Source organism: Elioraea sp., assembly GCF_022842375.1.
In the GTDB taxonomy this organism is placed as follows: domain Bacteria; phylum Pseudomonadota; class Alphaproteobacteria; order Acetobacterales; family Acetobacteraceae; genus Elioraea_A.
This window is the reverse complement of record NZ_JALHPR010000018.1, coordinates 1-90,138: the sequence shown is the minus strand read 5'-3', so window position 1 is coordinate 90,138 and position 90,138 is coordinate 1. Positions and strand designations below refer to the sequence as shown.

The 90,138-nt window shown below is 69.5% G+C and carries 83 protein-coding genes; 48 read left to right on the top strand and 35 right to left on the bottom strand.

Going from position 1 to position 90,138, the window contains the following annotated elements; genetic code table 11:
• The 5 genes from Q0C38_RS15465 to Q0C38_RS15445 form a co-directional block, all read right to left on the bottom strand.
• A partial coding sequence (locus Q0C38_RS15465) for a hypothetical protein (protein ID WP_291298007.1) occupies positions 1-566 on the bottom strand: 566 nt, incomplete at its 3' end.
• Between the two features lie 113 nt (positions 567-679).
• Positions 680-1,999, bottom strand: a complete 1,320-nt coding sequence (locus tag Q0C38_RS15460; RefSeq protein WP_291298006.1) for a TRAP transporter large permease — start codon at positions 1,997-1,999, stop codon at positions 680-682.
• Positions 1,999-2,577, bottom strand: coding sequence for a TRAP transporter small permease (locus tag Q0C38_RS15455; protein WP_291298005.1), 579 nt, complete (start codon positions 2,575-2,577; stop codon positions 1,999-2,001). Before Q0C38_RS15455 ends, Q0C38_RS15460 begins: the two co-directional genes overlap by 1 nt.
• A gap of 73 nt (positions 2,578-2,650) precedes the next feature.
• Complete coding sequence (locus Q0C38_RS15450) at positions 2,651-3,646, bottom strand: TRAP transporter substrate-binding protein (RefSeq protein ID WP_291298004.1); 996 nt, start codon at positions 3,644-3,646, stop codon at positions 2,651-2,653.
• Between the two features lie 118 nt (positions 3,647-3,764).
• Entirely contained in the window at positions 3,765-5,555 is a 1,791-nt protein-coding gene (locus tag Q0C38_RS15445; protein ID WP_291298003.1) for a helicase-related protein, read from the bottom strand.
• 145 nt (positions 5,556-5,700) lie between these two features.
• Between Q0C38_RS15445 and Q0C38_RS15440 the strand changes: the two genes are divergently transcribed.
• The 9 genes from Q0C38_RS15440 (at position 5,701) to Q0C38_RS15400 (ending at position 15,026) form a co-directional block, all read left to right on the top strand.
• Entirely contained in the window at positions 5,701-6,711 is a 1,011-nt protein-coding gene (locus Q0C38_RS15440; RefSeq protein WP_291298002.1) for an efflux RND transporter periplasmic adaptor subunit, read from the top strand.
• Positions 6,712-6,723: 12 nt separating this feature from the next.
• A complete protein-coding gene (locus Q0C38_RS15435; protein WP_291298001.1) occupies positions 6,724-7,977 on the top strand; it encodes an ABC transporter permease in 1,254 nt (417 codons plus the stop codon).
• A complete protein-coding gene (locus Q0C38_RS15430) occupies positions 7,974-8,666 on the top strand; it encodes an ABC transporter ATP-binding protein (RefSeq protein WP_291298000.1) in 693 nt (230 codons plus the stop codon). The genes Q0C38_RS15435 and Q0C38_RS15430 overlap by 4 nt, the downstream gene beginning before the upstream one ends.
• A gap of 166 nt (positions 8,667-8,832) precedes the next feature.
• Positions 8,833-9,849 (top strand): ABC transporter substrate-binding protein, encoded by a 1,017-nt coding sequence (locus tag Q0C38_RS15425; protein ID WP_291297999.1) that lies wholly within the window; start codon positions 8,833-8,835, stop codon positions 9,847-9,849.
• A gap of 22 nt (positions 9,850-9,871) precedes the next feature.
• Positions 9,872-10,690 (top strand): ABC transporter ATP-binding protein, encoded by an 819-nt coding sequence (locus tag Q0C38_RS15420; RefSeq protein ID WP_291297998.1) that lies wholly within the window; start codon positions 9,872-9,874, stop codon positions 10,688-10,690.
• 8 nt (positions 10,691-10,698) lie between these two features.
• Complete coding sequence (locus Q0C38_RS15415) at positions 10,699-11,469, top strand: ABC transporter permease (protein ID WP_366937274.1); 771 nt, start codon at positions 10,699-10,701, stop codon at positions 11,467-11,469.
• 2 nt (positions 11,470-11,471) lie between these two features.
• Positions 11,472-12,278: a creatininase family protein gene (locus tag Q0C38_RS15410; RefSeq protein ID WP_291297997.1), complete on the top strand. Its 807-nt coding sequence runs from the start codon at positions 11,472-11,474 to the stop codon at positions 12,276-12,278.
• Complete coding sequence (locus Q0C38_RS15405; protein WP_291297996.1) at positions 12,271-13,650, top strand: FAD-binding oxidoreductase; 1,380 nt, start codon at positions 12,271-12,273, stop codon at positions 13,648-13,650. The genes Q0C38_RS15410 and Q0C38_RS15405 overlap by 8 nt, the downstream gene beginning before the upstream one ends.
• A complete protein-coding gene (locus Q0C38_RS15400) occupies positions 13,647-15,026 on the top strand; it encodes an FAD-binding oxidoreductase (protein ID WP_291297995.1) in 1,380 nt (459 codons plus the stop codon). Before Q0C38_RS15405 ends, Q0C38_RS15400 begins: the two co-directional genes overlap by 4 nt.
• On the opposite strand, the gene Q0C38_RS15395 is transcribed toward Q0C38_RS15400, so the two are convergent.
• Positions 15,023-15,445: a cupin domain-containing protein gene (locus tag Q0C38_RS15395; protein WP_291297994.1), complete on the bottom strand. Its 423-nt coding sequence runs from the start codon at positions 15,443-15,445 to the stop codon at positions 15,023-15,025. The genes Q0C38_RS15400 and Q0C38_RS15395 overlap by 4 nt on opposite strands.
• An 11-nt stretch (positions 15,446-15,456) precedes the next feature.
• Between Q0C38_RS15395 and Q0C38_RS15390 the strand changes: the two genes are divergently transcribed.
• Positions 15,457-16,038: an NAD(P)H-dependent oxidoreductase gene (locus tag Q0C38_RS15390; protein WP_291297993.1), complete on the top strand. Its 582-nt coding sequence runs from the start codon at positions 15,457-15,459 to the stop codon at positions 16,036-16,038.
• Here Q0C38_RS15390 and Q0C38_RS15385 read toward each other — a convergent pair.
• Genes Q0C38_RS15385 through Q0C38_RS15370 form a run of 4 tightly spaced genes read right to left on the bottom strand, consistent with a single transcriptional unit; the run spans position 16,025 to position 20,006 of the window.
• Positions 16,025-17,308, bottom strand: a complete 1,284-nt coding sequence (locus tag Q0C38_RS15385; RefSeq protein ID WP_291297992.1) for a cytosine deaminase — start codon at positions 17,306-17,308, stop codon at positions 16,025-16,027. The genes Q0C38_RS15390 and Q0C38_RS15385 overlap by 14 nt on opposite strands.
• Before the next feature lie 3 nt (positions 17,309-17,311).
• On the bottom strand, positions 17,312-18,154 hold the full coding sequence (locus tag Q0C38_RS15380) for an ABC transporter permease (RefSeq protein WP_291297991.1): 843 nt from the start codon (positions 18,152-18,154) through the stop codon (positions 17,312-17,314).
• Complete coding sequence (locus tag Q0C38_RS15375) at positions 18,151-18,978, bottom strand: ABC transporter ATP-binding protein (protein WP_291297990.1); 828 nt, start codon at positions 18,976-18,978, stop codon at positions 18,151-18,153. Before Q0C38_RS15375 ends, Q0C38_RS15380 begins: the two co-directional genes overlap by 4 nt.
• Positions 18,978-20,006, bottom strand: a complete 1,029-nt coding sequence (locus Q0C38_RS15370; protein WP_291297989.1) for an ABC transporter substrate-binding protein — start codon at positions 20,004-20,006, stop codon at positions 18,978-18,980. The genes Q0C38_RS15375 and Q0C38_RS15370 overlap by 1 nt, the downstream gene beginning before the upstream one ends.
• 236 nt (positions 20,007-20,242) lie before the next feature.
• Here Q0C38_RS15370 and Q0C38_RS15365 point away from each other — a divergent pair, with 236 nt between their 5' ends.
• Entirely contained in the window at positions 20,243-20,848 is a 606-nt protein-coding gene (locus tag Q0C38_RS15365; protein WP_291297988.1) for a DUF882 domain-containing protein, read from the top strand.
• 17 nt (positions 20,849-20,865) lie between these two features.
• On the opposite strand, the gene Q0C38_RS15360 is transcribed toward Q0C38_RS15365, so the two are convergent.
• Complete coding sequence (locus Q0C38_RS15360; RefSeq protein ID WP_291297987.1) at positions 20,866-21,486, bottom strand: polysaccharide biosynthesis/export family protein; 621 nt, start codon at positions 21,484-21,486, stop codon at positions 20,866-20,868.
• Between the two features lie 347 nt (positions 21,487-21,833).
• On the opposite strand from Q0C38_RS15360, the gene Q0C38_RS15355 reads away from it, so the two are divergent.
• From Q0C38_RS15355 to Q0C38_RS15345, 3 genes are read left to right on the top strand one after another with little or no spacing between them, the layout of a single operon-like run.
• The gene (locus tag Q0C38_RS15355) at positions 21,834-24,110 is read left to right on the top strand and encodes a polysaccharide biosynthesis tyrosine autokinase (RefSeq protein WP_291297986.1); all 2,277 of its coding nucleotides are present in this window, start codon (positions 21,834-21,836) and stop codon (positions 24,108-24,110) included.
• 14 nt (positions 24,111-24,124) lie between these two features.
• Positions 24,125-25,111, top strand: a complete 987-nt coding sequence (gene galE / locus Q0C38_RS15350) for a UDP-glucose 4-epimerase GalE (protein ID WP_291297985.1) — start codon at positions 24,125-24,127, stop codon at positions 25,109-25,111.
• On the top strand, positions 25,104-26,489 hold the full coding sequence (locus tag Q0C38_RS15345; RefSeq protein ID WP_291297984.1) for a hypothetical protein: 1,386 nt from the start codon (positions 25,104-25,106) through the stop codon (positions 26,487-26,489). Before galE ends, Q0C38_RS15345 begins: the two co-directional genes overlap by 8 nt.
• On the opposite strand, the gene Q0C38_RS15340 is transcribed toward Q0C38_RS15345, so the two are convergent.
• Both Q0C38_RS15340 and Q0C38_RS15335 read right to left on the bottom strand, forming a co-directional pair.
• Positions 26,471-26,902, bottom strand: coding sequence for a hypothetical protein (locus Q0C38_RS15340; RefSeq protein ID WP_291297983.1), 432 nt, complete (start codon positions 26,900-26,902; stop codon positions 26,471-26,473). The two genes, Q0C38_RS15345 and Q0C38_RS15340, sit on opposite strands and share 19 nt — an antisense overlap.
• Positions 26,903-26,967: 65 nt before the next feature.
• Positions 26,968-27,879, bottom strand: a complete 912-nt coding sequence (locus Q0C38_RS15335) for a glycosyltransferase family 32 protein (RefSeq protein ID WP_291297982.1) — start codon at positions 27,877-27,879, stop codon at positions 26,968-26,970.
• A 155-nt stretch (positions 27,880-28,034) separates the two neighbouring features.
• On the opposite strand from Q0C38_RS15335, the gene Q0C38_RS15330 reads away from it, so the two are divergent.
• The 3 genes from Q0C38_RS15330 to Q0C38_RS15320 are packed head-to-tail and all read left to right on the top strand — an operon-like array spanning position 28,035 to position 31,621.
• Entirely contained in the window at positions 28,035-29,021 is a 987-nt protein-coding gene (locus Q0C38_RS15330; protein ID WP_291297981.1) for a glycosyltransferase, read from the top strand.
• A gap of 46 nt (positions 29,022-29,067) precedes the next feature.
• Positions 29,068-30,114, top strand: coding sequence for a polysaccharide pyruvyl transferase family protein (locus tag Q0C38_RS15325; RefSeq protein ID WP_291297980.1), 1,047 nt, complete (start codon positions 29,068-29,070; stop codon positions 30,112-30,114).
• Positions 30,104-31,621, top strand: a complete 1,518-nt coding sequence (locus Q0C38_RS15320) for an oligosaccharide flippase family protein (RefSeq protein WP_291297979.1) — start codon at positions 30,104-30,106, stop codon at positions 31,619-31,621. Before Q0C38_RS15325 ends, Q0C38_RS15320 begins: the two co-directional genes overlap by 11 nt.
• A 9-nt stretch (positions 31,622-31,630) precedes the next feature.
• Here Q0C38_RS15320 and Q0C38_RS15315 read toward each other — a convergent pair whose 3' ends face one another.
• On the bottom strand, positions 31,631-32,554 hold the full coding sequence (locus Q0C38_RS15315; protein ID WP_291297978.1) for a glycosyltransferase family 2 protein: 924 nt from the start codon (positions 32,552-32,554) through the stop codon (positions 31,631-31,633).
• Positions 32,555-32,882: 328 nt separating this feature from the next.
• Here Q0C38_RS15315 and Q0C38_RS15310 point away from each other — a divergent pair, with 328 nt between their 5' ends.
• Genes Q0C38_RS15310 through Q0C38_RS15295 form a run of 4 tightly spaced genes read left to right on the top strand, consistent with a single transcriptional unit; the run spans position 32,883 to position 37,069 of the window.
• A complete protein-coding gene (locus tag Q0C38_RS15310; RefSeq protein WP_291297977.1) occupies positions 32,883-33,881 on the top strand; it encodes a glycosyltransferase family 2 protein in 999 nt (332 codons plus the stop codon).
• Positions 33,878-34,657 (top strand): glycosyltransferase, encoded by a 780-nt coding sequence (locus Q0C38_RS15305; protein ID WP_291297976.1) that lies wholly within the window; start codon positions 33,878-33,880, stop codon positions 34,655-34,657. The genes Q0C38_RS15310 and Q0C38_RS15305 overlap by 4 nt, the downstream gene beginning before the upstream one ends.
• On the top strand, positions 34,657-35,586 hold the full coding sequence (locus Q0C38_RS15300) for a polysaccharide pyruvyl transferase family protein (protein ID WP_291297975.1): 930 nt from the start codon (positions 34,657-34,659) through the stop codon (positions 35,584-35,586). The genes Q0C38_RS15305 and Q0C38_RS15300 overlap by 1 nt, the downstream gene beginning before the upstream one ends.
• Positions 35,587-35,602: 16 nt before the next feature.
• Positions 35,603-37,069 (top strand): oligosaccharide flippase family protein, encoded by a 1,467-nt coding sequence (locus tag Q0C38_RS15295; protein ID WP_291297974.1) that lies wholly within the window; start codon positions 35,603-35,605, stop codon positions 37,067-37,069.
• Positions 37,070-37,255: 186 nt separating this feature from the next.
• On the opposite strand, the gene Q0C38_RS15290 is transcribed toward Q0C38_RS15295, so the two are convergent.
• The 5 genes from Q0C38_RS15290 to Q0C38_RS15270 are packed head-to-tail and all read right to left on the bottom strand — an operon-like array spanning position 37,256 to position 42,220.
• Positions 37,256-38,170, bottom strand: a complete 915-nt coding sequence (locus tag Q0C38_RS15290; protein WP_291297973.1) for a glycosyltransferase family 2 protein — start codon at positions 38,168-38,170, stop codon at positions 37,256-37,258.
• Between the two features lie 52 nt (positions 38,171-38,222).
• Positions 38,223-38,516 (bottom strand): hypothetical protein, encoded by a 294-nt coding sequence (locus Q0C38_RS15285; RefSeq protein WP_291297972.1) that lies wholly within the window; start codon positions 38,514-38,516, stop codon positions 38,223-38,225.
• A 40-nt stretch (positions 38,517-38,556) separates the two neighbouring features.
• A complete protein-coding gene (locus tag Q0C38_RS15280) occupies positions 38,557-39,969 on the bottom strand; it encodes an HlyD family type I secretion periplasmic adaptor subunit (protein ID WP_291297971.1) in 1,413 nt (470 codons plus the stop codon).
• Positions 39,966-41,717, bottom strand: a complete 1,752-nt coding sequence (locus Q0C38_RS15275) for a type I secretion system permease/ATPase (RefSeq protein ID WP_291297970.1) — start codon at positions 41,715-41,717, stop codon at positions 39,966-39,968. Before Q0C38_RS15275 ends, Q0C38_RS15280 begins: the two co-directional genes overlap by 4 nt.
• Positions 41,718-41,728: 11 nt before the next feature.
• Entirely contained in the window at positions 41,729-42,220 is a 492-nt protein-coding gene (locus Q0C38_RS15270; protein ID WP_291297969.1) for a hypothetical protein, read from the bottom strand.
• Positions 42,221-42,528: 308 nt separating this feature from the next.
• On the opposite strand from Q0C38_RS15270, the gene Q0C38_RS15265 reads away from it, so the two are divergent.
• From Q0C38_RS15265 to Q0C38_RS15255, 3 genes are all read left to right on the top strand, one after another.
• On the top strand, positions 42,529-43,878 hold the full coding sequence (locus tag Q0C38_RS15265; RefSeq protein WP_291297968.1) for an outer membrane beta-barrel protein: 1,350 nt from the start codon (positions 42,529-42,531) through the stop codon (positions 43,876-43,878).
• A 4-nt stretch (positions 43,879-43,882) separates the two neighbouring features.
• On the top strand, positions 43,883-44,677 hold the full coding sequence (locus Q0C38_RS15260) for a WecB/TagA/CpsF family glycosyltransferase (protein WP_291297967.1): 795 nt from the start codon (positions 43,883-43,885) through the stop codon (positions 44,675-44,677).
• Between the two features lie 260 nt (positions 44,678-44,937).
• On the top strand, positions 44,938-45,534 hold the full coding sequence (locus tag Q0C38_RS15255) for a PEP-CTERM sorting domain-containing protein (protein ID WP_291297966.1): 597 nt from the start codon (positions 44,938-44,940) through the stop codon (positions 45,532-45,534).
• 69 nt (positions 45,535-45,603) lie between these two features.
• Here the strand turns inward: Q0C38_RS15255 and Q0C38_RS15250 are convergent, their stop codons facing one another.
• From Q0C38_RS15250 to Q0C38_RS15230, 5 genes are all read right to left on the bottom strand, one after another.
• Positions 45,604-46,620: a glycosyltransferase family 2 protein gene (locus Q0C38_RS15250; protein ID WP_291297965.1), complete on the bottom strand. Its 1,017-nt coding sequence runs from the start codon at positions 46,618-46,620 to the stop codon at positions 45,604-45,606.
• Positions 46,620-47,639, bottom strand: a complete 1,020-nt coding sequence (locus tag Q0C38_RS15245; protein ID WP_291297964.1) for a glycosyltransferase family 2 protein — start codon at positions 47,637-47,639, stop codon at positions 46,620-46,622. The genes Q0C38_RS15250 and Q0C38_RS15245 overlap by 1 nt, the downstream gene beginning before the upstream one ends.
• Positions 47,640-47,712: 73 nt before the next feature.
• Positions 47,713-49,290, bottom strand: coding sequence for an undecaprenyl-phosphate glucose phosphotransferase (locus Q0C38_RS15240; RefSeq protein ID WP_291297963.1), 1,578 nt, complete (start codon positions 49,288-49,290; stop codon positions 47,713-47,715).
• A 452-nt stretch (positions 49,291-49,742) separates the two neighbouring features.
• On the bottom strand, positions 49,743-50,192 hold the full coding sequence (locus tag Q0C38_RS15235; protein WP_291297962.1) for a GtrA family protein: 450 nt from the start codon (positions 50,190-50,192) through the stop codon (positions 49,743-49,745).
• Between the two features lie 122 nt (positions 50,193-50,314).
• On the bottom strand, positions 50,315-51,169 hold the full coding sequence (locus Q0C38_RS15230; protein ID WP_291297961.1) for a metallophosphoesterase: 855 nt from the start codon (positions 51,167-51,169) through the stop codon (positions 50,315-50,317).
• Between the two features lie 117 nt (positions 51,170-51,286).
• On the opposite strand from Q0C38_RS15230, the gene Q0C38_RS15225 reads away from it, so the two are divergent.
• From Q0C38_RS15225 to Q0C38_RS15140, 18 genes are all read left to right on the top strand, one after another.
• Entirely contained in the window at positions 51,287-52,036 is a 750-nt protein-coding gene (locus Q0C38_RS15225; protein ID WP_291297960.1) for an SDR family NAD(P)-dependent oxidoreductase, read from the top strand.
• Positions 52,036-52,878, top strand: a complete 843-nt coding sequence (locus Q0C38_RS15220; RefSeq protein ID WP_291297959.1) for an NAD(P)-dependent oxidoreductase — start codon at positions 52,036-52,038, stop codon at positions 52,876-52,878. The genes Q0C38_RS15225 and Q0C38_RS15220 overlap by 1 nt, the downstream gene beginning before the upstream one ends.
• A 4-nt stretch (positions 52,879-52,882) precedes the next feature.
• A complete protein-coding gene (locus Q0C38_RS15215) occupies positions 52,883-54,415 on the top strand; it encodes an aldehyde dehydrogenase family protein (RefSeq protein WP_291297958.1) in 1,533 nt (510 codons plus the stop codon).
• Between the two features lie 94 nt (positions 54,416-54,509).
• Positions 54,510-56,114 (top strand): ABC transporter substrate-binding protein, encoded by a 1,605-nt coding sequence (locus tag Q0C38_RS15210; protein WP_291297957.1) that lies wholly within the window; start codon positions 54,510-54,512, stop codon positions 56,112-56,114.
• Entirely contained in the window at positions 56,114-57,712 is a 1,599-nt protein-coding gene (locus Q0C38_RS15205) for an ABC transporter substrate-binding protein (RefSeq protein ID WP_291297956.1), read from the top strand. Before Q0C38_RS15210 ends, Q0C38_RS15205 begins: the two co-directional genes overlap by 1 nt.
• A complete protein-coding gene (locus Q0C38_RS15200; RefSeq protein WP_291297955.1) occupies positions 57,712-59,283 on the top strand; it encodes an ABC transporter substrate-binding protein in 1,572 nt (523 codons plus the stop codon). The genes Q0C38_RS15205 and Q0C38_RS15200 overlap by 1 nt, the downstream gene beginning before the upstream one ends.
• 21 nt (positions 59,284-59,304) lie before the next feature.
• A complete protein-coding gene (locus Q0C38_RS15195; RefSeq protein WP_291297954.1) occupies positions 59,305-60,891 on the top strand; it encodes an ABC transporter substrate-binding protein in 1,587 nt (528 codons plus the stop codon).
• Between the two features lie 201 nt (positions 60,892-61,092).
• Positions 61,093-62,691 carry an ABC transporter substrate-binding protein gene (locus Q0C38_RS15190; RefSeq protein WP_291297953.1) on the top strand — a complete coding sequence of 533 codons (1,599 nt, stop codon included), beginning with the start codon at positions 61,093-61,095 and terminating at the stop codon, positions 62,689-62,691.
• Positions 62,692-62,817: 126 nt separating this feature from the next.
• The gene (locus Q0C38_RS15185) at positions 62,818-64,416 is read left to right on the top strand and encodes an ABC transporter substrate-binding protein (RefSeq protein WP_291297952.1); all 1,599 of its coding nucleotides are present in this window, start codon (positions 62,818-62,820) and stop codon (positions 64,414-64,416) included.
• A 74-nt stretch (positions 64,417-64,490) separates the two neighbouring features.
• The gene (locus Q0C38_RS15180; protein WP_291297951.1) at positions 64,491-66,080 is read left to right on the top strand and encodes an ABC transporter substrate-binding protein; all 1,590 of its coding nucleotides are present in this window, start codon (positions 64,491-64,493) and stop codon (positions 66,078-66,080) included.
• 90 nt (positions 66,081-66,170) lie between these two features.
• Entirely contained in the window at positions 66,171-67,112 is a 942-nt protein-coding gene (locus tag Q0C38_RS15175; protein WP_291297950.1) for an ABC transporter permease, read from the top strand.
• A 14-nt stretch (positions 67,113-67,126) separates the two neighbouring features.
• The gene (locus Q0C38_RS15170; RefSeq protein ID WP_291297949.1) at positions 67,127-68,008 is read left to right on the top strand and encodes an ABC transporter permease; all 882 of its coding nucleotides are present in this window, start codon (positions 67,127-67,129) and stop codon (positions 68,006-68,008) included.
• A gap of 11 nt (positions 68,009-68,019) precedes the next feature.
• Positions 68,020-69,084 (top strand): ABC transporter ATP-binding protein, encoded by a 1,065-nt coding sequence (locus tag Q0C38_RS15165; RefSeq protein WP_291297948.1) that lies wholly within the window; start codon positions 68,020-68,022, stop codon positions 69,082-69,084.
• 46 nt (positions 69,085-69,130) lie between these two features.
• A complete protein-coding gene (locus Q0C38_RS15160) occupies positions 69,131-70,186 on the top strand; it encodes an ABC transporter ATP-binding protein (RefSeq protein ID WP_291297947.1) in 1,056 nt (351 codons plus the stop codon).
• Between the two features lie 146 nt (positions 70,187-70,332).
• Complete coding sequence (locus Q0C38_RS15155; RefSeq protein WP_291297946.1) at positions 70,333-70,836, top strand: (2Fe-2S)-binding protein; 504 nt, start codon at positions 70,333-70,335, stop codon at positions 70,834-70,836.
• 79 nt (positions 70,837-70,915) lie between these two features.
• The gene (locus Q0C38_RS15150; protein ID WP_291297945.1) at positions 70,916-73,297 is read left to right on the top strand and encodes a xanthine dehydrogenase family protein molybdopterin-binding subunit; all 2,382 of its coding nucleotides are present in this window, start codon (positions 70,916-70,918) and stop codon (positions 73,295-73,297) included.
• 16 nt (positions 73,298-73,313) lie between these two features.
• Positions 73,314-74,108: a xanthine dehydrogenase family protein subunit M gene (locus Q0C38_RS15145; protein ID WP_291297944.1), complete on the top strand. Its 795-nt coding sequence runs from the start codon at positions 73,314-73,316 to the stop codon at positions 74,106-74,108.
• 62 nt (positions 74,109-74,170) lie between these two features.
• Positions 74,171-75,106, top strand: coding sequence for a transporter (locus Q0C38_RS15140; protein WP_291297943.1), 936 nt, complete (start codon positions 74,171-74,173; stop codon positions 75,104-75,106).
• Between the two features lie 129 nt (positions 75,107-75,235).
• On the opposite strand, the gene Q0C38_RS15135 is transcribed toward Q0C38_RS15140, so the two are convergent.
• The 7 genes from Q0C38_RS15135 to Q0C38_RS15105 form a co-directional block, all read right to left on the bottom strand.
• Positions 75,236-75,889: an alpha/beta fold hydrolase gene (locus Q0C38_RS15135; RefSeq protein WP_291298008.1), complete on the bottom strand. Its 654-nt coding sequence runs from the start codon at positions 75,887-75,889 to the stop codon at positions 75,236-75,238.
• A gap of 3 nt (positions 75,890-75,892) precedes the next feature.
• Positions 75,893-76,339, bottom strand: a complete 447-nt coding sequence (locus Q0C38_RS15130) for a hypothetical protein (protein WP_291297942.1) — start codon at positions 76,337-76,339, stop codon at positions 75,893-75,895.
• 73 nt (positions 76,340-76,412) lie between these two features.
• Positions 76,413-76,898, bottom strand: a complete 486-nt coding sequence (locus Q0C38_RS15125) for a CinA family protein (RefSeq protein WP_291297941.1) — start codon at positions 76,896-76,898, stop codon at positions 76,413-76,415.
• Entirely contained in the window at positions 76,895-77,362 is a 468-nt protein-coding gene (locus Q0C38_RS15120; protein ID WP_291297940.1) for a phosphatidylglycerophosphatase A, read from the bottom strand. The genes Q0C38_RS15125 and Q0C38_RS15120 overlap by 4 nt, the downstream gene beginning before the upstream one ends.
• On the bottom strand, positions 77,359-78,222 hold the full coding sequence (locus Q0C38_RS15115) for an alpha/beta fold hydrolase (RefSeq protein WP_291297939.1): 864 nt from the start codon (positions 78,220-78,222) through the stop codon (positions 77,359-77,361). Before Q0C38_RS15115 ends, Q0C38_RS15120 begins: the two co-directional genes overlap by 4 nt.
• Positions 78,219-78,974, bottom strand: coding sequence for a haloacid dehalogenase type II (locus tag Q0C38_RS15110; RefSeq protein WP_291297938.1), 756 nt, complete (start codon positions 78,972-78,974; stop codon positions 78,219-78,221). Before Q0C38_RS15110 ends, Q0C38_RS15115 begins: the two co-directional genes overlap by 4 nt.
• Positions 78,971-80,956 (bottom strand): lytic transglycosylase domain-containing protein, encoded by a 1,986-nt coding sequence (locus Q0C38_RS15105; RefSeq protein WP_291297937.1) that lies wholly within the window; start codon positions 80,954-80,956, stop codon positions 78,971-78,973. Before Q0C38_RS15105 ends, Q0C38_RS15110 begins: the two co-directional genes overlap by 4 nt.
• A gap of 98 nt (positions 80,957-81,054) precedes the next feature.
• Here Q0C38_RS15105 and dapA point away from each other — a divergent pair, with 98 nt between their 5' ends.
• Together dapA and smpB are read left to right on the top strand one after the other, a co-directional pair.
• Positions 81,055-81,933 carry a 4-hydroxy-tetrahydrodipicolinate synthase gene (dapA, locus tag Q0C38_RS15100; RefSeq protein ID WP_291297936.1) on the top strand — a complete coding sequence of 293 codons (879 nt, stop codon included), beginning with the start codon at positions 81,055-81,057 and terminating at the stop codon, positions 81,931-81,933.
• A gap of 10 nt (positions 81,934-81,943) precedes the next feature.
• Positions 81,944-82,438, top strand: a complete 495-nt coding sequence (gene smpB, locus Q0C38_RS15095; RefSeq protein WP_291297935.1) for an SsrA-binding protein SmpB — start codon at positions 81,944-81,946, stop codon at positions 82,436-82,438.
• Between the two features lie 3 nt (positions 82,439-82,441).
• Here the strand turns inward: smpB and Q0C38_RS15090 are convergent, their stop codons facing one another.
• The gene (locus Q0C38_RS15090; protein ID WP_291297934.1) at positions 82,442-84,058 is read right to left on the bottom strand and encodes an acyl-CoA synthetase; all 1,617 of its coding nucleotides are present in this window, start codon (positions 84,056-84,058) and stop codon (positions 82,442-82,444) included.
• A gap of 60 nt (positions 84,059-84,118) precedes the next feature.
• On the opposite strand from Q0C38_RS15090, the gene Q0C38_RS15085 reads away from it, so the two are divergent.
• Positions 84,119-84,688, top strand: coding sequence for a glutathione peroxidase (locus Q0C38_RS15085; RefSeq protein ID WP_291297933.1), 570 nt, complete (start codon positions 84,119-84,121; stop codon positions 84,686-84,688).
• Here the strand turns inward: Q0C38_RS15085 and Q0C38_RS15080 are convergent.
• From Q0C38_RS15080 to Q0C38_RS15070, 3 genes are read right to left on the bottom strand one after another with little or no spacing between them, the layout of a single operon-like run.
• A complete protein-coding gene (locus tag Q0C38_RS15080; protein ID WP_291297932.1) occupies positions 84,674-85,852 on the bottom strand; it encodes a multidrug effflux MFS transporter in 1,179 nt (392 codons plus the stop codon). The two genes, Q0C38_RS15085 and Q0C38_RS15080, sit on opposite strands and share 15 nt — an antisense overlap.
• 19 nt (positions 85,853-85,871) lie before the next feature.
• The gene (locus Q0C38_RS15075; RefSeq protein ID WP_291297931.1) at positions 85,872-86,522 is read right to left on the bottom strand and encodes a uracil-DNA glycosylase; all 651 of its coding nucleotides are present in this window, start codon (positions 86,520-86,522) and stop codon (positions 85,872-85,874) included.
• A 24-nt stretch (positions 86,523-86,546) separates the two neighbouring features.
• Complete coding sequence (locus Q0C38_RS15070) at positions 86,547-87,269, bottom strand: NYN domain-containing protein (RefSeq protein ID WP_408870036.1); 723 nt, start codon at positions 87,267-87,269, stop codon at positions 86,547-86,549.
• 83 nt (positions 87,270-87,352) lie between these two features.
• On the opposite strand from Q0C38_RS15070, the gene folK reads away from it, so the two are divergent.
• The 3 genes from folK to Q0C38_RS15055 form a co-directional block, all read left to right on the top strand.
• Complete coding sequence (gene folK, locus Q0C38_RS15065; RefSeq protein ID WP_291297929.1) at positions 87,353-87,877, top strand: 2-amino-4-hydroxy-6-hydroxymethyldihydropteridine diphosphokinase; 525 nt, start codon at positions 87,353-87,355, stop codon at positions 87,875-87,877.
• Between the two features lie 63 nt (positions 87,878-87,940).
• Positions 87,941-88,333, top strand: a complete 393-nt coding sequence (gene rpoZ, locus Q0C38_RS15060; protein WP_291297928.1) for a DNA-directed RNA polymerase subunit omega — start codon at positions 87,941-87,943, stop codon at positions 88,331-88,333.
• A gap of 78 nt (positions 88,334-88,411) precedes the next feature.
• Positions 88,412-90,138 (top strand): bifunctional (p)ppGpp synthetase/guanosine-3',5'-bis(diphosphate) 3'-pyrophosphohydrolase (locus Q0C38_RS15055; RefSeq protein ID WP_291297927.1); only part of this gene is annotated, 1,727 nt, incomplete at its 3' end.

Below are 90,138 nucleotides of genomic sequence, written 5' to 3'. Positions count from 1 at the left end.
GCGGCTGGCGGCGGCGGGGGCGCGGCACCGGGCGGGGAGAGGGCCGCGCCCGAGAAGAAAGCGCCGCCAGCCGCCGCGAGCGCCGGGTGGTACCGGCCAAGCCCCTCGCGGAGCAGCCCCGCCTGCACCTCCGGGTCGGCAGCGGCACCGCGCGGGGCGAGGCCCCATCCCGTGAGCACCACCCCGCCATCGACGGCAAGCACCGAATCAGGATCGGCCAGCAGCAGCGCGCGGCGGAGCAGGCCCCCCGCATCGGCATCGTCCAGAGCGGGGACGAGGGAGGCGAGGGAAGCGGCGAGCGCGCGTTCCGCCTCGGCCCGCCTGGCGGGCGAGAGGGAGGAGAGTGGAACCGGCTCGCCATCCGCCTCGCCGTACCAGCTGACGGAGGAGGGGGCGCCATCCGCCCCGCGGGTGATGACGGGCTCGGCGAACAGGCCTGGCGAGAGGCCGCGGGCGGAGAGCAGGGCGGCAAGCCGCCCGTGCTGCTCGATCACGGCGCGGCCGCCCTCGGTCACCGGCGCATGGGCCGAGAGGTCGGTTTTCGCGAGAAGGCGCGGCGCTGCCATGGCGAGCCCCGGTGGGAGGTGGAACGGCGTTCGCCGCTACGATACGCGGGCGACCGTGGCGCTTCCACGGCCGTGCTGTGGCGGGAGCGCGGGTCGCACGGACGTGAGCGCTGCTATTTCAGCATGTCGGGCGAGACGAGCCGCGGCAGGAACAGTGCGACGTCGGGCACCAGGATGACGGAGATGAGCACGCCCAGCATCGGCAGCAGCATGATGCACACGTCCTTCAGCACATCACCGATTCGCATCCGGCCGATGGCGCAGGCGATCATCAGGCAGAGCCCGTAGGGTGGCGTGACCAGGCCGAAGGCGAGCGAGATGATGCCGACCATCGCGAAGTGGATCGGCTCCATCCCCGCTGCCGCCGCCAGTGGCTGGAGGATGGTGCCGACGATGATGATCGAGGGGATCGCATCGAGGAAGCAGCCGACGACGAGGAAGGTGGCGGCGATGAAGAAGCCGGTCTGATTGCGTGTCATCTCCCAGGCGCCGACGTTGGAGAGGATCGCTTCCGGGATCTTGTAGTAGGCGAGCAGCCAGCCGAAGGCCGACGCGGTGCCGACGCAGAACAGCGCCGAGGAAGCGAGCCGCCCCGTCTCCAGCAGCGCCTCAGCCGTGCCCTTCAGGTTCAGCTCGCGATAGACGACGAGCGAGAGTGTCGCGGCATAGAGCACGGCGATCGCGGCACTTTCGGTCGGCGTGAACCAGCCGAAGATCTTGCCGCTGATGATGATCATCGGTGTTGCGAGTGCTGGTGCTGCCTTGGCCGCGGCGCAGATGACGTTGCGCAGGGGCTCGCGCGGATAGGTCGGATAGCCGCGCCGCACGGCGTAGGCATGCACGGTCGCCATCTGCACGAGGCCGATGAGCAGGCCCGGGATGATGCCGGCGAGGAACAGCCCGCCGATCGAGACGGTGAGGATGCCGCCCCAGACGATCATGAGGATCGAGGGCGGAATGATCACCGCCATCACCGAGGACACCGCCGTGATCGCGATCGAGAAGGAGAGGTGGTAGCCCTCGCGATGCTGGGCGTGGATGAAGATCTTGCCCTGGCTCGCCGCATCGGCCGTCGATGAGCCGGAAATGCCGGCGAAGAACATCGACAGCACGACGTTGACCTGCGCGAGCCCGCCCGGGAAATGGCCCACCAGTGAGCGCGAGAACGTCATCAGCCGTGTCGTGATGCCGCCGACATTCATCAGGTTCGCGGTCAGCAGGAACAGCGGCACGGCGAGCAGGATGAAGCTGTTGAACGCGTTGAAGGTCTCGCCCAGCAGCATCATCGGCCCGAGCCGCGGCTCGATCAGCGCAATCGGCAGGCAGGCGAGGCCGAGGGCGACCGCCACCGGCACGCGCAGGAACATCAGCGAGAAGAACACGCCGAACAGGATCGTCGCCGCCTCGCCGGACGTCAGCACATTGCCGAGCATCAGAGCTGGCCCGACGACATCGGCCGCTCGCCGATATCCTCGCCGAGATCGCGTCCTGCGATCAGGATGCGGATGTCGCGCCGGATGCGCTGGCCGAGGAAGAGCGTCCACACGACGCCGCTCGCCGGCCAGGCGACGTGGATGAGCCACAGCGGCAACTCGGCCAGTTCGCTGACCCGCCACCAGGCGAACTCGGTGAACTCCCAGCCCCACCAGATGAGCACGACGGCGAACAGCAGCATGCAGAGATCGGCGAAGAGATCGAGCGCCGCCTTGGGCCGCGGTGCGAGAACAGGCCAGATGTCGACGACGAAATGATTGCCCTCGCGCACACCGAGCATCGCACCCAGCATGATCATCCACACAAGGAGGAAACGCGCCATCTCCTCGGTCCAGATGTAATGGGGCAGGATGGCGGTGAAGCGCGAGAAGATCTGCAGGCTCACCGGCAGCACCAGGATGCCGACCGCGAGCGTGACGAACAGGCAGAGCAGCCACGTGAGCAGCCTGTTGAATCGGGCATAGGCGCCGGGTTTCGGCGCGCCGGATCTCTCGGTCGGCACGGTGTCGTCAAGCATGCGGGTGATCCGGCAAGTGGCGCGGGACGGCGCTTCCGCCGCCCCGCTGCCTGGCGGTCAGAGGATCACGGGCCTAGGAAACCAGCCCGTTGATGCGGCCGAGGATGGCTTCGGCGCCAATTTCGCGCGCGTAGGTGGCCATCACCGGATCGACGAGCCGCTTCATCTCGGCGCGGCCGTCGAACGCGATGCGCCTGAGCCGCCCTGCGCTCTCGAGGGCCACGAGCTTCTGCTCGTCCTCGCCGCTTTCGACCTGGCGGCCATAGGCGCCCGCCTCCTTGCCGGCCTGCATCACCGCTGCCTTCAGGTCATCGGGCAGGCGGGCGAAGGTGGCGGAGGAGAAGCAAAGCGGGCGGATCGTGATCGCGTGCTGCGTCATGATCAGGTTCGGCGCAACCTCGAAGAAGCGCATCTGCTCGACGCCAGCTGCCTCGTTCTCGCCGGCCTCGATCACGTTGTTCTGGATCGCGTTGTAGACCTCGTTGTACGCGATGACGGTCGGCGACATCCCGACAGCGCTGAAGGTGCGCGACCAGATCGGCGCACCCTGCACGCGCACCTTGAGGCCGCGCAGCTCGGCCATGTTGCGCACGACCTTGTTGGCGAAGATGTTGCGCACGCCGCCCCCGGCATAGCCGACCAGCATCACCCGCGCGCGCTGTGCCACCTCGTCGGCCACCGGCTTGAACATGTCGGCGTCGAGCACCTTGTTCCAGTGCCCGAGGTCGGAGAACAGGAACGGCGCGTCGATGAAGGGTGCCGCGCGCGAGAACGTCGACATGTGCGCGGGCGAGACGATCGCGTAGTCGACCGCGCGGCCCTGGGCCATGTACTCGAAATACTGCTTCTCGAGGCCGAGCGCGCTGTTCTTGTGCAGAACGAAGTTGATCGGCTTGCCGTAGAGCGCCTTCACGCGCTCCTCGAAGCGCACCATCGACTTGGTGAAGGCGTGGTCGTCGTTGAACTGGCTGGCGCCGTTGAGCGTGATGGCCTGTGCGCTGGCGGTGTGGACCGCGGGTGCCGCAAGTGCGATGCCGCCGAGGCCGGCAAGCAGTGAACGCCTTTTCATGAACGTACTCCCTCATTGATTCGCGCCGGGGTTCGTTCCCGGCTTGCGGGGGAGCATAGGCGAAGCGGCGCGGTTGTGAAACATCACAGTTTCGGCCAGCAGCACGCGTGGCCTTGCTCTAGCGGCCGGCACCGCTCCTGTTCCAGCGCTTCTGCAGCCTGCTGCTCGCACCGATCCGGAGGCTCCGCTCGATGTGCTCGTTCAGGCGGCCGCGGCTCGCGCGGGCCTCATCCTCCTCGGTGTAGACCTCGGGCCATTTCTGCGCGAGCCAGAGATAGGCGGTCAGCAGCTTCGCCGCGCGTTCCGCCTCGGCGAGGTCTCCCGGATCGGACGCGACCACGCGGTCGAGCCGCCGTGGCGGTGCGGGCGGCGCTGCGACAGCCAGTCCGTGCGCGTGCCGGCGTGCCCACATCGTGACCTGGAGGCTTGTCCGCTTGTCGCGCAGGTCAGCCGGGCAACCGAGATAGCCGAGTGCATCGGCAAGCGGCAGGCGCGCGCCCGCGGTGATCTCGGCCATCGTCATCGCGTCGTCGAGCCGGCCGAGCTCGAACCCGCTGGCCGGCCACCGGAAACGCTCGGCCACGATCGTCAGGACGCGGAGCAGGCTCGACACGCCGACCCTCCGGCCGATGTCCAGCAGCTGCTGCTCGCGCGGGAGAACGTGAAGCGGCCCGTTCAACGGCGGCGGTGGGTGTTCGATCGCGTGGCGGATCGTGTCGAGGTCCTCGCCCTCGATGACGCCGACGAAGCCCTCGGGGTAATGGCCGAAGCGGCCCGCCCGCCCCGCGATCTGCCGGATCAGGTGCGGCCCCAACCCGCCATATTTCGTGGTCGCTGCGAACAGGATCCGCCGGATCGGCAGGTTCAGCCCCATGCCGATCGCGTCGGTCGCGACGAGCACCGGGGCCGCGCCGGACCGGAAACGCTCCGCCTCCGCGCGGCGCACATCGGGGCCGAGAGCGCCATAGACCATCGCCGGCGGGCGCTTGCGCGCGATCAGCGCTTCCCTAAGCGCGAATGCATCCCGCCTGGAGAAGCAGACGAGCGCGTCACCAGGTTCCGTCCGCCCGAGGGGAACGGGGTGGTCGATCAGCGTCAGCGGCACCATGCGCTCGAAGCGGCGGATTTCGACGGCCTCTCCCGTCAGCGCGGCAAGCCGCCTGATCAGCGGCTCGGCTTCGGCCGCACCGGCCAGGATCAGCGTGCGCGCCGGCAGGCCGATCACGGCCTGCGTCCAGGCCCAGCCGCGATCCTCGTCGGCGAGCATCTGGATCTCGTCAACGACCGCGACGGCGACCTCGCTCGACAGGTCGGCCATCTCGACCGTGGCGCATACGTGGTGCGAGCCGGGAAGGATGCGCCGCTCCTCGCCTGTCATCAGGCTCGCCTCGATGCCGCGTTCCGCCAGCCGCTCGGTTCCTTCCCAGGCAAGCAGGCGCAGCGGCGCGAGATAGGCGCCGGACGCGGCCTTCGCCAGCACGTCGAACGCGGCGTGGCTCTTGCCGCTGTTGGTCGGCCCCAGCATGGCGATGATGCGGCGGCGGATCGAGCGCGCCTCGGGGAATGACCCGACCCAGCGTCCGAGTGTCAGCGCGCCGACGACCTCCTGCTCATGACGATGGCGCGCCACGAGGTTGAGCTGGGCGAGGCGCTCGCGACGCCATTCCTCGAGCCGCCCTTCGGCGACCGCGCGGGCCGCGTGGTCGATCCCGCCGTCGCTCTCGGCGCGCCGCAGCCGCCCGCGCACCGCCTCGACGAAGACGGAGACGAGGGCGATGTCGTCGAGATCCGGGTCGGCGTCGAGGGCTGACAGGCAGGCTGCGATATCCTCCTTCCGCACGGGCACCCTGAGGCCGTGCAGCAGAAGGTCCAGCCGCGCGCGGGGGGAGGATGGCGAAGGGACGTCCACGGGGGGATGTGTCTGGCAGAACGCGCGAAGGTCAAGCGCTATCGGCGTGACATGGATCAAGCCGGCGGCCTGCGGCGGCGGCGCATACGGCTGATTTCAGCCTGGTGCGATCTGCTCTAGAGTGCCGGACGATGCGAGGGTTGTGTTGAAAAGGCTCGTCCTGGTCCTCCTGCTCATCGGCGGTGCTGCCGGTGCGGGGTGGTGGGCGTTCTCGCGCCCGCCCGCAGTGTCGGCGACCGCGCTGGCCGTCACCGGTCCCGCCGTGCAGGCGGTCTATGCCACCGGCACGGTCGAGCCCGTCACCTGGGCGAGGATCGGCCCGGCGGTGAAGGGCCGCCTCGTCGCCGTCGTCGCCGAGGAAGGGGCCCGGGTCGCGCGCGGCGACGTGCTTGCGAGACTCGACCCCACCATCGTGGAGGGCCAGATCCGCGAGGCCGAGGCGCGCGCCAGCTTCCTGCGCGAGGACGTGACGCGGCTGCGCACCCTGGCCGCGCGCGAGATCATCGCCCGTGCCGCGCTCGACCGTGCCGACAGCGAGGCGCGTGCGGCCGAAGCCGTGGTCGAGACCTTCCGCCGCCGCCTCGACGACACGATCATCCGTTCCCCGATGGCAGGCGTGGTGCTCAGGCGCGACGGCGAAATCGGCGAGGTGATCGACACCACCGCGACGGTGTTCACGATCGGCGAGCCGATCCCGCTGCGCATCACCGCGGAGGTCGACGAGGAGGACATTCCCCGCGTCGCCACCGGCCAGCGCGTGCTGATGCGCGCCGATGCATTCGACGGCCAGGTTCTGCGCGGCACGGTGGCCGAGATCACCCCGGCCGGCGACCCGCGGTTGAAGGTCTATCGCGTGCGCATTGCCCTGCCCGAGGATACGCGGCTTCGCATCGGCATGACGGTCGAGGCCAACATCGTCGTCCGCGAGACCGATGCCGCCGTCCTCGTTCCCGACGGCGCCGTCGCCGATGGCGCCGTCTGGGTGCTGGACGGCGAGCGCGTGCGCCGGGTTCCGGTCGTGGTCGGGGTGCGTGGCGCGCGGCGGATCGAGATCCGCGAGGGGCTGGATGCGGGCGCGCGCGTCGTCGTCGATCCGTCGGCCAAGCTCGTCGATGGCGGGCGCGTTCGCCTGCCCGGCGGCGCGGCGGCGCGCTGAGGGCGGGCGGCGATGCTCCCGCTCGCCGTCACCATCGCCCTCCGTCACCTCGGCAAGCGGCGTCGGCAGACGCTGATCTCGGTCCTCGGCGTGGCCCTCGGCGTCGGCTTCTTCATCGGCATGACGTCGCTGATGCGCGGCTTCCAGACCTATTTCGTCGCGCAGGTGATCGACGTCGCCCCCCACATCACGATCAAGGACGAGTACCGCACGCCGCGCATCCAGCCAGCCGTGCTCGCGCACGAGGATGGCGCGGTGGCGGTCCGCGGCGTGAAGCCGAGGAGCGAGTTGCGCGGCATCCGCGATGCGCGCGCGACCATCGCGGCGCTGGAGGAGTGGCCGGGTGTCGCCGTCGCCCCGGGCCTGCGCGCGGCGGTGCTGCTGCGCTACGGCGCGCGTGACGTAACCGCTACGCTTGCCGGCATCGAGCCCGCGCGCGAGGTGCGCGTCGGCAACATCGAGAAGGACATGATCGCCGGCAAGCTTGATGACCTGCGCTCGACCGCCAACGGCATCATCCTCGGCATCGGGCTTGCCGAACGACTGGGCGCCGGGATGGGCGACACGATCACCGCGACCTCGCCGACCGGTGCCGCCCTGTCGTTCAAGGTGGTGGGCCTCGTCGCCACCGGCATCGCCTCGATCGACAATGGCGAGGCGTCGGTGCTGCTGAAGGTCGCGCAGGTGCTGCAGGGCCGGCCCAACGTGATCAACGCGATCAGGCTCAGGCTCGCCGACGTGACGCAGGCAGAGACGCTCGCGCGGCGGATCGAGCGCGCCTACGGCTACCGCACCGAGAGCTGGGAGGAAGCGAACAAGAACGTGCTGTCGCTGTTCGTGATCCAGAACGGCATCATGTTCAGCGTCGTCGGTGCCATCCTGCTGGTCGCTGCCTTCGGAATCTACTCGATCATCTCCACCGTGGTGCACGAGAAGGCACGCGACATCGCGATCCTGAAGAGCCTCGGCTTCACCGAGGGCGACATCCTGCGCATCTTCACCATCGAGGGGCTGCTGGTCGGCACGGCCGGCGCCATCGCCGGCGCGCTGATCGGCGAGGCGATCATCTTCGGCCTCGGCCAGGTGAAGTTCGAACAGGCCGGCGGCATCATCCGCGGGTCGGGCGGGTTCATCCTCGCGCGCGAGCTCTGGCCCTACATCGCCGGCGGCATCTTCGCCGTGCTCGCCTCCGCCGTCGCTGCCTTCGTGCCTGCACGACGCGCCGCGGCGCTGAACCCGGTCGACATCGTCAGGGGCGCTGCATGACGGCGTTGGTGGAGGCGCGCGGCGTGACCCGCACGCTGCCCGGCGCTGTGCCCGTGACGCTCGTGCGCGACGTGTCGCTCGCCGTGGGACCTGGCGAGTTCGTCGCCATCACCGGGCCGTCCGGGTCGGGCAAGTCCTCGCTCCTCTACCTCCTCGGCCTTCTCGACCGGCCGACGACGGGACAGGTTCTGATCGAGGGCGAGGACACGGCCGGCCTCTCGGCCGGTGCGCTCGCGCGGATCAGGCGGGAGCGGATCGGCTTCGTGTTCCAGTTCCACTTCCTGCTGCCCGAGTTCACCGCGCGCGAGAACCTGCTGGTCCCGATGCGCAGGGCGGGGGGGGAGGAGGCGGCACTTCAGGCCCGTGCCGCCGCGCTGCTGGCCGGCTTCGGCCTTGGCGACGCGATGGACAAGCTGCCCGAGCAACTTTCGGGCGGCATGCGCCAGCGCGTGGCGGTGGCGCGTGCGCTGGCGAACGACCCGGCCCTGCTGCTGGCCGACGAGCCTACCGGCAACCTCGACAGCGCCAATGCAGCGGCGATGTTCGACCTCTTCGGCGAGATCGTCGCCGATGGCAGGCGGAGCATCGTCGTCGTCACGCATGATCCGGTGCTCGCCGGCAGGGCGACGCGCCAGGTGCGGCTGGTCGACGGGCGGGTTGTGTCGGACACCGCCACCGTTCCCGCTTAGGTGGAATTGCTGCCTATCCCTTGAGCAGCTGGGCTCGCTTTAGGCACAGCGGGGTGTGTCGCGCCGCCGCCGGGCATCGCTGGCGCCGCGGCATGAGCGTTGCTATCTCCGCGCGAAGGGAAGCCGCGTCGCGGCAGGGCCGGACCGTCCAGGGAGACAGATCATCATGAGGTTCATTCGCGGCATCGCCGCCGGTATCGCGTTCGGCATCGCGGCCGGGGCGGCCCCTGCCGGGGCGACGGATGTGAAGTTCAGCCTCGACTGGGCATTCCAGGGGCCGCAGGCGCCGTTCATCTTCGCCCTCGAGCGCGGCTTCTTCCGCGACCAGGGCCTGAACGTGACGATGGACCGCGGCTTCGGCTCCGGCGACGTTCCGGTGAAGGTAGCGGCCGGCGCCTACGATGTCGGGATCGCCGACCTGAACCCGACGATCCGCCTCCGCCTCGAGAACGCCGACAGCCCGCTGTTCACCCCGTTTATCATCTATGACGCGACGGCACTCGCGGTGATGACGCTGCGCCGGCAGAACATCGCCTCGCCGCGCGACCTGGTGGGCAAGACGATCGCCGCACCCGAGACCGATGCGGGGCGGCAGCTCTTTCCCGCCTTCGCACGCTCCGTCGGCATCGACCCGGCCTCGGTCCGTTGGCAGACCGTGTCGCCGCAGCTGCGCGAGACCATGCTGGTGCAGGGACAGGCGAACGCGATCACCGGCTTCATCACCTCCGGCATCCTGTCGCTGCGCGCCGCCGGCGTTCCGGCCGCCGACATCGTGACGTGGAAATACGGCGACCATGGCGTCGACCTCTACTCCACCTCCCTCATCGTCACGCGCCGCTGGGCGGAGGCGAACCCGCGGGCGGTGACGGGGCTGATCACGGCGATCGTGCGCGGGCAGAACGAGGCGCGGCGCGACCCAGCGGCGGCGATCGCTGCGCTGAAGCGGCGCGACCCACTGATCAACGAGGCGGTGGAGCGTGAGCGGATGGAGCTCGGCTTCCGCGAGCTCACCTTCACCCCGCATGTGCTCGCCAACGGCTTCGGGAAGGTCGACACGGCGCGGCTGCAGAAGAGCATCGACATCGCGCGCGAGGCCTTCAACATCGCGCGCCCGCTCGCCGCCTCCGACATCTACGATCCGAAATTCCTGCCCGAGGCGGCGGCGCTCAGGGTGCCGCAGTGAGGAGCGGCGCAGGGCACGCGCGGTGAGTGATCCAGCCGCGCGTTTCGTCGCGCTCGAAGGGGTGAGCCTCCGCTACGGCGGGGCGGCGCAGGGGACGCTTGCCGTCCAGGGCCTCGACATCGCCATCCGCCGTGGCGAGTTCGCGGCCGTTGTCGGGCCCTCCGGCTGCGGCAAGTCGACGCTGATGAAACTCGTCACCGGCCTCGCACCGGCAAGCGAGGGGGCCGTGATCGTCGGCGGCCATGAGGTTGCGGGGCCGCTCAAGATCGTCGGCATGGCGTTCCAGAACCCGACGCTCCTGCCCTGGCGCACGACGCTCGACAACGTTCTGCTGCCGCTCGAGATCGTGGAGCCGTACAAGGCGACGTTCCGGCGCGACCGCGAGAAGCATGTCGCGCGGGCACGCGCGCTGCTCGCGACCGTCGGGCTCGCGGGGTTCGAGGGGAAGTATCCGTGGGAGCTCTCGGGCGGGATGCAGCAGCGCGCGAGCCTCTGCCGCTCGCTGATCCACGAGCCTGCGCTGCTGATGCTCGACGAGCCCTTCGCCGCGCTCGACGCCTTCACGCGCGAGGAGCTCTGGGCCGTTCTCCAGGCGCTCTGGATGGAGCGTCGCTTCACCTGCATCCTCGTCACGCATGACCTGCGCGAGGCGGTGTACCTCGCCGACACGGTGCATGTGATGAGCGCGAGGCCAGGCCGGGTGATCGAGACGCGGGTGATCGACCTTCCCCGCCCGCGTGACCTCGACGCGTCCTTCGCACCGGACTTCGTCGAGATCGTGCAGGGTCTGCGCGCGCGTATCGCCGAGGCCCGCGCCGAACAATTGCGGGCTGCCGCATGAGCCCGCGCATGCAGGGCACCGTGCTGCCGTGGCTGGTGGTCGCGGCGATGTTCGTGGTGTGGGAGATCGGCGTGACGGCGGCGGGCCTGCCGCCCTTCGTCCTGCCAGCGCCGTCCGCGGTGTTCGCCGCCTTCGCCGAGTTCTACGGCCCCATCATGGGGCATGCGATGCACACGCTCGGCACCACGCTCGCTGGTTTCGCGCTCTCGGTCGTCGGGGGTGTCGCGCTTGGTGTCGCGGTCGGCTCCTCGGCGGTGGCGTATCGCGCGCTGTTCCCGGTGCTGATCGGGTTCAACTCGATCCCCAAGGTCGCGATCGTTCCGGTGCTGATCATCTGGTTCGGCATCGGCGCGGTGCCGGCCATCATCACCGCCTGCCTGATCAGCTTCTTCCCGATCACGGTGAATGTCGCGACCGGTATCGCCACGGTGGAGCCCGAGCTGCGCGACGTGCTGCGCAGCTTGGGGGCGACGAAGCTCGACATCCTGCGCAAGGTCGGGCTGCCGCGGGCAGCGCCCTATTTCTTCGCCTCGCTCAAGGTTGCGATCACGCTCGCCTTCGTCGGCTCCATCATCTCGGAGACGGTGGGGTCGAACGAGGGGGTGGGCTACCTGATGATCCAGGCTTCCTCGCGCTTCCAGATCCCGCTGGTGTTCGCGGCCCTCCTCGTCGTCGCGGCGATGGGGGTGGCGATGTATCTCGTGTTTGCCGTGATCGAGCGTCGCATGACCTTCTGGGCCACGCGCGGCATCGATGCCGCCTACGCGACGGGGGGCTGAGCGTGGCAGCAAAACGTTACTGGCACGACCTCACCTCGGCCGAGTTCCGCGCGCTCGACCCTGCGCGCACGGTCGCGGTGCTGCCGATCGGGGCGACGGAACAGCACGGGCCGCACCTGACCGTCGCGGTCGACACCACGATCAACGAGGGCATCGTCGCGCGCACGCTCGCACGCCTGCCCGACGACCTCCCCGTGCTCGTGCTGCCGACGCAGGCGATCGGCGTCTCGGTCGAGCATGATCGCTATCCGGGCAGCCTCCATCTCTCGCCCGAGACCGCGATCGCTGCGTGGACCGAGATCGGCGCGGCGGTGGCGGCATCGGGCGTGCGCAAGATCCTGCTGTTCAACTCGCATGGCGGGCAGCCGCAGGCAGCAGAGATCGTCTGCCGCCGCCTGCGCATCCGCCACCGCATGTTCGCCGCCACCTGCATGTGGAACCGCCTCAGCCCGCCGACAGGTCTCGTGCCGGCTGACGAGCTTCGCTTCGGCATCCACGCGGGCCAGGTGGAAACCGCGCTGATGCTCGCCCTCGCGCCCGACCGTGTCCGGCCCGGGAAGCTGCGCGACTTTCCCAACAGCACCGCGGCGTGGGACGGCAACGCAGGGCTTCGCGCCGGCGGGGCCGTCGCCTTCGGCTGGCAGGCGCAGGACCTGAACACGGACGGTGCCGTCGGCAACGCAGCGGCAGCAACGGCTGAACTCGGCGAAGCGGTGCTCGACCGCGCGGCGGCCGGGCTTGCCGGGCTGCTGGCCGAGATCGCAGCGCTCGACAGCGAGGCCTGGCTCAAGGAGGGCCCCGATGCCTGAGCCGATCTCCGATCGCATCGCCGCCCTGCTCGACGACCTCGGTGGCATCGAGGCCGAGACCGATCCGGTTCTCGTCCGCCTCAAGAGCCGCGATTTCTACTGGTACAGCCCCGTGCTGAAGCCGCAGCTCGACGGCAAGCGCGGCGAGGTGGTGGTGCGGCCGAAGGACGAGGCGGAGGTTCTCGCCATCCTCGCCGCGTGCGTGCGGCATCGCATCCCCGTTGTGCCGCGCGGGGGAGGGACGGGCAATTACGGCCAGGCCGTTCCCCTCGAAGGCGGCGTGATCCTCGACATGACGGCGATGAGCCGCATCCTCTCCTTCGCCGATGGCATCGCCGAGGTCGAGGCGGGGGCGACGCTCATGCAGGTCGATGCCTGGGCGCGGCAGCAGGGCTGGGAGCTTCGCCTCTGGCCATCGACCAAGCGCACCGCGACGGTGGGCGGCTTCGTCGGCGGTGGTGGGGCGGGCATCGGCGGCATCGCGCACGGCACGCTGCGTGAGCCGGGCAACCTCGCTGGCGTGACCATTGCGACCATGGAAGAATCGCCTCGGATGATCGACCTTGCCTGGGGCAAGGCGGCACCGGTGAACCACTGCTTCGGCACCACCGGCGTGATCACCCGCGTGCGCCTGCCGCTGGCCCCGGCCATGGCCTGGCGCGACCTTGCCATCAGCTTCCCCGACTTCGCCGCGGCCGCTGCCTTCGGCCTCGCACTTGGCATGGCGGACGGTATCCCGAAGAAGATGTGCGCGGTGATCGACTGGCCGCTGCCCTCCTTCTTCAAGGGCCTCGCGGAACTGCTGCCGGAGGGTCGGCCGATCGTTCTCGCCATGGTCGGGCCCTGCGGGATGGGGGCGGTGGCTGACCTCGTCGCCACCCATGGCGGCGAGATCGAGGCCGAGCAGGATTTCGCCACCGCAGAGGCCGCGAACGAGCTCACGCCCTTCTACGAATACACCTGGAACCACACCACGCTGCACGTGCTGAAGCGCGACAAGGGCATCACCTACCTGCAATGCCTGTTCCCGCCGGGCCGCACGCTCGAGGCCGTCGCGCGCCTCCGTGACCGTTTCGCTGGCGAGATGTGGATGCACACCGAGGTGGCCCGCTTCGGCGGCCAGGTGACGATGAGCGCGCTGCCCGTCATCCGCTGGACCACGCGCGAGAGGCTGTGGGAGATCATCGCCGCCTGCGAGGCCGATGGCGTCGCGGTCGCGAACCCCCATGTCTACACGCTCGAGGAGGGGGCGCGGTGGAAGCTCGTGGGCGCCGACAGGCTTGCCTTCAAGCGCGAGGTTGATCCATACGGTCTGCTCAATCCCGGCAAGATGACGAGCTTCTCGCCCGTGGGAGGCAAGGACGCGGCATGAGTGACGTTGGCGGCTTGCTCACGGCGCTGGGCGACATCCCGGTCGAGACCGATCGCGCGCTGGTGCGGCAGAAATCGCGCGATTTCTTCTGGTACTCGCCGGTGCTGAAGCGGCAGCTCGACAAGCTCTCGGCCGAGGCGGTGGTGACGCCGCGGAGCGAGGCCGAACTCGCGCGCGTCCTCTCCGCCGCCGTGCGCCACCGCGTGCCGGTCACGCCGCGCGGGGCAGGGACGGGGAACTACGGCCAGGCGATGCCGCTGAAGGGCGGCGTTGTGCTCGACCTCTCCGCCCTCGACCGGGTGCTGTGGACGCGGCCCGGCGTGCTGCGCGCGCAGTGCGGTGCGAAGCTGATCGACATCGATGCCGCGGCGCGTGCGGCCGTCGGCGGCGAGCTCCGCTTCCACCCCTCGACGCGGCGGACGGCGACGATCGGCGGCTTCATCGCGGGTGGCTCGTCGGGCATCGGCTCCTGCACCTGGGGCATCCTGCGCGAGCCAGGCAACATCCTCGGCCTCCGGCTGATGACGATGGAGGAGACCCCACGCATCCTCGAGCTCCGCGGCCCTGACATCCAGAAGGCGAACCACGCCTACGGCACCAACGGCATCATCACCGAGGTGGAGATGCCGCTTGCACCGGCGTGGGACTGGGTGGACGTGATGGCGGGGTTCGACACGCTGGCCGATGCCGCGCGCTTCGCCGATGGGATCATGCGGCAGGACGGCATCGCCAAGAAGCTCGTCTCGGTGATCGCCGCCCCCGTGGCGCAGAAGCACTTCAAGGCGTTCGACGGCGCGATCCCGGCGGGCCAGGCGATCGTGCTTCTGATGATCGCAGCCCCGTTCCTTGAGCTCCTGCCCGGGCTTCTGGACGCCGCCGGCGGCACCGAGCTCTATCGTTCACCCACCGATGATGCCGCCGTGCCGCTCTACGAGCACAGCTGGAACCACACGACGCTCCAGGTGCTCAAGACCGACCGCACCGTCACCTATCTCCAGACTCTGTTTCCCGCCCCCGATCATCTCGCCAAGGTCGCGGAGATGGACGCTCTGTTCGGTGACGAGGTGCCGATGCACCTGGAGTTCGTGAAGCTCGGCGGAGCCATCGCCTGCTTCGGGCTTCAACTCGTGCGCTTCACCACCGAGGCACGACTGGCCGAGATCATCGCCGCGCACGAGGCGGCGGGCTGCCCCATCTTCAACCCGCATGTCTTCACGCTGGAGGAAGGCGGCATGAAGAAGGTCGACACGCTGCAGCTTGCCTTCAAGCGGGAGGCCGACCCGCATGGCCTGCTGAACCCCGGCAAGATGCTCGCCTGGGACGATCCGGAGTGGACGCCGCGCGACCAGGTCCACCTGTTCGAGGCCACGCCTTAAGCGTGCGCAGCGCCCGTCAGCACCGCCATGTCCTCGGCGTCGAGCGGAACCGGCGTGCCGCGGCGGATCAGGGCGGCGAAATCCTCGTCCGGCACCATCAGCGTGAGGCAGTAGAGGCGGCCTGGGCCCGTATTTGCGATCACGTGCTCCGTGCCCGGCGGCACGGCCAGAACGCTGCCGGGGCTCAGCGGGATCGTCCTGTCGCCCAGCCGCGCCTCGCCTTCGCCGCGCAGCACGAGGAACGCTTCGGTCGCGCGGTGGTGCATATTGGGCGGCGTCGCCCCGCCGGGGCCGAAGATCTCGACCACGAGCGTGAAGCCGACGCCGTCGCTGGGGTCGAGCAGGCAGGCGAACCAGTTCGTATCGCCCTCGCTGATCCGGTAGCCGACGAGGCCAGAGGCGTGGCGGGCGATGATCATAGGTGGCTCCGATGAAGGTGCTGGTCGTCTATTGCCATCCGCGCGAGGACAGCTTCTGCGCCGCCCTGCGCGATGCCGTCATGGCCGGCCTCGCTGCCTCCGGCCATGTGGCCGAGCTGATCGATCTCTACGCGGAAGGGTTCGTCCCCGCGCTGACGGGGGAGGAGCGTGGCCGCTACCACGACGTGTCCACGAACACCGCCGGCGTCGAGCGGCATGTGGAGGCGCTGCGACAGGCCGACGCGCTGGTGCTCGTCTACCCAACCTGGTGGTACGGGATGCCCGCGATGCTGAAGGGCTGGTTCGACCGCATCTGGCTCCCAGGCGTTGCATTCCATATCGGCCCCGGTGCGATCGAGCCGCGGTTGACGAACATCCGCCGCATCGCCGTCGTCACAACCTACGGCTCGCCCTGGTGGCTGCTGTGGGTGATCGGGCGGCCTGACCGCAAGGTGATGGGCCGTGCGCTGCGGCGGCTCTGCGCCAAGGGCTGCACGCTCGACTGGCTGAGCCAGACGCGGATGGACCATGTGCCGAAAGCAACCCTCACGCGCTTCCTCGATCGCGTGAAGGCGCATTTCAGCCGCTGGTAGCGGGCGCGACGAGGGCGTCGAGCTCGGCATAGTCCGGCAACGTCGTATCGATCGCCCGCCCGCGCCGGAGCACGATGCGGTCGGATTGCTGCCGGGCGAGCGCCTCGTGCCAGGCGCGCGCGCGCAGCAGCACGAGGTCGGCCACGGCACCTTCGCGGATCGTTCCCTCATGCCCCATCAGCCCGGCGGGTGTGGCGCTCACCGCGTCGTGCCAGGGGGCAATTGGCGTGTCGAGATGGGCGATGCGCACCGCCTCGCGGAACACCTCCAGCATGTCGTGGTCGCCCCACGCATAGAACGGGTCGCGGCAATTGTCGGATGCGACCGAGACGGGAACCCCGGCGGCGGCCAGCTCGTGCAGCAGCGTGACGCCGCGCCAGCGTGGCGTGCGTCCCGCCAGGCGCCCTTGCAGGTACATGTTGCACATCGGCAATGAGACGACGCTGATGCCGGCCTCCGCGACGAGGCGGATCGTGTCCTCGATCACCTCGGGTGTTTGCAACGCGAGCGAGCAGATGTGGCCGACCTGGATGCGCCCCTTGAAGCGGCGGCGGATGGCGGTGCGCGCGATGAGCTGAAGGGTAGCGGAGGCTGTCTCGCCGCTCTCGTCGACATGCAGGTCGAGGTCGAGGCCACGTGCCTCGGCCAGCGCGAAACAGTGATCGAGCAGGTCCTGGAAGCCCGGCGGGATGGCGTCATCGCCCTGGCCATCGAGGCGGGTGACGAAGCCCATGATGCCGCCATGGTCGGCGACGAGATCGGCGATGGCGCGGCCCTCGTCGGCGGCGAAGCGATCGATCGGGCAGATGCTGACACCTTCGAGCGCGATCCGCCCCGCCCAGGCTTCGCGCAGGCGCGAGAACACGGCCCAGGTGTTGGCCCCGTGCGGCAGGTAGGTGTCGAGATGCGTGCGGATCGCGCCGGTGCCGTGCGCGAAGGAGCAGCGGAGGCCGAAATCGAAGCGGCGCTCCATGTCCTCGGGCGACCATGAGCGTTCGCGGTCACCCATCACCGCGGTGAGCGCGCCAATGAACGTGCCGTCCGGGTTCGGGCTGCGCGGCCAGATATGGCCCTTGTCGAGATGGGTGTGGATGTCGGTGAAACAGGGCAGCACCATGCCGCCGCGAAGGTCAGCGCCACCCTCGCCGGTGCCGGCGGGGGCGAGGGCCGCGATCATCCCGTCGGCGATGTGGATATCGGCGCGCGTGCCGTCAGGCAGCGTGGCGTTGCGGAGCCAGTACGATGGCGCTACGGGAATCGTGGTCCACATCGCTCACCCTTCCTTTCTCATCGCACTCTCGTGCCAGCGGCGAAGTGCGAGGTGCTGCACGAGGCCGAGGGCCAGGAAGATCGCGATGCCGGTGAGGCAGATGAGGAAGAGGGCGGCGAACATGCGGGGGATCTGCAGCTGGTACCCGGCCTCGAGGATGCGGTAGGCGAGGCCCGACGCGCGCCCGCCGGTGCCGGCCACGAACTCCGCCACGATCGCCCCGATCAGCGCGAGCCCGCCCGATATGCGAAGGCCCGAGAGGAAATAGGGCATCGCGGCGGGAAGCCGAAGGAAGATCAGCGTCTGGAACCGCGTGGCGCGGTAGAGGCGGAACAGGTCGACCAGGTTGTGGTCGACGCTGTTGAGGCCGAGCGTGGTGTTCGACAGGATCGGGAAGAAGGCGACGATCCAGGCGCAGATGAGCAGGGCCAGGCGGATGTCGTCGACCCAGATGATGATCAGCGGCGCGATCGCCACGATCGGCGTCACCTGCAGCACGACCGCATAGGGGAACAGCGACAGCTCCACCCATTTCGATTGCGCGAACAGCACCGCGAGCGCGAGGCCGGCTGCGGCCGCGACGATGAGTGCTGCGAAGGTGATCTGCAACGTGATCCCGAGCGAGACGGAGAGGGAGGGCCAGTCGCGCAGCAGGGCGGCCCAGATCACCGAGGGCGGCGGCAGGATGTAGACCGGCACCTCGTTCGCGCGCACCGCCCATTCCCAGGCGCCGAGCGAGAGCGCGCCGATGAGGATCGGCATCAGGATGCGGGGCCAGAGCTCCGCCGGCAGGAACAGGACCCGCCGCACCGGCTCGGGGCGCGGTGCGTCATCGACACCCGTCATGCCGCCCCCCGGTGCGCGATCGCCTCGCCAAGGGCGAGGCTGACGGTACGGCAGACAGCGGCATACTCGGCCGAGGTACGGAATGCCTCGCCGCGCGGGTACGGGGCGGGCACGCCGACCTCCCTCTCGATCCGCCCCGGCCGTGCCGCCATCACCGCGATGCGGCGGGAGAGGTAGACGCTCTCGAACACGGAATGGGTGACGAACACGACGGTGAACCCCGTCTCCTGCCAGATCTCGAGCAGATCGTTGTTCAGGCGGAACCGCGTGATCTCGTCGAGTGCTGCGAAGGGCTCGTCCATCAGCAGGATGTCGGGGCGGGTGACGAGCGCGCGGGCGATCGAGACCCGCATGCGCATCCCGCCCGAGAGCGCGCGGGGATAGGTACGCTCGAACCCGGCAAGTCCGACGCGGGCAAGCGCGCCGGCGGCGCGGTCCTCGCGCTCCGACCGCGGCATGCCTTCGAGCTTCAGCGGCAGCGCGGCGTTGGACAGCGCCGATGACCAGGGCAGCAATGTCGGCTCCTGGAACACGAAGCCGAGGCGCGGTTGCGCCGCGCCCCGCGCATCGTGCGGAGAAGCCGGCCAGTCGATCGTGCCGGAGGAGGGCGCGATCAGGCCTGCGATCATGCGCAGCAACGTCGACTTGCCGCAGCCGGAGGGACCGAGGAGCGAGAGGAACTCCCCGCGCGGGATGTCGAGGTTGACGCCGCGGACGGCAAGCGTTCCCGTTGCGTAGCGTTTCTCGACCCCCTGCAGCGCGACGAGCGGGCGCCCAGGGGGCGCTGGGGGCGGCACCCCGGCCAGAGTGCCGCCCTCGGGCATCAGAGGCCGACCCGCTTGTTCACGAAGTCGAGGCTGTAGGCGTTCTCGATCGCCATGCCGGCGGGATAGACGCCGGCCCCCACCATCGTGTCGTAGAAGCGCTTCCAGCGCTCCGCCGTCATCGCGCCGATGCCGAGGCGCTCGGCGTCGCCCGACAGCACGATGCCATTGCGGTTCATCGAATCGATCGCGTAGTCGATCTTCGCCTGCGTCATCTCCGGGTTGTCGCGGATGATGAGCGCGTTCGCAGCCCCGGTGTCCTGCTTCCTCATGTACTGCGACCAGCCCTCGAGCGTGGCGTTGACGAAGCGCTGCACGAGGTCGCGCTTCTCCGTGATCATCCGCCGCGAGGCCTCGATCGTCGTCTGGTAGTTCTCGTAGCCGGCATCGGCGATCAGGAACACCTTCGGCTTGGCGCCCGCCTCTCGCGCGGCGAAGGGCTCGGAGGACAGGAACCCCTGCTGGATCGCCATCCTGTCCTGGAGGAACGGCGCGAGGTTGAAGGTGTAGGGGCGGATCTGTTCGTCACGGAAGCCGAACTTCGCACGCAGGAACGGCCAGTAGGTGACGCGGCCGGCAGCCCCGATCAGGATCGGGCGGCCGCGCATGTCCTCGAAGCCGTTGATGCCGTTGCCCTCGTGCGTCATCAGCACCTGGGGGTCCTTCTGGAAGATCGCGCCGATCGCCAGGAAGGGGATGTTCTCGCGCACGTAGTTCAGCGCCTGGAACCCGTTGGACATGATCATGTCCACCCGCCCGGCGAGCAGGAGCTGGGCCGGGTTCTGCTGCGGCCCGCCCATCCTGATCTCGGCGTCGATGCCGGCACGGCGATAGAGGCCGGCGGCCAGCGCCTGGTAGTAGCCGCCATGCTCGGCCTGGGCGCGCCAGTCGGTCTGGAAGATCACCTTGTCGAGCGTCTGCGCCCGGATGCCGCGCGCACCGGGAAGGGCGACGAGGGCGGCACCGGCCGCGAGGCCGAGTGCGCGGCGGGTCAGGACGGACGGGTTGATCACATAGCGCGTCTTCATGGGGGTGTTCTCCTGCCGGGAATGTCGTTGGTGCGAAAGTGTGGGGCGTGCCGCGTGGCGCGCAACCGCCGGGGTGACGGGGACTTCAGGCCGCGGGATTGCAAGCGATGGGCCAGCGCCTCCCCTGCGGCAGCGGGCGCAACCGGCCGGTTCCCTGCCCACGCCGCGTGCACCGCGGCGCGGGGACGGGCAGGGGAGTTGCCCCTGCTGCCCCGCCGCGTCCACTCTCCGCCGCTATGACCGACACGACCGACACCTTCGACGCGGGGCCCTGCCCCTGCTGCACCGGGCCCTTCCGCGTTCGCCGCCGCGCTTTGCTGGCGGCAAGCCTGGTCGCCGCGTTCCCTGCGAAGGCGGCGCTGCCCGAGGGGCCGGCGCGCACGCTCGCTGGCCTCGGCCCCGAGCGGCGCCTCTCCCTCGTCCACGCGGCCGACGAGGAGCGCTGGGAGGGCACCTACTGGCGGAACGGTGCCTATGACGCGCAGGCGCTCGACGCGCTCTCCCACCTGCTGCGCGACCGTACGGCGGATAAGGCAGGCACGATCGCGCCGAGCGTGTTCGACATCCTTTATCTGCTCGATCGCCGGATCGTCGGGCGCGGCTTCGTCGTGGTCTCCGCCTATCGCACGCCGGAAACCCAGGCAGCGCTCGCCGCGCGCTGGGGCAGGGCCGCGACCAGCAGCTTCCACGTGACCGGCCAGGCGGTCGACGTGAGGCGGCCGGGCCTGCATGCGACAGGGCTGCTTGGCGCGGCCGTGCAACTCCGCGCCGGCGGCGTCGGCCTCTATCGCGGCGCGAGCCCCTACGTGCACCTAGACACGGGACCGGTCAGGCGGTGGTAGTGCCGCTCGGCGGCGGCTCAGAACCGCCGCTCGAACACCTGCACCACATCCCCCGGCGCGATGATGGTCGCGCGCGTCGCGCGCCCCTCGCTCGCCCGTTCGCCCTGGATGCGCGTGATGCCGACGAAGTCCTCCTGCGCGCGGTAGGTGAACCCGCCGGCGCGCGCGATCATGGTCAGCACCGTCATGCCCGGCTGGTAGGGGAACTGTCCCGGGTTGCGCACCTCACCCAGGACGAACACGGGCCGGTAGGAGGTGATCTCGACCGCCACGTCGGGCTGGCGGACGATGCCGCCCCGCCGCAGCGTGTCGGCGACCGACCGCTCGAGCTCGTTGCTGGTCAACCCCACGGCCTTCACGCTGCCGGCGAGCGGCACGGCGATGTTGCCGCTGTCATTGACCCGGTACTCGCCCGAGAGGCGAGGGTCGCCGAACACGGTCAGGCGCAGCTGGTCGCCGGTGTCGAGGCGGTATTCGCTGCGCGATCCCTCGGGCAGGGGTGGCAGGTCGGCGCCTGGGCTCGAGCAGGCGGCGAGCACGAGAAGGGCCGCGGCGAACAGCCCCGGCAGACGCCAGCGCGGAAGGCGCGGCGAGCGGAGCAATGTCGGGAGGGAGGGCCGAGGGCGCGCATCGCTCATGTCAGATCCACCTCGATATGGCCGTGGCGGAGCGCCGCTCGCCCGCACGTGATCGGCGGAGCGAGTATTGCCAAGCCGTCCTGCCCCTGAAAAGCCGGAAAACCACTGTCTAAGCTGTTGCGGCAACACAATCGGGATGGACGCGGGCAAGTGACGGGTGCGCCGATTGACGCAGGACTTCACGATCCGCTAAGGGGTCCAAGGTCAGTGTGCAGCTGTCTGCCATCGGTGCCATCGCGCGCGCACGCCGCCGTGATCGATGACGGGGTCGTGGATCGGGCCGCCAGGACCGGATGCTTCAGTCCGGCACCCGAACGGCTGAATGGGGTAGGGCCGGAGCGCCATCGATGCTGAACCAGCCGACCGATATCGCGCCCGACGGCGGCTCGCGCCGGCCCCAAGCGGGATATGGCTATCCGCCGACGGTCGAGCCCGTGGGCGGGCTGAGCCCGGCTGCCCTGCTTGCGGTGCTGCGCCGCCGCAAATGGGCGATGATCCTCGCCGTCATCTTCTTCCCGGCGCTCGCGGTCGTCGCGCTGAACCAGCTCACCCCCCGCTTCACCGGCACGGCGGCGGTGATCTACGAGGCGCAGGAATTCGCCATCCGCGAGCTGCAGTCGATCGTGCGCGATGAGGGCGGCACCAATTCCGTCGTGCTCGCGAGCCAGCTCGAGATCATCAAGTCGCTCTCGATGGCCGAGCGGCTGGCCGACCGGCTGAACCTCGCCAGCCGGCCGGAGTTCAACTGGTATCTCGCGCCGCAATCGAACATGTCCCGAACGCGGGACTTCATTTTCCGCCAGCTCTCGCGCGGGGCTGGCTTCGTCTCGGCCGAGTGGGCTGCGCAGCTCGCACCACGTCCACGCGTCGCCCCGCGGCCGGAGGACCTGCGCGTCTCCGTCACCCTCTCGGCGATGGGCGCGATCGGGGCGACCGTGATCCCAGGCTCGCGGGTGATCAACATCAGCTTCACGTCGCAGAGCCAGGGCATCGCCCAGACCGGCGCCAACATCCTGGCCGAGCTCTACATCAACGACCAGCTCGAACAGAAATTCGAGGCGGTGCGGCGTGCCAACACCTGGCTCGAGCAGCGGGTGACGCAGCTTCGCCAGGAGGTGCTCGACGCCGAGGACCGGATCGAGAAGGTGCGCGCCCAGGCCGGCCTCGTCCGCGGCGTGAACTCCAACCTGCTGAACGAGCAGATCTCGCGCCTGCAGACCGACCTGATCACCGCGCAATCGGAGCTCGCGACGCAGGAGGGCCGACTGTCGCAGGCCCGCGGTGCGCGCGGGCCTGCCGACCTTGAGGCGCTCGCCTCCGTCATCGGCGCGGGCACCGTCGCCTCGCTGCGCGGCCGCGAGGCGCAGGCGCGCGCCGAACTCGCCCAGCTCCGCAACCAGTATGGTGACCGTCACCCGGACGTGCAGCGCAAGCAGGCGGAACTGAACGGCATCCTCGGCACGATCGGTGTCGAGATCAGCCGTGTCGGCGGCGCGCTCGAAAGCGATGCGCGGGCAACCCGCGTGCGCATCCAGAGCCTCCAGGAAGCGCTCGCGCGCACCCAGGCGCAGCTCGTCCAGTCAGGCGAGGCGGAGATCCAGGTCCGGGCGCTCGAGCGCGAGGCGGAGGCCGCGCGCGGCCTACTCCAGGCCGTTCTCGCGCGCACGCAACAGACGGTGCAGCAGACCGCGATCGAGAAGCCCGACGCGCGGGTTCTTTCGCCTGCCACCTGGCCAGGCTCGCCCTCCTGGCCGCGGCGGACGCTGATTCTCGCCGCCTCCGTCATGCTCGGGCTCATCTTCGGCGCTGCCCTGGTGTGGCTGCTTGAGATCGCCGACAGCACGTTCCGCTCGGGCGACGAGATCCGCACCGTCCTCGGCCTGCCCTGCTTCGCGCTGATCCCCTCGATCCGCCGCGGCCTCGGCCGTGCGAAGGTCGAGGACTACGTGGTGCGCAAGCCCGTCTCCGCCTTCTCCGAATCATTGCGCAGCCTGCGCGCGGCGCTGTGGCTCGGCGCGACGCCGCCGAAATGCATCGTCATCACCGCCGCAAGGCCCGACGAGGGCAAGACCACCACCGCGATCACGCTCGGCCGCACGGCGGCACTGAACGGCGAGAAGGTGATGGTGATCGACTGCGACATCCGCCAGCCCTCGTTCGACCGCATCCTCAAGACCGAGGGCAGCCAGGGCATCGCCGACTACCTGCTCGGCCACGCCCCGCTGTCGGCCGTGAAGCGCCGCGACGCGCTGACGCCGATGGAGTTCATCCCCGCCGGTGCCGCCGAGACCAACAGCTCCGGCCTGTTCATGGCCGATGCGATGGGTGCCCTGCTCGACCAGCTTCGGCGTGACTATGACCTGATCGTGCTCGATGCGCCGCCGACGCTGGCGATGGCCGATGCGCGCATCATCGCCCGGCTGGCCGATGCCACCGTGCTCTGCGTGCGCTGGCGCGACACGCCGCAGTCGGTGGTGCGCTCGACCCTCGACATGCTCGAGGACGCGAAGGCCCGCGTCGTCGGCGCGGTCATGACGCGCGTCGACGCCAAGGCGCATTCACGGTCCGGATACTCCGATGCGGAAGTGTACCACCCGCGCTACGGCGGCTACTTCCGCGAATAGGAGAACCACTGCCCATGACAGGCCGTTACCTGGTGACCGGCGGCGCCGGCTTCGTCGGCAGCCACCTCGTTCTCGCGCTGCTGCGGGGCGGGGCCAACGTGACCATCCTCGACGATCTCACCACCGGCCATGAGCGCGCCGTGCCGAAGGGGGCGCAGTTCGTGCGCGGCTCCGTCGCCGACCCGGACGCGCTGGCCCGCGCATTCTCCCAGGGCCCGTTCGACGCGGTGTTCCACTTCGCCTCGCTCACCCTCGTCGGCGAATCGATGCGCGAGCCGGTGCGCTACATCGCCGAGAACGTCGCCGGTGCCGCCGCACTGGTGCAGGCCTGCGTGACGAACGGCGTGACGCGCATCGTCGTCTCCTCCACCGCCAATCTCTTCGCCGAACCGGCGCGCATCCCGATCGACGAGGACGAGGCCGTCATCCCCGGCTCCCCGTACGGCGAGAGCAAGGCGATGCTCGAGCGCATCCTCTACTGGGCCGACCAGATCCACGGGTTGCGCGGTGCGTGCCTGCGCTACTTCAACGCCGCCGGCGCCGACCACGACGGCTCCGCGGGCGAGGACCACAGGCCGGAGACGCACCTGATCCCGCTCGTGCTCGATGCAGCCGCCGGCCGCCGCCCAGCCCTGACCGTGTTCGGCGACGACTACCCGACGGCAGATGGCACCTGTATCCGCGACTACATCCATGTCGCCGATCTCGCCACCGCGCATCTTGCGGTGCTCGAGCCGTTGCGTACCCGATCCGTCCGCTACAATCTCGGTATCGGGCAGGGGCACTCGGTCCGCGAGGTGATCGCCGCGGCAGAGGCTGTCACGGGGATGAAGGTTCCGCACACGATCGGCCCGCGGCGCGCCGGCGACCCCGCCGTGCTGGTCGCCGCGAGCGCACGCATCCGCCGGGAGCTCGGCTGGCAGCCGCGCTTCGAAAGGCTCGAGACGATCGTCTCGCATGCCTGGGCCTGGCGGAAAGCGAACCCGAACGGCTATGGCTGAGCAGGGTCGCGCGACGGCAGCCGCGAGCATCGCCGCTGCCTCCTTCGCGCTCGCCTGGGTCGCGTTCTACAACGGCTATCCGCTCGTGTTTGCCGACACCGGCACCTATCTCGGCCAGGCCCTGCAACGCTATCTCGGCTGGGACAGGCCGGTCTTCTACTCCTTCCTGCTGCTCGCGCTGCACTGGGGCATCACGCTCTGGGCGGTGCCTGTGGTGCAGGCAGCGGTGATCGCCCATCTCGTCTGGCTCGTGCTGCGCACGCTCGGCGCCGGCGGGCTGCTGCGCTACGCGGTGGTGATCGCTGTTCTCTGCGTCGGCACGGCGGCGCCGTGGTTCGCGGCGTGGATGATCCCCGACATCTTCACGGGGGCCGTCGTGCTCGTGCTCTGGCTGCTCGGCGCGGTGCCGGAACGGCTGTCGATGGTGGAACGACTGTGGCTTGTTGCTCTCGGCACCGTGGCGATCGTCGTGCACCAGTCGCATGTGCCGCTCGCGGCGGGCCTGGTCATCGTTCTGCTCGTGGGGCGCTGGGTGTTCGGCCTCGGTCCGCGGCTGGGCGCACGCGGCACGGCGCTGCTGCTCGCCCCGCTGATCGCCGCGATGCTCGGGATGATGCTCGCCAACCTCGCTGGCCACGGGCGCTTCTCGCTCTCGCCGTTCGGGGCGAACTTCCTGCTCGCGCGCGTGATCTATGATGGGCCCGGGGCCGCGACGCTGGTCGAGGCGTGCCCCGAGAAAGCGTGGCGCCTCTGCGCCTATCTTGCCGATCTGCCGCCCGCGTCGATGCGCTACCCGTCGTCGGACCATTTCCTCTGGCAGCCCGACAGCCCGTTCTATCGCCTCGGCCACCCGCGGCAGACGGCCCCGGAGGCAGGCGAGATCGTTGCCGAGACGTTCCGTCGCCACGGGCTGTGGCAGCTCACGCGGATGACGGAGAACACGCTGGCGCAGCTCCGGCAGTTCCGGACGGGTGTCGGCACCGATTTTGGCCCGTGGCTCAGCACGCCGGGACCTGAGCCCGTGATCGCCGAGTTCCTCACGGGTGATCTCGCCGCGTTCCGCTCAGCTCGCCAGGCGACGGGGGACCTTCACCTCCTCGCGCCGATGCGGGAGGTGCACCGCATCGTCGTGCTGCTGTCGCTGCCGGCCGTTCTGGTGGCAGCCGGGCTATCGTGGTGGCGTGGCGAGCGGGCGGGAACGCTGCTGGTCGCAGCGATACTCGCCGCGATCCTCGGCAACGCGATCCTCGCCGGCGGGCTCTCGGCGGTGCATGACCGCTATACCGCGCGGCTTGCCTGGCTGTTGCCCGCGGCAACGCTCGCACTGCTGCTCGCGCGGCCCCACGGACAGACTGCGGATCAGTCCAGCAGAGCCTGAAGCATGGCCTTGTCGGGCAGCATGTCGACGCCGGGAACGAGGTCGATCCCGAGCGCCATCTTCGCGAGATAGAGCCCGCCCGCACCGATCACGACGACGAGGCACGAGAGGGCGCCGAGCAGGGCGAAGTCGCCGACGGCGCCGGCGCGGCGGCGTGCGCGCTCGGCCTGGCGGCGTGCCTGCCCGCGCTTCTCGCGCCCGGCGATGATGGCGAGATACATCCGCCCCCACGGTGTCGGGAGCGAGCGGCGGAGGTCGAGGCTGTGGCGCGGCAGCGTGCGGAGTGCGAAGGCGGTGTGGATCGCGGCAAGCTGCTCTGGCGTGAAGCTCGCCGCCACATCGGGCGGGATGCGCGCGCGGAAGCGTGCGACGAACAGCGGATCGGTTTCGGCGAACGGCGCGGGGGGGTGCATGACGCCAGCCTCGCGCGCCGCCGTTAGCGTGGCGTCAACGACCCCATGCAGGGGCAGGCGCGCCCTTAGCGCAACTTCTGCCGGAGCCGCCAGGCCATGTTCGGCACGGTCGCGTCGAGCAGCTTCAGCACCGGTTGCGCACGTCCGCGCGCGCGCCGCGTTCCCTCGCCCTTCGCCTCTGTCGTCGTAGCATCGAAATCATCCGGCAGGTCGGCGAGGTAGGGGCGGATCAGGTGGTGATAGGCGGTGTCGCGACGCCGCACCTCGGCCAAGGTGAGGCCGTCGAGGAAGGGCCGCCAGGCAACGCTTTCCCAGAGGTGATGCGCATAGGCTCCCGATACGTTGAGCGGGCGGGGGGAGGCGAAGAGGCGGTCGATGTCGGCGTCCGATGGGCCCGGCGTGAAGAATGCCGAGGTGGGCAGCACGGTGAGTTCGCCGGGATTCTCGGCGGCCAGGCGGCGCGGGATGCGCACCGAATGCTCGTCCCAGAACTCGTCGCGGCCCTTCGAGCGGAAGTGGCGGTAGGTGTCATACCAGCGCGTCATGAAGGGGGCGCGAGGTGCTGCGAGGATGACGGCGTTGCACAGGCCCTCGCCGTACCCGTCCTGCTGCAGGCCCATCACGGTGTCGTGACCTAACAGCTCGTCGAACGGCCGCGTCACCAGCACATCGGCGTCGAGGTAGATGCCGCCATGCTCGACCAGCGTCTGCATGCGCCATACATCCGCGCGATGGGCGTAGTGCGCGACGGGAATGTCGAACACGCTGTCGGGCACGGCGATTCGTTGCGCGTCGATCCGAGGCTTGAGGCGATTCCACCAGGGCGTGTCCGGCTCATACGCATAGGCAACGACGCAACGCTCGGGCCTGATATGCGCGAGCGCGCTCGCGATGCAGGCATAGTGCAGCATGCCGAAGGGCTTTCCGCCGAAATCTGGCGTCAACCCGAAAACATAGTATAGGACGCGCGGGATCATCCGAACCCTTCCTTCACCGAAGCCCCCCAATAACGAACCTGCGACGAGAGTGCCAGCATCGGACCACCGGTTTGTGGCGTGGAAGCGGATGCAGTCGCGAGCAGAGTGACGATGCGAGAGGGCCACACTGGAGTCGACCAGATGCCAGAGGACCGATGGCAGAGGACGTGACGCACGGCGCCGGCAGCGCGCGTTCGGTGGCCGTGACGGTCGCGATCTGCACCCGCGCACGACTCCATTACGTCGAACGCTGCATCCGCGCGCTCGCTGCGCAGGTTCCCGCGAGCCCGCCCTGGCGGCTGCTCGTGGTCGACAACGACGTCACCGGCGCGTCTGCTGCGCGGCTGAAGGAACTGATCGCCCCGTTTCCCGACGCGGTCTACGTCGCCTGCGCGGAACCCGGCCTCAGCCATGCGCGAAACGCCGCGATCGCGGCGGCCGGGGGAGCGTGGATCGCCTTCCTCGATGACGATTCAGTCCCCGAGCAGACATGGCTCAAGGGCTTTGCCGACGCTCTCGCGGCCGCACCGCCGAACACCGCTGTGATCACCGGGCGGATCGATCCCGACTACGAGGCGCCGCTGCCGCCATGGTGGCGGAAATCATGGATGGGGATCCTGTCGGTCCAGCCCGTTGCCGGCCGTGGGCTGATCGGCATCGATCCGTTCCCCGATCCCGTATGGCCCATCGGCGCGAATGTCGCCTTCGCAATGGAACCTCTGCGTGCGATCGGCGGATTCCCGCCTTGGATCGGCCGCGTCGGGGATACGCTGCTGTCGGGCGAGGAGGCGTATGTGTCGCGACAACTCGAGGCGCGCGGCCATGCGGTCTGGTACGACGACAGGATGCGGGCAAGCCACACGATACAAGCGCCCCGGATGTCGCCCGCGTGGCTGCTGCGGCGCCTCAGCGGCCAGGGGGCGACCGATGCGCTGACCGATCGCGCCTTCGATGGCCGCGTGGCGGTGGTCGGCCGTGCGCTGCCGCATGCCCTGAAGGCGCTGGTTCACGCACCGCTCGCGCTCGTCCCGGGTACGACGCCCCGTTTCATCGGCCGCCGCTGTGGCCTTGCCTATTCCTGGGGATATGTGCGCGGCACCCCGTCGGCGCTTGCGCTCGACTCCCGCGGGTCGGTCCGTTGAAACCCCAGGCGCCGTGGTGTCGTCCGACCGTGAAGGAGTGTTCAGCATGATCGCCCATGGTGAGCGTGCCGGCTTGTCCGCCGATCGCCTGGCCACGCTCGGCGCTGCCATGGCACGGCTCTCCGCGGCGCTTGACGCGGTGCTGCCCGCGCTCGGGGCGGCGCGCGACATCGTCTATCTCGACATCCCCGATCACGAGAACGTCGGCGACCGGCTGATCCACGCCGGCACCGAGCGCTTCCTTCGCCGCAATCGCGTGAAGGTTCGCTATCGCTGCACGGTCGATTCGTATCGCGAGGACGAGCTGCGTGCGGCCCTCAGGCCGCAGACGGTCATCGCCCTGCATGGCGGGGGCAATTTCGGAACGATCTGGCCGCGGTACCAGCGCTTCCGCGAGACCATCGTCCGCGCATTCCCCGAGCGCGCGATCGTCGTGTTTCCCCAGAGCATCCAGTTCAACGATGGCGCCGACCTCGCAGCCAGCGCCGCCGAGTTCCGCTCCCACTGCAACATCACGATCTGCGTGCGCGACAAGCCGAGCGAGGACCTGGCGCGCGCGCATTTTTCCGACCGCGTCATCTCCGTGCCCGACATGGCGCACGCACTCTGGGCTCGCCTGAAGCCCTCCTGCGCGGCGACGCGGACCGAGCCGCTGCGGCTGCTCCGCCGCGACCGGGAATCGACCATCGCCAGCAAGAATGCTGCCTCGACCGATTGGCTGACCTTCCTCGACGCGCGCGACGAACGCCGCCGCGTCTTTCTCAGGCGCCAGGAATGGCGGCTCGAGCGGTGGCGCAGGCGGCTGCCCTTCATGCCCCTGCCGGCGCCATCGACGGCGGTGGCCCTCGACGGGCACCTCCTGATCAGGAAGGCGGTGCGCCTGTTCTCGCCGCATCACGAGGTCCACACCGACCGGCTGCACGCCATGCTGCTCGCCTGCCTGCTCGGGCGGACGGTGTCCTTCGTCGACAACAGCTACGGCAAGCTCTCGCGCTACGTCGATGCCTGGATGCCGGACGTGCCGACGATCACCCGCGCGGCGCCATCGCTGGTCGGATCGCCGGCCGCCGCCAGCGTAGCCGATGCAGGCTGAGGCGCCACGGACGCCGAAGGGGGGGATCGGGCGCGCCGCCGTCGGCGGCGTCGCGTGGAACCTCGCCGGCCAGATCCTTGACCGCGTTTTCGGCTTCATCGCTTTCGCCGTCGTCGTCAGGCTGCTGACGGTCGAGCTTGCCGGCGTGGTGATGCTGGCGGCGAGCGCGATCGACATGGTCGCCGTGCTCGCCTTCGCCGGGGTCGGCGAGCGTATAATCCAGCACCACGCGCCCGACCGGCGCGTACTGAGCACCGCGTTCTGGGTGCAGATGGGCATCACGCTCATCCTCGTCGCGTGCCTCTCGCTCGGTGCGGGAACGATCGCGGGCATTCTCGGGGAACAGCGGATCGTGCCGCTTCTCCACGCGCTCGCGATCGTGCTTCTGCCGCAGGCGTTGGCGATCGTTCCGTCCTCGATCCTATCCCGCCAGCTCAGGTTCCGTGAGCTCTCGCTCTGCTCGCTCGCCTGTTCCTTCATCAGCGCCTCGGCCGGCATCGCGGTCGCGGTTGCCGGAGAGCCGTTCTGGGCGCTGGTCGTGCAGCGCATGGTCGCGACCGTGGTGTTCGCCGCCCTGGTGTTCTGGCGGGCCCGCTGGCGGCCCGAGCCGGTGTTCGACCGGGTGATCGCCCGCGATGTTCTGCGCTTCTCGACGCCGCTTCTCGCCTCGGCACTGACGCAGTCTATCAACACCCACGCATCGGCGGTGCTGATCGGTGCCTTCCTGCCGGTCGAGGCGGTGGCCTACTACCGTGTCGCCGCGAGGCTTGCCGACGTCGTGTGGCAGTTCTCGCTCGGTCCGATCACCCGCGTCTTCCTCTCGGTGTTCTCGATCCTCCGGGATGACAGGGAGCGTGCGCGACGCGCCTTCCTCAACATCCTCACGGTCGTCGCCTGCGTGACCTATGCGAGCTACGCGATCATCGCCGGCACGGCGCCCGAGGTGATGACGCTGCTGTTCGGCGCGGAATGGGCGAGGGCAGGCTCGGTCTTCACCCTGATGGCGCTGGCGGCCATTACCATGCCACTCGGGGCATTCGTCAGCCCGGCGCTGACGGCAGCGGGGCGAACGCAACTCGTCTTCACCTTCAACCTCATCGGTCTGATCGCGATGCTGGCGACCGTTCCGGTCGCGGCCCAGTTCGGCCTGTTCGAGGTGCTCTACACCGCGATCGGGCGCAGCATCCTGCTGTCACCGCTGCCGTTCTTCGCGCTGCGCCTTGCCTTCGGGGTCAGCGCGCCGCAGCTTCTCTCCGTCCTCGTCGCCCCTGTCGTCGCCGCGGTCGCGGGCGGGCTCGTCGCCGACCAGGTGATCAGCCTCGTGCTGCCGTTGCTCGGCGCGATGCGCGGCGCGCTTCCCGTTGCCGTGCTGCTTGCGTTCGCCGCAGGCGGCCTCGTGTTCCTCGCGGTGCAGGGCGTGCTTGCGTTCCGGCGCATGCGAGAGGTGCTGAGGATGCTGCTCGGCATGCTGCGCCGCGATCGCGGTAGCGCAACCGCCGCCCCGTGAGGCGGCCGATCAGGTGCCCGGCAGCGGCGGAAGCTTCTCGTTCCAGCGCGTTCCGGCGCGGTACGGCTTGAGCCTGCCAGATGCAGCGGCCGCGACGAAGGCCAGCGCCCCGCGGATCTGCCAGCGCAGCGCCCGTCGCTCGCCCGCTTCGCGTGCCTCGCGATACCACATCCGCAGCGTGGCCAGTGAGCCGCGCCGCGCCTCGCGCAGCATGCAGAGCGCATAATAGGAGCCGGAGCCGAGAGCGTTCTCCCGCGTGATCTCCTCGATCGCGCCCGGCTCATGGCGCCCATGGTCGTGATAGACGATCAGGTCGGGGTCGTGGCGGCCGGCGAAGCCCTCGAAGGAGGCGCGGGCGGCGAATTCGATGTCCTCGCAGCGGAACGGTGCGCCCGCGCCGAGGGCAGGGTCGAACAGCCCGATCGTCTCGAACACGCGTCGGCGCACGATGAAGCTCGCGCCCTGGAACATGCCGAGCCAGACCGGCGAGCGCGGCGGCTGCAAGTGCACCGTGTCGTGCAGCATCTCGCCCACCCCGCGGCCGCGCGGATCATGCGCGATGATCCGTCCCCCGGCATAGCCGACGCCAGGGTCGGCAAAAATGCGCCGCGCGACATCGAAATACCCCTCGCCGAGATAGCAATCGTCATCGATGAAGCAGAACAGCGTGCCGTGCGCGGCTCGAATCGCCGCGTTGCGCGCATTGGAAAGCCCCTTTCGGTCTTCGCGCACCAGGACGGGGGCGAGCGGCGCGCCGGGCCCCGCGGCGAAGGCGGCGAGCACGGCAGGTGTCGCATCGCTCGAGCCGTTGTCGACGATGACGAGCTCGGCCCCCTCGCGCACGAGCAGCGCCACCGGCAGGCGTGCGAGCATCGTCGCGAGCGCGTCGGCGCGGTTGCGCGTGCAGACCAGCATCGAGATCCGTTCCGCCATGCCGCTCACCGTCCTGCCCCGAGGTAGCGCACGCGGTGCCCCGCGGCGATCAGGCGCTGCACAACGAAGGCCATGGTCGCGCCAGGGAGCGCGACGCTGCCGGGAAGCAAGGCCTTCCGCCGACATCTGGCGTCAGCCCAGAAAAACAGTATAGGACGCGCGGGGTCATCCGAACCCTTCCTTCACCGAGTTTCTCCCATAACGAACTTGCGCGAAGAGTTCCAGCGCCGGTCCGGCGCGAAGAGTTCCAACGCCGGTCCACGCTCCCCGTGCGATCGAAGGTGGAGCGCCCAGAGGCCGTGGTGAGAGAGCGCGTGACAGAGGACCGATGACCGACCAAGGAACGAGCCGCGCCGGCAACGGGACGACCGGTGGTGCGGATCCGTCCGTCACGGTCGCGGTCTGCACGCGCGCGCGGCTCCACTACGTCGCCCGCTGCCTTGATGCGCTTGCCGCACAACTGCCGGAAAGCCCGCCCTGGCGCCTCGTCGTGGTCGACAACGACGTCACCGGCGCCTCCGCTGCGCGGCTCAACGAGCTCATCGCGCCGTTTCCCGATGCCCGCTGCGTCACCTGCGCGACGGAGGGCATCAGCCACGCGCGCAATACTGCCCTCGCAGAGGCGCGGAAGGACTGGATCGCCTTCCTCGACGATGATGCGGTTCCGGAACCAGGCTGGCTCGCCGGCTTCGCCGCCGCGTACCGCGATGCGCCCCCGGGCACCGCCGCGATCGCCGGGCGGATCGACCCCGAGTACGAGGTTCCGCTGCCCGCCTGGTGGCCGCCCTCGATGATGGGCATGCTTTCCATTCAGCCGGTGGCGGGGCGCGGGCGCATCGGATATGACCCCCTTCCTGGCCCGGTCTGGGCGATCGCGGCGAACCTCGCCTTCGCCGTGGCCCCCCTCGTCGCCGCGGGCGGCTTCCCGGATTGGCCCTCCCGCAAGGGAACGAGCCTCCTGTCGGGCGAGGAGGCCTACGCCGCGCGGCTGCTGGAGGAGCGTGGCCACGTCGTCTGGTACGATGACAGGATGCGTGCCGCGCACACGATCCAGGCGCCGCGCATGCAGCCGGCCTGGCTGCTCCGGCGGATGAGCGGGCAGGGGGCGACCGATGCGCTGATGGACCGTGCGTTCTCCGGGCGCGGCACCGTGTTGCGCGTCGTCCTGCCACATGCGTGGAAGGCGTTGACGCACAGCCCGCTCGCGCTCGTTCCCGGAACGACGCCGCGCTTCATCGGCCGCCGCTGCGGCCTTGCGTATTCCTGGGGCTACGTGCGTGCCGCGCCGGCCGCACTCGGCCTCCTTCCCGCGGAGACGGCGCGATGATGACGATCCCGAAGATCATCCACTATGTCTGGTGCGGCCCGCGGCCGATCCCGCCGGCGCATGCGCGCTTCGTCGCGGGCTGGAAGGCGCTGCACCCGGACTGGACGTTCATGGCGTGGAACGACAGCACGATCGACTTCTCCTCCACACTGCTGTGCAAGGCCTATGTGGCGCGGAAGTTCAACGTGGTGTCGGACATCGTGCGCATGCAGGCGCTGCTGCGCCATGGCGGCGTCTATCTCGACACCGACATCGAGCTGGTCAAGCCGCTGGACCCGCTGCTGGCAGAGCCTGCATTCCTCGGCATCCAGACGAAGGAGATCAGCCTCGACTGGGTGAACGGCGCGGTGATCGGCGCGCCGCCGGGCCACAGGCTGATCTCCCTCATCCTCGATTATCTCGAGAACGCAATGGTGCCGACATGGAACTACCACTCTTTCACGGGGCCAGGGCTGATCACCTACATGGTGCTGTTCGAGAAACTCGCCGCGGCGCCGATGTGCGACACCTTGCAGCGCCATCCCGAGCTGACCCTGTTCCCGACCCCTTGGTTCTATCCCTACCCGTGGGACGGCACCTATGACCCTTCCTGCATCACGCCGGAGACCTACGCGGTGCATCACTGGGAGGCGAGCTGGAAAGAGAAGCAGCCGCGCGCCCTGACATCGGCCGACCTGTGGCGGCTGCGCTTCGCCAATCGGCTGCCGCGCCTCGGCATGCTGCTCCAGCGCGCCAGGTTCAGCCTTGCGCGGCGCGCCGCGGCGGGAGGCGGCTGATGCGGCTTGCGGTCATCGATCCCTCGCTCGCGACCGACAACCTCGGCGACGAGGTGATCTACCAAGCTGTCGAGGCGGCGCTGCTCGACCTGTTCCCAGCCGCCTTCATCCACCGCATCGCCAGCCACGAGGCGCTGAGCGACCGCAGCCACAAGGTGCTGCGTGCGGCCGACATGACCTTCGTCGCCGGCTCGAACCTGCTGCCGCCCGATTGGGCGCAGTGGCGGCTGACACTCGCCGACTCCATGTTCATCGACAACCTCGTGATCTTCGGGGCGGGGTGGCAGAACGACGTCACGCAATTGAACCGCGAGAACACGAAGATCATGCGCCGCGCGTTCCACCGCACTGCGCTGCATGCGGTGCGTGACAAGCCGGCGGTGGACAATCTCGCGACGCTCGGCCTCAGGGTGGTGAACGCATCCTGCCCAACGCTCTGGGCGCTGGACGCCGCCGCCACCGCGCGCATCCCCGTCACCCGCGCGCCCGAGGCGGTCGTCACCGTCACGGCCTATCGCAACCGGCCGGCAGAGGATGCGGCGTTCCTTCGCCTTGTCACGGAAAGCTATCGGAAGGTGTGGTTCTATCCGCAGATGGAGGACGACATCCCCCATCTCGAGCGCATCGGCTTCGGCCACCTGCCGCGTATCCGCGCAACCACGGCGGCATTCACGCGCTTCCTTGCCGAGAACGAGGTCGACTACATCGGCTCCCGCCTGCATGGCGGCATCCGCGCGCTGCAGACGGGCAAGCGCTCGCTCATCCTCCAGGTCGACAACCGCGCGCGCGACATCGCTGCCCATACCGGGCTGCCCTCGGCGCGGCTCGACGATCCTGCGGGCATCCGTAGGTGGATCGAGACGCCGGCGCCCACCGTGCTTCGCCTGCCGGAGGCGGAGATCGCCGCGTGGAAGGCGCAGTTCCGGTGACGCGCGGCGCCGCATCGTGAGCCTCGGCCGGAAGGCGACCGAGGGCACGCTGCTGTCGATCGGCGCCGCGTTCGGCGACCGCATCATCGGCTTCCTCGTGTTCGCCTTGGTCGTGCGTTACGTCGAGGCGCGCGAGGTCGGGCTGGTCGCGCTCTGCGCGCAGTTCGTCGATCTCGCCAACGCGGTCGCGACGTCAGGGCTCGGCGAGCGTGTGATGCAGCGACGGTCGCTCGACCCGCGCGTGACCGCGACGCTGTTCTGGACGCATGCGCTGATCTCGCTGCCGGTGATGCTGCTGCTCGCCGCACTCGGGCCGCTGCTTGCCTGGTTCCTTGAGGAACCGTTGCTTCAGCCGCTGCTGCTCATCCTGTCGGCCAGCCTGATGCTGAACGTCTTCGTGACGGTTCCGGCCGGGCTGCTCGCGCGCGAGATGCGCTACCGCCCGATCACGCTGCTGTCGGTGCTGTCGACGCTGGTCGGCGGGGCCGTCGCACTCACGCTCGCTTTCACCGGCTACGGTCTTTGGGCGCTTGCGCTCCAGCGTGTCGCGGGCGTCGGCTTCTACGCGCTCGGCACGATGGTGGTGACGCGCTACTGGCCGATCCTTGCGTTCGACCATTCTGAGTTCCGCGAGGCGGTGCGGTTCGCGCTGCCGCTGATGGGATCGCAGGCGCTGATCGCGCTGCCTGGCGTGGTGACGATGACGGCGATCGGCCGCAACCTCGGTGTCGAGGCGGTGGGCCAGCTCAGGATCGCGCAGCGCCTGAGCGAGCTCATGGTGCAGCTCGTCATCTCGCCCGTGATGCGCGTGTTCATTCCGGTCTTCTCGGCCATGTCGGACAACCGCGAGCGTCTGCGCGACATGCTGCGGCGGGTGATCGATGCGCTGGCCCTGCCGGTGCTGCCGATGTTCGCTGTTGCCGCCGTCGTCGCGGGGCCGCTGACGCGCCTCGCCTTCGGCCCGGGATGGGACGTCTCCGCCTCGCTGTTCCAGATCCTGTCGCTCGCGGCACCGCTCGTCGTCGTCTCGACCGTGACGTGGCCCGCCCTCGTCGGCATCGGGCGGACGGGTGATGTGTTCAGGCTGAAGCTGTTCGAGGTGGTGATCACGGTCGCCGTCGCGCTCGCCGCCTCGCCGTTCGGCGTGTTCGCCTATGTCTGGGCCTCGATCGGGCGCGCGGCGGTGCAGCTGATCGCCAACGCCTGGCTGCTCGGCCGCGCGGCTGACCAACGCACCACGTCGCCGCTCATGCAGCTCATCGCACCGGCCGCGGCATCGGCCTCCGGCTTCGCTGGCGGCCACTGGCTGGTGGCACCGTTTCTGCCGCCGATGCACCCGGTGCTCACGCTCGCCGCACTCGGCGCTGCGTCCGGTGCCGTTGCGGCGCTGGTGCTCGCGCTGCTCGCCTGGTCGCGACTGAAGGAGCTTGTACTGTTCGTCTGGCGGAACGTGTCGCCCGCGGCACGCGGCGCGCCCGCCTGATGCGCTGTCGCCCTGACACGCTGTCGCCCTGACACGCAGTGGCAGAGACCGCCCGAGAACGCGCTGCCGTGAGGCGGATGGCAACGGTTTCGAGAACCGGCGCGCAGCGGCCTTGATGGCCGTGAGCACCGGAAGCGCAGAAAGCAGCCGCCAGGCGGCCACGGCAGTAGCGTTCTCGGGCGGTCTCTAGCGGGCGAAGGCGCCCCGGACGTATCCGGTGGCGTAGAGCATCCAGCCGCGGCGGCGGATGGCACCCGGATCATCGGCGCCGCGAAGGTAGACGGGCAACGACCGGGCCGCCTTCGCCGCCATGCGCGCCGCCTTCCACCACATCGCCCCGCCCTGGCCGAGGCGCCGTGCCAGGATCGCCTCCGACACGCCCTGCCAGTAGAGGCGGGCGTACAGCCACTCGCGCGTCAGCCGCTTCGCCTGGATGCTGTGGTGCACCGTGATGGCGCCGTCGTAGATGACGGCGCGGCCGGCAGCGATCAGCCGGCGGATCACGAACGCCTCCTCGCCCGAGATCAGCTTCTCGCCCACCCGGCCCAGATCGAGTGGGAAGCCGCCGATGCCGCGCAGGCCGGCCGCCTCGAACGCCATGTTCGCGCCGTAGGGCTCGACCCCCGCCGGCAACGACCCGTCCCCCACGAGGCCCGCGCCCTCATGCTCGATGACGGTGAGCGTTCCCACCGCATCCTCCGGCCACCAGGGCGGCAGCGGCGCCTCCCAGTGCGGCAGGATGCGCCCGCCGATGCAGCCTGTTCCAGCCGGCGCGCGGGCGATGGCGGACACCAGCGTGGAGGCCCAGGCAGGCTCGGGCACGGCATCGTCGTCGAGATAGGCGACCCAGGGGGCGGCGGCGACAGCGAGCCCTTCGTTCCGCGCCAGGCTCAATCCGGGCTCGGAACAGCGCACCAGCCGTGCACCGGCGGCCGCGGCAAGGGCCGCGATGCGCGAGGCGCCTGGCTCGGGCGAGGCGCTGTCGACGACGATGGCCTCGAACGTTCCGGCCGCGCAATCCTGTCCCGCGAGCCCGGCGAGGCAGGCTTCGAGATAGCCCGGCCGGTCATGCGTGCAGAGGATGACGGAGAGGGGGGGCACGGTTCGCACCTCCCCCGGCCGCTGGTCGTGCATCGGTTCAGCCAGGCACCGATCAGGAGAACTTGAAGGCGCTCGGCATCTCCGCAGCGGGCTGTGCGGGGCTGGCGGGGGCGGCGGCACCCTGCTGCTTCTCGGCCGCTTCCTTCATCTTGTCCTGGATCTGCTTGACGAGGGCGACCATCGCGTTCGCCGTGCCGGGAAGCTGCGTCAGCGGCAGCACGATCTGGCCGCAGGGGGCCGGCTTGCCGTCGCTGGCGGCCTGGCCCAGCGTGATGCGCACCACGCCGTTCAGCACGTTCGCCTCGATGATGCCGTCGCAGAACAGCACGGGGACACGCTCGGTCATCGCAGAAACTCCTGTTGGATGCGGATGGTGGATGAGGGGGCTACTGCTCGCGGAAGGCGCGGGCGAAACTGTCGCGCAGTGGCTGGGTGAGGTACTGCCAGAAGGTGCGCTCGCCGATCAGCACCATGACCTCGACAGGCATGCCAGGCTGAAGTGCGACACCCTGGAGGCGGGAGAGCTGGTCATCGTCGATCGCGACATTGGCGCGGTAGTGCGTGGTGCGCGTGCGCTCGTCGAACACCGCATCCGCTGAGACGAACGTCACCTTGCCGTGCAGGAACGGAACGAGCCGCTGCTTGAAGGCAGGCAGCCGCACCTCGGCGAGAAGCCCCGGGTGCACGACGTCGATGTCGGTCGGCGAGATCTGCACCTCGGCGATCAGGCGGTCGTTGCTCGGCACGATGTCGAGCACCGGGTCGCCTGGCCGCACCACGCCGCCGATGGTGAAGAAGCGGAGGTTCAGCACGCTGCCATCGACGGGAGAGACGATGTCGCGGCGGGAGGCCACGTCACGCGCCTGGTTCCAGCGCTCCTCGACCTCGGCGAGGCGGTCGCGCACCTCGCGCTGCTCCTTGCTGTACTCGGAGCGGCGCATGTCATCCTGCGCGCGCATCTGTGCCTCGTTCTCGGCGATCGAGGCCTCGTTGCGCTGGATCTGGCCGACGATATCGTCGCGGTTGCCGACGAGCGATGCCTCGGCGCGTTGCAGCGCGAGCAGGCGCGGTCGCCGCTCGAGGCCGAGGCGGAGGAGCTCGGCGACGCCGCGCATCTCCTCGCGGATCAGCGCCATCTGACGCTCCTGCGAGGCGAGCTGCGAGCGTGCGCTCTCGGTCGAGGCGCGCAGCTGGTCGATGCGGGCGCTGAGCACCTGCTGGTTGCTCTCGAACGCGGTACGGCGCGCGATGAACAGCGCCGTCTGGCCCGAGATCGCATCCGCCACGCGGGGGTCGTTCTGGCGTGCGAGGATCGCGGCAGGCCAGGAGACGGTGGGGGCGTTGGCGAGCTCGGCCGACAACCGTGCATCCTGGGCGAGCAGGAACAGCCGCTGTGCATCGAGCGCCTGGAGCTGCGCGCCGGCGGCGACATCGTCGAGCCGCATGATCACGTCGCCCGATTTCACCCTGTCGCCATCGCGCACCATGATCTCGCGCACGATGCCGCCCTCGAGGTGCTGGATGGTGCGGCGGTTGCCCTCTGCCTTGATCACGCCAGGGCCGGCGGCAGCCTCGGACAGCGGCGCGAACACCGACCAGGCGCCGAAGCCGCCGACGAAGATGATGAGGGAAAGGAGGCCGAACCAGGTGGCGAAGCGCGTCGGCGGCCGCGGCGGTGCCGCCGGGGCAGGGGGCTTGGGGAGCGAGAGCGGCGCGCCGAAGCCCGCCGGGGCGAGAGCCCGCCCGCCGGCTGGAACGAGGCTCCCGCGGGAGCCGAGGTCCTGCAACTCCGTGCTCATGGTGCTGCCCTTCGGTCATCGAGCCGCGGTGGCGTGCCGGGGCCTGCCACCTCCGTCGGGCGCGCGGGCTGGAGCAGCTTCTTGAGCACCTCCTGGCGCGGCCCGAACATCTCGACCATCCCGTCGCGCAGCACCACGACCTTGTCGACGCCCTGCACCAGCGCCGGGCGGTGCGAAACGAGCACCACGGTGGTGCCAACGGTCTTGACCTGTTCGAGCGCACGCAGCAGCGCCTGCTCGCCGTCACCGTCGAGGTTGGAGTTGGGCTCGTCGAGAACGACGAGCTTCGGCTGGCCGTAGAGCGCGCGGGCAAGGCCGATCATCTGCCGCTGCCCGCCCGAGACGAAGGTTCCACTCTCGCCGATCTCGGTCTCGTAGCCCTTGGGCAGCTTCAGGATCATCTCGTGGCAGCCGGCGAGCTTGGCGGCGGCGAACACGCTCTCGGGGTCGGGCACGCCCATCCGCGCGATGTTCTCGACGACGGTGCCGTCGAACAGCTCCACATCCTGCGGCAGGTAGCCGACATGGCGGCCGAAATCCTCGCGCAGCCACTGGAAAACGTTGGCCCCGTCGAGCCGCACCGTGCCCGCGTTCGGCTCGAGCACGCCGATGACGAGGCGGATCAGCGTCGTCTTGCCGGCAGCCGAGGGGCCGATGATCGCGCAGCTTTCCCCAGGGTCGAGCGCGAAGCCAACACCCTTGATGATCGGCACGTTCGTGCCTGGGAAGGCGTAGGTCACGCGCTCGAGCGAGAGCCGGCCGGTCGGCTCGGGCAGCGGCATGCCGCCCGGGCGGATGCGCGGCACGGTGAGGTGGGCCGAGAGGCGGCGGTACGACTGCCGCGCCGAGACGAGCTGCTTCCACGCGCCGATCATCTGCTCGACCGGGGCGAGCGCGCGACCCATGATGATCGAGCCAGCGATCATGGCACCTGCCGTCATCAGGTTCTCGAGCACGAGCAGCGCGCCGACGCCGAGGACGGCAATCTGCACCGTGAGGCGGAAGAACTTCGTCAGCCCCATGATCACGCCGGCACGGTCGGCGGCCGATTGCTGGGCGGGCAGCATGCGCGTCACGCCGTCCTGCCAGCGCCGCAGCACGTTGGGCAGCATGCCCATGCTGTCGATCACCTCGGCGTTGCGCACCACGCTCTCGCTCCGCCGCTGGTTCGCCATCGCAGCGACGTTGGCCTTCTTCAGCAGCGACGAGGTGGTCCACTCATTGGCGAGGGTGAGCAGGAACAGCAGCACGGCACCGCCCGTCGCGATCCAGCCGAGCGCCGGGTGCAGCAGGAAGATGAAGCCGAGATAGATCGGCACCCAGGGAACGTCGTAGAGCGCGGTCATCCCCGGGCTCTGGAGGAAGCCGCGGCAGACCGCGAGGTCGCGCATCGCCTCCATCCGGTAGGGGCGGTTTCGCAGCTGCGCCTCGATCGCGCGCGTGAACGCCTCGGGGGCGACGGTCTGCTCGATCCAGGCAGCACAGCGGGCGAGTACCTGGCCGCGGGCGAATTCAAGCAGCGCCATCAGCAGCGTAGCCCCGATGGCGATGAGCGTCAGGAACAGCAGCGTGTCGGTCGAGCGGGTGGCGAGCACACGGTCGAACACCTGCATCATGTAGATGCTGGTGGTCAGCATCAGCAGGTTCACGAACAGCGAGAACACGCCGACCACGACGAACTGCGCCCGGCAGGCGCGCACCGCCTGCTGCAGGAGGTTCAGCGGCTGAGCATCCATCCCCTGGGCCATGACGCTGCGGCTCAGACGCCGAAGCCGCGGACGGCGGCGGAGGCCCGCGCGACCATCTCGGCGAGCATGCCGCCATGGCCCGTGGCCCACAGCGCCGCCGCGCCGACGCCGGCGACGGCGACGGCGGATGCGACAACAAGGCGGAGGAATCCGGGCGGGCGCGGCAGGTTGCCGAGCTGCTCGCGCACCGCGGCGAGGCGGATCTCCTCGACCTGGTTGTGGAAGAAGCGATAGGTGAAGTTTGTGACGTCAGCCGTCGCCTCGCGGCGGAAGCGTAGCACGGGGTCCTCGTCGGCGGCCCCGGCGGCGGCAACCGGCCCGCGCGCCTCGCGGTCACGGGCATAGAGGGCATAGGCGAGAAGATCGACCACGAGGTCGTCGGCCCTGCCGGACAGGAAGGCGCGCACCGGCAGCGCGGGAGCGGACGCGGGGCCGGACGCAGCGGCGGCAGGGATGTCGGCGGTGCCGGGGGCTGTCCGCTCGTTCACGTCATGGACCTGCATTCGGCTCCTCGCCCGTCCTGGTGGCCCGGGGGCCGCTCACCTCGTGGCCGCGCCCGCCTTGTGGCACGGCCCGCACGGCGCCGCACGCGACGATATGCGCAAAAAGCCCTGAAGAAACTGTGACGGACCGCACGCACCGGACGTGTGTTCCGAGGTCTCGCCGCCGTCGCTGGTTACCATACCGCAGGGCGGGCGTGCGCGGAACCCTTGCGGAAGGCGATGCAATCGGGGCATAGCCGAACCCGCGCCGATCATGCTACCTCCCATAAGAACCTTGGATTCGCAGGACAAAGACGCTGGCGCGCAACGTGGGGACGGTCATCATCTCGGTTGCGCAGAAGGCCCTGCGCTCGGCTGCGTGCGCGCTGGTGCATTCACCGGCGTGGCGGCTCCGCACATCCGTGCTGGCCCCGTGCTGCCTGATTGTCCTGGTCGGGGCTGGCGAGGTTGCAGCCCAGGGGCGGCCCGAGGACGAGTTCCGGGGCATCACCGTGCTGAACCGTGAGCGCCCGGAATACGACCCGCTCGGCCTTCGCATCGGCGCCTTCACCGTCCGGGGCCGCGCGACGCTCGACCAGGGCTACAACGACAACGTCTTCTACACGGCCAACAACAAGAAGGGCGACAACGTCACCCTCGCGCGTGCCGATGGCAGCTTCTCGAGCAACTGGTCGCGCCATGCCGTGGGGGGCTTCGCCGGCGTGCAGCGGCTCCAGTACTACAGCCTCAGGGACCAGTCCTACACCAACGTCGAGGGCGGGCTGAACGGCGCCTACGACGTCACGCCCGACACGCGCCTGGCCGGCGACGTCTTCACCAACGTCTCCCACGTCATCCGGACCGACAGCGACGCGGTGCCGAGCGATGAGCCGATCCAGTTCCGCACGACCGGCGGCGGCGTGGGCGTGACGCAGCAACTGGCCCGCTACCGGCTGGGCCTGCGCGGCTTCTACCGCACGGTCGACTACGACGCCTATGCGTTCAACGGCGTCACGGTGCGCGGCAGCGGCCAGTTCAACGACGTGAACATCTATGGCGCGACCGGGACGGTCGGCTACGTCCTCGGCCCATACCGGACGGTGCTCGCCGGCGTCAGGGTCGCGCGGTTCGACTACACGTCGGTGCCGACCGGTTTCCTCGATCTCTCGTCGCAGTCGATCAATGGCTTCGTCGGGTTCAACTATGATTTCGACGGAGTTTGGCGCTACGAGATCGACCTCGGCTACATCTACCAGCAGTACGACGAGGACCGCATCGCCTCGCTCAGCGGGCCTTCGGGTGCGATCCGCGTGACGTGGGCGCCGACCGCGCTGCTGGCGATCACCGCCAATGCCTCGCGCAACATCGGCCAGCAGCTCGTGTCCGTTCCCGGGGTCCGGAACATCGACAACGGGTTCTTCTCGAACCGCCTGAACCTGACCGGGACGTACGAGCTGTTCCGCAACGTCCTGGTCAATGCCGGCGTCACCCTTCGCTACGACGAGTTCCAGGGCACGCGCGGGACGGCGCTGTTCCTCGAGGAAACGATCGGATTCAACGTTCTGCTCGACCGCAATTTCCGCGTCGGCGGCTTCTACCTGCGCCAGGATACGCTGAACGAGAACGGCGGCGATCCAAGCCGCAACGTGATCGCGCTTCGCCTGACGGCAGCGCTCTGATCTCGTGAGCGGGTTTCCGCTCTCCCCGGCCTTCCCCCTCGCGCCTGACGCAGAAGCTGTGCCGCTGCTCGGCCTCCGCTTCGCCGGCCTGGGCTTGCCGGAGGTGCTCGCCACGCTCGCCGCGCGCCCGGCCGATGCGCCCTTCGCCTATGTCGTGACGCCGAACGCCGACCATCTTGTGCGGCTGTCGAAATCCCCGGCGCTAGGCCCACTTTACGCGGATGCGGGGCTCACGCTGCTCGACAGTCGCGTTGTCGCGAAGCTCGGCCGCGCGCTTGGCCTCGCGCCGCCGCCCGTCGTCACCGGCAGCGACCTGACGGCGGCACTCTTCGCCTCCGTTCTCAGGCCTTCGGACAGGATTGCGGTGATCGGCAGCAGCGCGGAGGCAGTGGCGATGCTTGCCGAACGGCATGGCCTGACAAACATCGTCCATCACAATCCGCCGATGGGGTTCGACCGTGACCCGGCAGCCTTTGCAGCCGCGATCGAGGTGGTGCGCGCGGCGCGGGCGCGGTTCGTCTTCCTCGCCGTCGGCAGTCCGCGGCAGGAGAAGCTCGCCCATGCCGTTCTCGCGGCCGGCGATGCGACGGGCATCGGCCTCTGCATCGGGGCCTCGCTCGACTTCCTGACCGGTGCGCAGGCGCGCGCGCCGGGCTGGATGCAGCGTGCGGGCATCGAGTGGCTGCATCGTCTCGCCTCGGACCCGGGCCGGCTGGCGAAGCGCTACCTGGTCGATGACCTGCCGATCCTGCGGCTCCTTGCAGCGGATGCCTGGAAGCGGCGGGCCGACAAACATTAGGCGTGGCGGAATATGTAATGCCTGATTGTGGGTAAATATCCTCTGAATAAAAGACTCTTGGACCATGTTTCTTGAGTAAGCATGCGGATGTTGATTTTAATTACAATATAGAACTGTGTTTCTTTGAATATAATTTTTGTTGTTTATTTTCAAACTGATATGGGTTCGGCATACAAATTGCACTTACCTCTATTGCTCCGGTACCACCATCGGGGCATGGGCAATTTGGGAGAACCCTGATGCAACTTCTTTCCAGGTCGGTGCTCGGCGCAACGCTCGCGCTCGGCATCGGCGGCGCGGCAACCGCCGCGCCGATCACGACCAACCCGGGCGTGCTTCTTGCCGGCGGTCCGCTGACCGTCGTCTTCGCGTTCAAGGAAGCGGACGATGACAGCCAGTTGCTTGCGGTCGACGTCGTTGGCGTGATCTTCGACAACCAGACGACCCCGATCGGCACAGTGGCGACCGTGGGCAATGTCGGACCTTTTCCTGCGCCGATCACGTTCCAGCTGGATAACCTGACGATGCAGTACTCGTTCCGCACGGGGATTGCCGACAGCGTCCAGATCGATGGTCAGGACGTCTATTACGCCCGCTACTCGATGAACTTCGAGGATTTCGGCGTCGGCGCGCTCCCGGCCGCCGCAGCGGCAGCGATCGCGGGCAACGCGACGCTCAGCGCGGGCCCGCTGCTGTACGTGGCCTTCGAGGATCGTCGGAGTGGCGACTATGATTACAACGACCTGATCTTCGCGTTCGCGCCGATCGGGGTGACCAACGTGCCTGAGCCCGCGTCGCTCGCGCTTCTCGGCGCCGGGCTGCTTGGCTTTGCCTTCGCCCGTCGCCGTCGCGCCTGAGCGCACGGACCGGTCGGCTTGCGGCGTGGTGGGGCGGTTCCAGGAGAAGGGGCCGCCCCGTTCACGGCATCACCGCTTCGTCCGGCCGGGCAGGGCGGCGAACACCTCGCGCCTCAGCCTGTCGGCCAGGGTGCCGCGATGGGCGGCATCGTTCCGCGCGAGATAGGCGCGTGCGGCATCATCGAGCCGGTAGCGCGCGACGGCCTCGGCGTCGTTCCGGAACTGGCGCAGCATCCTGCGCGCCTCCGGCAGCGCCCGCAGCGCCTGGCGGCCAGCGCCGTTCACCGCCCCCTTCACCACGTAGGCGAGCCAGCGGAGTGCCAGCCGGGCCGCACCCGTGCCGGTCTTGGCCTCGATGTAGAGGCGGTTGCGCACATGATAGAACCAGCGCGTTCCGCCCCAGTCGAAACGCCGCTCGGGGCTCACTTTGTGCAGGATGCGCATGTCGCCGCGATAGCGCACCGTCATGCCGGCGGCGATGAAGCGGAGCGAGAGGTCGAACTCCTCCCAGGTGAAGTGCAGCGCATCATCGTAGCCGCCGACCGCTTCGAACGCGGAACGGCGGATCGCGTGGCCTGCACCGACGAAGGTGCAGGCATCGAAGGTGTCACCGGCCCGCGGCAGCAGCGCCGGCGGATAGCCCCAGGAGGAGAGATCGTCCTCGCGGTCGCCGAACCGGAGGATGCGGAAGGCGATGGCGGCGAGCGAGGGCTCTGCGTCGAGTGCGGCGACGGCACGCGCGACAAGGTCATTGCCATCGAACTCGGCGTCGTTGTCGAGCGCGAAGACGTGCCGCCCGCGCCCGGGCGCAATGGCGCGGTTGCGCCCGCCCGCCACGCCGCGGTTGTCGGGGAAGGCGAGCAGGGTCAGCCCCTCGCGGCCCGCGCAGAACGCCGTCAGCCGCGCGAGGTTCTCCGGCTTCGAGCCCTGGTCGGCCACCCACACATGGCGGGTGATGCCGACTTGGTCGAGTGCGCTTGTGATCGCGGCCAGCGTGTCCTCGATCCTGTCGAGGGAGAGGATGACGATATCGGCATCGACCGCAGGGCCGGTCCTTGCCGCGCCCTGGCCGGGCGACGGCGGCATCAGCGCCCCGTGTCCGGCCCCTTGGCACCCATCCTCGATGCACCGGGGGCGGGAACCGAGAGATAGGCGATGCGCTTGGCCTCCTTCCGCCCGCGCGTGACCGTATCGAGGATCAGCCCGCAGGCGAAGGCGAGGAAGGAGAGCAGCACGAGGCCGGTGGAGAGGATCGCCGTGGGCAGCCGCGGCACCAGCCCGGTGCGGAGATATTCGACCAGAACGGGAAAGAAGATCGCAAGCCCCGCGAGCATCAGCATCCCGCCGGCCAGCGAGAAGAACTGCAGCGGCCGCTCCTCCTTCACCAGGACCAGGATGGTCCGCAGGATGCGGAAGCCGTCGGAGTAGGTACGGAGCTTTGATGTTGAGCCTGCCGGGCGGTCCTTGTAGCTGGTGCGCACCTCGCCCACCGGCATCTTGAGCTCGAGCGCGTGGACGGTGAACTCCGTTTCCGTCTCGAAGCCAGCGGCTAGGGCAGGGAAGCTCTTGACGAAGCGCCGCGAGAATACCCGGTAGCCCGACAGCATGTCGGAGACGCGGTTGCCAAAGATCCAGGCGACGATGCCGGTCAGCATCGCGTTGCCGAACTTGTGGCCACGCCGGTATGCGGCCTCGATCTCGGTCACGCGCGCCCCGTTGACCATGTCGAGCTGCTGATCGACCAGCTGGCGCACCATCGCCGGGGCAGCGCCCGCCTCGTAGGTGTCGTCACCGTCGACCAGCACGTAGATGTCGGCCTCGATGTCGGCGAACATCCGCCGCACCACGTTGCCCTTGCCCTGCAGCATCTCGGTGCGGACGATGGCGCCGGCCGCGCGCGCGGCGGCGACGGTGCCGTCGCGACTGTTGTTGTCGTAGACGTAGATCGTCGCTTCCGGCAATGCGGCGCGGAAATCGGCGACCACCTTCGGAATCGCGATTTCCTCGTTGTAGCAGGGCACGAGCACGGCAACGGAGAGCCCCGCCGCCGCCGGTGTGCCGTGGCCGCCATCCGTGGCGTCGTCATGCGGCGTGTGCTGGAGCATCTTTCCTCGTTCCGGCCTCTTTCCGGTCTTGCCGCGCCGCCCGCGATCCGCGCGACCTTGGCGGACGCCAGGCTCAGTAGGCGTTCTTCATCTTCAGCACCATCAGGAGGGTGCGCACCAGGATGGCGATGTCGAGCCAGACCGACCAGTTCTCGATGTATTCAAGGTCGCTCTCGACGCGGCGGATGATCTTTTCCTCCGTGTCAGTCTCGCCGCGCCAGCCTCGCACCTGGGCAAGCCCTGTCATGCCGGGCTTCACGCGGTGACGTGCGGCGTAGCGCGCGACGACCTCCTCGAACGGCCTGCCTGCCGCGCGCGTCTGCGGCGCATGCGGGCGGGGACCCACGACCGACATGTCGCCGCGCAGCACGTTGACCAGCTGCGGCAGCTCGTCGAGCGAGAGGCGGCGGAGGATCGCGCCGATGCGGGTGATGCGTGGATCGTCCCGCTGCGCCTGCTGGGTGATCTTCCGCTCCGACATGTGAGCGTACATCGTGCGGAACTTCAGCACCTCGAACGGCCGGTTGTTGAAGCCGATGCGGGGCTGGCGGAACAGGATCGGCCCTGGGCTGTTGAGCCTGACGGCGGCGGCAATCGCCAGCATCGGCAGGCCGAGCAGCAGCAGGGCAGCGCTCGCGATCGCGATGTCCTCCGCCCGCTTGACGAGGTAGCCCCAGCCGCTGATCGGCCGGTCGAGCAGGTGCAGAAGCGGCACGCCGCCGACATCCGACAGCACGCGGCCGGGGAAATGATAGGTGATCAGGTCAGGTGCCAGCCGAACATGCACGGGATATTCGGCGAGCTGGCGCAGCAGCTGCAGCATCCGCTCCTCGGCCGACCAGGGCAGCGCGATGATCACCTTGTCGACGAGCCCGGCGCGGACCATCGCGAACACCTCGTCGATCGGCCCGAAATAGGGGATCGCGCCCATCTCGACGCCGATCCGTGTCACGCGGTCATCGACGAAGCCGAGCAGGCGGAGCGAGCGGTCATTGCGGAGGCGGAGGAACTGCACGAGCCGGGCCCCATGCGGCCCGCCGCCGACGATGACGGTGCGCAGCGCGTAGCGGCCCTGGCGGTCCGACTTCAGGAGCGTCGAGACCGTGACGCGCGAGGCAACGAGGCCGGCGAGCGAGAACCCGGCCCAGGTGACGGCCCAGCGTGCACTGACCAGGTGTGAGAGGCCGAACACCGTCTCGACGAAGGCGACGATCCCGGCGGCAGCGACTGCACCCGAGACGACCGCGTGAACCTGCCGTGAGGCGGAGAACATCGTGCGATGCGTGTAGGCGCCGAGCCAGACGAGCAGCCCGAGGCCAAGCATGGTGGTGACGAGGATGGTCTCGTCACGCAGCACCCCCCCGCCGCCTGTGATCAGCGACGCGAGATAGGCGGCGGTGATGACGATCGTCACGTCAGCCACCGCGACGATGGTCGCGACGATGCCGTGCGGAACCGGGGCCGGGGGTGACGCGGAGATCGTCGGCTCGTCGGGCCAGGCATCAGGGATGTCGGCGTCGGCGGAAGTTGCCTGCGCGCCGGCCGCGCGCGGCCTCGCCGCTGAGGCTCGCGTGTCGGAAGCGTCGACAGGCTTGCCCGCCAGCGCCGTGTCAGCGTCCAGTGGAGGAGCGCCGTTCGTGCTCTTCAGCATGGGAGGGAGTGTAGCGGCACGCGCATAACGCTTCGTATCCATCGGGCTGTGGCAAAGTCAAGGCGAAGCAGCTTTCGCAGCGGGCTCTTCATGCTGCATCGCACCAGAAGGCGAAGAACCTGAGGTCAATTTCGCGGCGGTGAGTAAGGCGGAAATAAAAAGGCAAGATGTTACAGTCACGTCCACAAAATCGCGTGGGGTAGGGGTCGCATGGTCTAAACGCCGCAGGGCCACGCAAGTTGCGGATCCGACAGATAGGGTGGCGGGCCTTGATGTGGGACACGTCCCCGACCAGCCCGTGTCACACTCCAGAGCCACCTGCGCTGCATCATCTTCGGAGCACTGCGCTCCAAAGCGAGACGAAAAACACACCGCGGTTCAACTGAACGAAGAAATGCGCCAAAACTACGGCGAATACAACCTTTGCGTGTGTATGCCCAGCCCCGTCACGCTCACTTCGCCCTGAAGACAATCGCTCTTGCAGTGATGAAGTTCACACCCATCCCGGCGATCGACCCTGCGGCGACCGCGATGACCGGATGCGCCGCGGCAAGCGGAAGGAAGGTCACAAGCGCCGCATAGGTGCCCCGGTTGAGCGCGAAGCCGATCAACTGCACCGCCAGGAACAGCGCCCATTGCCGCGCCGGTCGTTCGCGCGAGGCGGTCCTGAAGGTCCAGGCCCGGTTGAGCGCCCAGGTCGTCGTCGCCGCAACCACGTAGGCCAGCGCCCCGGCGGTGTAGAGATCGGCACCGGCGCTGAAATGCAGCCCATAGACCGTCGCGGTATCGACCACGAAGCCGATCACGCCGACCACGCCGAATCGCATGATCTGGCCGATCAGCGCCTTCAGCGCCTCGGCCCTGGGAGGGGCGGCGTCGGTGTCGTCGCTGGGCTCAGTCATGGCGGTGGCGGGTGTCCGGGCGAGGGGCGGCGCTGGCGTGGCGCACGCGCGCTTGTCGCACGCACCGGCGCCTGCGGCAACGCGGCCGGCATGCCTCGGCCGGGACGCCTGGGGAATGCGCGTCAGGCGGGGGCCAGGCTGGGCGGTGGCGGGTAGATCTCGTCGGTGATCGGGTCGAGCACGATCGGCTCGGCACCGGGCAGGGCCACCACCTCGGTCTCGACGCCGTCGACGCCGAAACGGTGCCGCAGGATGCCGAGGCGGCGTTCGCCGCCATGCGTGTCGGCCATCAACGCTGGGCCGACCATGAAGCTCGTTGCCGGGCTCCAGGCATGCATCACCGCGCCGCGGCGGATCAGGCGGTGGACATGCAGGTGCCCGCTCGCGACCAGCCTGAGCCGCGCATGGAACAGCAGCGGGGCCAGCGCGCCGCGCTCGCCTGGCGGCACAGTCCAGTAGCCCGCATCCGGCTCGTCGGCCTGGTCGAGGAAGGGGGGCTTGTGCATGAAGAGGGCGAGCAGCCTGTCGCCCAGCGTCAGCGCCGCTTCGGCGAGCATCGCTGCCTGGGTGGCCTCGGCCGCGGTGCCGGTGCCGAGCACCTGGGTGTTGATGCCGATCAGCCGCCAACCCGGCGCGTCATCGACCCACGTGCAGGCGCCGAGTGCGGCCGCATGGGCGGCGATGCGTGCATCCGTCGTCGGCTGGTGCGGCGCGATCACGGGCCGGTCGCCCACGTCATGGTTGCCGGGAACGCAGCGCAGCCGCGGCCCCTCGGCCCCGATCCCGGTCCTGAGCGCAGAGGCAGCGAAATCGAGGTCAGCCGCATGGTCGGGGCCGTCGAGCGCGGCATCGCCGGTGTGGACGATGAGTTCCGCCGGGTGGCTGGCGATTACCCGCGCGGCGCAGGCCCAGTTGGCGTTGAAGCGCGGGATGCGCTGCGACAGGTGGGTGTCGGAAATCTGCAGGACAGTGAACACGCGGTCGCTTCCGAAGTGATCCGGCCCTTTCCCTATAGCCCATCCGGTGGGCCCGCGCCCCTGGCGTTGGCTGACAAAGCGGTTACGGTCGCCGCGACACGTCGATGGGAGAGGGGCATGGCAGAGCGACGGCGCATTCTCGTCACGGGGGCGGCAAGCGGCATCGGGGCTGCGCTGGCACGTCGCCTTGCGGGGCCGGATGCTGCGCTTCTCCTTGCCACGCGCGCCAACGCCGCTGGTCTCGCCGCGGTCGCCGCCGCGTGCAGCGCCAGGGGCGCCCTGGCCGAGACGGCGCTCGCAGACCTCGCCGCGCCGGACGGGGCGGCGGCGCTGGTCGAGGCCGCCAATGCGGCCTTCGGCGGGCTCGATTCGCTCGTCGCCAATGCCGGCTTCGCTGATCGCACGCCTTTCGCCGCCCTCGATGCCGGGGGCTATGCGGCCTCGGCGGACGCGATCGGGGCAGGCTTCTTCCGCCTCTGCGCGGCAGCTCTGCCCCTGTTGCCGCCTGGTGGGCGGATCGTCGCGGTCAGCTCGTTCGTTGCGCACGTGTTCCGTGCGCATGTGCAAAGTTTCCCCGCCTCCGCGGCTGCCAAGGCCTCGGTCGAGGCGATGGTCAGGGCGCTCGCCCATGAGCTCGGGCCGCGGCGCATCACCGTCAATGCCGTGGCCCCCGGCTTCATCCGGAAGGACGAGGGTGCCCATCGCGCCATGCCGCCCGAGCGGCTCCCGGCGGTGGAAGCCGAGATCCCGCTGGGCAGGATCGGCGAGCCCGATGACGTTGCCGCCGCCATCGCCTTCCTGCTCTCGCCCGATGCCGGCTACATCACCGGCCAGGTGATCCATGTGAGCGGGGGGCTCGTCATCTGATGCGCGTTGCTGTGATCGGGCTTGGGGCGATGGGGCTGCCGATGGCGCGGCGGATCCTCGCCGCCGGGCATGACGTGACGGCATGGGATCTATCCGTCGTGCGGCGGAGCGAGGCCAGGGGCATAGCGCTGGTCGAACGCGCGGCGGCGGGGGCGGAGGTGATCGTCCTCAGCCTGCCGCATGACGATGCCGTGAAGGGTGCCGCAGAGGTGGTCCTCGGCGCCGGCCCCGCACCCGGCTGTGTCGTCCTCGATTGCTCGACTGTCGCCCCCGAAACCCCGCGCGCCCTCGCACCCCGCTTCGCCGACGCGGGCTTCGCCTGGGTCGATGCACCCGTCTCTGGCGGACCAGCGGGGGCAGCGGCTGGAACGCTGACGGTGATGGCCGGTGGCGATGCGGCCGCGCTCGACCGCGCGAAGCCCGTGCTCGACGCGATCGCCGGCAAGGTCGTGCATGTCGGCGGGCCAGGGGCAGGGGCGGTGGCCAAGCTCGTGAACAACCTGCTGGTCGCGGCGCATCTTCTCACCGCCGCCGAGGCGCTGCGCATGGGCGAGCGCGCGGGGGTGGACATCGCGGCGCTGCTCTCGGTCGTGAACGGCGCCTCGGGACGGAGTGCCGCGACGGAGGTGAACTTCCCGCGCTGGATCACCTCCGGCAGCTTCGATTCGGGCTTCACCGCGGGGCTGATGCGGAAGGACCTTCGGCTCGCCGGCGCGCTTGCCGCGGCGATGGGCGGGGCGGGCAGCGTCTCGGCCGCCGTGCTCGAGGCCTGGGCCACGAGCGGCGTCGAGGACGGGGCGGATTTCAACCGGGTCGCGCAAGCGAGGCTGCGAGATGTCTGACGGCATGATCCACGATTCAGTTGGGGCTGCGCGCGAGGCCTTCGCTGCGCTGATGGGTGAGGGGGCCGCGCCCGGCTCCTGGATCGGCGCTGGCCTCGTTTCCGGCATCGGCGAGCCCGTCACGCTCACCGACCCGGCGACGGGCGCGCCGATCCTCGCCTACGCCGATGCAGGTGTTGCCGTGGCTGCGCGTGCGGCAGCGATGGCCGAGAAGGGCTTCCGCGCCTGGGCGGCGTTGACCCCCGCCGCGCGCGGCCGCGCCCTCTGGGCCTGGGGCGATCGCGTGGCCGCTGCCGCCGCACCGCTCGCGCGGCTGGAGGCCGCGGTGTCGGGCAAGCCGGTGCGTGACTGCCTCCGCGAGGTCGCTGCAGTCGCAGACATGCTGCGCTACTGGGCGGGCTGGACCGACAAGTTCGAAGGCCGTGTCGTGCCGGTGCCGACAAGCCACCACGTGACGGTTCGGCACGAGCCCTATGGCGTGATCCTCGCCATCACGCCCTGGAACGCGCCGCTGTTCACCGCTGGCTGGAACGTCGCCCCCATCCTCGCGGCCGGCAATGCCTGCATCCTGAAACCGTCCGAGCTCACGCCGCTCACCTCGCTCGCCTTCGCGAGGCTCGCGCTCGAGGCGGGGCTGCCGGAAGGGGTGCTGACGGTGGTGCCCGGCTTCGGCGCGAGCACGGGTGCTGCGCTGATCGCCTGCCCCGAGGTGGGCCAGGTCGTGTTCGTCGGCAGCCCCGAGGGGGGCGCGGCTGTTGGTGCCGCGGCCGCATCGCGTGGCATCCCGGCGGTGCTGGAACTCGGCGGCAAGAGTGCGAACATCGTGTTCGACGATGCCGATCTCGACCGTGCCGTGATCGGCGCGCAATCGGCCATCTTCGCGGGCTGCGGGCAGAGTTGTGTGGCCGGGTCACGTCTGCTCGTGCAGCGCGGCGTGCATCAGCGGCTGGTCGCTGCCGTGGCGGAAGGGGCAGGGCGCATCCGCCTCGGCCACCCGCTCGACGAGGCGACGGAGATGGGGCCGGTGGCCAACGCACGCCAATACGCCAAGGTGCGCGGGATGGTCGCCGAAGGCGTGGCGGATGGCGCGCGGCTTGCCGCCGGTGGCGCAGCCCCGGCATCGCTGCCCGAAGGCGGCTTCTGGCTCTCGCCCACGCTGCTCGCCGATGTCGGCAACCGGATGCGGATCGCGCAGGAGGAGGTGTTCGGCCCCGTCCTCGCCGCCATCCCCTTCGACACCGAGGAGGAGGCGATCGCGCTGGCCAACGCCACGCGCTTCGGGCTTGCGGGTGCCGTCTGGACGCGCGATGTCGGCCGCGCGCATCGCGTCGCTGCCGCCGTGCGGGCAGGCACGTTCTGGGTGAATGGCTACCGTACGATCCATGTCAGCGTGCCGTTCGGTGGCTTCGGTGCGTCGGGCATCGGCCGTTCATCGGGCATCGAGGCGCTGGCGGCCTACACGCGCACCAAGGCCGTGTGGGTCGAGACGGCGGCCGAGCCCGTGGCCGGCTTCGGCTACGGGCCCGCGAAGGGCTGAGTGCTGCCGCCTGCACGCAGGGGGGTGTGGACAGACCTCCCCGCCCGCCCGCATGCTGTGGCGCAACAATGGGGTCGACCAACGGGAGACAGAGATGAAGCGACGCAATTTCCTTGCCGCGACCGCAGCCGCGACCGCGGGTGCGACGCTTGGCGCACCGCCGATCACGCAGGCGCAGGGCGCGCGCACGTTGCGCTTCGTGCCGCAGGCCAACCTGACGGTGATGGACCCGATCTGGACGACCGCCTACGTCACCCGCAACCACGGCTTCATGGTGTGGGACACGCTCTACGGCCTCGATGCGCAGTATCGCCCACAGCCGCAGATGGTCGAGGGCCACACGCTCGAGGACGACAACAAGCGTTGGACCTTCACGCTGCGCACCGGCCTTGCCTTCCACGACGGAACGCCCGTCCGGTCCGGCGACGTGATCGCCTCGCTGAAGCGCTGGGCCGCGCGCGACGCGTTCGGCGCCAAGATGGCCTCGGTCGTGACGGAGTGGGTGGCGCTCGACGACCGCCGCTTCCAGATCAGGCTCTCGAAGCCCTTCCCGCTGATGCTCGACGCGCTGGCGAAGCCCACCTCGAATGCGCCCTTCATCATGCCGGAGCGGATCGCAGCGACCGACCCGTTCACTCAGATCCGGCCCGAGGACATGATCGGTTCGGGTCCGTTCCGGTTCAAGCGCGACGAGTTCAACTCGGGCTCCCTCGTCGTCTATGAGCGCAACGCCGCCTACCGTCCGCGCGAGCAGGGAGAGCCCTCGTTCACGGCAGGCCCCAAGGTCGTGAATTTCGACCGCGTGGAGTGGCGCATCATCCCCGATGCCGCGACGTCGGCCGCTGCCCTCCAGGCAGGCGAGATCGACTGGTGGGAACAGCCGACGGGCGACTATCTCCCGCTGCTCGGGCGCAACCGCAACATCGCCGTCGAGGTGCAGGATGAGTTGGGCCTGATCGCGGTGATGCGGCCGAACCACCTGCACGCGCCGATGAACAACCCGAAATTCCGCCAGGCGCTGATCCGCGGCGTGCGGCAGTCCGACTACATGACGGCGGTGATCGGCGGCGACCCGCGGCTGATCCGCAAGAATGTCGGCGCCTTCACCCCCGGCACGCCGCTCGCGACCGATGTCGGCGTCGCCGATGTCTACAAGGAGGACATCGCGCTCGCGAAACGGATGATCGCCGAAGCCGGCATCACGAACGAGCGCGTCGCGCTCCTCTCGACCACCGACCTGCCGAGCCTCGTGGCGCTGAGCCAGGTCGGCGGCGGCATGTTCCGCGAGCTCGGCCTCAACCTCGACACCCAGGCGATGGACTGGGGCTCGGTCGTGCGCCGCCGCGCGAGCAAGGAGCCGCTCGACCGCGGCGGGTGGAGCGTGTTCTTCACCTTCTGGGCCGGCCTCGACCACCTCAACCCCGCAAGCCATCACATGCTGCGCGGGCAGGGCGATGCCGGGTTCATCGGCTGGCCGACGTCGGAGAGGATCGAGCAGCTGCGCGATGCCTGGTTCGAGGCGCCGACGCTCGATTCCCAGAAGGCGATCGCGGCCGACATGCAGCGCCAGCTCTTCACCGACGTTCCCTACATCCCGCTCGGCCAGTACTTCCAGCCGATCGCCTATCGCCGGAACATCACCGGCGTGATGGCGGCAGGCGGCGTGCCGATGTTCTGGAACGTGCGGCGGACTGCCTGATGCGGCGTCGCGCCGTCCTCGGAGCCGGGGGAGCGATGGGGGCGGCGCTTGCCGCCTCGGTCGCTCTCCCAGCCCCGGCGCTCGCCCAGCCAACCTCCGCGCGGGTGCTGAAATTCGTTCCCCAGGCGGATGTTTCCATCCTCGATCCGATGGTGACGACGGGCTACCAGACGCGCAACCACGCCCACATGGTATGGGACACGCTGTACGGCCTCGACAGCCAGTTCCGGCCTCATCCGCAGCTTGCCGAAGGCCATGTCGTTGACAGCGACGGCAAGCGCTGGACCTTCACGCTGCGCCAGGGCCCCACCTTTCATGACGGCGAGCCCGTGCGCGCGGCGGATGCGGTGGCCTCCATCCGGCGCTGGATGACGCGGGACACGCACGGCCAGACGCTTGCTGCCCGGATCGAGACGATGCGCGCCCTCGACGACAGGCGGTTCGAGATCAACCTGACGCGCCCGTTCGGCCCGATGCTCGACGCGCTCGGCAAGGCCTCGTCCTACCCCTGCTTCGTGATGCCCGAGCGCCTGGCGCGCACGCCGGCTGCGACCGCGATCAGCGAGATCATTGGTTCGGGTCCGTACCGGTTCAAGGCCGATGAGCGCGTCTCCGGCAGCCAGCTCGTCTATGAGCGCTACGGGCGCTACGTGCCGCGCGAGGGAACGCCCTCGATGACGGCGGGGCCGAAGCTGGCGCATTTCGACCGCATGGAGTGGCGCATCATCACCGATGCGGGCACGGCCGCCGCCGCGCTCCAGGCCGGCGAGGTGGATTGGCTGGAACAGGTGGCGAATGATCTCCGCCCCGTGGTGCAGCGGCACCGCGAGGTGGTGGTCGATCGCCTCGACAGTTCCGGCATCAAGGCGATGCTGCGGCCGAACCACCTGCATGCGCCCTTCGACACGGCGGAGCGTCGCCGCGCGCTGCTGCCGGCGATCGCGCAGGCCGACTACATGACGGCGATCATGGGTGGCGATCGCGCGGTGTGGCGCGATGGCGTCGGCTGCTTTCCCGTGGCCTCCCCCATGGCGTCCGACGAAGGGATCGCTGCCGTCAGCGGCCCGCGCAGTGCGGATGCGGCGAAGTCCGCACTCGCCGCCGCGGGCTATCGCGGCGAGACCGTGGTGTTCCTGCACGCCACCGATGTTGTGAACACCAACGCGATCAGCATCGTCGCGATCGATGCGCTGCAGAAGGCAGGGATGTCGGTCGCGCCCGCGACGTCGGACTGGGGCACGGTGCTTGCCCGCCGCGCGAGGAAGGAACCGCCGGACCAGGGCGGATGGAACGTGATGGTGTCGCTGTTCGCCGGCGCTGACCTGATGAACCCCGGCGCGCATCTGCTGCTGCGCGGCAACGGCGATGGCGCCTGGTTCGGCTGGCCGACCAGCCCCGCGCTCGAGGCGCTGCGCGACGAGTGGTTCGACGCCCCGGCGGAGGCACAGGCCGGGCTCGGCCGCCGCATCCAGGCGCAGTTCTGGCAGGACGTGCCGTACTGGCCACTCGGCCAGTACTTCACCTCCTCTGCCTGGCGGCGGAGCCTCACGGGCGTGATGGAAGGCATGGTGCTGCCATTGAACGTGCGAAGGGCCTGATGCGTCGTCGAACCATTCTGGTGGCGTCTCTCGCCGCGCCGTTCGTCGCCCACGCACAGGCCGCGCGCGCGCTGCGCTTCGTGCCGCACGCGAACCTGTCCGTCGTCGATCCGGTGGCGTCGACCGCCTACATCACCCGCAACCACGGCCTGCTGGTGTGGGATACGCTCTACGCCCTCGATGACACCTTCCGCCCGATGCCGCAGATGGTGGGTGGCGAGACGGTCGAGGATGGCGGCAGGAAGTGGACGCTGGCGCTGCGCGATGGCTTGCGCTTCCACGATGGCGAACCCGTCCGCGCGACCGACGTGATCGCCTCGCTCGCCCGCTGGGGCAGGCGCGACGCGATGGGCGGCAGGCTCATTGCACTGACCGACGAGATGGTCGCGCGCGATGACCGAAGCGTGGTGTTTCGCCTCAAGCGGCCCTTCGCGCACATGCGCGAGGCACTCGCCAAGCCAGGCAGCCTTGCCCCCTTCATCATGCCCGCGCGCATCGCCGCGCGCGATGCGTTCCAGCCGTTCGGCGGGCCTGAGGTGATCGGCTCAGGGCCGTTCCGGTTCCGTGCCGATGAGTGGAATGCGGGCGCCCGCGTCGTCTACGAGCGGTTCGAAGGCTACGTCCCGCGCGAAAGCGGAACGGTGTCGTTCCTGGCGGGGCCGAAGCGGGTGTCGATCCCCCGTGTCGAGTGGACGATCATCCCCGATCCAGCGACGGCGGCCGCGGCGCTTCGGGCTGGGGAGATCGACTGGTGGGAGAGGGCAACGCCAGACCTGCTGCCCGTGTTGCGTCGCGAGGCGCAGGTCGCGGTCGAGATTCCCGATCCGCTCGGCTTCATCTCGACGCTCAGGATGAACCACCTGCAGCCGCCCTTCGACAATCCTGTCCTTCGTCGTGCCGTGCTGCCGGCCGTGAACCAGGCCGACTACATGCAGGCCGTGATGGGAACGGATCGTTCTCTCTGGCGAACGGGAGTCGGCGTCTTCACGCCAGGAACGCCGCTTGCCAACGAAGCGGGCCTCGGCGCGCTGACGTTCGACCTCGACCGCGCGCGGCGGCTCGTCGCCGAGAGCGGCTACAGGGGAGAGCCTGTGGTGGTGCTCGCCGCCACCGATGTTCCCGCGGTCGCCGCGCTGTCGGCGGTCGGCGTCGACATGCTGCGGCGCATGGGCCTCACGGTGGACGAACAGGTGATGGACTGGGGCAGCGTGGTGCGCCGCCTCGGCTCGCGCGAGCCGCCCGCGCGCGGCGGGTGGAGTGTGTATTTCTCGAACTGGGCAGGGCTCGACCACCTCGACCCCGCCGGGCATCTCGTGCTGCGCGGGCAGGGGGCGCAGGGCTTCATCGGCTGGCCCGACAGCCCGCGGCTCGAGGAGCTGCGCGAGCAGTGGTTCGATGCGCCGACGCTGGTGGCGCAGCGGACGATCGCGGCGGCGATGCAGCAACAGGCGATGATCGACGTGCCGTACGTGCCGCTCGGCCAGTTCTTCCAGCCGATGGCGTATCGGCGCACACTCCGCGGTGCGGCCCAGCCTGGCGGCATTCCGCGGTTCTGGGATGTTTCGTTCTAAGAAAGAAACGGGGAGGATGGCATGAAGCGCCGAGATATTCTGAGGGGCAGTGCAGCGCTCGCGGCGACGGCCGGGCTTTCCGCGCCCGCCGTGTCGCAGGGGGTGGCGGCGAACCGGCTGCTGCGCTTCGCGCCGCAGTCGAACCCCGGCAGCCTCGACCCCGTGTGGACGACCGCCTATGTCACGCGCAACCACGCCTTCCTCGTCTACGACACGTTGTACGGCTCCGACGCCGACCTCGCAGTCAGCCCGCAGATGGCGGCGGGCCATGTCGAGGAGGATGGCGGGCGCACGGTCATCGTCACGCTGCGCGAGGGGCTGAAGTTCCACGATGGCGAGCCGGTGCGCGCGCAGGACTGTGTGCCCTCGATCACCCGCTGGTGGCGTCGCGACCCGATGGGGCAGGCGGCTGCGGCAGCGACGGAGGAGGTGACGGCGCTCGACGACCGGCGCATCCGATTCCGCCTGAAGGCGCCCTATCCGCGCCTGATTTCGACGCTCGCCAAGCCCTCGAACGGCCTCTACATCATGCCCGAGCGGGTGGCCAGGACCGATCCGTTCCAGCAGATCACCGACTACACTGGCTCCGGCCCGATGCGCTTCAAGCGCGACGAGTGGATCACCGGGCAGATCATGGTCTACGAGCGTTTCGCCGATTATCGCCCGCTTGCCACCGGCACGCCGAGCCTGACGGCTGGCCCCAAGGTGATGAACCTCGACCGGATCGAGTGGCGCATCCTGCCTGATGCCGGAACAGCGGCCGCCGCGCTGCAGGCCGGAGAGATCGACTGGTGGGAGCAGCCGCAGGTCGACATCCAGCCGCTGCTGCGCCGCAACCGCAACATCGTGGTCGACGTGCAGGACCCGATCGGGCTGGTCTCGGCGCTGCGCTTCAACACGCTGCACCCGCCCTTCGACAACCCGGCCATCCGCCGCGCCGTAATCGCTGCGGTGAACCAGCAGGACGTGGTGATCGCGATCAACGGCAACGATCCTGCCGGCTACACCACCGGTGTCGGCTGGTTCACGCCGGGAACGCCGCTCGCCAACAACGCCGGCCTTGAGGCGTTCAAGTCCAGCATCGCGGCGGGCCGCGCGGCACTCCAGGCAGCTGGCTACCGGGGCGAGAAGGTGGTGTTCCTCGGGCCGACCGACATCCTGGCTCCCAAGGCGGCATCGGAAGTCATGGGTGACGTGTTCCGCCAGATGGGCTTCGACACCGACTACCAGGCGATGGATTGGGGAACGGTGCTGCAGCGCCGTTCGAAGAAGGAACCTCCGACGCAGGGGGGGTGGAGTGCGCTTTGCACCAGCTTCGCCGGCTACGACTTCCTCGATCCGCTGGTGCACAGCCAGGTGCGCGGGCATGGCGACCAGGCGTGGTTCGGCTGGCCGAACGTTCCGAGGCTCGAGGAACTCCGCACCCAGTGGCTCGCGGCAACGGACCTCCCGACCCAGCAGCGGCTCGCTGCCGAGATCCAGGCAGCGGCGCTCGAGGCCGCCCCGGGCATCCCGCTGGGCCACTACAAGCAGTTCACGGCCTATCGCAGGAACCTCACGGGCGTGCTGAAGGGCATTCCCGTGTTCTGGAATCTCAGGAAGGGCTGAGCCGTCACGATTGCGGAAGGACCAGGCCATGGGTGCGATAACGGCTTGCGCCCAGGCCCCTTGCCCGTAAAGTAGTCACTGGGACGGCTTGAGGCTCGACCGGGCCTCGGGACACGCGCCAGTGACCGCACGGCAAGTGCGGCGCATGAGCGTTGGGGCGCTGGTCCTCAGGCCGAATGATGGCAATGGGGGCTTAACAGAATGAAACGTCGCAATTTCCTCGCCGGCACCGTGGCCGCAGGTACGACCGGCTTCGCGGCACCATCGGTGCGCGGCCAGGCGGCAGCGAACCGCGTGCTTCGATTCGTGCCCCAGGCCAACCTCGCCAACCTCGATCCGATCTGGGGCACGCAGTACGTCGTGCGCAACGGCTCGGCACTGATCTGGGACACGCTCTACGGCGTCGACAGCAAGCTCGAGCCGCAGCGCCAGATGGTCGAGAGCGAGGAGCATTCGCCCGACTTCAAGACGTGGACGTTCCGCCTCCGCAGTGGCCTGAAGTTCCACAACGGCCAGCCCGTGCTGTCGAAGGACGTGGTGGCGAGCCTGACGCGCTGGATGCCGCGCGACCCGCTGGGCCAGCTCATCCGCGGCAGGCTCGATGCGCTCGAGGCCGTCGATGATCGGACGTTCCGGTTCCGGCTGAACCAGCCGTTCACCAAGATGATCTTCGCCCTCGGCAAGAACAATACGCCGATGGCCTTCATCATGCCCGAGCACGTGGCTAAGACCGACAGCTTCACCCAGATCAAGCCCGAGGACGTGATCGGGTCCGGCCCGATGCGGTTCAGGCGCGACGAGTGGGTGCCCGGCTCGAAGGCCGTGTTCGAGCGGTTCGCCGACTACCAGCCGCGGCAGGAAGCACCCGATTGGCTCGCCGGCGGCAAGCGGATGAACTTCGACCGCATCGAGTGGAACATCATCCCCGACCCCGCCACCGCGGCCGCCGCCCTGCAGAACGGCGAGATCGACTGGTGGGAGACGCCGCTGCCCGACCTCGTGCCGGTGCTGCGGCGGAACCGCAACATCATGGTCGACATCGCCGACCCGCTGGGCAACATCGGCAGCTTCCGCGTCAACCACCTGCACGCGCCGTTCAACGATGTGCGCGCCCGCCGCGCCATCCAGATGGCGATCAACCAGGAGGACTACATGCGCGCCGTCGTCGGCAACGACGAGGCGCTTTGGAAGCTGCTGCCGTCGTTCTTCACGCCAGGCACGCCGGCCTACACCGAGGTGGGCGGCGACATCCTGAAGGGCCCGCGCAATATCGAGGGTGCGCGGCGCCTGCTCGCCGAGAGCGGCTACAGCGGCCAGCCGATCACCGTTCTCGTCGGCCAGGACCAGGCGCCCTTGAAGGCGATGGGCGAGGTGACGAACGCGCTGCTGCGCAGCCTCGGCATGACCGTCGACTTCGTCGCGACCGACTGGGGCACGGTCGGCCAGCGGCGTGCGTCGAAGGCGCCGCCGGGCCAGGGCGGTTGGCACATCTTCCACACCTGGCATGCGGGGGCCGACTGCATCGCTCCGGCCTCGTACAACGCGCTGCGCGCGAACGGCGATGGCGCGTGGTTCGGCTGGCCGAACAGCCCCGCGGTCGAGACCGAGATCGACTCGTGGCTGAATGCCGCCACGCCGCAGGCGGAGAAGGCCGCGTTCGACGCCATCAACACGGCGGCGATGCGCGATGTCGTCTACATCCCCAACGGCTTCTACCTCGGCTACCAGGCGTGGCGCCGGAATGTCACCGGCATCACCAAGGGGCCGCTGCCCTTCTTCTGGGGCGTGAGCAAGACCTGACCGACCGGGCGGCGCTGCCGGGGGCGATCCCGGCAGCGCCCAGACCGTAAGGCGGGCATTCAAGCTTGGCGCCGCCACGATCGCGGCGCGGTTGGCTTTTCTCGGTGTCGGGACGGAGAACACACCATGCGACGTCGTGATCTTCTTGGAAGAAGTGCCGCGGCCGTTGCCGCCGCCGGGCTCGGCGCACCGGCATACGCGCAATCAGCCGCATCGCGGACGCTCAGGATCGTGCCGCAGGCGAACCTGACGAGCCTGGACCCCGTGTGGACGACGGCGACGATCACGCGGACGCACAGCTATCTCGTCTACGATACGATCCTGTCGGTTGACGAGAACCTCGCCGTCAAGCCGCAGGCGGCCGATGGCTGGCAGATCGAGGATGACGGCCGCAGCTACGTGTTCACGCTGCGCGACGGCCAGAAGTTCCACAACGGCGAGCCCGTGCGCGCGCAGGACTGCGTCGCCTCGATCAAGCGCTGGTGGGCGCGTGACGGCTTCGGGCAGGAAATCGCCAAGCGGCTCGACAGCATCGATGTGCTGGACGACCGCCGCTTCCGCATCAAGCTGCAGAAGCCGTTTTCGCACCTGCTCGCGGCGATCGCCAAGGCGAATGCGAGCCCATGCTTCATCATGCCCGAAAGCGTGGCGGCAACCGACCCCAACACGCAGATCACGTCCGGCGTGGGCTCGGGCCCGTATCGTTTCATGCGTGACGAATGGGTGCCGGGCTCGCGCGCGGTCTATATGCGCAATGATGCCTATGTGCCGCGCCAGGAGGCGCCGTCGTGGACGGCTGGTGGCAAGCGCGCGAACGCCGAGCGGATGGAGTGGCACATCATCTCGGACCCGGCGACTGCGGGGAACGCACTGATGAACGGCGAGGTCGATTTCATCGAGCTCCCGCTGCATGACCTGCTGCCGTTGTTCCGCCGCAACCGCAACGTGGTGGTCGAGAACCGCGACCTCCTCGGCACCGTCGGGATGATGCGGCTGAACCACCTGCATCCACCCTTCGACAACCCCGAGATCCGCCAGGCGCTGCTGCTCGCGGTCAACCAGGAGGATTTCCTCAAGGCGGTCGTCGGCGACGAGCCGGCGATGTACAAGACCTCCCATTCCTACTGGTCGTTCGGCGGCCCGATGCACACCGAGGCGGGTTCCGATGCGCTCAAGGTACGCAGTATCGACCGTGCGAAGGATGCGCTGCGTGCGGCCGGCTATACCAACCAGAAGGTGGTTCAGCTGCACGCCTCGGATTTCCCGACGATCGCGGCCCAGAGCCAGGTGACGGCCGACCTGATGCGCCGGCTCGGCATCAACCACGACTTCGTCGCGACCGACTGGGGCACGGTGGTGCAGCGGCGCGCGAGCCGCGAGCCGCCGGAGCGTGGCGGCTGGAACATCTTCCACACCACCTGGGCGGGGCCTGACTGGTTCGACCCGCCGGCGGCCGTCGGCATGCGCGCGGTCGGCACCGGTGCCGGCGGCTGGTTCGGCTGGCCGTCGAGCGAGCGTATGGAGGCGCTGCGCACGGAATGGTTCGATGCGCCGAACCTCGCTGAGCAGAAGCGCATCGCCGAGGCGATCCAGGTCGAGGCGTTCAAGGTGGTGCCGCACGTGCCGCTCGGGCATTTCCTGTCGCCATCGGCGTGGCGCAGCAACGTCACGGGCGTGATCAGGAGCCCGGTGGTGCTGTTCTACAACATGGGCAAGACGGCGTAGGCGCAGGCAGGGCTGGGGCGCAGGCAAGGCTGGGGCGCAGGCAAGGCTGGGGCGCAGGCAAGGTTGGGGGCGCAATGCGGCGGCGGGCGATCATCACGGCGGTAGCGGCGGCGGGGCTCGGCCTCGCGTCACCGGCCGTGCATGCGCAGGGCCCTGCCACGCGCACGTTGCGCTTCGTGCCGCAGGCGGGTCTTTCCAGTATCGATCCGATCTGGGGCACGCAGTATGTCGTGCGCAACGCCGCGTTCCTGGTGTGGGACATGCTCTACGGCGTTGACAGCCAGTTCCGCGCCCAGCCGCAGATGGCCGAGGGACATGAGGTCAGCGACGATGGGCTGACATGGACCATCCGGCTGCGCGAGGGCCTGCGCTTCCATGACGACGCGCCGGTGCGCGGCGTTGACGTGGTCGCCAGCCTCGAGCGCTGGATGGTGCGCGACCCGATGGGCCAGATGCTGCGCGCGCTGCGCCGCACCCTCGATGCACCCGATGACAGGACGGTGCGGCTCGTGCTGGCTGCACCGTTCCCGAAGTTGCTGCACGCGCTCGGCAAGCAGGCGGCGCCGTGCGCGTTCATCATGCCGGAACGGCTCGCGCGCACCGACCCTTTTGCCGAGATCGGCGAGGCGATCGGCTCAGGCCCGATGCGCTTCCGGGGCGATCTCTGGGACCGTGGCAAGCGCGCGGTATTCGAGCGTTTCCCCGCCTACGTTCCGCGCCAAGAACAGCCCGACTGGCTTTCCGGCGCCAAACGCGTCGCGGTCGACCGCATCGAGTGGCTGGCGATCCCCGAGCCTTCCGCCGCTGCAGCGGCGCTTGCCGCGGGCGAGGTGGACTGGGTGGAGACCGTGCTGCCGGACCTCGCCCCCGCGCTTCGGCGCAACCGTGCCGTCGCGGTGGAGATTGCCGATTCGATGGGCAATCTCGGCGCGCTGCGGTTCAACCACCTGCATCCGCCCTTCCACGATGTCCGCGTCCGCCGCGCCGTGGCCCTCGCGACCGACCAGGCCGACTACATGCGCGCCGTCGTCGGCAACGACGACATCCTCTGGCGGCGAAGCCCAAGCTTCTTCACCCCCGGAACGCCGTTCCACGCCGAGGATGGCGGCGAGATCCTGAGCGGCCCGCGCGACGTCGACGCCGCCCGGCGGATGGTGGCGGAGGCGGGACACGCCGGTGCGAACGTCGTGTTGCTCGCGCCGACCGACATCGCACCCCTCGCGGCGATGACGGAGGTGACGCAGCGGCTGCTTGATGCGCTCGGCTTCCGCGTCGAGGTGGCAGCGACGAACTGGGGAGGGGTGGCGCAGCGCCGCGCGCGGCGCGAGGCACCGGAGGATGGCGGATGGAACCTGTTCCACACCTGGCATGCCGGGGCCGATTGCGCGACGCCGGCTGCCTACACGGCGCTGCGCGCGAATGGCGACAAGGCGTGGTTCGGCTGGCCCGAGGATGCAACGATCGAGGGCGAGGTCGCTGCCTGGTTCGCGGCCGATGACGTGGCCGAGCAGAAGGCCGCGGTCGCGCGGCTGAACGCAGCCTCGATGGCGTTCATGACATGGGTGCCCAACGGGCTCTTCATGTCGTATCAGGCATGGCGGCGGAACGTTGCCGGCATCGGCAAGGGGCCGATGCCGGTGTTCTGGGGCGTGACGAAAAGCTGATGGCCAAAACGTGATGGGTGGCTGTGTGAGAGGTTCCGGGATGGCAATGTCCGCGCTTCTGCAATCCGGCCAAGCTGGGTAGGGAGAACGATGCTCGCTTACATCGCACGGCGCGTACTGGCCACCATTCCGGTGATGCTGATCGTCGCCTTCTTCGTGTTCTCGCTGCTGTATCTCGCGCCGGGCGACCCGGCAGCGGTGATCGCCGGCGACCAGGCAACGCCGCAGGATGTCGAGCGCATCCGCGCCTCGCTCGGGCTCGACCGCCCCTTCGTGGTGCGGTTCGGCGAGTGGCTGTGGCGCATCATGCAGGGTGATCTCGGCGTCTCGATCTTCACCAACCTGCCGGTCAGCCACATGATCGCGCAGCGCATCGAGCCGACGACGAGCCTGATGCTGATCACCATCACCCTCGCGATCCTGATCGCGGTGCCGATGGGCGTGATGGCGGCGTGGAAGGCGGGCTCGTGGATCGATCGCGGCGTGATGGCGTTCGCGGTGTTCGGCTTCTCCGTGCCGGTGTTCGTGACGGGCTACCTGCTGGCCTACATCTTCGCGCTCCAGCTCGAATGGCTGCCGGTGCAGGGCTACACGCCGCTGAGCCAGGGTTTCTGGCCGTTCCTCGAGAACCTGATCCTGCCCTCTATCGCACTCGGCTCGATCTACATCGCGCTGATCGCGCGCATCACGCGCGCGACGATGCTCGAGGTGCTGGCGCAGGACTACATCCGCACCGCCAAGGCCAAGGGCCTCGGCAGCCGCGGCATCCTGTTCCTGCATGCGTTGAAGAACGCCGCCGTGCCGATCTCGACCGTGATCGGCATCGGCATCGCTTTGCTCATCGGCGGCGCGGTGGTCACCGAGAGCGTCTTCGCCATCCCCGGCCTCGGCCGGCTCACCGTCGATGCCATCCTCCGCCGTGACTACCCTGTCATCCAGGGCGTGGTGCTGCTGTTCAGCTTCATCTACGTGCTGGTGAACCTGGGCATCGACCTGCTCTACACCGTCTTCGACCCGAGGATCCGCTATTGAGCCCCGACACAGCGATGGCCACGGCACCCGCGATGGTGGATGTGTTCCCCGAAGAGGTGAAGCGGGGCCGCATCCGAACCTTCATCCGCCGCCACCCGACGATCGCGCTCGGTGGCTTCCTGCTCGGCGTCATGGTGTTCCTCGCCGTGTTCGCGCCGCTGCTCATGACGTCCGACCCACAGGCGCTGGCGCCGGCACGACGTGTGCGCCCGCCCTCGGCGCAGTTCTGGTTCGGCACCGACATGCTCGGCCGCGACGTTTATTCGCGCGTGCTCTACGGCGCGCGCGTGTCGCTCATCGTCGGCATCGCGGTGGCGGTGCTCGCCTCGATCGCGGGGCTGACCATCGGGCTCATCTCGGGCTTCATCCGCGCCTTCGACGGCATCATCATGCGGATCATGGACGGGCTGATGTCGATCCCGCCCATCCTGCTCGCGATCGCGCTGATGGCGTTGACGCGGGGCTCGGTGCAGAACGTGATCATCGCCATCACGGTTGCGGAAATCCCGCGCGTGTCGCGGCTCGTGCGTGGCGTGGTGCTGTCATTGCGCGAGCAGCCCTATGTCGAGGCGGCGATCGCAGCCGGCACGACGACGCCGCGGATCATCCTTCGCCATATCCTGCCGAATACGCTCGCACCGCTCACTGTGCAGGCGACCTACATCGCGGCGTCGGCGATGATCACCGAGGCGATCCTGTCCTTCATCGGCGCCGGCACGCCGCCCATCATCCCCTCCTGGGGCAACGTGATGGCGGAGGGCCGCGCGCTCTGGCAGGTGGCTCCCTACATCGTGTTCTTCCCGGCCTTCTTCCTCTCGGTCACCGTGCTTGCGGTGAACCTGCTCGGCGACGGTCTGCGCGATGCGCTCGACCCCAGGCTTGCGAAGCGGATCTGAGGGAGGGTGCGATGAACCAGACACTCACGGGCGCGCCTGCGCTGAACAAGACCGAGGCCGCCGCCGCGAAAGCAGGCCACACCGGCCCGCTGCTGCAGGTCGATGACCTGCGGACGCATTTCCAGACGATTGACGGCACCGTGCGCGCGGTCGACGGCCTATCGTTCCAGATCGCCGGCGGCGAGACGCTGGCGGTTGTGGGCGAATCGGGCTGCGGCAAGTCCGTCACCTCGATGTCGATCCTCCGGCTGATCCAGGAGCCGCCAGGCAGGATCACAGGGCGCATCCTGTTCCAGGGCACCAACCTGCTCGAGGTGCCCGAGCACGAGATGCGCAAGATCCGCGGCAACGCGATCAGCATGATCTTCCAGGAACCGATGACGAGCCTGAACCCGGTGCTCACCGTCGGCCGGCAGATCGGCGAGACGCTGCGGCTCCACCAGGGGATGGACGACAGGCAGGCCGAAGCGCGCGCGGTCGAGATGCTCGACCTGGTGCACATCCCGGAAGCGAAACGACGCGTGCGCGAGTATCCGCACCAGCTCTCGGGCGGCATGCGCCAGCGCGTGATGATCGCGATGGCGCTCGCCTGCAACCCGCAGCTGCTGGTGGCCGACGAGCCGACGACCGCGCTCGACGTCACCATCCAGGCGCAGATCCTCGACCTGATGCGCGAGCTCAAGTCGAAGCTCGGCTCCGCCATCCTGCTGATCACGCACGACCTCGGCGTCGTCGCGGAAATGGCGGAGCGGATCGTGGTGATGTACGCCGGCCGCAAGGTTGAGGAGGCGACGGCGATCGACCTGTTTGCGCGGCCGCGGCATCCCTACACGCAGGGGCTGCTTGGTGCCGTGCCGAAGCTCGGCTCCTCGCTCACCTCCACCGGGCGGTCGCGGCTGTCGGAGATCCCGGGCATCGTGCCGAACCTGAAGAAGCCGATCATCGGCTGCGCCTTCGCCGGCCGCTGCCCTGCCGTGACCGACATCTGCCGCAAGGTCGCACCGGCGGTGGAGACGAAGGCGCCCGGGCATTTCGTCGCCTGCCACAACGCCCCGCGCGAGGCGGTGGCGGCATGAACACCGGAACGATGAACGCCGGAACGATGAACAGCGGGCCGGAACGATGAACAGCGGAATGATGCAGGCACAGAACAACGCCGCTCCCGTGGCCAAGCGCCCGCTGCTCGAGGTCAACGACCTCAAGAAGCATTTCCCGATCCGCTCCGGCTTCCTGTCGGGAATCTCGGCCTACGTGTACGCCGTGGATGGCGTGTCGTTCTCGATCGACAAGGGCGAAACGCTTTCGCTCGTGGGCGAATCGGGCTGCGGCAAAAGCACGGTCGGCCGCACCATCCTGCGGCTGATCGAGCCGACAGCGGGCCAGGTGCTGCTCGACGGGCAGCGGATCGACGACCTGCCGGCCTCGCAGCTTCGCCCGCTGCGCCGGCGCATGCAGGTGGTGTTCCAGGACCCGTTCTCGTCGCTCAACCCGCGGCTGCGGGTTCGTGACATCCTCGCCGAGCCGATCACCAATTTCGGCCTTGCCTCGGGCAAGGCGGATGTCGATGCCCGCGTGGCGGAGCTGCTCGACAAGGTACGGCTGCCGAGGGACGCGATGAAGCGCTATCCGCACGAATTCTCGGGCGGGCAGCGGCAGCGCATCGGCATCGCGCGTGCGCTCGCCCCCGGCGCCGACCTCATCATCTGTGACGAGGCCGTCTCGGCGCTCGACGTCTCGGTGAAGGCGCAGATCGTCAACCTGCTGTCCGACCTTCAGGACGAGCTGGGCCTGTCGCTTCTGTTCATCAGCCACGATCTCGCGATCGTCGAGCACATCACCCACCGCGTGGCGGTGATGTATCTCGGCAAGATCGTCGAGGTGGCGGAGAAGCGGGCGCTGTTCTCCGCCCCGAAGCACCCCTATACCGAGGCGCTGCTTTCGGCCGTGCCGCTGCCTGACCCGACGGCCAAACGCGAGCGCGTGATCCTGACCGGCGACGTTCCGTCACCCATCAAGCCGCCGCCTGGCTGCCGGTTCCACACGCGCTGCCCGCACGCGTTCGACCGCTGCCGGATCGACGAGCCACCACTGAAGGCGATCGCGCCCGGCCATCTGGCTGCCTGCCACCTGCACGATGCGGGTGTCATGCGCACGACGCCGGCGGCAGCCCTCGTCTGACGCGCTGCCCCCGCGGGCAGGGGGCCACGCGCGGGTTGCAGCGAAGGGGCGCTTGACTGTCATGCGCACGTGCCCTGACACTCCCGCCCGGAACGGTGGCCGCACCTCTGGTGGTGCGGCAATGACAAGGACGGGGGAGAGGGCGCATGCCTCAGGTTTCGCTCAAGGTGAACGGCAAGCCCGTGACGGCGGAGGTCGAGGGCCGCACGCTGCTCGTCGACCTGCTCCGCGAGACGCTCAGGCTCACGGGCACCCATGTCGGCTGCGATACGAGCCAGTGCGGCGCCTGCGTGGTGCACATCGATGGCGAGAGCGTGAAGGCGTGCACCATCCTCGCCGTGCAGGTCCAGGGCAGCGACGTGCTGACGATCGAGGGCCTCGCTGCTGCGGATGGCACGCTGCACCCGATGCAGGAGGCGTTCCGCGAGTATCACGCGCTGCAGTGCGGCTTCTGCACGCCCGGCATGGTGATGAGCGCGATCGACCTCGTGAAGAAGAACCCGAAGGGGCTCTCCGAACAGGAGATCCGCGAAGGGCTCGAGGGCAATCTCTGCCGCTGCACCGGCTACCACAACATCGTCAAGGCGATCGATGCCGCGCAGCAGGTGATGCACGGCAAGGTGAAGGAACTCCCGCGGGCGGCAGAGTAGGCCAGCACCGCGAAAGAAGAACGGGTTGGGCAGGGCTCGGTAACGGCTGGGCTCGACACGAGAAAAACGGGAGACGTCAATGGCATTCGAAGGCATCGGCGCATCGGTGAAGCGGCGCGAGGACCTGCGCTTCCTCTCAGGCCGCGGCAATTATACCGACGACATCAACCGTCCCGGCCAGCTGCATGCCGTGCTCGTGCGCAGCCCGCACCCGCACGCGCGCATCACCGGCATCGATACGGCGGCGGCCAAGGCTGCCCCCGGCGTCGCGGCCGTGTTCGTCGGTGCGGATCTCGCGGCCGAGAACATCGGCGGGCTTCCCTGCGGCTGGCAGATCCACAACAAGGACGGCTCGCCGATGGCGGAGCCGCCGCACCCGGTGCTGGCCATCGGCAAGGTGCGCCACGTGGGTGACCCGGTCGCGGTGGTGATCGCCGAGACGAAGGCGCAGGCCAAGGACGCCGCCGAGCTCGTTTCGGTCTCGTATGACGTGCTGAAGGGGGCGCCCTCGCTCGAGGCGGCGCTGCGGCCAGGCGCGCCGCTGGTGCATGACGAGGTTGGCGGCAACCTCTGCTACGACTGGCACATCGGCGACAAGGATGCGACCGATGCGGCGTTTGCCGGCGCGCACAAGGTGGCCAGGCTCGAACTCGTCAACAACCGCCTGATCCCGAACGCGATGGAGCCGCGCGCGGCCGTCGGCGAGTTCGATACGATGTCGGGCGATTACACGCTCTACACCACGAGCCAGAACCCGCACGTCATCCGCCTGCTGATGGGTGCCTTCGTGCTGCACATCCCCGAGCACAAGCTGCGCGTCGTCGCCCCCGATGTCGGCGGTGGGTTCGGGTCGAAGATCTACCATTACGCCGAGGAAGCGATCGTCACCTGGGCATCGGCGAAGGTAAAGCGCCCGGTAAAATGGACGGCCGATCGCACCGAGAGCTTCATGTCCGACGCGCACGGCCGCGACCATGTGACGGTCGCCGAGATGGCGATGGATGCGAACGGCAAGTTCCTCGGCCTTCGCGTGCACACGCACGCCAACATGGGCGCCTATCTCTCCACCTTCGCGCCCTGCGTGCCGACCTACCTCTACGCGACGCTGCTCGCCGGCACCTACACCACGCCGGCGATCTACGCCGAGGTGAAGGCGGTCTTCACCCACTCCGTGCCGGTCGATGCCTATCGCGGCGCCGGGCGGCCAGAGGCGTCCTTCCTGATCGAGCGGCTGGTTGACCAGTGCGCGATCGCGATGGGGATGGACCGCGTCGAGATCCGCCGGCGGAACTTCATCCCGTCATCCGCCTTCCCCTACCAGACTCCGGTGGCACTCCAGTACGACAGCGGCGACTATGTCGCGACCCTGGAAGCCTGCCTGAAGGCATCCGACTGGGCGGGGTTCGAGGCGCGCAGGGCCGCGGCGAAGGCACGCGGCAAGCTGCGCGGCATCGGCATCTCCACCTATCTCGAGGCGTGCGGCATCGCGCCGTCCGCCGTCGTCGGCTCGCTCGGCGCACGCGCGGGCCTCTACGAGGTGGCGAACATCCGCGTGAACCCAACCGGCTCGATCACGGTGTTCACCGGCACGCACAGCCACGGCCAGGGCCATGAGACGACTTTCGCCCAGTTGATGGCCGCCAAGTTCGGCGTGCCGATGGACCAGGTGGACATCGTGCACGGCGACACGGCGCGGATCCCGTTCGGCATGGGCACCTATGGCAGCCGCAGCCTCGCCGTCGGCGGGTCGGCGATGGATCGCGCGGCCGACAAGATCATCGCCAAGGGCAAGAAGATCGCAGCCCACCTGCTCGAGGCCGATGCCGCCGACATCGAGTTCAAGGACGGCAAGTTCCAGGTGGCGGGAACCGACCGCTCCAAGGCACTCGCCGAGATCAGCCTGACCGCGTACGTGCCGCACAACTACCCGATCGAGGAACTCGAGCCCGGCCTCGAGGAGACGGCGTTCTACGACCCGAAGAACTTCACCTATCCGGGCGGCTGCCACATCTGCGAGGTGGAGATCGACCCCGACACGGGCGTCGTCTCGGTCGTGAACTTCACGGCGGTGGACGATGTGGGCCGGGTGATCAACCCGATGATCGTCGAGGGCCAGGTGCAGGGCGGCGTGGCGCAGGGCATCGGCCAGGCGCTGCTCGAGACCTGCGTCTATGACGCCGACGGGCAGCTGCTCTCGGGCAGCATGATGGACTACACGATGCCGCGGGCCGACAACCTGCCCAACATCAGCGTCGGCACCTCCGTCACGCTCTGCACCCACAACCCGCTGGGCGTGAAGGGCTGCGGCGAGGTCGGCGCGATCGGCTCTCCGCCCGCGGTGATCGGCGCGGTGGTGGATGCGCTGAAGGACCACGGCATCACGCATATCGACATGCCAGCCACGCCGCAGAAGGTGTGGGGCATCATCAATGCCAACCGGCCCCGCATGGCGGCCGAGTAGCGGAAGGGGACACGCGATGTACGAATTCACCTATCACCGCCCCGGCTCTGTCGCCGATGCCGTGAAGCTGCTGGCTGACCCCGATGCGCGGGCGATGTCGGGCGGCATGACGCTGATCCCCACGCTGAAGCAGCGGCTTGCGCGGCCGACCGCGGTGGTCGACCTCTCGGGCATCGGCGAGCTGAAGGGCATCACCGTCTCGGGTGGTACCGTGAAGATCGGCGGCATGACGACGCACGCAACCGTCGCCTCCTCGGCGGACGTGGCGAAGGCGATCCCGGCACTGGCGAAGCTCGCGGCGCATATCGGCGACGCGCAGGTGCGCAACCGCGGCACGATGGGCGGCTCCGTCGCCAACCACGACCCGGCGGCGGACTATCCGGGCGCGGTGCTGGCGCTCGGTGCCACGGTGCACACCAACACGCGCGCGATCGCGGCGGATGATTTCTTCAACGGCATGTTCTCGACGGCGCTGGAGCCTGGCGAGATCGTCACCGCCATCAGCTTTCCGGTGCCAGAGAAGGCGGCCTACGTGAAGTTCCCCAACCCTGCCTCGCGCTACGCCATGGTCGGCGTGTTCGTCGCCAAGGGGCCTGCCGGGGTGCGCGTCGCCGTGACGGGTGCAGGGGCGAACGGCGTGTTCCGCCATGCGGCGATGGAAGCGGCGCTGGCCAAGAACTGGTCCGCCGCCGCGCTCGATGGCGTGACGACGCCGGTCGATGACCTGAACGGCGACATCCACGCCTCCAAGGAATATCGCGCGCACCTGATCGGCGTGATGGCCAAGCGCGCCGTCGCCGCCGCGGGCTGATCGTGGCCGCTCCGAGCGAAGGGCGCAGGCCCTTCCTTCGGGGTGGACGGAGACGACGATTGATGCGCGCGGTGCCGGGCGGGTGCCGCGCGCTTTTCGCATTCGCGATCGCTGTCCTTCTCTCGTGCACCCCCGCCGCACCCACCCGCGCCCAGGACATCGAGCCGCGCGCCTTCTCCAACGCGCCGGTCGGGGTGAACTTCCTGGTCGGCGGCTATGCCTACACGAGCGGTGGTCTCTCCTTCGACCCGGCCGTGCCGGTGACCCAGGCGGAACTGACCACGACGAGCGCGCTCATCGGCTATGCGCGTGTGATCAACGTGTTCGGCATGACCGGCAAGGTCGATGCCTACATTCCCTACACGCGCCTGACCGGCGATGCGCTGTTCCAGGGCCAACCCGTCTCGCGCGATGTGCGCGGGCTCGGCGATCCGCGGTTCCGCTTCTCGGTGAACTTCATCGGCTCGCCGGCGCTGACGCTCCAGGAATTCCAGAACTGGGAGCAGGACTGGATCGTCGGTGCCGCGCTCCAGGTGTCGGCGCCGCTCGGCCAGTACGACAACGAGCGCGTGGTGAACCTCGGCACGAACCGCTGGTCGTTCCGCCCGCAACTCGGCGTCTCCAAGTCGTTTGGCGACCTGACACTCGAGTTCACCGGCACGGTCAGCTTCTTCACCGACAACAGCGACTTCTTCAACGGCCGCACCCGGTCGCAGGAGCCGATCTATGCCGCCGAGGGCCATGCGATCTACAGCATCGGCCGCGGCATGTGGATCTCCGCCGACGCGACCTGGTTCACCGGCGGCAGGACAAGCATCGACGGCGACGAGAATGACGACAGCCAGCGCAACTGGCGCTTCGGCGGCACGTTCTCGTTCCCGCTCAGCCTCAACTACTCAGTGAAGCTGTTCGCCAGCCGCGGCGTCGCCGCCCGCACGCGCAACGACTACGACCTGGTCGGGTTCGCCCTGCAGTATCGCTGGGGCGGGGGGCTGTAGAGCACGTTCCGATCGATTGGAATCAATCGATCGGAAGGTCGTGCTCTAGAAACATCAATGGGTAGAGCAGCTTGGCCCGATCTGATGGAACCGATTCCGGTTCCATCAGATCGGGCGCTGCTCTAGCGCTCACCCACCCCGGCGCGGCACGGTGGCGAGCCACTCTCCCAGATCCCGCGCATAGAAGCGCGCATTGCCCGTTGTGCCGTGGCCCGTCGTCTCGGGGCTTGCCGGGATCAGCAGAAGCTTCGCGTTCGGGATGCGCTTCAGTGCGTCCTCCAGCACGCCCGTCTCGGGCGGGTTGCGCTCATCATCGGCGGCATTGATCACGAGCACATGCGAGGTGATGCGATCGAGCCGGGCTGAGGGGTCGTAGTCGCGCGAGGCGTCCCACTGGTAGACGTAGTCGTTCGCATCCGCCCGGAACGGGGCGGCCATGCGGTTCTCAAGGATGCGGTTCGCCGCCTCGGTCGTGGGTGCATTCTTCTGCCAGGCGAGCGTGCCGCCATTGGTGCCGATGCCGTAGAAAACCCCGACGAAGCGGGCCATCGCCGGCTGCGTCGCATAGTCGCCGCCCATGTAGGCGGGGTCGTTTCGGATGCCGTCGACGATCATGCGCCGCATCAGCCAGTTGCGGCTGGCCATCGCGGTGGGCTGCGAGGCCATCGGCACGAGCGCATCGGCGAACCCCGGATGCGTCACGCCCCAGACCCAGGCATGCATCCCGCCCATCGAGTTGCCGAGGATCAGCCGCACGCGACGGAGTCCGAGCCCCTCGGTCAGCAGTCAATGCTGGGCCTGCACCATGTCGTCGAAATTGTAGCGGGGGAACCTGGCGCGCAGTCCGTCCGACGGCTTGGCCGAGCCGCCGGCGCCGAGCGCATCGGGCAGGATGATGAAGTGCCTGGCCGCATCGAGCGGCTGGCCGGGGCCGAAGAGCTGGCCGGCGAAGCCGGGGCCCAGCATGTTCGCACCCGAACCCGCCGTGCCGTGCAGCACCACCACCGGCTCGCCCGACGGCTCGCCGATCGTGCGGTAGTGGAGCTTGAGCTCCGCCATCACCTCGCCGGTGTGGAAGCGGAAGTCACGCGCCGTCCAGCTTGCCTCGCGGGGCTCTGGGAAGTTCCGCTGCGCCTGGGCCTCTACCTGCGCGGGCGCGCAGAGCCCGAGCGTGCCGAGCGCGGCGAGGCAGAGCAGGGCGCGTCGCCCGATGCCGATGGTGCCGACTGTCATGCCAATCCCCCGTTCTGTCGTTGCCGCTACAGTATCGGGTACGACGGCGAAACGACAGCGGGAACGTCGCCGCTCAGCCTGCCAGCGTGCGCGCCAGCCGGAACGCGACCGAGACGGAGGCGTTGCGCACCGCGGCACGATCACCAGCGAAGACGTGGCGTTCCACCAGGAGCGTGCCGCCGCGCCGCGCCGCGCCGATGAAGACGAGGCCGACGGGCTTCGTTTCCGTCGCCCCGCCAGGCCCCGCGATGCCGGTGACGGAAAGCGCGACGTCGGCGGTGCTGACGCCGAGCGCGCCATCGGCCATCTCGCGCGAGACCTCCTCGCTCACGGCGCCCACGCGGGCGAGCGTCTCCTCGCTCACGCCGAGCATCGCGCGCTTGGCGTCGTTCGAGTAGGTGACGAAGCCGCGATCGAGGACATCGGACGATCCCGCGATCGCAGTCAGCGTCGCCGCGATCAGCCCGCCGGTGCAGCTCTCGGCCGTGACGATCATCAGCCGCTTCTCGCGGAAAAGTGCCAGCAGCGCTTCTGCCTCGGCGAGCAGGAGAGGGGTCATTGCAGCACCTCCGGCATGAGCATTCGCAGGGCGAGGAGCGCTGCCGCGGCAAGCGTGCCGGCGACGAGGTCGTCCAACATGATGCCGGCAGCGTCGTGCCGACGGTCGGCCCAGGAGACGGGCCAGGGCTTGGCGATGTCGAACAGCCGGAACAGTGCGAAGGCAGCGACCACGCCCAGAAGGGACACAGCACCGAGGCCCGCCAGCGCGAGCCACTGCCCCGCCGCCTCGTCGATCACGATCCAGCCCGAATCGGCGCCCTGCGTCTCCGCCGGGAGTGCTGCGATCGCGCGCACGCCGATCCAGGCCAGCGCCAGCGCGGCGGCAGCAACCAGCAGTGGCCCGCCAAGGGCCAGAAGCGCGACCCCCGGGGCGAGGGCGGCAAGGCTCCCCCACGTGCCGGGGCCGAAGGGAAGGCGGCCGACGCCCCAGAGCGAGGCGATGGCGTCGGCGCGCGCGCTCATGCCTGCGCCCCGATGAAGGCATCAACCGTCCCGGCAAGCCCGGGCTCCGACAGCGTCGGCGCATGGCCGACGCCGGGCAGCTCGACATAGGCCATGCGGGGGAAGCGTTCGCGCATCCGGTGGGCGGTCGCGGCCGAGAGGATGTTGCTCGTCCCCCCGCGCACCAGCAGCGCGGGGATGCGGGCGAGCGGGGCGAACAGGTCCCACAGGTCGCCTGGAACGCCACGGTCGAGCCCGCGGGCGATGCGCCTGTCCCAGTTCTCGACCCAGGTGCCGCCCTCCGCCTCGCGGAAGGTGAGGCGTGCCATCTCGCGCCACTCATGGTCGGTGCGGAGCGAGAGCCACGGCAGCGCGTCGCGGAGATATGCCGCGGCGGCGTCGAGGTTCGCATGGCGGTGCTGGGTGCCGACGAAGCGGTGCACGAAGCCCATGCCGGACGGGTCGATCTCCGGCCCCGCATCGTTCAGCACCGCGGCCGTCACCATGCGGGGGCGGACGGTGGCGAGCCCCATCGCGAGAACCGCCCCGAGCGAGGTGCCGATGGCGACGACGCGGCGAAGCCCGAAGGCGGCAACGACGTCGATCACGTCCTTCAGGATCCGCTCCGGCAGGTAGCGTCGCCAGAGCCAGGCGCGATCCGACGCGCCACGGCCAGGGTAGTCGGGCGCGAGCACCAGGCGCGTGCCGCAATGCCGCGCGGCAAGCCCGGCAAAGTCACCGCCGGTGCGCACGAGGCCGGGCAGGCAGAGCAGCGGCGTGCGCGCCGTCATCTCGCCCCAGCTCAGCACCGAGACGTTGAGCCCACCCCTGACCCTGACGCGGCGCGCCGTGCCGGGCGGCCGCGCCTCGGGGGCAGTCACGCAGCACTCTGCCCCGGCCCGGGCAGGCCGGCGGTCAGCAGGGCGGGCAGGGCGGCGAGGCTCTCGATCTCCGCCTCAGGCGGGGCCCAGGCAAACTCGCCCCGCGCACCGCTGCGGTTGAGCCAGATCGTGCGCATGCCGGCGAGCCTCGCCCCGGCAACGTCCCACGCATTGGCCGAGACATAGGCGATGTCCCCGGCAGGGATGCCGAACCGCGCGGTGGCGAGCTGGTAGACGGCTGGGTTCGGCTTGAACACGCCCGTCGGCTCGGCCGAGAGAAGCGCATCGAACAGGCCGTACACCTCGCCGGCCTTGGCGGTTGCCGTGACCATCATCGTCGAGGCGTTGGTCAGCAGCGCGAGCGGGCGGTTGCGGTTGCCGCCAAGCTGGCCAAGGGCCGGCTTCACGTCCGGGAAGGGTGCTGCCTGCAACAGGCCCTGCATCAGGCGCGCCCGCAGGAGCCTGTCATGGGCGAAGCCGAGCGCGCCCATGGCGTGGTCGAGCGCTTCGCCGGTGAGCTCCCACAGCTCGACCTTCCGTCCCGTGGCGGTCGCGATCCAGGCGTATTCGAAGCGCTTTGCCTGCCAGAGTGCCGCGAGCGCCTCCGCGCGACCGTCAAGCTGCGCGGCGGCGGCGAGCACGGCCGCGGTGGTGTCGAACACCGTGCCGTGGCCGGCGAACACCACGGCGCGCACGCTTCCGATCACGCCGGTCGGTGCACTTGTTGGGGTCACGCTCGGGGTCGCGCTCATGGCCGCACCGCCGCGAGGGTGCGCACGGGGTGGCGCGCGGCGGCATCCGCCGTGCCAGCCCGCGCCCGGTAGATCGTTACGCTCTCGATCACGCGCATCACGTAGTTCCGTGTCTCGGAGAAGGGGATCAGCTCGATCCAGTCGATCGGGTCGATGTCGGTGACACGCGGGTCGCCGTTCTGGTCGAGCCACTGGCGAACCCGGTGCGCGCCCGCATTGTAGGCCGCAAGCGCGAGCGGCACCGCGCCGTCGAACTCATCCAGCCGCTTGGCGAGATAGGCGGTGCCGAGGCGCATGTTCGCGTCCGGGTCGGTCAGGCGGGTGGCGAGCGCCGGCTGTTTCAGCTCCCGCGCCATCGCGCGTGCCGTCGCCGGCATCAGCTGCATCAGCCCCCGTGCGCCGGCGGGGCTCAGCGCGCCAGCATCGAAATTGCTCTCCTGGCGCATCAGCGCGAGGGCGAGCGCACGCTCTATCCCCGGCGGTGGCTCGACCGGAACGGGCCAGCCGGCATCGGGCAGGATGGTGCCCGTGGTGACGGCGACGCGACGGGCCATCCACACGCCCGTCTCCGCCTGGCCGAGGGCGACGGCGAGAGAGCCCGCGAGGCCGCGGTCGGTCGCGTCAGGAGCGATCTCGGCCAGCCGCAGCAGCACCTGCCGCGCCCGCCGCGTCTCGCCGATCGCGACGAGGATGCGCGCGGCCTCGGCCAGCTCGCGCCCGGCGAAGGCGGCGACATGGGCAGGTTCCGCCGCGGCAGGGCCGGTGGCGGCGATGCGAAGGCCGAGCTCCGCGTCGCTCTCGCCGGAGGCCAGCGCGGCAAGCTGGCCGTAGAACGTGAACGGATGCTGGGCAGCCGAGCGCCAGGCAGCCCTGGCATCGTCGGGCCGCTGCAACGCCGCGAGCGCACGGCCGCGCCAGTAGCCGCCGCGGGCGAGGCTGATCGGGGCAACGGCGTTGCGCTCGATCGCCGTGAAGTGGGTCAGCGCCCGTGCCGGCTCACCGCGGCGGCGGAGCGCGATCCAGCCGCTGACGAACTCCGCCTCGAGATACGCCTCCGTCGGGCCTGGCGGCAGGCCGTGCCCTGCCGAGAGGCGAAGCGCCTGCGCATCGTCGCCCTGCCTGAGCAGGCGGCGGACGACGATCTGCCGCTCGGCCCAGAACTGGCCGAGCCGCGCGACGCCCGCAGCCGATTGCGCGGCCGGTCCCTCGGCGATCCAGAGGCGTGCTGCCTCGTCGTCACGGTCCTGGCGGCGGAGGCTGCGCACCCGCTCGAGGAAGACGAGGGGGTCGCGACGCGCCTCCGGCATCTGCACGAGATCGCCTTCCGATCCCGTCAGCGCCTCGAGCCGCGCGCGTGCCGCGACCTGGCGGCCGGGGGGGAGCTGCGGCAGCAGTCGCTGCGCGGCGGCCTGCTCGCGCGCCCAGGTCAGGCGGTCGAACCGCGCCCAGTTGTCCTCCGCCCTGATCAGGCCGGGATGACGCTCGACCAGCGCGCGTTCGGCCGCGGCGTCGGGGCGGAGCAGCACCCATGCCTCGCGGCGGAGGCGCTGCGCACCGGCCGCATCGCGCGCCTCGATCGCCTCCGCGTAGCGGAGCATGCCCGGCGCCGTGCGCGGCGGGCGACGCGAGAAGAAGCCGCGCACCACGCCATCGTCGAGAACGGTGGCGTGCATCTCCTCCGCACGGCGGGCGAGCGTGTCGTGCAGCGGCCAATCGGGGTTCTCGGCGATGAAGCGCGCCACTTCGCCGGCACTCGCGGGGCCGGAGAGCAGGCGCAGCCACTGGGCAACCTTGGCCGGCACCGGGGCGGCGCAGCGGGCAGGCTCCGCCCAGCGGCCGGCGGCGGCGGCGGTGACGACGGCGCGGCAGGCAGCATCCATGCCCTGGTTCGCGGCACCTTGTGCCAGGGATGGTCGCGCGCCAATCACGCTTGCAACCGCCAGGAGCAAAACCGAGAGACTCGTGACGATCCGTCTGCGCATGGCTTGGTTGTATTGCCTCGCGGTGCCACTTGTCACGGATCGACGCAGAAGCGAGTGTGCGCGCGATGCGGACGCGCTGGTCCGCCAAGGAGAGAAAGATGTTCAAGGGATCGCTGGTCGCGCTGATCACGCCGATGCGCCGGGACGGCGCGATCGACGAGAAGGCCTTCCAGGACTTCGTCGCGTGGCAGGTCCGCGAGGGCACGCACGGGCTCGTTCCCGTCGGCACCACCGGCGAGAGCCCGACGCTGTCCCATGCCGAGCACAAGCGGGTGGTCGAACTCTGCGTCGCGGCCGCGGGCAAGCGCGTTCCCGTGATCGCCGGGACAGGCTCGAACTCGACCGACGAGGCGATCGACTTTACACGCCACGCCAAGGCAGCGGGCGCGGATGCCGCCCTCGTGGTCACGCCCTACTACAACCGCCCGACGCAGGAGGGGCTCTACCTCCACTTCAAGGCGATTGCGGAAGCATCTGATTTTCCGCTTATCATCTACAACATCCCGGGCAGGTCCGCCGTCGACATGACGGTCGAGACGATGGCGCGGCTGGCGAAGTTGCCGAACATCGTCGGGGTGAAGGACGCGACCGCGAACCTCGCCCGCCCGCTGCACCAGAAGCGCGAATGCGGGCCCGATTTCGTCCAGCTCTCGGGCGAGGACCATACGGCGGTGGCCTTCCTCGCCTCCGGCGGGGTCGGGTGCATCTCGGTCTCGGCCAACGTCGCGCCGCGGCTGTGCGCCGACATGCACGAGGCGTGGCAGCGCGGCGACGTCACCGGTGCCATGGTGATCCAGGAGCGGCTCGTTCCCGTCCATGACGCGATGTTCTGCGAGACGTCTCCCGGTCCGGTGAAGTACGCGGCCCACCTGCTCGGCCATTGCGAGGAGACGTGCCGCCTGCCGCTTGCCCCGGTTGGCGACGCCAACAAGGCGCGGGTGCGCGCGGCGCTGGTCGAAACCGGCCTCCTGAACTGAGAGAATCGATGTGGCCGAGGCGCGCAAGAAAGGGCTGATCGCGCACGGGGTGGTGGCGCAGAACCGCAAGGCCCGCCACGACTACACGATCAAGCAGACGCTCGAGGCCGGCCTCGTGCTGAAGGGGCCGGAGGTGAAAAGCCTCCGCCTCGGCCGCGCGACCTTGACCGAAGCCTGGGCCGGCGAGCGGAACGGCGAACTCTGGCTGTTCAACGCCTACATCCCCGAATACCAGGCCGGCGTGCTGAGCCGGTTCGAGCCGCGCTCACCCCGCAAGCTGCTCGTGCACCGCAAGCAGATGCGCGAGCTCATCGGTTCCATCGCGCGCGACGGGGTGACGATCGTGCCGCTCGAGATCAACTTCAACGACAAGGGGCGCGCGAAGGTGGTGCTTGGCGTCGCCGTCGGCCGGAAGAAGGCCGACAAGCGAGAGGCGGTGAAGGCGCGCGACTGGCAGCGCGAGAAGTCGCGCCTGCTGCGCGGGCGCGGGACCGTCGCTGGCTGAGCCTCAGGGCGGGGCCTGGCGCAGCGCCCGGCGCATCACCTTGCCCGTCGCCGTCACGGGGAGAGCGGGCACGAAGGCGATCTCGCGCGGGTATTCGTGCGCCGCGAGCCGCGTGCGCACGAAGCCCTGGATCTCGGCGGCGAGCGCCTCGCCAGGCTCATGGCCCGGGCGGAGCACCACGAAGGCCTTCACGCGCTCCGTCCGCACCGGGTCGGGCACGCCGATGACGGCGGCCATCGCCACGGCCGGGTGGCGCGTCAGGCAATCCTCCACCTCGCCAGGGCCGATGCGGTAGCCGGCCGAGGTGATCACGTCATCCTCGCGGCCGACGAAGAAGAGGTTGCCGGCTTCGTCCTGCCGTCCCTGGTCACCCGTCACCAGCCAGTCGCCGCGGAACTTCGCGGCCGTTGCGTCGGGGTTGTTCCAGTAGCGCAGCATCATCACCGGGTCGGGCGCGCGAATGGCGATATCGCCGAGCGATCCCGGTGGCAGCACCGCGCCGTCGTCCCCGATCACCGCGACCCCATGACCCGGCACGGCGCGTCCCATCGACCCTGGTGGTGAGGCGAACAGGTCAGCAGCGGCCGAGACGACGAGGTTCGCCTCCGTCTGCCCGTAGAACTCGTTGATCGTGAAGCCGAATGCCTCCCGCCCCCAGTCCAGCAGCCCTTCGCCGAGCGTCTCGCCGCCCGAGGCGAGGCTGCGCAGCGTCACGCCCGAAGGCGCGCGCGCGGCGCGGAGCATGCGCAGCGCGGTCGCCGGCATGAACACGTTGCGCACGCCGTGCCGCGCCATCAGCGCGAAGGCGGCATCGGGGTCGAATTTCGGGAAGCGGTGCGCGAGAACGGGGATGCCGTGGAACAGGCTTGGCAGCAGGACGTCGAGCAGGCCGCCGATCCAGGCCCAGTCGGCCGGCGTCCAGAACAGGTCGCCGGCTTGCGGGAAGAAGCGGTGCGGAAGCTCCACGCCGGGGAGATGGCCAAGCAGGACGCGATGCGCATGCAGCGCGCCCCTCGGCTGCCCGGTGGTGCCCGAGGTGTAGATGATCAGCGCAGGGTCATCGGCCGCTGTGTCGGCCGTGGCGAAGCGGTCGGAGGCGGCGGGCAGCAGGGCGGCGAGGTCCTCCGCCCCCACCATGCCGCCATCGACGGTGAAGACGGCGCGGAGACCGGGCAGGGTATCGCGCAAGGGGGCGAGCATGGCGGCACCCGCGCCATCGGTGATCACCGCGGCTGCGCCGCTGTCGGCCAGGCGGAAGGCGACCGCATCGGGGCCGAACAGCACGAACAGCGGCACCGCGATCGCGCCCATCCGATAGGCGGCGAGGTGGGCTGCGGCCGTCTCGAGCCGCTGCGGCAGCAGGATCGCCACCCTGTCGCCCCGCCCGATGCCGCGTGCGGCGAGCACGTTCGCCATCCGGCAGGAGAGGGCGTGCAGCGCATCGAAGCTCACCCGCGTCTCACGGCCGGCCTCGTCGAGCGCGATGATCGCCGTCCTGCCCGCCCCATCGGCCCAGGCATCGATCGCGGCGGCGATGTTGAAGCGGGCCGGGATGGCCCAGCGGAACGAGGCGGTGAGCGTTCCGTGGCTGGCGGCCGGGGCGAGGAGGCGACGGTCCATGCCGGGCTTGTAGCGGGCCGGGCCTTGCGCATCTATCAGCGTGTGTGAGGAGACAGGGCAATGGTGGACCAGGTGAGACGCACATTCGGCATGATGGCGGCCCTCGGCGCGGCACTCGTGCCCTTCCGGCCTGACCCTGCCTCGGCGGCCGGCAAGGTCGCGTGGGATTTCACCTTCGACGGCATCGAGGGTGAGCCGATCGCGCTCGCCGAGCATCGCGGCAAGGCGTTGCTCGTGGTCAACACCGCCTCGTTCTGCGGCTTCACCAACCAGTATGCGGGCCTGCGCAAGCTGCACGAGACCTACGGGCCGCGCGGCCTCGTCGTCATCGGCGTTCCGTCGGGGGATTTCCGCCAGGAGAAGGCCGACAACGCCGCGGTGAAGCAGTTCTGCGAGGTCGAGTTCGGGATCGAGTTCCCGCTCGCGGCCATCACGCGCGTGACGGGGCGCGAGGCGCATCCCTTCTTCGCCTGGGCCGCCGCATCGGCGGCACCGCCGCGCTGGAACTTCCACAAATACCTGATCGGCCGTGACGGCCGCGTCGCCGGCTCCTGGGGGGCGACGACCTCGCCCGAGAGCAGCGTGATCACGGGCGCGATCGAACGCGCACTGGCCTCACAAGCCGCCTGAGCTGGGGGGCTTCGGCAGCAGCGCCACGGCGATGAAGGCTGCCGTCGCCGAGAGTGCGATGCCGAACGCCATCGCCCAGCCGGCAGGGTCGAGAATGAGGCCGAGGCCAAGCCCGACGAAGGCCGCGATGCTCCATTGGAGGCAGCCGAGCAGGGCCGAGGCACGGCCTGCCATCAGCGGGAAGGGCGCGACCGCACCGGCCTGCGCGTTCGGCTGGATCACCGCGAAGCCCACCATGTAGAGGATCAGCGGCAGCGCGACGGTGGCGAGCTGTGGCCCGGCTAGTGCGAGCGACACGGGCCCGGCCCAGCCGCAGGCGAGGCACCAGGCCGCACCCGCCCACATCATCCGCCGCGGTGGGATGCGCGCGCTGAACCGCCGCACGATCAGGCTTCCGGCGACATAGCCCGCCACAGCCGAGGCGAACACGATTCCATAGGCGAGCGGGTCAAGGCCGAGGCCGCCCTGGATCACGTGCGAGGAGCCTGAAATGAAGCAGAACAGCGCCGTATAGCTCGCTGTTGCCACGAGAGCGTGATTCAGGAACCAGCGATCCGCCAGCAATCCGCCATAGGCCCGGATGAGGGAGGCGGGGTCGAGCGCGCGGCGGTCGAGCGTGGGCGCCGTCTCGGCAAGCCCGCGCCAGACGAAGGCCGTGATGGCGAAGGCAGCCACCAGCAGGAGAACGAAGCTCGCCCGCCAGCCGGACAGTGCGGTGACGATGCCGCCGAGCACGGGGCCGATGGCGGGCGCAAGCGACATCAGCCCCGCCATGGTGGCGAAGACGGCTGGCGCACGTTCCTGCGGAACCGTGTCTCGCACGACGGCGCGCGCGACAACGGGCCCGGCGCAGGCCCCGATCGCCTGGACGATGCGTGCGGCAACCAGCGCCCCGAGCGTTGGCGCAAGGGCGCAGGCGGCGGTCCCGAGTGCGAACAGCCCAAGCCCCCAGAGCATCGCGGGGCGGCGGCCAAATCGATCAGCAACAGGGCCATAGACGAGTTGGCTCGGTGCGAAGGCGAGCAGGAAGCCGGACAGTGTCCATTGCACCCCGGCGGCATCGGTGCCGAAGGCAGCGGCGATGGCGGGAAGGGCGGGGAGGTAGAGGTCGGTCGAGAGGGGGCCCAGCGAGATCAGCCCCGCTAGCAGCCATACAGGCGGCATCGGGGCGCGGCGTTCCGCCTCAGGCTGGCTCATAAAGCATCGTAATGATGGCCTCGAATACGTTGTGAAACATTGGTTCCGTCAACCTGCCCGTATTGGTGTTGTAGCGGCTGCAATGGTAGCTGTCGATCAGCACGGCACCCGTCGGCAAGCGGTGGATCGCTGCGTGGGCGAAGCGCCAGGCGGACTGGCGCTGGCCAAGCGCGCGCAGGGTGGCGCTATGGGCGATGGCGCCGAGTGCCAGGATGACCGAGAGGTGGCGCAGGCCTGCAATTTCCTCGGCGAGGAAGCGGTTGCAGGTGGCGATCTCGGCGGGGGTGGGCTTGTTCTCCGGCGGCACGCAGCGCACCGCGTTGCAGATGCGCACGCCTGCCAGCGTCAGCCCGTCATCGGCGCGCTCGTCATAGGTGCCTTGGGCGAGGCCGTATTTCAGCAGCGTGGCATAGAGCAGGTCGCCGGCCCAGTCGCCGGTGAAGGGACGGCCGGTGCGGTTGGCGCCGCGAAGGCCGGGGGCGAGGCCGACAATCAGCAGCCGCGCGTCGCGTGGTCCGAAGGAGGCGACCGGCGCGTTGTGCCACGGGCCCTCCGGGTCGGTGGCGAAGCGGGCGCGGTTGTCGTCACGGAACGCGGCAAGCCGGGGGCAGAGCCGGCAATCGCCCTCCGGCGGCACGCGACGACGTGCGGTCCAGGCGGATCAGGGCGTTTCCGGGTCGGGAACGCCGCGCCAGGGTGCATCGGGCGTCGCGCGCGGGCCGCCGACCGTCTCGACCGTGAAGGTGCGGCCGGAGGCGGAGACACCCTCGGCACGGTCACGTGCCATGTCGCGCCCGGGCCCGTGCTCGCGCGGCGGCACGACGCGGCGGGTGAACTCGCCCATGATGTCGGCGAGGTCGACGAACTGGTCGCACTGGCGGCGAAGCTCGTCGGCGATGAGCACGGGCTGGGTCTTGATGGTGGAGACCACGGTGACGCGCACGCCCTTCCGCTGCACGGCCTCGATCAGGCGGCGGAAGTCCCCGTCGCCGGAGAACAGGACGATGTGGTTCACGTGCGGCGCCATCTCGAGCATGTCGATGGCAAGCTCGATGTCCATGTTGCCCTTGACGCGCCGTCGGCCGGTGCTGTCAGTGAATTCCTTGGCGGGCTTGGTGACGACCGTGTAGCCGTTGTAGCCCAGCCAGTCGACGAGCGGCTTAAGCGGCGTATATTCCTCCGTCTCCAGCACGGCGGTGTAGTAGAACAGCCTGACGATATAGGCCTTGTTGCGGAAAAAGGCATGGAGCGACTTGTAGTCGACATCAAAACCCAAGGTCCGCGAAGCGGAATAGAGGTTGGCGCCGTCGATGAAAACCGCGACGCGCTCATTGTCGTTGAACATGTACCGCTCCTGATGGGGGCAAACGGCCCCATACGCCATTGTGCCAGCCTCGCGCCCCACATCGCGAGTCTCCGCCGCCGATTGTCATGTTACCTAACTCCATCGTGACGGAAAGATGAAGCGTGAACCTGATCGCGCTTGGCGCAAACCTGCCAGGACCTGATGGCGTGGCGCCGGCCGTGACGCTGCGCCGCGCCGCGGCCGCGATCGGCGCCCTGCCTGGGCTCGGCGCCGTCGCGCTGTCGCGGCTGTGGGACAGTGCCCCCGTGCCAGCATCCGCCCAGCCTCGCTTCGTCAATGCCGTGCTGGCCGCGGAGGGCAGCGTGGAGCCTGAGGCGCTGCTCGACGCCCTGCATGCGATCGAGGCGCGCTTCGGCAGGGTGCGGGGCGAGGTGAATGCTGCCCGAACGCTCGACCTCGACCTGATCGACGCGAACGGGGTGGTGCGGACGGGGCGCCTGGTGCTGCCGCATCCGCGCCTCGCCCAGCGTGCCTTCGTTCTCCTGCCGCTGGCGGAGGTGGCGCCAGGTTGGCGCCACCCGGTGACGGGAGAGGATGTCGGGACCCTGCTCGCCGCGCTCGAACCCGCTTCCCGCGCTGCCTGCCGGCCGCTCGAGAGGGCGCCCGACGACCCCGCCCTTGCCTGATGCAGCGCAGCACGCTATTTCAACCGATCCGCCCCGTGGGGTCATTGCCGGAGGGTCGAGCGCATGGCGCGCGTCACCGTGGAAGACTGCGTCGAGAGGATCCCCAACCGCTTCGAGCTCGTGATGCTCGCCGCCCAGCGCGCGCGCAACATCAGCCGGGGTGATTCGCTCACGCTCGATCGCGACAACGACAAGAACCCCGTCGTCGCGCTGCGCGAGATCGCCGATGAAACCGTGCCGCTCGACGGGCTGCAGGCCGACCTGATCAAGAGCCTCCAGCGCGTCCCCGAGCCGGAGCCTTCGTCGGAGGAGGTCATGGACCTGCTGCCGACCGAGAGCAACATCTTCGCCGGCATGGACATCTCCCCCGAGGAGGTCGCAGCCGAGGAAGCCGGCGGCGAGGCCGCGCCGGACGAGGACATCGAGGCCGCGATCGCCCGCGAACTCGGCGGCTGAGCGGGGGCCGCCCCATGACACGGCAGGGCGCCGCACGCATTCGCGCCCTGCCGCCACGCCTTGCGCCTCACCACGCCGATGCCTGAGGGCACGGCAGCCCAGGCCGCCATCGGCGCGGACCTCATCGCCCAGGTCCGCGCCTACGACCCGAAGGCTGACGGCGAAATCATCTCGCGCGCCTTTGATTTCGCCGCCAAGGCGCACGCCACCCAGACGCGCGACAACGGCGACCCGTATTTCACCCACCCGGTCGAGGTCGCGCACATCCTCACGGGCTACAGGGTCGACACGAACTCGATCGTGACGGCCCTGCTCCACGACGTGGTGGAGGATACCGCAGTTTCGCTGGCCGACATCGAGAAGGGCTTCGGCCGCGATGTCGCCCGCCTTGTCGACGGCGTCACCAAGCTCACCCGCCTCGAGCTGCAATCGGACCGGACCAAGCAGGCGGAGAATTTCCGCAAGCTCGTGCTGGCGATGAGCGAGGACATCCGCGTCCTGCTCGTGAAGCTCGCCGACCGGCTGCACAACATGCGCACGCTGCGCTACGTGCGCGACGAGACCCGCCGCCGGCGGATCGCCGCCGAGACGATGGAAATCTACGCCCCGCTTGCCGAGCGCATCGGCATGGACAGCGTCAAGACCGAGCTCGAGAGCCTCGCCTTCCGTGAGCTCCAGCCCGATGCCTGCGCCTCCATCCTCGCGCGCATTGCCTTCCTCCGCGGCGAGGGTGCCGACCTGATCGACCGGGTGACGGAGGATCTCAAGCGCCTGCTCGCCGAGCACGGCATCACCGCCGAGATCACCGGCCGCGAGAAAAGCCCCTACTCGATCTGGCTCAAGATGCACCGGCGGAACGTTGCCTTCGAGCAACTGTCCGACATCATGGCGTTCCGCGTCGTCGTTCCCTCGATCGACGAGTGCTACCGCGCGCTCGGCGTCGTGCACGCCGCCTTCCGCGTCGTGCCCGGCCGCTTCAAGGACTACATCTCGACGCCCAAGCCGAACGGCTACCGCTCGCTCCACACCGGCGTGATCCTGGCCGAGAGCAGCCAGAAGATCGAGGTGCAGATCCGCACGCGCGAGATGCACGAGATCGCCGAATACGGCGTCGCCGCGCACTGGTCGTACAAGGATGGCGTTGCACCGGGGGCGGATGCGCCGAAGCAGTATCGCTGGCTGCGCTCGCTGCTCGAGATCCTCGACCAGGCCTCGGGGCCTGAGGAGTTCCTGGAACACACCAAGCTCGAGATGTTCCAGGACCAGGCGTTCTGCTTCACGCCGAAGGGTGACCTGATTACCCTGCCGCGCGGTGCGACGCCGGTCGACTTCGCCTATGCGGTGCACTCGGAGGTGGGCGATACCTGCGTCGGCGCCAAGGTGAACGGGCGCATCGTGCCGCTGCGCACCGAGCTTGCGAACGGCGACCAGGTCGAGATCGTCACCGCGCGCGGGCATACGCCGAACCCCGCGTGGGAGCGGTTCGTCGTCTCCGGCAAGGCGCGCGCGCGCATCCGCCGCTTCGTCCATGCCCAGTTGCGCACCCAGAATGTCGAGGCTGGCCGCGCGGCACTCGTGAAGGCGTTCCGGCAGGAGGGCGTCGAGGGAGGTGCCGCGATCCTCGATGGCGTCCTGAAGGCGTTGAAGCAGCCATCGGTCGAGGACCTCCAGGCAGCGGTGGGCTCAGGCGCGATCGGGGCGCGCGAGGTGGTGTTCGCTGCCTATCCGGAACTGCGGCCGACGCCACGGGCCTCGCCGCTGCTGCCGCTCGCCCGCGGCCGGGCGCGGCCGGGCGCGCCGCCATT

Excerpts from the sequence above, each read along its gene's own strand:
- Q0C38_RS15460 (WP_291298006.1), bottom strand. The coding sequence starts at position 1,999 with ATGCTCGGCAATGTGCTGACGTCCGGCGAGGCGGCGACGATCCTGTTC.
- Q0C38_RS15455 (WP_291298005.1), bottom strand. The coding sequence starts at position 2,577 with ATGCTTGACGACACCGTGCCGACCGAGAGATCCGGCGCGCCGAAACCC.
- Q0C38_RS15450 (WP_291298004.1), bottom strand. The coding sequence starts at position 3,646 with ATGAAAAGGCGTTCACTGCTTGCCGGCCTCGGCGGCATCGCACTTGCG.
- Q0C38_RS15435 (WP_291298001.1), top strand. The coding sequence starts at position 6,724 with ATGCTCCCGCTCGCCGTCACCATCGCCCTCCGTCACCTCGGCAAGCGG.
- Q0C38_RS15430 (WP_291298000.1), top strand. The coding sequence starts at position 7,974 with ATGACGGCGTTGGTGGAGGCGCGCGGCGTGACCCGCACGCTGCCCGGC.
- Q0C38_RS15425 (WP_291297999.1), top strand. The coding sequence starts at position 8,833 with ATGAGGTTCATTCGCGGCATCGCCGCCGGTATCGCGTTCGGCATCGCG.
- Q0C38_RS15415 (WP_366937274.1), top strand. The coding sequence starts at position 10,699 with ATGCAGGGCACCGTGCTGCCGTGGCTGGTGGTCGCGGCGATGTTCGTG.
- Q0C38_RS15405 (WP_291297996.1), top strand. The coding sequence starts at position 12,271 with ATGCCTGAGCCGATCTCCGATCGCATCGCCGCCCTGCTCGACGACCTC.
- Q0C38_RS15400 (WP_291297995.1), top strand. The coding sequence starts at position 13,647 with ATGAGTGACGTTGGCGGCTTGCTCACGGCGCTGGGCGACATCCCGGTC.
- Q0C38_RS15395 (WP_291297994.1), bottom strand. The coding sequence starts at position 15,445 with ATGATCATCGCCCGCCACGCCTCTGGCCTCGTCGGCTACCGGATCAGC.
- Q0C38_RS15390 (WP_291297993.1), top strand. The coding sequence starts at position 15,457 with ATGAAGGTGCTGGTCGTCTATTGCCATCCGCGCGAGGACAGCTTCTGC.
- Q0C38_RS15385 (WP_291297992.1), bottom strand. The coding sequence starts at position 17,308 with ATGTGGACCACGATTCCCGTAGCGCCATCGTACTGGCTCCGCAACGCC.
- Q0C38_RS15380 (WP_291297991.1), bottom strand. The coding sequence starts at position 18,154 with ATGACGGGTGTCGATGACGCACCGCGCCCCGAGCCGGTGCGGCGGGTC.
- Q0C38_RS15375 (WP_291297990.1), bottom strand. The coding sequence starts at position 18,978 with ATGCCCGAGGGCGGCACTCTGGCCGGGGTGCCGCCCCCAGCGCCCCCT.
- Q0C38_RS15370 (WP_291297989.1), bottom strand. The coding sequence starts at position 20,006 with ATGAAGACGCGCTATGTGATCAACCCGTCCGTCCTGACCCGCCGCGCA.
- Q0C38_RS15365 (WP_291297988.1), top strand. The coding sequence starts at position 20,243 with ATGACCGACACGACCGACACCTTCGACGCGGGGCCCTGCCCCTGCTGC.
- Q0C38_RS15360 (WP_291297987.1), bottom strand. The coding sequence starts at position 21,486 with ATGAGCGATGCGCGCCCTCGGCCCTCCCTCCCGACATTGCTCCGCTCG.
- Q0C38_RS15355 (WP_291297986.1), top strand. The coding sequence starts at position 21,834 with ATGCTGAACCAGCCGACCGATATCGCGCCCGACGGCGGCTCGCGCCGG.
- galE (WP_291297985.1), top strand. The coding sequence starts at position 24,125 with ATGACAGGCCGTTACCTGGTGACCGGCGGCGCCGGCTTCGTCGGCAGC.
- Q0C38_RS15345 (WP_291297984.1), top strand. The coding sequence starts at position 25,104 with ATGGCTGAGCAGGGTCGCGCGACGGCAGCCGCGAGCATCGCCGCTGCC.
- Q0C38_RS15340 (WP_291297983.1), bottom strand. The coding sequence starts at position 26,902 with ATGCACCCCCCCGCGCCGTTCGCCGAAACCGATCCGCTGTTCGTCGCA.
- Q0C38_RS15335 (WP_291297982.1), bottom strand. The coding sequence starts at position 27,879 with ATGATCCCGCGCGTCCTATACTATGTTTTCGGGTTGACGCCAGATTTC.
- Q0C38_RS15330 (WP_291297981.1), top strand. The coding sequence starts at position 28,035 with ATGGCAGAGGACGTGACGCACGGCGCCGGCAGCGCGCGTTCGGTGGCC.
- Q0C38_RS15325 (WP_291297980.1), top strand. The coding sequence starts at position 29,068 with ATGATCGCCCATGGTGAGCGTGCCGGCTTGTCCGCCGATCGCCTGGCC.
- Q0C38_RS15320 (WP_291297979.1), top strand. The coding sequence starts at position 30,104 with ATGCAGGCTGAGGCGCCACGGACGCCGAAGGGGGGGATCGGGCGCGCC.
- Q0C38_RS15315 (WP_291297978.1), bottom strand. The coding sequence starts at position 32,554 with ATGGCGGAACGGATCTCGATGCTGGTCTGCACGCGCAACCGCGCCGAC.
- Q0C38_RS15310 (WP_291297977.1), top strand. The coding sequence starts at position 32,883 with ATGACCGACCAAGGAACGAGCCGCGCCGGCAACGGGACGACCGGTGGT.
- Q0C38_RS15305 (WP_291297976.1), top strand. The coding sequence starts at position 33,878 with ATGATGACGATCCCGAAGATCATCCACTATGTCTGGTGCGGCCCGCGG.
- Q0C38_RS15300 (WP_291297975.1), top strand. The coding sequence starts at position 34,657 with ATGCGGCTTGCGGTCATCGATCCCTCGCTCGCGACCGACAACCTCGGC.
- Q0C38_RS15285 (WP_291297972.1), bottom strand. The coding sequence starts at position 38,516 with ATGACCGAGCGTGTCCCCGTGCTGTTCTGCGACGGCATCATCGAGGCG.
- Q0C38_RS15280 (WP_291297971.1), bottom strand. The coding sequence starts at position 39,969 with ATGAGCACGGAGTTGCAGGACCTCGGCTCCCGCGGGAGCCTCGTTCCA.
- Q0C38_RS15275 (WP_291297970.1), bottom strand. The coding sequence starts at position 41,717 with ATGGCCCAGGGGATGGATGCTCAGCCGCTGAACCTCCTGCAGCAGGCG.
- Q0C38_RS15270 (WP_291297969.1), bottom strand. The coding sequence starts at position 42,220 with ATGCAGGTCCATGACGTGAACGAGCGGACAGCCCCCGGCACCGCCGAC.
- Q0C38_RS15250 (WP_291297965.1), bottom strand. The coding sequence starts at position 46,620 with ATGCCGCCGTCGCCCGGCCAGGGCGCGGCAAGGACCGGCCCTGCGGTC.
- Q0C38_RS15245 (WP_291297964.1), bottom strand. The coding sequence starts at position 47,639 with ATGCTCCAGCACACGCCGCATGACGACGCCACGGATGGCGGCCACGGC.
- Q0C38_RS15240 (WP_291297963.1), bottom strand. The coding sequence starts at position 49,290 with ATGCTGAAGAGCACGAACGGCGCTCCTCCACTGGACGCTGACACGGCG.
- Q0C38_RS15235 (WP_291297962.1), bottom strand. The coding sequence starts at position 50,192 with ATGACTGAGCCCAGCGACGACACCGACGCCGCCCCTCCCAGGGCCGAG.
- Q0C38_RS15225 (WP_291297960.1), top strand. The coding sequence starts at position 51,287 with ATGGCAGAGCGACGGCGCATTCTCGTCACGGGGGCGGCAAGCGGCATC.
- Q0C38_RS15220 (WP_291297959.1), top strand. The coding sequence starts at position 52,036 with ATGCGCGTTGCTGTGATCGGGCTTGGGGCGATGGGGCTGCCGATGGCG.
- Q0C38_RS15215 (WP_291297958.1), top strand. The coding sequence starts at position 52,883 with ATGATCCACGATTCAGTTGGGGCTGCGCGCGAGGCCTTCGCTGCGCTG.
- Q0C38_RS15210 (WP_291297957.1), top strand. The coding sequence starts at position 54,510 with ATGAAGCGACGCAATTTCCTTGCCGCGACCGCAGCCGCGACCGCGGGT.
- Q0C38_RS15205 (WP_291297956.1), top strand. The coding sequence starts at position 56,114 with ATGCGGCGTCGCGCCGTCCTCGGAGCCGGGGGAGCGATGGGGGCGGCG.
- Q0C38_RS15200 (WP_291297955.1), top strand. The coding sequence starts at position 57,712 with ATGCGTCGTCGAACCATTCTGGTGGCGTCTCTCGCCGCGCCGTTCGTC.
- Q0C38_RS15195 (WP_291297954.1), top strand. The coding sequence starts at position 59,305 with ATGAAGCGCCGAGATATTCTGAGGGGCAGTGCAGCGCTCGCGGCGACG.
- Q0C38_RS15190 (WP_291297953.1), top strand. The coding sequence starts at position 61,093 with ATGAAACGTCGCAATTTCCTCGCCGGCACCGTGGCCGCAGGTACGACC.
- Q0C38_RS15185 (WP_291297952.1), top strand. The coding sequence starts at position 62,818 with ATGCGACGTCGTGATCTTCTTGGAAGAAGTGCCGCGGCCGTTGCCGCC.
- Q0C38_RS15180 (WP_291297951.1), top strand. The coding sequence starts at position 64,491 with ATGCGGCGGCGGGCGATCATCACGGCGGTAGCGGCGGCGGGGCTCGGC.
- Q0C38_RS15175 (WP_291297950.1), top strand. The coding sequence starts at position 66,171 with ATGCTCGCTTACATCGCACGGCGCGTACTGGCCACCATTCCGGTGATG.
- Q0C38_RS15170 (WP_291297949.1), top strand. The coding sequence starts at position 67,127 with ATGGCCACGGCACCCGCGATGGTGGATGTGTTCCCCGAAGAGGTGAAG.
- Q0C38_RS15165 (WP_291297948.1), top strand. The coding sequence starts at position 68,020 with ATGAACCAGACACTCACGGGCGCGCCTGCGCTGAACAAGACCGAGGCC.
- Q0C38_RS15160 (WP_291297947.1), top strand. The coding sequence starts at position 69,131 with ATGAACAGCGGAATGATGCAGGCACAGAACAACGCCGCTCCCGTGGCC.
- Q0C38_RS15155 (WP_291297946.1), top strand. The coding sequence starts at position 70,333 with ATGCCTCAGGTTTCGCTCAAGGTGAACGGCAAGCCCGTGACGGCGGAG.
- Q0C38_RS15150 (WP_291297945.1), top strand. The coding sequence starts at position 70,916 with ATGGCATTCGAAGGCATCGGCGCATCGGTGAAGCGGCGCGAGGACCTG.
- Q0C38_RS15145 (WP_291297944.1), top strand. The coding sequence starts at position 73,314 with ATGTACGAATTCACCTATCACCGCCCCGGCTCTGTCGCCGATGCCGTG.
- Q0C38_RS15140 (WP_291297943.1), top strand. The coding sequence starts at position 74,171 with ATGCGCGCGGTGCCGGGCGGGTGCCGCGCGCTTTTCGCATTCGCGATC.
- Q0C38_RS15130 (WP_291297942.1), bottom strand. The coding sequence starts at position 76,339 with ATGACAGTCGGCACCATCGGCATCGGGCGACGCGCCCTGCTCTGCCTC.
- Q0C38_RS15125 (WP_291297941.1), bottom strand. The coding sequence starts at position 76,898 with ATGACCCCTCTCCTGCTCGCCGAGGCAGAAGCGCTGCTGGCACTTTTC.
- Q0C38_RS15120 (WP_291297940.1), bottom strand. The coding sequence starts at position 77,362 with ATGAGCGCGCGCGCCGACGCCATCGCCTCGCTCTGGGGCGTCGGCCGC.
- Q0C38_RS15110 (WP_291297938.1), bottom strand. The coding sequence starts at position 78,974 with ATGAGCGCGACCCCGAGCGTGACCCCAACAAGTGCACCGACCGGCGTG.
- Q0C38_RS15105 (WP_291297937.1), bottom strand. The coding sequence starts at position 80,956 with ATGCGCAGACGGATCGTCACGAGTCTCTCGGTTTTGCTCCTGGCGGTT.
- dapA (WP_291297936.1), top strand. The coding sequence starts at position 81,055 with ATGTTCAAGGGATCGCTGGTCGCGCTGATCACGCCGATGCGCCGGGAC.
- Q0C38_RS15090 (WP_291297934.1), bottom strand. The coding sequence starts at position 84,058 with ATGGACCGTCGCCTCCTCGCCCCGGCCGCCAGCCACGGAACGCTCACC.
- Q0C38_RS15085 (WP_291297933.1), top strand. The coding sequence starts at position 84,119 with ATGGTGGACCAGGTGAGACGCACATTCGGCATGATGGCGGCCCTCGGC.
- Q0C38_RS15080 (WP_291297932.1), bottom strand. The coding sequence starts at position 85,852 with ATGCCGCCTGTATGGCTGCTAGCGGGGCTGATCTCGCTGGGCCCCCTC.
- Q0C38_RS15070 (WP_408870036.1), bottom strand. The coding sequence starts at position 87,269 with ATGGCGTATGGGGCCGTTTGCCCCCATCAGGAGCGGTACATGTTCAAC.
- rpoZ (WP_291297928.1), top strand. The coding sequence starts at position 87,941 with ATGGCGCGCGTCACCGTGGAAGACTGCGTCGAGAGGATCCCCAACCGC.